This window comes from Streptococcus sanguinis SK49 (genome assembly GCF_000212815.1).
GTDB lineage: Bacteria > Bacillota > Bacilli > Lactobacillales > Streptococcaceae > Streptococcus > Streptococcus sanguinis_C.
On the sequence record NZ_GL890985.1, the window covers coordinates 128,296 to 243,116 of the forward strand.

111 protein-coding genes, 9 tRNA genes and 3 pseudogenes (1 of these 123 running past the window's edge) are annotated in these 114,821 nt (G+C 44.0%); 108 read left to right on the forward strand and 15 right to left on the reverse strand.

Annotated features, from left to right (window positions below):
* Window positions 1-15: 15 nt before the first annotated feature.
* From HMPREF9380_RS10305 to purH, 26 genes are all read left to right on the forward strand, one after another.
* Window positions 16-89, forward strand: a tRNA-Pro gene (locus tag HMPREF9380_RS10305).
* 5 nt (window positions 90-94) lie between these two features.
* Window positions 95-168, forward strand: a tRNA-Met gene (locus HMPREF9380_RS10300).
* 13 nt (window positions 169-181) lie between these two features.
* Window positions 182-255, forward strand: a tRNA-Ile gene (locus HMPREF9380_RS10295).
* A gap of 10 nt (window positions 256-265) precedes the next feature.
* Window positions 266-355: transfer RNA gene (locus HMPREF9380_RS10290), tRNA-Ser, on the forward strand.
* Between the two features lie 19 nt (window positions 356-374).
* A tRNA-Met gene (locus HMPREF9380_RS10285) sits at window positions 375-448 on the forward strand.
* A 5-nt stretch (window positions 449-453) separates the two neighbouring features.
* Window positions 454-526: transfer RNA gene (locus HMPREF9380_RS10280), tRNA-Phe, on the forward strand.
* Between the two features lie 20 nt (window positions 527-546).
* Window positions 547-617: transfer RNA gene (locus HMPREF9380_RS10275), tRNA-Gly, on the forward strand.
* Between the two features lie 33 nt (window positions 618-650).
* A tRNA-Ile gene (locus tag HMPREF9380_RS10270) sits at window positions 651-724 on the forward strand.
* 9 nt (window positions 725-733) lie between these two features.
* Window positions 734-821 (forward strand) — tRNA-Ser (locus tag HMPREF9380_RS10265).
* A gap of 72 nt (window positions 822-893) precedes the next feature.
* Window positions 894-1,709, forward strand: a complete 816-nt coding sequence (gene mreC / locus HMPREF9380_RS10260; protein WP_002931720.1) for a rod shape-determining protein MreC — start codon at window positions 894-896, stop codon at window positions 1,707-1,709.
* A 1-nt stretch (window position 1,710) separates the two neighbouring features.
* Complete coding sequence (mreD, locus tag HMPREF9380_RS10255) at window positions 1,711-2,211, forward strand: rod shape-determining protein MreD (RefSeq protein WP_002931722.1); 501 nt, start codon at window positions 1,711-1,713, stop codon at window positions 2,209-2,211.
* A gap of 96 nt (window positions 2,212-2,307) precedes the next feature.
* Window positions 2,308-3,501, forward strand: a complete 1,194-nt coding sequence (gene pcsB, locus HMPREF9380_RS10250; protein WP_032907118.1) for a peptidoglycan hydrolase PcsB — start codon at window positions 2,308-2,310, stop codon at window positions 3,499-3,501.
* Window positions 3,502-3,625: 124 nt separating this feature from the next.
* On the forward strand, window positions 3,626-4,591 hold the full coding sequence (locus HMPREF9380_RS10245) for a ribose-phosphate diphosphokinase (protein ID WP_002894321.1): 966 nt from the start codon (window positions 3,626-3,628) through the stop codon (window positions 4,589-4,591).
* Window positions 4,592-4,808: 217 nt separating this feature from the next.
* Window positions 4,809-5,354: a prolipoprotein diacylglyceryl transferase gene (locus tag HMPREF9380_RS10240; protein ID WP_032907121.1), complete on the forward strand. Its 546-nt coding sequence runs from the start codon at window positions 4,809-4,811 to the stop codon at window positions 5,352-5,354.
* A gap of 79 nt (window positions 5,355-5,433) precedes the next feature.
* Window positions 5,434-6,264: a class B sortase, LPKTxAVK-specific gene (srtB, locus tag HMPREF9380_RS10235; protein WP_002931728.1), complete on the forward strand. Its 831-nt coding sequence runs from the start codon at window positions 5,434-5,436 to the stop codon at window positions 6,262-6,264.
* A gap of 179 nt (window positions 6,265-6,443) precedes the next feature.
* A complete protein-coding gene (locus HMPREF9380_RS10230) occupies window positions 6,444-7,616 on the forward strand; it encodes a pyridoxal phosphate-dependent aminotransferase (RefSeq protein ID WP_002931729.1) in 1,173 nt (390 codons plus the stop codon).
* Window positions 7,609-8,382 carry a DNA repair protein RecO gene (gene recO, locus HMPREF9380_RS10225; protein ID WP_002931730.1) on the forward strand — a complete coding sequence of 258 codons (774 nt, stop codon included), beginning with the start codon at window positions 7,609-7,611 and terminating at the stop codon, window positions 8,380-8,382. Before HMPREF9380_RS10230 ends, recO begins: the two co-directional genes overlap by 8 nt.
* Before the next feature lie 5 nt (window positions 8,383-8,387).
* Window positions 8,388-9,386, forward strand: coding sequence for a phosphate acyltransferase PlsX (gene plsX / locus HMPREF9380_RS10220; RefSeq protein WP_002931731.1), 999 nt, complete (start codon window positions 8,388-8,390; stop codon window positions 9,384-9,386).
* 2 nt (window positions 9,387-9,388) lie between these two features.
* Window positions 9,389-9,637, forward strand: a complete 249-nt coding sequence (locus tag HMPREF9380_RS10215; RefSeq protein ID WP_002931732.1) for an acyl carrier protein — start codon at window positions 9,389-9,391, stop codon at window positions 9,635-9,637.
* 153 nt (window positions 9,638-9,790) lie between these two features.
* Complete coding sequence (gene purC / locus HMPREF9380_RS10210) at window positions 9,791-10,498, forward strand: phosphoribosylaminoimidazolesuccinocarboxamide synthase (protein WP_002905710.1); 708 nt, start codon at window positions 9,791-9,793, stop codon at window positions 10,496-10,498.
* A 19-nt stretch (window positions 10,499-10,517) separates the two neighbouring features.
* Complete coding sequence (locus HMPREF9380_RS10205; RefSeq protein ID WP_002931733.1) at window positions 10,518-14,252, forward strand: phosphoribosylformylglycinamidine synthase; 3,735 nt, start codon at window positions 10,518-10,520, stop codon at window positions 14,250-14,252.
* A 94-nt stretch (window positions 14,253-14,346) separates the two neighbouring features.
* Window positions 14,347-15,786 (forward strand): amidophosphoribosyltransferase, encoded by a 1,440-nt coding sequence (purF, locus tag HMPREF9380_RS10200; RefSeq protein WP_032907466.1) that lies wholly within the window; start codon window positions 14,347-14,349, stop codon window positions 15,784-15,786.
* Between the two features lie 59 nt (window positions 15,787-15,845).
* Entirely contained in the window at window positions 15,846-16,868 is a 1,023-nt protein-coding gene (gene purM / locus HMPREF9380_RS10195) for a phosphoribosylformylglycinamidine cyclo-ligase (protein ID WP_002931735.1), read from the forward strand.
* Entirely contained in the window at window positions 16,865-17,416 is a 552-nt protein-coding gene (gene purN / locus HMPREF9380_RS10190) for a phosphoribosylglycinamide formyltransferase (protein ID WP_002931743.1), read from the forward strand. The genes purM and purN overlap by 4 nt, the downstream gene beginning before the upstream one ends.
* Window positions 17,417-17,460: 44 nt before the next feature.
* Window positions 17,461-17,925: a GNAT family N-acetyltransferase gene (locus tag HMPREF9380_RS10185; RefSeq protein WP_002931747.1), complete on the forward strand. Its 465-nt coding sequence runs from the start codon at window positions 17,461-17,463 to the stop codon at window positions 17,923-17,925.
* Between the two features lies 1 nt (window position 17,926).
* Complete coding sequence (purH, locus tag HMPREF9380_RS10180) at window positions 17,927-19,474, forward strand: bifunctional phosphoribosylaminoimidazolecarboxamide formyltransferase/IMP cyclohydrolase (RefSeq protein WP_002931748.1); 1,548 nt, start codon at window positions 17,927-17,929, stop codon at window positions 19,472-19,474.
* 133 nt (window positions 19,475-19,607) lie between these two features.
* Here the strand turns inward: purH and HMPREF9380_RS10175 are convergent, their stop codons facing one another.
* Window positions 19,608-21,563 (reverse strand): GBS Bsp-like repeat-containing protein, encoded by a 1,956-nt coding sequence (locus tag HMPREF9380_RS10175; protein WP_002931749.1) that lies wholly within the window; start codon window positions 21,561-21,563, stop codon window positions 19,608-19,610.
* 321 nt (window positions 21,564-21,884) lie between these two features.
* Between HMPREF9380_RS10175 and purD the strand changes: the two genes are divergently transcribed.
* The 13 genes from purD to HMPREF9380_RS10110 all read left to right on the forward strand — a co-directional run bounded on the left by purD (window position 21,885) and on the right by HMPREF9380_RS10110 (window position 33,344).
* Entirely contained in the window at window positions 21,885-23,144 is a 1,260-nt protein-coding gene (gene purD, locus HMPREF9380_RS10170) for a phosphoribosylamine--glycine ligase (RefSeq protein WP_002931750.1), read from the forward strand.
* Between the two features lie 59 nt (window positions 23,145-23,203).
* Window positions 23,204-24,397: an ATP-grasp domain-containing protein gene (locus HMPREF9380_RS10165; RefSeq protein ID WP_002931751.1), complete on the forward strand. Its 1,194-nt coding sequence runs from the start codon at window positions 23,204-23,206 to the stop codon at window positions 24,395-24,397.
* A 19-nt stretch (window positions 24,398-24,416) separates the two neighbouring features.
* Complete coding sequence (gene purE / locus HMPREF9380_RS10160) at window positions 24,417-24,905, forward strand: 5-(carboxyamino)imidazole ribonucleotide mutase (protein WP_002931752.1); 489 nt, start codon at window positions 24,417-24,419, stop codon at window positions 24,903-24,905.
* On the forward strand, window positions 24,892-25,983 hold the full coding sequence (gene purK, locus HMPREF9380_RS10155; RefSeq protein ID WP_002931758.1) for a 5-(carboxyamino)imidazole ribonucleotide synthase: 1,092 nt from the start codon (window positions 24,892-24,894) through the stop codon (window positions 25,981-25,983). The genes purE and purK overlap by 14 nt, the downstream gene beginning before the upstream one ends.
* A 1-nt stretch (window position 25,984) precedes the next feature.
* On the forward strand, window positions 25,985-26,248 hold the full coding sequence (locus tag HMPREF9380_RS10150; RefSeq protein WP_002931759.1) for a hypothetical protein: 264 nt from the start codon (window positions 25,985-25,987) through the stop codon (window positions 26,246-26,248).
* A 20-nt stretch (window positions 26,249-26,268) separates the two neighbouring features.
* On the forward strand, window positions 26,269-26,496 hold the full coding sequence (locus HMPREF9380_RS10145) for a hypothetical protein (protein WP_002931760.1): 228 nt from the start codon (window positions 26,269-26,271) through the stop codon (window positions 26,494-26,496).
* Between the two features lie 3 nt (window positions 26,497-26,499).
* Entirely contained in the window at window positions 26,500-27,192 is a 693-nt protein-coding gene (locus HMPREF9380_RS10140) for an aspartate/glutamate racemase family protein (RefSeq protein ID WP_002931761.1), read from the forward strand.
* 207 nt (window positions 27,193-27,399) lie between these two features.
* Complete coding sequence (locus HMPREF9380_RS10135; protein WP_002931762.1) at window positions 27,400-27,666, forward strand: hypothetical protein; 267 nt, start codon at window positions 27,400-27,402, stop codon at window positions 27,664-27,666.
* A gap of 19 nt (window positions 27,667-27,685) precedes the next feature.
* Entirely contained in the window at window positions 27,686-27,934 is a 249-nt protein-coding gene (locus tag HMPREF9380_RS10130; RefSeq protein ID WP_002931763.1) for a hypothetical protein, read from the forward strand.
* Window positions 27,924-29,729, forward strand: a complete 1,806-nt coding sequence (locus HMPREF9380_RS10125) for an AAA family ATPase (RefSeq protein WP_002931765.1) — start codon at window positions 27,924-27,926, stop codon at window positions 29,727-29,729. The genes HMPREF9380_RS10130 and HMPREF9380_RS10125 overlap by 11 nt, the downstream gene beginning before the upstream one ends.
* A 23-nt stretch (window positions 29,730-29,752) precedes the next feature.
* Window positions 29,753-30,520 carry a restriction endonuclease gene (locus HMPREF9380_RS10120; RefSeq protein WP_002931766.1) on the forward strand — a complete coding sequence of 256 codons (768 nt, stop codon included), beginning with the start codon at window positions 29,753-29,755 and terminating at the stop codon, window positions 30,518-30,520.
* 23 nt (window positions 30,521-30,543) lie between these two features.
* The gene (gene purB / locus HMPREF9380_RS10115) at window positions 30,544-31,839 is read left to right on the forward strand and encodes an adenylosuccinate lyase (RefSeq protein WP_002931767.1); all 1,296 of its coding nucleotides are present in this window, start codon (window positions 30,544-30,546) and stop codon (window positions 31,837-31,839) included.
* Window positions 31,840-31,868: 29 nt separating this feature from the next.
* On the forward strand, window positions 31,869-33,344 hold the full coding sequence (locus HMPREF9380_RS10110; RefSeq protein ID WP_002931768.1) for a P-loop ATPase, Sll1717 family: 1,476 nt from the start codon (window positions 31,869-31,871) through the stop codon (window positions 33,342-33,344).
* A 179-nt stretch (window positions 33,345-33,523) separates the two neighbouring features.
* On the opposite strand, the gene HMPREF9380_RS10105 is transcribed toward HMPREF9380_RS10110, so the two are convergent.
* Together HMPREF9380_RS10105 and HMPREF9380_RS10100 are read right to left on the reverse strand one after the other, a co-directional pair.
* A complete protein-coding gene (locus HMPREF9380_RS10105) occupies window positions 33,524-34,090 on the reverse strand; it encodes an NAD(P)H-dependent oxidoreductase (protein WP_002931769.1) in 567 nt (188 codons plus the stop codon).
* The gene (locus tag HMPREF9380_RS10100) at window positions 34,087-34,683 is read right to left on the reverse strand and encodes a TetR/AcrR family transcriptional regulator (protein ID WP_002931770.1); all 597 of its coding nucleotides are present in this window, start codon (window positions 34,681-34,683) and stop codon (window positions 34,087-34,089) included. Before HMPREF9380_RS10100 ends, HMPREF9380_RS10105 begins: the two co-directional genes overlap by 4 nt.
* Window positions 34,684-34,899: 216 nt before the next feature.
* Between HMPREF9380_RS10100 and dhaK the strand changes: the two genes are divergently transcribed.
* Genes dhaK through dhaM form a run of 3 tightly spaced genes read left to right on the forward strand, consistent with a single transcriptional unit; the run spans window position 34,900 to window position 36,852 of the window.
* Window positions 34,900-35,889, forward strand: a complete 990-nt coding sequence (dhaK, locus tag HMPREF9380_RS10095; protein WP_002931772.1) for a dihydroxyacetone kinase subunit DhaK — start codon at window positions 34,900-34,902, stop codon at window positions 35,887-35,889.
* Window positions 35,890-35,899: 10 nt separating this feature from the next.
* Window positions 35,900-36,478 carry a dihydroxyacetone kinase subunit DhaL gene (gene dhaL, locus HMPREF9380_RS10090; RefSeq protein ID WP_002931773.1) on the forward strand — a complete coding sequence of 193 codons (579 nt, stop codon included), beginning with the start codon at window positions 35,900-35,902 and terminating at the stop codon, window positions 36,476-36,478.
* Complete coding sequence (gene dhaM / locus HMPREF9380_RS10085; RefSeq protein WP_002898815.1) at window positions 36,478-36,852, forward strand: dihydroxyacetone kinase phosphoryl donor subunit DhaM; 375 nt, start codon at window positions 36,478-36,480, stop codon at window positions 36,850-36,852. Before dhaL ends, dhaM begins: the two co-directional genes overlap by 1 nt.
* Before the next feature lie 309 nt (window positions 36,853-37,161).
* Here dhaM and HMPREF9380_RS10080 read toward each other — a convergent pair whose 3' ends face one another.
* Window positions 37,162-37,878: a GntR family transcriptional regulator gene (locus HMPREF9380_RS10080; RefSeq protein ID WP_002931774.1), complete on the reverse strand. Its 717-nt coding sequence runs from the start codon at window positions 37,876-37,878 to the stop codon at window positions 37,162-37,164.
* Window positions 37,879-38,059: 181 nt separating this feature from the next.
* On the opposite strand from HMPREF9380_RS10080, the pseudogene HMPREF9380_RS11270 reads away from it, so the two are divergent.
* From HMPREF9380_RS11270 to HMPREF9380_RS09990, 21 genes and pseudogenes are all read left to right on the forward strand, one after another.
* Window positions 38,060-38,326, forward strand: a pseudogene (locus tag HMPREF9380_RS11270) (beta-galactosidase); the annotation flags it as partial.
* Window positions 38,327-38,329: 3 nt separating this feature from the next.
* Window positions 38,330-38,788 (forward strand): annotated as a pseudogene (locus HMPREF9380_RS0110940) (aldose epimerase family protein); the annotation flags it as partial.
* 348 nt (window positions 38,789-39,136) lie between these two features.
* A complete protein-coding gene (gene ruvB, locus HMPREF9380_RS10075) occupies window positions 39,137-40,135 on the forward strand; it encodes a Holliday junction branch migration DNA helicase RuvB (protein WP_002898800.1) in 999 nt (332 codons plus the stop codon).
* Window positions 40,132-40,701 carry a nucleotidyltransferase family protein gene (locus tag HMPREF9380_RS10070; protein WP_002931777.1) on the forward strand — a complete coding sequence of 190 codons (570 nt, stop codon included), beginning with the start codon at window positions 40,132-40,134 and terminating at the stop codon, window positions 40,699-40,701. Before ruvB ends, HMPREF9380_RS10070 begins: the two co-directional genes overlap by 4 nt.
* Before the next feature lie 275 nt (window positions 40,702-40,976).
* A complete protein-coding gene (locus HMPREF9380_RS10065) occupies window positions 40,977-41,399 on the forward strand; it encodes a low molecular weight protein-tyrosine-phosphatase (protein ID WP_002916764.1) in 423 nt (140 codons plus the stop codon).
* The gene (locus tag HMPREF9380_RS10060; protein ID WP_002931779.1) at window positions 41,392-41,817 is read left to right on the forward strand and encodes an MORN repeat-containing protein; all 426 of its coding nucleotides are present in this window, start codon (window positions 41,392-41,394) and stop codon (window positions 41,815-41,817) included. Before HMPREF9380_RS10065 ends, HMPREF9380_RS10060 begins: the two co-directional genes overlap by 8 nt.
* Window positions 41,807-43,612, forward strand: coding sequence for an acyltransferase family protein (locus tag HMPREF9380_RS10055; protein ID WP_032907470.1), 1,806 nt, complete (start codon window positions 41,807-41,809; stop codon window positions 43,610-43,612). The genes HMPREF9380_RS10060 and HMPREF9380_RS10055 overlap by 11 nt, the downstream gene beginning before the upstream one ends.
* A 303-nt stretch (window positions 43,613-43,915) precedes the next feature.
* Entirely contained in the window at window positions 43,916-46,570 is a 2,655-nt protein-coding gene (gene adhE, locus HMPREF9380_RS10050; RefSeq protein ID WP_002894424.1) for a bifunctional acetaldehyde-CoA/alcohol dehydrogenase, read from the forward strand.
* Window positions 46,571-46,651: 81 nt separating this feature from the next.
* A pseudogene (locus HMPREF9380_RS11970) lies at window positions 46,652-46,756 on the forward strand (shikimate dehydrogenase); the annotation flags it as partial.
* An 81-nt stretch (window positions 46,757-46,837) separates the two neighbouring features.
* A complete protein-coding gene (locus tag HMPREF9380_RS10045; RefSeq protein ID WP_032907129.1) occupies window positions 46,838-47,518 on the forward strand; it encodes a DUF6796 family protein in 681 nt (226 codons plus the stop codon).
* Between the two features lie 115 nt (window positions 47,519-47,633).
* Window positions 47,634-48,635, forward strand: coding sequence for an alpha/beta fold hydrolase (locus tag HMPREF9380_RS10040; RefSeq protein WP_002931784.1), 1,002 nt, complete (start codon window positions 47,634-47,636; stop codon window positions 48,633-48,635).
* 377 nt (window positions 48,636-49,012) lie between these two features.
* Window positions 49,013-49,711 carry an N-acetylmannosamine-6-phosphate 2-epimerase gene (locus HMPREF9380_RS10035; protein ID WP_002931786.1) on the forward strand — a complete coding sequence of 233 codons (699 nt, stop codon included), beginning with the start codon at window positions 49,013-49,015 and terminating at the stop codon, window positions 49,709-49,711.
* Between the two features lie 13 nt (window positions 49,712-49,724).
* Window positions 49,725-50,861 (forward strand): ABC transporter ATP-binding protein, encoded by a 1,137-nt coding sequence (locus HMPREF9380_RS10030; protein ID WP_002931787.1) that lies wholly within the window; start codon window positions 49,725-49,727, stop codon window positions 50,859-50,861.
* Window positions 50,862-51,118: 257 nt separating this feature from the next.
* On the forward strand, window positions 51,119-52,438 hold the full coding sequence (locus HMPREF9380_RS10025; RefSeq protein WP_002922735.1) for an ABC transporter substrate-binding protein: 1,320 nt from the start codon (window positions 51,119-51,121) through the stop codon (window positions 52,436-52,438).
* Window positions 52,439-52,533: 95 nt separating this feature from the next.
* Window positions 52,534-53,421 carry a carbohydrate ABC transporter permease gene (locus tag HMPREF9380_RS10020; RefSeq protein WP_032906291.1) on the forward strand — a complete coding sequence of 296 codons (888 nt, stop codon included), beginning with the start codon at window positions 52,534-52,536 and terminating at the stop codon, window positions 53,419-53,421.
* 16 nt (window positions 53,422-53,437) lie between these two features.
* A complete protein-coding gene (locus HMPREF9380_RS10015; protein ID WP_002905745.1) occupies window positions 53,438-54,268 on the forward strand; it encodes a carbohydrate ABC transporter permease in 831 nt (276 codons plus the stop codon).
* A gap of 4 nt (window positions 54,269-54,272) precedes the next feature.
* Window positions 54,273-54,725, forward strand: a complete 453-nt coding sequence (locus tag HMPREF9380_RS10010) for a NanQ anomerase/TabA/YiaL family protein (RefSeq protein ID WP_002931788.1) — start codon at window positions 54,273-54,275, stop codon at window positions 54,723-54,725.
* A gap of 21 nt (window positions 54,726-54,746) precedes the next feature.
* A complete protein-coding gene (locus HMPREF9380_RS10005; protein ID WP_002931791.1) occupies window positions 54,747-55,397 on the forward strand; it encodes a DUF624 domain-containing protein in 651 nt (216 codons plus the stop codon).
* Window positions 55,398-55,431: 34 nt separating this feature from the next.
* The gene (locus HMPREF9380_RS10000; RefSeq protein ID WP_002931793.1) at window positions 55,432-56,349 is read left to right on the forward strand and encodes an N-acetylneuraminate lyase; all 918 of its coding nucleotides are present in this window, start codon (window positions 55,432-55,434) and stop codon (window positions 56,347-56,349) included.
* Window positions 56,350-56,382: 33 nt separating this feature from the next.
* A complete protein-coding gene (locus tag HMPREF9380_RS09995; RefSeq protein WP_002931797.1) occupies window positions 56,383-57,267 on the forward strand; it encodes an ROK family protein in 885 nt (294 codons plus the stop codon).
* 45 nt (window positions 57,268-57,312) lie between these two features.
* Complete coding sequence (locus tag HMPREF9380_RS09990; RefSeq protein ID WP_002931800.1) at window positions 57,313-57,642, forward strand: hypothetical protein; 330 nt, start codon at window positions 57,313-57,315, stop codon at window positions 57,640-57,642.
* 60 nt (window positions 57,643-57,702) lie between these two features.
* On the opposite strand, the gene HMPREF9380_RS09985 is transcribed toward HMPREF9380_RS09990, so the two are convergent.
* Window positions 57,703-58,554, reverse strand: coding sequence for a MurR/RpiR family transcriptional regulator (locus tag HMPREF9380_RS09985; RefSeq protein ID WP_002931802.1), 852 nt, complete (start codon window positions 58,552-58,554; stop codon window positions 57,703-57,705).
* Between the two features lie 413 nt (window positions 58,555-58,967).
* On the opposite strand from HMPREF9380_RS09985, the gene HMPREF9380_RS09980 reads away from it, so the two are divergent.
* The 12 genes from HMPREF9380_RS09980 to thrC all read left to right on the forward strand — a co-directional run bounded on the left by HMPREF9380_RS09980 (window position 58,968) and on the right by thrC (window position 71,571).
* Window positions 58,968-59,291 carry a hypothetical protein gene (locus HMPREF9380_RS09980; protein WP_002926428.1) on the forward strand — a complete coding sequence of 108 codons (324 nt, stop codon included), beginning with the start codon at window positions 58,968-58,970 and terminating at the stop codon, window positions 59,289-59,291.
* Entirely contained in the window at window positions 59,281-61,236 is a 1,956-nt protein-coding gene (locus HMPREF9380_RS09975; RefSeq protein ID WP_002931803.1) for a V-type ATP synthase subunit I, read from the forward strand. Before HMPREF9380_RS09980 ends, HMPREF9380_RS09975 begins: the two co-directional genes overlap by 11 nt.
* Window positions 61,237-61,368: 132 nt before the next feature.
* Window positions 61,369-61,848 (forward strand): V-type ATP synthase subunit K, encoded by a 480-nt coding sequence (locus HMPREF9380_RS09970; RefSeq protein WP_002898768.1) that lies wholly within the window; start codon window positions 61,369-61,371, stop codon window positions 61,846-61,848.
* 10 nt (window positions 61,849-61,858) lie between these two features.
* Entirely contained in the window at window positions 61,859-62,449 is a 591-nt protein-coding gene (locus HMPREF9380_RS09965) for a V-type ATP synthase subunit E family protein (protein WP_002926425.1), read from the forward strand.
* 10 nt (window positions 62,450-62,459) lie between these two features.
* A complete protein-coding gene (locus HMPREF9380_RS09960; protein WP_002931805.1) occupies window positions 62,460-63,473 on the forward strand; it encodes a V-type ATPase subunit in 1,014 nt (337 codons plus the stop codon).
* A complete protein-coding gene (locus tag HMPREF9380_RS09955; protein ID WP_002894448.1) occupies window positions 63,460-63,780 on the forward strand; it encodes a V-type ATP synthase subunit F in 321 nt (106 codons plus the stop codon). Before HMPREF9380_RS09960 ends, HMPREF9380_RS09955 begins: the two co-directional genes overlap by 14 nt.
* A 7-nt stretch (window positions 63,781-63,787) precedes the next feature.
* Window positions 63,788-64,483: a GNAT family N-acetyltransferase gene (locus tag HMPREF9380_RS09950; RefSeq protein WP_002931807.1), complete on the forward strand. Its 696-nt coding sequence runs from the start codon at window positions 63,788-63,790 to the stop codon at window positions 64,481-64,483.
* 164 nt (window positions 64,484-64,647) lie between these two features.
* Window positions 64,648-66,438 (forward strand): V-type ATP synthase subunit A, encoded by a 1,791-nt coding sequence (locus HMPREF9380_RS09945; protein ID WP_002931809.1) that lies wholly within the window; start codon window positions 64,648-64,650, stop codon window positions 66,436-66,438.
* Entirely contained in the window at window positions 66,425-67,819 is a 1,395-nt protein-coding gene (locus tag HMPREF9380_RS09940) for a V-type ATP synthase subunit B (protein ID WP_002894454.1), read from the forward strand. The genes HMPREF9380_RS09945 and HMPREF9380_RS09940 overlap by 14 nt, the downstream gene beginning before the upstream one ends.
* Window positions 67,816-68,439 carry a V-type ATP synthase subunit D gene (locus HMPREF9380_RS09935; RefSeq protein ID WP_002931815.1) on the forward strand — a complete coding sequence of 208 codons (624 nt, stop codon included), beginning with the start codon at window positions 67,816-67,818 and terminating at the stop codon, window positions 68,437-68,439. Before HMPREF9380_RS09940 ends, HMPREF9380_RS09935 begins: the two co-directional genes overlap by 4 nt.
* Window positions 68,440-68,876: 437 nt before the next feature.
* Window positions 68,877-69,974: a LysM peptidoglycan-binding domain-containing protein gene (locus HMPREF9380_RS09930; protein WP_002931816.1), complete on the forward strand. Its 1,098-nt coding sequence runs from the start codon at window positions 68,877-68,879 to the stop codon at window positions 69,972-69,974.
* 112 nt (window positions 69,975-70,086) lie between these two features.
* Window positions 70,087-71,571 (forward strand): threonine synthase, encoded by a 1,485-nt coding sequence (thrC, locus tag HMPREF9380_RS09925; RefSeq protein WP_002931817.1) that lies wholly within the window; start codon window positions 70,087-70,089, stop codon window positions 71,569-71,571.
* 43 nt (window positions 71,572-71,614) lie between these two features.
* Here the strand turns inward: thrC and pulA are convergent, their stop codons facing one another.
* Window positions 71,615-73,690, reverse strand: a complete 2,076-nt coding sequence (pulA, locus tag HMPREF9380_RS09920) for a type I pullulanase (protein WP_002931818.1) — start codon at window positions 73,688-73,690, stop codon at window positions 71,615-71,617.
* A 117-nt stretch (window positions 73,691-73,807) separates the two neighbouring features.
* Window positions 73,808-74,791, reverse strand: a complete 984-nt coding sequence (locus HMPREF9380_RS09915) for a LacI family DNA-binding transcriptional regulator (RefSeq protein ID WP_002931820.1) — start codon at window positions 74,789-74,791, stop codon at window positions 73,808-73,810.
* Between the two features lie 435 nt (window positions 74,792-75,226).
* On the opposite strand from HMPREF9380_RS09915, the gene malQ reads away from it, so the two are divergent.
* The 4 genes from malQ (at window position 75,227) to nrdI (ending at window position 80,284) form a co-directional block, all read left to right on the forward strand.
* Window positions 75,227-76,738, forward strand: coding sequence for a 4-alpha-glucanotransferase (malQ, locus tag HMPREF9380_RS09910; protein ID WP_002931828.1), 1,512 nt, complete (start codon window positions 75,227-75,229; stop codon window positions 76,736-76,738).
* 33 nt (window positions 76,739-76,771) lie between these two features.
* The gene (gene glgP, locus HMPREF9380_RS09905; RefSeq protein ID WP_002931831.1) at window positions 76,772-79,033 is read left to right on the forward strand and encodes a glycogen/starch/alpha-glucan family phosphorylase; all 2,262 of its coding nucleotides are present in this window, start codon (window positions 76,772-76,774) and stop codon (window positions 79,031-79,033) included.
* A 181-nt stretch (window positions 79,034-79,214) separates the two neighbouring features.
* Window positions 79,215-79,733: an ABC transporter permease gene (locus HMPREF9380_RS09900; protein WP_002931832.1), complete on the forward strand. Its 519-nt coding sequence runs from the start codon at window positions 79,215-79,217 to the stop codon at window positions 79,731-79,733.
* 62 nt (window positions 79,734-79,795) lie between these two features.
* Window positions 79,796-80,284, forward strand: a complete 489-nt coding sequence (gene nrdI / locus HMPREF9380_RS09895; protein WP_002931833.1) for a class Ib ribonucleoside-diphosphate reductase assembly flavoprotein NrdI — start codon at window positions 79,796-79,798, stop codon at window positions 80,282-80,284.
* 117 nt (window positions 80,285-80,401) lie between these two features.
* Here the strand turns inward: nrdI and HMPREF9380_RS09890 are convergent, their stop codons facing one another.
* From HMPREF9380_RS09890 to argS, 3 genes are all read right to left on the reverse strand, one after another.
* On the reverse strand, window positions 80,402-80,761 hold the full coding sequence (locus HMPREF9380_RS09890; protein WP_002931834.1) for a hypothetical protein: 360 nt from the start codon (window positions 80,759-80,761) through the stop codon (window positions 80,402-80,404).
* Window positions 80,762-80,772: 11 nt separating this feature from the next.
* A complete protein-coding gene (locus HMPREF9380_RS09885) occupies window positions 80,773-81,762 on the reverse strand; it encodes a hypothetical protein (protein ID WP_002931835.1) in 990 nt (329 codons plus the stop codon).
* Between the two features lie 122 nt (window positions 81,763-81,884).
* Window positions 81,885-83,573 (reverse strand): arginine--tRNA ligase, encoded by a 1,689-nt coding sequence (argS, locus tag HMPREF9380_RS09880; RefSeq protein ID WP_002931836.1) that lies wholly within the window; start codon window positions 83,571-83,573, stop codon window positions 81,885-81,887.
* A 300-nt stretch (window positions 83,574-83,873) separates the two neighbouring features.
* Here argS and argR point away from each other — a divergent pair, with 300 nt between their 5' ends.
* Both argR and mutS read left to right on the forward strand, forming a co-directional pair.
* Window positions 83,874-84,311: an arginine repressor gene (argR, locus tag HMPREF9380_RS09875; RefSeq protein WP_002931838.1), complete on the forward strand. Its 438-nt coding sequence runs from the start codon at window positions 83,874-83,876 to the stop codon at window positions 84,309-84,311.
* A gap of 78 nt (window positions 84,312-84,389) precedes the next feature.
* A complete protein-coding gene (gene mutS / locus HMPREF9380_RS09870) occupies window positions 84,390-86,939 on the forward strand; it encodes a DNA mismatch repair protein MutS (RefSeq protein WP_002931850.1) in 2,550 nt (849 codons plus the stop codon).
* A gap of 48 nt (window positions 86,940-86,987) precedes the next feature.
* On the opposite strand, the gene HMPREF9380_RS09865 is transcribed toward mutS, so the two are convergent.
* Together HMPREF9380_RS09865 and HMPREF9380_RS09860 are read right to left on the reverse strand one after the other, a co-directional pair.
* On the reverse strand, window positions 86,988-87,458 hold the full coding sequence (locus HMPREF9380_RS09865; RefSeq protein WP_002931851.1) for a DUF3021 family protein: 471 nt from the start codon (window positions 87,456-87,458) through the stop codon (window positions 86,988-86,990).
* The gene (locus HMPREF9380_RS09860) at window positions 87,455-87,895 is read right to left on the reverse strand and encodes a LytTR family DNA-binding domain-containing protein (protein WP_002931853.1); all 441 of its coding nucleotides are present in this window, start codon (window positions 87,893-87,895) and stop codon (window positions 87,455-87,457) included. The genes HMPREF9380_RS09865 and HMPREF9380_RS09860 overlap by 4 nt, the downstream gene beginning before the upstream one ends.
* 183 nt (window positions 87,896-88,078) lie before the next feature.
* Between HMPREF9380_RS09860 and mutL the strand changes: the two genes are divergently transcribed.
* Window positions 88,079-90,025: a DNA mismatch repair endonuclease MutL gene (gene mutL, locus HMPREF9380_RS09855; protein ID WP_032907135.1), complete on the forward strand. Its 1,947-nt coding sequence runs from the start codon at window positions 88,079-88,081 to the stop codon at window positions 90,023-90,025.
* Between the two features lie 35 nt (window positions 90,026-90,060).
* On the opposite strand, the gene HMPREF9380_RS09850 is transcribed toward mutL, so the two are convergent.
* Both HMPREF9380_RS09850 and HMPREF9380_RS09845 read right to left on the reverse strand, forming a co-directional pair.
* Window positions 90,061-90,582 carry an RDD family protein gene (locus tag HMPREF9380_RS09850; protein ID WP_002931857.1) on the reverse strand — a complete coding sequence of 174 codons (522 nt, stop codon included), beginning with the start codon at window positions 90,580-90,582 and terminating at the stop codon, window positions 90,061-90,063.
* Window positions 90,566-91,072, reverse strand: coding sequence for a helix-turn-helix domain-containing protein (locus HMPREF9380_RS09845; RefSeq protein WP_002931862.1), 507 nt, complete (start codon window positions 91,070-91,072; stop codon window positions 90,566-90,568). The genes HMPREF9380_RS09850 and HMPREF9380_RS09845 overlap by 17 nt, the downstream gene beginning before the upstream one ends.
* 169 nt (window positions 91,073-91,241) lie before the next feature.
* Between HMPREF9380_RS09845 and ruvA the strand changes: the two genes are divergently transcribed.
* Together ruvA and HMPREF9380_RS09835 are read left to right on the forward strand one after the other, a co-directional pair.
* Window positions 91,242-91,832, forward strand: a complete 591-nt coding sequence (ruvA, locus tag HMPREF9380_RS09840) for a Holliday junction branch migration protein RuvA (protein ID WP_032907138.1) — start codon at window positions 91,242-91,244, stop codon at window positions 91,830-91,832.
* 9 nt (window positions 91,833-91,841) lie between these two features.
* Window positions 91,842-92,396: a DNA-3-methyladenine glycosylase I gene (locus HMPREF9380_RS09835; RefSeq protein WP_002899291.1), complete on the forward strand. Its 555-nt coding sequence runs from the start codon at window positions 91,842-91,844 to the stop codon at window positions 92,394-92,396.
* 189 nt (window positions 92,397-92,585) lie between these two features.
* Here HMPREF9380_RS09835 and HMPREF9380_RS09830 read toward each other — a convergent pair whose 3' ends face one another.
* The gene (locus HMPREF9380_RS09830) at window positions 92,586-92,996 is read right to left on the reverse strand and encodes a helix-turn-helix domain-containing protein (protein ID WP_002931863.1); all 411 of its coding nucleotides are present in this window, start codon (window positions 92,994-92,996) and stop codon (window positions 92,586-92,588) included.
* Window positions 92,997-93,266: 270 nt separating this feature from the next.
* On the opposite strand from HMPREF9380_RS09830, the gene HMPREF9380_RS09825 reads away from it, so the two are divergent.
* The 24 genes from HMPREF9380_RS09825 to cps2T all read left to right on the forward strand — a co-directional run.
* On the forward strand, window positions 93,267-94,523 hold the full coding sequence (locus HMPREF9380_RS09825; RefSeq protein ID WP_032907140.1) for a competence/damage-inducible protein A: 1,257 nt from the start codon (window positions 93,267-93,269) through the stop codon (window positions 94,521-94,523).
* Between the two features lie 57 nt (window positions 94,524-94,580).
* Complete coding sequence (gene recA, locus HMPREF9380_RS09820) at window positions 94,581-95,729, forward strand: recombinase RecA (RefSeq protein WP_002931868.1); 1,149 nt, start codon at window positions 94,581-94,583, stop codon at window positions 95,727-95,729.
* 85 nt (window positions 95,730-95,814) lie between these two features.
* Window positions 95,815-96,213 carry a transcriptional regulator Spx gene (spx, locus tag HMPREF9380_RS09815; RefSeq protein ID WP_002931870.1) on the forward strand — a complete coding sequence of 133 codons (399 nt, stop codon included), beginning with the start codon at window positions 95,815-95,817 and terminating at the stop codon, window positions 96,211-96,213.
* A 134-nt stretch (window positions 96,214-96,347) separates the two neighbouring features.
* Complete coding sequence (locus HMPREF9380_RS09810) at window positions 96,348-96,920, forward strand: SP0191 family lipoprotein (protein WP_002931872.1); 573 nt, start codon at window positions 96,348-96,350, stop codon at window positions 96,918-96,920.
* Window positions 96,921-97,025: 105 nt separating this feature from the next.
* On the forward strand, window positions 97,026-97,592 hold the full coding sequence (locus tag HMPREF9380_RS09805; protein WP_002931873.1) for an SP0191 family lipoprotein: 567 nt from the start codon (window positions 97,026-97,028) through the stop codon (window positions 97,590-97,592).
* 143 nt (window positions 97,593-97,735) lie between these two features.
* Window positions 97,736-98,002 (forward strand): IreB family regulatory phosphoprotein, encoded by a 267-nt coding sequence (locus HMPREF9380_RS09800; protein WP_002894075.1) that lies wholly within the window; start codon window positions 97,736-97,738, stop codon window positions 98,000-98,002.
* Window positions 98,002-98,421 carry a Holliday junction resolvase RuvX gene (gene ruvX, locus HMPREF9380_RS09795; protein WP_002894074.1) on the forward strand — a complete coding sequence of 140 codons (420 nt, stop codon included), beginning with the start codon at window positions 98,002-98,004 and terminating at the stop codon, window positions 98,419-98,421. The genes HMPREF9380_RS09800 and ruvX overlap by 1 nt, the downstream gene beginning before the upstream one ends.
* A gap of 24 nt (window positions 98,422-98,445) precedes the next feature.
* Complete coding sequence (locus tag HMPREF9380_RS09790; RefSeq protein ID WP_002894073.1) at window positions 98,446-98,757, forward strand: DUF1292 domain-containing protein; 312 nt, start codon at window positions 98,446-98,448, stop codon at window positions 98,755-98,757.
* Between the two features lie 180 nt (window positions 98,758-98,937).
* Complete coding sequence (locus tag HMPREF9380_RS09785; protein ID WP_032907142.1) at window positions 98,938-100,170, forward strand: bifunctional folylpolyglutamate synthase/dihydrofolate synthase; 1,233 nt, start codon at window positions 98,938-98,940, stop codon at window positions 100,168-100,170.
* A gap of 57 nt (window positions 100,171-100,227) precedes the next feature.
* A complete protein-coding gene (locus tag HMPREF9380_RS09780) occupies window positions 100,228-100,707 on the forward strand; it encodes an SP_0198 family lipoprotein (RefSeq protein WP_002931875.1) in 480 nt (159 codons plus the stop codon).
* A 194-nt stretch (window positions 100,708-100,901) separates the two neighbouring features.
* Entirely contained in the window at window positions 100,902-102,437 is a 1,536-nt protein-coding gene (gene cls, locus HMPREF9380_RS09775) for a cardiolipin synthase (protein WP_002931877.1), read from the forward strand.
* Between the two features lie 176 nt (window positions 102,438-102,613).
* Window positions 102,614-102,757, forward strand: coding sequence for a hypothetical protein (locus HMPREF9380_RS11875; RefSeq protein WP_002931878.1), 144 nt, complete (start codon window positions 102,614-102,616; stop codon window positions 102,755-102,757).
* 38 nt (window positions 102,758-102,795) lie between these two features.
* Entirely contained in the window at window positions 102,796-104,343 is a 1,548-nt protein-coding gene (locus HMPREF9380_RS09770; RefSeq protein WP_002931879.1) for a hypothetical protein, read from the forward strand.
* A 222-nt stretch (window positions 104,344-104,565) separates the two neighbouring features.
* Window positions 104,566-106,761 carry an anaerobic ribonucleoside-triphosphate reductase gene (gene nrdD / locus HMPREF9380_RS09765; RefSeq protein ID WP_002931880.1) on the forward strand — a complete coding sequence of 732 codons (2,196 nt, stop codon included), beginning with the start codon at window positions 104,566-104,568 and terminating at the stop codon, window positions 106,759-106,761.
* 1 nt (window position 106,762) lies between these two features.
* On the forward strand, window positions 106,763-106,903 hold the full coding sequence (locus HMPREF9380_RS11880) for a hypothetical protein (protein ID WP_002902050.1): 141 nt from the start codon (window positions 106,763-106,765) through the stop codon (window positions 106,901-106,903).
* Window positions 106,904-106,955: 52 nt separating this feature from the next.
* On the forward strand, window positions 106,956-107,453 hold the full coding sequence (locus HMPREF9380_RS09760) for a GNAT family N-acetyltransferase (protein ID WP_002931882.1): 498 nt from the start codon (window positions 106,956-106,958) through the stop codon (window positions 107,451-107,453).
* Between the two features lie 9 nt (window positions 107,454-107,462).
* Window positions 107,463-107,987, forward strand: a complete 525-nt coding sequence (locus tag HMPREF9380_RS09755; protein ID WP_002931883.1) for a GNAT family N-acetyltransferase — start codon at window positions 107,463-107,465, stop codon at window positions 107,985-107,987.
* Entirely contained in the window at window positions 107,974-108,573 is a 600-nt protein-coding gene (gene nrdG, locus HMPREF9380_RS09750; protein ID WP_002931884.1) for an anaerobic ribonucleoside-triphosphate reductase activating protein, read from the forward strand. The genes HMPREF9380_RS09755 and nrdG overlap by 14 nt, the downstream gene beginning before the upstream one ends.
* A gap of 215 nt (window positions 108,574-108,788) precedes the next feature.
* Entirely contained in the window at window positions 108,789-110,261 is a 1,473-nt protein-coding gene (gene cpsA / locus HMPREF9380_RS09745) for an LCP family glycopolymer transferase CpsA (RefSeq protein WP_002931885.1), read from the forward strand.
* Window positions 110,258-110,989 carry a capsular polysaccharide biosynthesis protein Cps4B gene (cps4B, locus tag HMPREF9380_RS09740; RefSeq protein WP_002931886.1) on the forward strand — a complete coding sequence of 244 codons (732 nt, stop codon included), beginning with the start codon at window positions 110,258-110,260 and terminating at the stop codon, window positions 110,987-110,989. The genes cpsA and cps4B overlap by 4 nt, the downstream gene beginning before the upstream one ends.
* Before the next feature lie 8 nt (window positions 110,990-110,997).
* Complete coding sequence (locus HMPREF9380_RS09735) at window positions 110,998-111,693, forward strand: Wzz/FepE/Etk N-terminal domain-containing protein (protein ID WP_002931887.1); 696 nt, start codon at window positions 110,998-111,000, stop codon at window positions 111,691-111,693.
* A 10-nt stretch (window positions 111,694-111,703) separates the two neighbouring features.
* The gene (locus tag HMPREF9380_RS09730) at window positions 111,704-112,402 is read left to right on the forward strand and encodes a polysaccharide biosynthesis tyrosine autokinase (protein WP_002931888.1); all 699 of its coding nucleotides are present in this window, start codon (window positions 111,704-111,706) and stop codon (window positions 112,400-112,402) included.
* 36 nt (window positions 112,403-112,438) lie between these two features.
* Complete coding sequence (locus HMPREF9380_RS09725) at window positions 112,439-113,815, forward strand: sugar transferase (protein ID WP_002931889.1); 1,377 nt, start codon at window positions 112,439-112,441, stop codon at window positions 113,813-113,815.
* Between the two features lie 30 nt (window positions 113,816-113,845).
* A protein-coding gene (cps2T, locus tag HMPREF9380_RS09720) for a beta 1-4 rhamnosyltransferase Cps2T (RefSeq protein ID WP_002931892.1) crosses the window boundary here: on the forward strand, window positions 113,846-114,821 show its 5' portion. The gene runs 197 nt beyond the window's last position; only the first 976 of its 1,173 coding nucleotides appear in the window; the start codon lies at window positions 113,846-113,848; its stop codon lies off the right edge, out of view.

Sequence of the window (114,821 nt, forward strand, 5' to 3'; positions counted from 1 at the left end):
GTAATAACTTAAGTTCGGGAAGTAGCTCAGCTTGGTAGAGTACTTGGTTTGGGACCAAGGTGTCGCAGGTTCGAATCCTGTCTTCCCGATAGATGGCGGTGTAGCTCAGCTGGCTAGAGCGTCCGGTTCATACCCGGGAGGTCGGGGGTTCGATCCCCTTCGCCGCTATAATGATCTTGTCGGACCTTTAGCTCAGCTGGTTAGAGCTCTCGGCTCATAACCGAGTGGTCGTAGGTTCAAGTCCTACAAGGTCCATAGTTATCTTGGAGGATTACCCAAGTCCGGCTGAAGGGAACGGTCTTGAAAACCGTCAGGCGTGTAAAAGCGTGCGTGGGTTCGAATCCCACATCCTCCTTAGGGACGAATAGTATTGACGCGGGATGGAGCAGCTAGGTAGCTCGTCGGGCTCATAACCCGAAGGTCGTAGGTTCAAATCCTGCTCCCGCAATAGTTGGCTCGGTAGCTCAGTTGGTAGAGCAATGGATTGAAGCTCCATGTGTCGGCGGTTCGATTCCGTCTCGCGCCATACATTATCATAGTGGTGATGCGGGTGTAGTTTAGTGGTAAAACTACAGCCTTCCAAGCTGTTGTCGCGAGTTCGATTCTCGTCACCCGCTTTGAACGAAAGTTCATACCAAGTTTTCAAACTTGGGCGCGTAGCTCAGGTGGTTAGAGCGCACGCCTGATAAGCGTGAGGTCGGTGGTTCGAGTCCACTCGTGCCCATTAAATATTGGAGAATTACTCAAGAGGCTGAAGAGGACGGTTTGCTAAATCGTTAGGTCGGGTAACCGGCGCGGGGGTTCGAATCCCCCATTCTCCGTATAATGAGGAGTTTAGCGTTTGCTATCTCCTTTTCTTATACTTTCTCGTCCTGTTTAGTGAGGTTTTTCTGATGAATCGATTTAAAAAGTCTAAGTTTTTGATTTCTTTTTTTGTATTAGTTGTTGCAATGACGATACTTATCTTATCTACCTCTTCAAGTTGGTTTGTATCAACTACTTCAAATATTATTTCATTGGTAGATAGACTTGTTGGCTCTCCTTTTGCTTTTGTAGCTGATAAAAAAGAAGAAATGTCAGATTTGATGTCTACTTATAGAGAGAATCAGCAGCTCAAGAAAATTCTTTATAAGGTTGAGGAAAAGGCTGGGAAGGCAGATTCCTTAGAAGATGAGAACGAACAGTTGAGAAAACTTCTGGAATTTAAAGAGGCTGATAAAAATCAAATACAAATTGCCAGCGAAGTGATTGCCCGTACGCCAGCATCCTGGAAAAATGAGCTGACCATTGACAAAGGGACATCTGATAATGTGACAGATGCTATGCTAGTAGTCGCTAATGGTGGTCTAGTAGGAAGTGTTTCTGAAACCAGTAGTCAGTCTAGCTTAGTTTCTCTATTGACTAACGAGGAAAATTCAACTAAAATTTCTGTTAGGATTCAAACGAAGTCTGGTCCAATTTATGGGATTATTACTGGATATGATGAAAAAAACTCTGCTTATATCATCAGTCAGTTAAATAGTGCTGAAGATATAAAAGAGGGAGATGAGGTGGCAACCAGTGGCTTGGGTGCTTATAATGCAGAAAATATTCCTGTCGGTAAGGTACTTTCCGTGTCTGAGGCTAAGGATCAGTTAAACAAGATTGTTCTGGTTAAGCCGGCTGCGGATTTGTCGGATATCCGTGCTGTAATGTTGGTAGGGAACTGATATGAGAGATATTAAAGAACATCTTTTGACTCCTATTATTTTATTTTTTGTTTTACTGATTGATGGGCAGATTTCGACTTTTCTGGCTAATATTCTGCCTTTACAATGGCATTTAGTCAGTCATTTTATCTTTATTTTCATGCTTTTTGTTTCCATCAACCTTTCTAGAAACTACAATATTCTCTTGTTTTGCTGTCTGGGGCTGATTTACGATGTTTACTATTTTCATACCATCGGTATTGCTCTTATTCTTTTTCCTCTTTTAAGTCTCTTGGTTTGTCAGTCTAGTTCGACTATGCTTTTAAATAAATTTACTCGCTTTTTATCTGTTTTGATTCTTGTATTTTTATTTGAATTAATCAGTTTTACTTTTGCAGTATTTTTGAATCTTTCTAGTCTTAATTTTCAGGCATTTGTCCTTAGTAGCCTAGTACCGACTATCCTCCTCAATAGCTTGATATTCCTCATTTTTCAGCCTATTTTCGAAAAAATGTATTTATGATAAACAAGAAATAAAAATGTAATAAAGGCGTAACATATGATACAGCATTTTCTGGTATACTAGTTAATGTCTTATAAGAAGGAGTGTATTATTTTTATGAAGAAAAAACTACTCACATCAATTTTATTGAGTACAGTTATCCTTTCACAAGGAGCTGCACTTGTGAGCGTTAAAGCGGAGACAACTGATGAAAAGATTGCTGCACAAGACAGCAAGATTAATAGTTTAACAGAGCAAGAACAAACTGCGCAGACACAAGTTAACGAAATTCAAGGACAAGTATCTGCTATTCAAAAGCAACAAGAAGAGCTTAAAGCAGAAAATGAAAAATTGTCTGCTGAATCTGCAAAACTTTCTGCTGAGATTGACGAACTGTCTAAAAATATCGTAGCTCGTAATGAGTCGCTTGCAAATCAAGCACGGAGTGCGCAGACAAGTGGAAGTGCTACTAGCTATATCAATACAGTAATCAATTCTAGTTCTGTAACGGAAGCTATTTCACGTGTTACAGCTATGAGCGAAATTGTTGCAGCAAATAACAAGATGCTGGAACAACAAAAGAAAGATAAAGAAGCGATTTCTGAAAAACAAGTTGCAAATAATCAAGCAATTAATACTGTTATCGCTAATCAACAACAATTAGCAGATGACGAGCAGACTTTGGCTACTAAACAAGCAGAATTAAAAGCAGCTCAAGCGGCACTTGCTGCTGAAAAAGCAACTGCTGAAGGTGAAAAGAATAGTTTACTTGAACAGAAAGCAGCAGCTCAAAAAGCTGCTGAAGAAGCAGCAGCTCGTGAAGCTGCATATAAAGCAGAACAGACTGCCCAACAACAAGCAATTGTAGCTTCTGGAAATACTACGTTACAAGCGCAAGTTCAAGCAGTTAATAATTCAGGTGCCTCAGCACCAGCAGTTGTTCAGTCTGTTGCCCGTGCGAATAGACCAGTTTATAGCTCATCTGCATCTTCTTATCCAGTAGGTCAATGTACTTGGGGTGCTAAGACATTAGCTCCTTGGGCTGGCGATTACTGGGGTAATGGTGGACAATGGTCTGCAAGTGCAGCAGCAGCAGGCTTCCGTGTTGGTTCACAGCCAGAAGTTGGAGCGATTGCATGTTGGACTGACGGTGGATACGGACACGTTGCAGTAGTAACAGCTGTTCAATCTACTACAAGTATCCAAGTATCAGAAGCAAACTACCTTGGACAACAATCAATCGGTAACTACCGTGGATGGTTTAATCCAACAACTGCACAAGGTACAGTTTCATATATTTATCCGAACTAATCAGTAAAAAGCGCCTCTGGCGTTTTTTATTTTTAATTGAAAAATCAACTGAAAAAAGTTACAATGGTAGTTGGGAAAAGTTGTAATTGGACAATGAAAGACGATTTAGAATCTGGAGGGAATCATGTCTTTTTCTGATTTAAAACTCTTTGCTCTTTCTTCTAATCAAGAATTAGCGCAGCGTGTTGCTCAAGAGATTGGATTGCCACTTGGGAAATCAACTGTCCGTCAGTTCTCTGATGGGGAGATTCAAGTGAATATTGAAGAATCTATTCGAGGGAAACACGTCTTTATTTTGCAATCTACCAGCTCGCCAGTCAATGATAATTTGATGGAAATCTTGATTATGGTAGATGCTTTGAAACGGGCTAGTGCTGAATCCATCAACGTTGTCATGCCTTACTATGGCTATGCTCGGCAGGATCGCAAGGCTAGAGCTCGTGAGCCAATTACATCTAAATTAGTTGCTAATATGTTGGAAATCGCTGGTGTGGATCGGATGCTGACTATTGACTTGCACGCAGCGCAAATCCAGGGCTTCTTTGATATTCCAGTGGATCACTTGATGGGTGCACCTTTGATTGCTGATTACTTTGAGCGCCGTAATATGACAGGAGGAGACTATGTGGTAGTCAGTCCTGACCATGGTGGTGTGAGTCGGGCTCGTAAGTTAGCAGAGTTTCTGAAAACCCCGATTGCGATTATTGATAAGCGTCGCAGTGTGGACAAGATGAATAGCAGTGAAGTTATGAACATCATTGGTAAGGTGGAAGGAAAAACTTGTATCTTAATTGATGATATGATTGATACAGCAGGGACTATCTGCCATGCAGCTGACGCTCTCGCTGAAGCAGGGGCTGTAGAAGTCTATGCTAGCTGCACTCATCCAGTCTTGTCTGGTCCTGCTATGGATAATATTCAAAAATCGGCGATTAAAAAATTGGTTGTGCTGGATACGATTTATCTGCCCCAAGAGCGCTTAATTGATAAGATTGAGCAGATTTCAATTGCACATCTTTTAGGGGAAGCCATTGTCCGTATTCATGAAAAACGGCCGCTATCACCCTTGTTTGAAATAGGGAAGAAATAATAGATAGAACAAAAGTTCTATCTATTTTTAATTAATTATTTTCTAAAAACGTACGATCTATAGGGTTATATAGATTAAATAGTATATGATTTTTGTAATTATCACTAACTATTTAAAAAATTTGAAAAACTCTTGACTTTTGTTATTTATAACACTATACTAATAGTGAGTGACAAGGGAGTTACAACGGTTTTAAAAAGAAAAAGGGGATGAAACAGTGAAAAAGGTTTTGTTAACCAGTGTAGTATTTATGGTGCTATTTGGAACGATTCTTCCTATATCCGCAGAAGAATCGGGTAGTATACATGTTTCGGACATTGAGAATAATGAAGTGCCTCAGGGAACTACAGATGATGAAGCACGGAAAGTTATTGATGCGTTGTTAGAGCATAAATCTACTCAGTCTGCTTTAGATCAGCAGGTTACTGAGGCTAAAAAAGCTCCAATCGGACAGGATACAGTTATTGAAGATCAAGCTGGTAATAAGGTTCTTGTTATAGGTGAGGGAACTTCAGCTACATCTTCAGAAACTGAAACTAAGAATCCTGCAAGTACACCATCATCGAGTGATGAGGTAGTTAATGATAGTAGCGAGGCAACAGTAAAATCTGCCGGGACTATACCGTCCAAGGCGGCTAACTCTACTAAATCTGTTGATAGAAATAAGGCGAAGCAGTCATCAACTAAAAAGGAAGAGAAGAAATCTGAAGTTACACCTGACGAAGAAGAAGGTTCTCTTCCAAAAACAAGTGCAGTCAAATAAGATATATTTTTACTGACACAATTATATCACTGAGTCAAAGACTCAGTGATATTTTTTAAGAATAAACAAGGGATTTTATATGTTAAAAAAAAATAATGAAAGAAAGATTTTTGCTAGAAAAAGACTTATTAGAATTTTAATTGTTTTAATGTCTATCAGTTTAGTAGCTGCTTTAGTATTTCAAATACTTAATGTTCATAAAAATCAGCAAATTAAAGAATTCTCTGATAAATCCAATAAGAAATATGAACCTAGTACCGAAGAGATAAATTATCTAGCTAATCGTTTTAAAGAATTGAAAGCTGTTAATCCGGAAACGGTAGCCTATGTCTATGCACCAGGTACACAACTCGATGAGCCAGTGGTGCAAACCAGTGATAATGCCACTTATTTGGATAAGACGTTTGAAGGGCAACATGAGCCCTTTATGGGAACAGTCTTTATGGATATGGATAACCATAAAGATTTCAGCGATCGTTTGACTTGGCTTTTCGGGCATGCTCGGGGCAGCAAGGCTGGAGATCATCGTATGTTTAATGATGTAAACTACTATGATCGTCAAGATTATTTTGATAAACATAGATATGTTGTGATTGAGACTCCTGAGCGTAAGTATTATTATCAAGCTATGGGACTGGTCATCGTGCCGGAAGAGACAGCTTTTTATCGGACGGAGTTTAAGGATGACGAGGACTTTACAACTCAGCTTAGAAATATCTATGAGGCTGCTCGGACAAAGGATCCCAAGATAAAGATTAAGGCGAGTGACCGGTATGTGGTTCTTTCAACCTGCCGTGAAGAAGACGACACGATTCGTTCTAACCTTTATTTGCGGCAGATTCCTGATTCGGAATTGGAAGATTTTCTGACCAAGCATGGCAAGGAATTAACTTATACACCGACTCGTTGACTGGCCAGTCACGTGAGATGCAGCTATATCCACTATCTTTCAGAGAAGAATTTTAAGGCAAGGAAAAAGGGACTGAGTGCAATCTTAGTCCTTTTCTCTGTATGGAAAATCATGTAATAGCTTTTGCTATGCTTCTGCATTTATAGTATAATAGTTCTATTGAGCGGCTGGAGGTATGTATGGATTTAAGTAAGAAATTTAATAAAAATTTAGGAAAAATAGAAATTTCGTTGATTCGTCAATTTGACCAATCGATTTCTGCTATTCCGGGAGTTCTTCGGCTAACCTTAGGGGAGCCGGACTTTACAACACCGGATCATATCAAAGAAGCAGCCAAGGCGGCGATTGATGCTAATCAAAGTCACTACACTGGTATGAGCGGTCTCTTGGGGTTGCGTCAGGCGGCCAGCAGCTTTGTGAAAGAAAAGTACAGTCTGCACTATCGCCCAGAAGATGAGGTCTTGGTCACGATTGGGGCGACAGAGGCCTTGTCAGCTACGCTGACAGCCATTTTAGAAGAAGGAGACAAGGTCTTGCTGCCAGCTCCTGCTTATCCAGGCTATGAGCCCATTGTCAATCTAGTAGGGGCAGAGATTGTCGAGATTGATACAACGGCCAATAACTTTGTCCTCACTCCAGAGATGCTAGAAGCAGCTATTTTAGAACAGGGTGAGCAGCTAAAAGCAGTCATTCTCAATTATCCAGCCAATCCGACCGGCGTGACTTATTCGCGGGAGCAGATCAAAGCTCTGGCGGATGTCCTAGGAAAATACCAAGTCTTTGTGGTCTGCGATGAGGTCTATTCTGAGCTGACCTATACAGAGCAGGGGCATGTCTCCATCGCGGAGTATCTGCCAGACCAAACCATTGTCATCAACGGCCTGTCTAAGTCTCATGCCATGACTGGCTGGCGGCTAGGCTTTATCTTTGCTCCAGCAGTTTTCACTGCTCAGCTGATTAAGAGCCATCAGTATCTCGTAACAGCGGCCAATACTATGGCTCAGTTTGCCGGCATTGAAGCGCTGACAGTTGGGAAAGATGATGCGGAGCCAATGAAGGCTGAGTATATTCAGCGTCGCGATTATATCATAGAGAAAATGGCTGAGCTAGGCTTTAAGATTATCAAACCAGATGGGGCTTTTTATATTTTTGCTAAGATACCAGACGGTTATAATCAAGATTCGTTCGCCTTTCTGCAGGATTTTGCAGAGAAGAAGGCCGTGGCCTTTATCCCGGGAGCATCTTTTGGTCAATACGGGGAAGGTTATATTCGTCTGTCCTATGCGGCTAGTATGGAGACGATTAGAGAAGCCCTGAAACGCCTCAAGGACTATATGGAGGACTATGCTTAAATCTCTAACAAGTCAAGGTCTGGTTCTCTATAACCGCAATTTCCGTGAGGATGATAAGCTGGTCAAGATCTTTACGGAACAGGCTGGTAAGCGTATGTTTTTTGTCAAGCATGCTGGTAAATCCAAGCTAGCACCTGTCATTCAGCCTTTGACTGCGGCGAATTTGCTGATGAAAATCAATGATGATGGTCTTAGCTATATCGAGGACTATCAGGATGTGGTCACCTACCATCGCATCAATGAGGACTTATTCATCATGGCCTATGCCAGTTATGTGGCAGCCTTGGCAGATGCCAGCCTTCAGGACAATCAGCCGGATCCGGCGCTCTTTGCTTTTCTGCAGAAAACTCTGGAGCTGATGAATAATGGTCTGGACTATGAGGTGCTGACCAATATCTTTGAGATTCAGATTTTGTCACGTTTTGGGGTTTCGCTGAACTTCCATGACTGTGCTTTTTGTCATCGGACGAGTCTGCCTTTTGACTTTTCTTTCAAATATAGCGGAGTTCTTTGCCCTGATCATTACCATCAGGATGAACGGCGCTGTCATCTGAATCCCAATCTTCCTTTTTTGCTGGACCAATTTCAGGCGGTCCGCTTTAGCGAATTGGAGACCATTTCTTTGAAGCCAGATATTAAAAAGCAGCTGCGGGATTTTATCGACCTGCTCTATGATGAATATGTCGGCATCCATCTCAAATCCAAAAAATTTATAGATTCTCTGGGAGACTGGGGAAGCATTTTAAAAGATAAGAACGAGGAATAAATCGAATGAAAAAAATAGCTGTTGATGCTATGGGAGGGGACAATGCCCCTCAGGCTCTGGTCGAAGGAGTCAATCAAGCAGTACAGGAGTTTTCGGATATTGAAATTCTCCTTTATGGCGATGAGGCGAAAATCAAGCCTTATCTGACTGCTGGTGAGCGGGTCCGCATCATCCACACGGAGGAGAAGATTGACTCGGACGACGAGCCGACCAAGGCCATTCGTCAGAAGAAAGAGGCTAGTATGGTGCTGGCAGCTAAGGCTGTGAAGGCAGGGGAAGCAGATGCCATGCTGTCTGCTGGAAATACTGGAGCGCTTTTGGCGGCAGGTTTCTTTATCGTAGGGCGTATCAAGAACATTGACCGACCGGGTCTCCTATCTACTATGCCAACGGTTGGCGGTCAGGGATTTGATATGCTGGATCTGGGAGCCAATGCTGAAAACACAGCCCATCATTTACATCAGTATGCGACTTTGGGTTCTTTCTATGCTGAAAATGTCCGAGGAATCAAGAAGCCGCGGGTGGGTCTTTTGAATAACGGAACGGAAAGTAGCAAGGGTGACCCTCTGCGCAAGGAAGCCTATGAGCTTTTAGCTGGGGATTCGACACTTAACTTTATCGGTAATGTAGAAGCGCGTGATTTGATGGAGGATGTGGCAGATGTTGTCGTTGCAGATGGTTTTACTGGCAATGCCGTTCTGAAATCAATCGAAGGAACTGCTATCAGTATTATGGGTCAGCTGAAGAAGTCTATTTTAGGCGGTGGTTTCAAGGCTAAATTAGGAGCTTGGCTGCTCAAGGACAGCCTGCGAGGGCTCAAGAATAGTCTGGACTATTCTAGTGCAGGCGGTGCAGTTCTATTCGGTTTGAAAGCGCCTGTTGTCAAAACGCATGGATCTAGCGATGCTAAGGCTGTCTATAGCACGATTCGTCAGATTCGGACCATGCTGGAAACAGATGTTGTTGGTAAATCGGTCGTTGAATTTTCAGATGTAAAGGAGTAAACATGAGCGAAAAAGAAATTTATGCAAAAATTGTCGAAATCATTCAAGAACATGACAGCAGGAAGCTGCATATCACTCCAGAACTGAGCTTGAAAGAGGAGCTGGGAGTGGACTCTGTTGATTTGATGGAATTTATCATCAATCTGGAAGAAGCTTTTGATATTGAGATTCCTGATGAGGATATGGATAACTTCAAAACAATTTCCGATGTGGTGGCTTATATCCATGAGGAACTGAAGAAGCAACATTAAAAATCAAAGATCGGTATCTTCCGGTCTTTTTTCGTATCTTGGAAAGGAAACGATTTCTTTAGATGGGCATAGAAAGTTTATACGGAATTTCTTGTAAAATGTATTTAAAGATGATAGAATGAGGGTATAAAACCACGAAAGGCGAATATTAAAATGTCTAATAAGTTGTTATATTCGGGAAAAGCTAAGGATATTTTCTCTACAGATGATGAGCAAGTCATTCTGGCACGCTACAAGGACCAGGCAACGGCTTTTAATGGAGTCAAGAAGGAGCAGATTGCTGGTAAAGGAGTGCTCAACAACCAGATTTCATCTTTTATTTTTGAAAAACTCAATGCAGCTGGTGTGGCGACGCATTTCATTGAGAAGGTTTCGGATACCGACCAGCTAAATAAAAAAGTAGAGATTATTCCTTTGGAAGTGGTGCTGCGCAACTACACAGCAGGTTCTTTTTCCAAACGTTTTGGAGTAGAAGAGGGTATCGCGCTTGAAACTCCGATTGTGGAATTTTACTACAAAAATGATGATTTGGACGATCCTTTCATCAATGACGAACACGTGAAATTTTTGAAGATTGCCAGCGATCAAGAAATTGCCTTTTTGAAAGAAGAAACTCGTCGGATTAATGAACTCTTGTCAGACTGGTTCCGCCAAATCGGACTGAAATTGATTGATTTCAAGTTAGAGTTCGGCTTTGACAAAGATGGCAAGATTATTCTGGCAGACGAATTTTCACCAGATAATTGCCGTCTCTGGGATGCGGAAGGCCATCACATGGACAAGGATGTTTTCCGGCGTGGCCTTGGTGAACTGACAGATGTCTATCAGGTTGTTTGGGAAAAATTGCAGGCGATTAAGTAAGGGCAGGGTGTGAAAAATCATGGACAAGCGTATTTTTGTAGAGAAGAAGAGCAACTTCGGTGTGAAGTCACAGAGCTTGGTGAGAGAGCTGACGCATAATCTTCAGTTGAAAACATTGTCAGATCTTCGGATGATTCAAGTTTATGATGTCTTTCATCTGGCAGAAGATTTGGTCGCTCGGGCTGAAAAGCATATTTTCTCTGAGCAGGTGACAGATAGATTACTGACGGAGGAGGAAGTAGAGGCTGCACTTGCAGAGACAGCGTTTTTTGCTATCGAAGCGCTGCCTGGTCAGTTTGACCAGCGGGCAGCCAGCTCTCAGGAGTCCCTCTTTTTGCTTGGTGCTGGGACAGATGTCCTGGTGAGAACCGCTCAGCTTTATTTGGTCAATAAAGACATCTCAGACAGCGAGTTGGCAGCAATCAAGAAATACTTGCTGAATCCAGTTGATTCACGCTTTAAAGATATTGAGCAGCCGATCCAACTGGAGCAGTTCTCTGAGTCTGACAAGACCATTCCGGTTCTGGACTTCTTTAAGGACTATACGGAAGCGGACTTTAAAGCCTACAAGCAGGAGCATGGTCTGGCTATGGAAGTGGCAGATTTGCTCTTCATTCAAGACTATTTCAAGTCGATTGGCCGTTTTCCGACAGAGACTGAGCTTAAGGTTTTAGATACTTACTGGTCTGATCACTGCCGACATACGACCTTTGAGACAGAGTTGAAGAAGATTGATTTTTCAGCTTCTAAGTTTGAAAAGCAACTGCAGGCCACTTATGATAAATACTTGGCTATGCGCGATGAGCTGGGACGTGGGGACAAACCGCAGACTCTTATGGATATGGCGACTATTTTTGGTCGCTACGAGCGAGCCAATGGCCGTCTGGATGACATGGAAGTGTCTGATGAGATCAATGCCTGCTCAGTGGAGATTGAAGTGGATGTGGATGGTATCAAGGAGCCTTGGCTGCTGATGTTCAAAAATGAAACCCATAACCACCCAACAGAAATTGAACCTTTTGGAGGGGCTGCGACCTGTATCGGAGGAGCCATTCGTGATCCGCTTTCTGGTCGTTCTTATGTTTATCAGGCTATGCGGATTTCAGGTGCGGGCGATATTACTCAACCGATTGCTGAAACGCGGACTGGCAAGCTCCCTCAGCAGGTCATTTCTAAAACAGCTGCACATGGCTATTCTTCTTACGGGAATCAAATTGGTCTAGCAACGACCTATGTTCGTGAGTATTTCCATCCAGGCTTTGTAGCCAAGCGGATGGAGCTTGGGGCAGTTGTCGGTGCGGCTCCTAAGGAAAATGTTGTCCGTGAAAAACCAGCGGCAGGTGATGTGGTCATCTTGCTGGGAGGCAAGACGGGCCGTGATGGTGTTGGTGGAGCCACTGGCTCGTCCAAGGTACAGACAGCTGCATCTGTGGAGACGGCTGGCGCGGAAGTCCAAAAAGGAAATGCTATTGAGGAGCGCAAGATTCAGCGTCTCTTCCGCGATGGCAATGTGACTCGTCTCATCAAGAAATCCAATGACTTTGGAGCTGGTGGTGTTTGTGTGGCTATTGGCGAATTGGCAGATGGGCTGGAAATTGACCTTGACAAGGTACCGCTCAAATACCAAGGACTTAACGGTACAGAAATCGCGATTTCTGAATCGCAGGAGCGGATGGCTGTGGTGGTCCGCCCAGAAGATGTGGAACAATTTATCACTGCAGCAGCTAAGGAAAACCTGTTGGCAGTCGTGGTTGCAAAAGTGACAGAAAAGCCAAATCTGGTCATGCACTGGAACGGGGGAACTATCGTGGATATTGAGCGGAGTTTTCTAGATACCAATGGTGTGCGTGTGGTTGTGGATGCCAAGGTTGTGGATGCTCAAGCAGCACTGCCAGGGCAGACTGTGACTTCTGAAGCGACTTTGGAGCAGAACCTCAAGAGCTTGCTCAGCGACCTTAATCATACCAGTCAAAAGGGGTTGCAGACGATCTTTGACAGCTCTGTTGGCCGCTCTACTGTCAATCATCCTGTCGGCGGGCGCTACCAAATCACGCCGACTGAGGCTTCTGTGCAGAAACTGCCAGTTGAGCATGGCAAGACTGAGACGGTTTCTGTGATGGCGCAGGGCTACAATCCTTATGTGGCAGCTTGGTCGCCTTATCATGGAGCAGCTTATGCAGTGATTGAAGCGACAGCTCGCTTGGTTGCTGCTGGTTCGGACTGGTCCAAGGCTCGCTTCTCTTACCAGGAATACTTCGAGCGGATGGACAAGCAGGCTGATCGTTTTGGACAGCCGGTCTCTGCTCTGCTTGGTTCGATTGAAGCTCAGATTCAGCTGGGTTTGCCGTCTATTGGTGGCAAGGATTCCATGAGCGGAACTTTTGAAGAATTGACTGTACCGCCGACCTTAGTAGCTTTTGGCGTGACTACTTCAACTGCTGGGCGCATCCTGTCTCCAGAGTTTAAGGCGGCAGAAGAGGCTATTTACTATCTACCAGGGCAAATCCTGTCTCAGGATATTGACTTTGACTTAATCAAGAATAACTTTGAAAATTTTGCGGCCATTCAGGCCAAGTATGAGATTACAGCCGCTGCCGCTGTTAAATACGGTGGTCTGGCAGAGAGTCTGGCCTTGATGAGCTTTGGTAATCGTATTGGTGCTCAAGTGGATGTTGCTGACTTGCCTTCCGTTTTGCAGGCGCAGCTGGGCGGATTTGTCTTTACCAGTTCGGAGCAGGATATTCCAGGTGCGGTGAAGATTGGTCAGACCAAGCCAGACTTTACCCTGATTGTTAATGGTGTCCAGCTTGAGGGAGCAGAGCTTTTGGCAAGCTTTGAAGGCCGACTAGAGCCTATCTACCCGACAGAATTTAAACAGGAAACAGTTATTGAAGAAGTGCCAGCTCTTGTCTCTGATACAGTTATCAAAGCCAAAGAGACAGTAGCGGAGCCGCTGGTTTATATTCCAGTCTTCCCTGGAACCAACTCAGAATACGATTCAGCCAAAGCCTTTGAAGCAGCTGGAGCCAAGGTCAATCTAGTTCCATTCGTTACTTTGGATGAAGCAGCCATTGTCAAGTCCGTTGACAGCATGGTTGACAATATTGACAAAGCGAATATCGTCTTCTTTGCAGGCGGTTTCTCTGCTGCAGATGAGCCAGATGGGTCAGCTAAGTTTATCGTCAACATCTTGCTAAACGAGAAGGTCAAGAAAGCCATCGATGCTTTCATCGCTCGCGGCGGTCTCATCATTGGTATCTGTAATGGATTCCAGGCTTTAGTAAAATCCGGTCTTCTTCCTTACGGAAATTTCGAAGAAGTAGGGGCTAACAGCCCAACTCTCTTTTACAATGATGCCAACCAGCATGTGGCCAAGATGGTTGAAACCCGCATTGCCAATACCAACTCGCCTTGGCTAGCTGGTGTACAAGTGGGAGATATCCATGCCATTCCGGTTTCACATGGTGAAGGGAAATTTGTTGTGACGGCTGAGGAATTTGCTGAGCTGCGCGATAATGGTCAGATTTGGAGTCAGTACGTAGACTTTGACGGTCAGCCGAGCATGGACAGCAAGTATAATCCAAACGGCTCTCTCTACGCTATCGAAGGAATTATGAGCAAGAACGGCCAAATCATCGGGAAGATGGGGCACTCAGAACGTTATGAAGACGGCCTTTTCCAAAATATTCCAGGTCAGAAAGACCAGAAATTGTTTGAAAGCGCCGTTCGTTATTTCCAAGCGAGTCACGAATAAAGTTGGCTTGCAAGAGCAAGCAAAAAAGGAGTCTGCTTGGCCTGGAAGGCCAGGTTTTCTCCCTTTTACAAGACAAAAGAATTTAGGTACAACAATGACATACGAAGTAAAGTCACTGAATGAAGAGTGCGGTATTTTTGGAATTTGGGGTCATCCACAGGCGGCTCAGGTCACCTATTTCGGACTCCACAGTCTGCAGCACCGCGGTCAGGAAGGAGCTGGTATCCTGTCAAACGACCACGGAAAGCTCAAACGCCACCGCGATTTGGGATTGGTTGCAGAGGTCTTTAAAAACCCAGCAGACTTGGATAATCTGACAGGAGAAGCAGCTATTGGCCATGTCCGCTATGCAACGTCTGGCGGAGCCTCCATCAACAATGTCCAGCCTTTCTTCTTCAGTTTCTATGATATGCAGATGGGCTTGGCGCATAATGGCAATCTGACCAATGCCCATTCACTGAGACGGGAGTTGGAAAAGAAGGGTTCCATCTTTGCCAGCTCGTCTGATACGGAAATTCTCATGCACTTGATTCGCCATAGTAAGCAGGAAAATTTCTTAGACAAACTCAAGGAATCCTTGAGACGAGTTCAGGGCGGCTTTGCCTACCTCATCATGAGAGAGGACAAGCTCTACGCTGCGCTGGATCCTAACGGTTTTCGTCCTCTGTCCATCGGCCGTATGAAAAATGGGGCCTGGGTCGTTTCCAGTGAAACCTGTGCTTTTGAAGTGGTGGGTGCCGAATGGGTTCGTGACCTTGAGCCAGGGGAAATCGTGATTATCGATGATGAAGGCGTGACCTATGACAGCTATACGGCAAATACCCAGCTGGCTATTTGCTCAATGGAATATGTCTATTTTGCTCGGCCGGACAGCGTCATTCACGGGGTCAATGTCCATGCAGCCCGCAAGCGGATGGGCCGCAGGCTGGCTCAGGAATTCCAGCATGAGGCAGATATCGTTGTCGGTGTGCCTAATTCTTCCCTGTCAGCGGCCTCTGGCTTTTCCGAAGAGTCTGGCCTGCCAAATGAAATGGGCCTGATTAAAAATCAATACATTCAACGGACTTTTATCCAGCCAACGCAGGAGTTGCGAGAGCAAGGAGTTCGCATGAAATTATCTGCTGTTTCTAGCATTGTCAAGGGCAAGCGCGTGGTCATGGTGGATGATTCTATCGTGCGGGGAACGACCAGCCGACGTATCGTCCAGCTCCTACGAGATGCAGGTGCAGCTGAAGTCCATGTGGCTATCGGCAGTCCAGAACTTAAATATCCATGTTTTTACGGCATTGATATTCAGAATCGACGCGAGCTCATCTCGGCTAATCATACGGTTGATGAGGTCTGTGAGATTATAGGAGCTGACAGCTTGACTTACCTGTCTCTGGAAGGTCTCATTGAATCAGTCGGTATTGAGACGGATGCTCCGAATGGCGGACTCTGTGTGGCTTACTTTGACGGTCAGTACCCAACTCCGCTCTATGATTATGAAGAGCGCTATCTGGAAAGCCTGAAGGAAAAGACGAGTTTTTATTAAAACGAGGTCAGCGGTAGTTGTCGCAATCTTTTTCAAAAATAAGAGTAAGGAAGAAAATTATGACAAATAAAAATGCATACGCTCAATCCGGTGTGGATGTTGAAGCAGGTTATGAAGTTGTTGAGCGAATCAAAAAACATGTAGCACGTACAGAGCGGGCTGGCGTCATGGGGGCGCTGGGTGGCTTTGGCGGCATGTTTGACCTGTCTCAGACTGGGGTCAAGGAGCCAGTGCTGATTTCTGGTACGGATGGGGTCGGAACCAAGCTTATGTTGGCCATTCAGTATGACAAGCACGATACCATTGGGCAGGATTGTGTAGCCATGTGTGTCAACGACATCATTGCTGCAGGAGCTGAGCCCCTTTACTTCCTAGACTATATTGCCACTGGGAAAAATGAACCAGCTAAACTCGAACAAGTTGTTGCTGGTGTAGCTGAAGGCTGTGTTCAGTCTGGAGCTGCCTTGATTGGTGGGGAAACCGCTGAAATGCCTGGCATGTACGGTGAAGATGACTATGATTTAGCTGGCTTTGCTGTCGGAGTTGCTGAGAAGTCAGAAATTATTGACGGCTCTAAAGTGGCTGAGGGGGATGTCCTTCTGGGGCTGGCTTCCAGCGGTATCCATTCAAATGGTTATTCGCTTGTCCGCCGTGTCTTTGCGGACTATACGGGTGAGGAAGAACTGCCAGAATTGGAAGGTAAGAAACTTAAGGAAGTGCTGCTTGAGCCGACTCGTATCTATGTCAAGGCTTTGCTGCCGCTGATTAAGGAAAAGCTGGTTCATGGGATTGCCCATATTACCGGTGGCGGTTTTATCGAAAATGTGCCTCGCATGTTTTCCGATGACTTGGCTGCTGAGATTGAAGAAGACAAGATTCCAGTCTTGCCGATTTTTAAGGCCTTAGAAAAATATGGTCATATCAAGCACCAAGAAATGTTTGAAATCTTCAATATGGGATTAGGGATGATTTTGGCTGTAGCGCCTGAAAATGTGGATCGTGTCAAAGAACTTCTTGCCGAGCCTGTTTATGAAGTTGGCCGGATTGTCAAAAAAGAAAATGAAAGTGTCCTTATCAAATGAAAAAAATTGCCGTTTTTGCTTCGGGTAATGGATCAAATTTCCAAGTGATTGCTGAGCAGTTTCCTGTTGAATTTGTCTTTTCGGACCATCGCGATGCCTATGTGCTCGAGCGGGCGGATAAGCTAGGTGTCAAAAGCTATGCCTTTGAGCTCAGAGAATTTGACAGTAAGGTGGCTTACGAGCAAGCTATTGTAGACCTACTAGAAGCGCACCAGATTGACTTGGTTTGCCTGACAGGCTATATGAAAATTGTCGGGCCCACCTTGCTTAGTGCTTATGAAGGCCGTATCATCAATATCCACCCAGCCTATCTACCCGAGTTTCCAGGAGCTCATGGCATTGAGGATGCTTGGCAGGCTGGCGTCTCTGAGAGCGGTGTGACCGTTCACTGGGTGGACTCGGGTGTGGACACAGGCAAGATCATCCAGCAAGTGCGCGTGCCGCGACTAGCCGATGATACGATTGAAAGTTTTGAAGAACGCATCCATGCCGCCGAGTATCAGCTCTATCCTCATGTGCTTGAGAGTTTAGGGGTGGGGAGAAGGTAGGAAGTAAATCAAGTTTTGATTGTACAATATTGCTAGGAGAAAAAATGATTGAGCTGAAATTAGTAGATGAGAGCAGTTTTCAGGCAGTGCTGGATTTGAAAATATCTGATGCTGATGAACGAGCACGTTTCGTAGCTCCAAATGTGCGCTCTTTAGCTGACGCATGGCTCTACCGGAAAAATGAAGATGTGTTTCCGATGGCAATCTATTGGGATAAGCAAGTGGTTGGCTTTCTCCTGCTGGAAATAGACAAGGATGAAGCGGAATACTTTATCTGGCGGATAATGATTGGTCAGCAGTACCAAGGAAGAGGCTATGGTCGAAAAGCCTTGGAAGTTCTGATCAAAAAGGCTCAGATGGATAGAGCTTGCAGTCATATTATCGCAGATTATGTGGTTGGAAATGAAAAAATGAAGCACCTGCTGACTAGTCTGGGTTTTCAGGAAACAGGATTTATAGAAGAAAATAACGAAGTCGCTATGCGCTTGGACCTAAAGAAAGAGGAATAGAATGACGAAAAAAGCCCTAATCAGTGTATCAGACAAGACAGGCATTGTAGAATTTGCGAAAGAGCTGAAAGCTCTGGGTTGGGATATCATCTCAACTGGTGGTACCAAGGTGGCCCTAGACAATGAAGGAGTGGGCACCATTGCTATCGATGATGTGACTGGTTTTCCAGAGATGATGGATGGCCGTGTCAAGACCCTCCACCCAAACATTCACGGAGGTCTCTTGGCTCGTCGGGATTTAGATAGCCACTTGGAGGCGGCTAAGGAGAATCAGATTGAGCTCATTGACCTGGTCGTGGTCAACCTTTATCCTTTTAAAGAAACCATTCTCAAGCCAGGTGTAGAGTATGCGGACGCGGTGGAAAATATTGACATCGGTGGGCCCTCTATGCTGCGCTCTGCGGCTAAAAATCATGCCAGCGTGACAGTTGTTGTAGATCCGGATGATTATGCTCTTGTTCTGGAAGAGTTGGCAGCAAATGGCCAAACGACCTATGAAACGCGGCAACGTTTGGCAGCGAAGGTTTTCCGTCATACAGCAGCTTATGATGCTTTGATTGCAGATTATTTCACGGATCAGGTGGGCGAAAGCAAGCCTGAAAAGCTGACCTTGACCTATGAACTCAAGCAGCCCATGCGCTACGGGGAAAACCCCCAGCAGGATGCGGATTTCTATCAGACGGCCTTGCCACTGGACTATTCCATCGCTTCCGCCAAGCAGCTGAATGGAAAAGAGTTGTCTTTCAACAACATTCGCGATGCCGATGCGGCCATTCGGATTATTCGAGATTTCAAGTATCGGCCAACTGTTGTGGCGCTAAAACATATGAATCCATGTGGTATCGGTCAGGCAGATGATATCGAGACAGCTTGGGACTATGCCTATGAGTCTGATCCAGTTTCTATTTTTGGTGGGATTGTCGTCCTCAACCGTGAGGTGGATGCTGCGACAGCTGAGAAGATGCACGGTATTTTCCTGGAAATCATCATCGCACCGAGCTACACGGCAGAAGCGCTAGCTATTTTGACCAATAAAAAGAAAAATCTGCGGATTTTGGGGTTGGCTTTTGATGCTCAGGCAGCTTCTGGAGCCGAGAAGGAAGTGACCGGTGTTCTGGGTGGTCTCCTCGTGCAAAACCAAGATGTTATCGAGGAAAATCCAGCTGATTGGCAGGTCGTGACCAAGCGCCAGCCGACCGAGCAGGAGCGTGTGGCTTTGGAATTTGCTTGGAAGTCCGTCAAATATGTCAAATCCAACGGTATTATCATTACCAATGACCGTCAGGTGCTGGGAGTCGGTCCCGGTCAGACCAACCGCGTGGCTTCTGTCAAGATTGCTATTGAGCAAGCCAAAGAACGCCTTGACGGTGCCGCTCTGGCTTCTGACGCCTTCTTCCCTTTTGCGGACAATATCGAAGAAATCGCAGCCGCTGGCATCAAAGCTATCATCCAGCCTGGTGGATCTGTCCGTGATGAGGAATCTATTATCGCGGCTGACAAGCATGGCTTGACTATGATATTCACCAGCGTACGGCATTTTAGGCATTAAGAAATAGAAAAAATCCTCGGCTCGACCGAGGATTTTTGAGTAGACTTATACTCAATGAAAATCATGAACAAACTAAGCAGGAGCAGTCTGCTCAAAGCACTGGTTTGAAGTGGTTGAGGAGCGCGAAAGCGACTTATTTAGGGTAGATATAGGTCAGGCGGCCCCAGTAGGAAGCAGTTGGGTCAAACCAGCCACGGAAGTTGCTGATGTACTGCTTGCCGAGATAGTTAGACTCTTGGATCTGGATGCGGGTATTGGATTCGACATGCGTGACGACACCAACATGGCCGTAGCCGCCGTCATCCCAGCAGGCGATGGCGCCAACCTCAGGCGTACTGCCGGTACGGAATCCAGCTCTTCTGGCACTAGCTGCCCATTGACCGCCGTTGCCCCAGTAATTTCCTGCCCAAGGAGCTAGAGCCTTGGCTCCCCAAGTACATTGACCGACAGGATAAGTTGTCGCATTAGCAGCGGCATAGTTTGGCTGAATATTAGCTGATTGAACGCTTGATTTCTCAACCTGATAGCTAGTTCCAGTCAAACCAATCAGTTGTCCCGCTTTTCTACGATAGACATGGGTATGGAATAGACCGTTCCCCTTGTGTTTCTGAGTGTCCACGGTGAATTTGTAGGTTCCATTGCCAACCTTATTGGCGGTATACCATTGTAAATCATCTTGTCCATTGGCTTCTGACCAAGTTGGCAGAATAATATCGCCATCTCCGTAGGCGTCTGTCACGGTCACCTCATAGCGATTAGCCTCAGTTTTCCTGACTGTAACCTTGGCTTGAATTTGGTCGGTAGACATTGAGACGGCATCTGCTGCGTAGCTACGCTCACTGCCGTCCTTATAGGTGACATATACATGGTTTTTATAGGTTCCAGACAAAGCCTGATGATTACGGATATCAAAGGTTGCGCTGAAGGAGCCATCTCCGTTAGGAGTGGCTGCATACCATTTAAGATTGCTCTGATTGCTAGTGCTCCAAATTGGCACCCGAACAGATTGAATAGGTTTAGATAAGCTAGTTTCGGTAGTTTTCACGGTGTAGGTCCCCTGTTTGGGGTTGATATTTTCCACCGTAAAAAGAGGTTTCTGCTCCTCGTCCGAAGGTAATTTTCCACTGTCAACTTCAACTGTCGTTCCTGTTATACCAGTTGATTCCGGTTGAACATAGCTTTGGCCGTAAAGGTGGATATTGTAAGCCCCAGTGTCGTAGTTATGCTTTCTGAGTTCCACCCGAGCGCTGTAGCTACCATCCGGATTTTTGCTTGCTTCGTACCATTGTAGATCATCTTGCCCTTTCTTATCAGACCAAGTTGGAAGAACAATTCGATGCATGGTGTCAGGTACGTTTTTGACAGTAATTTCCATGATACCGGTCTGAGGGAAGCTGGTCTCAACAGTAGGATTAGGTTTTTCTAAATTGAAAGTGGTTCCGTTTAAGCCAATCATCTTACCATTTTTATTTTCATAAGTATGAATATGATAAGTTCCATAGCCTTTGTGATTTGAAAGTTCAAATTCAGTAATATCTTGTCCTGCATTGTACCATTTGATATCATCTTGTCCATTTTCATCAGACCAAACAGCATGTAAAATATTAGAATTTATTTGGTCTTTGTTGCGATTAAAGTGAATTTGAGCGGTTTTCCCTAGGATATTTGAAGTGACATTAACGGCTGGTTTATTGAGAGTAAAGGTCGTTCCATTCAGCCCAATTAATTTTCCATAGAGATCAATATAGGTATGAACATGAAAGGTTCCGTAACCTGGATGGTTACTCAGGTCAATGTCAGTGTTAGTAGTAGTTGTTGACGGTGCTTCATACCATTTGATATCATCCTGTCCGTTCTCATCAGACCAAACAGCGTGGAGAATACGATGAGGTTCTTGAGCTTGGGAACGGGTATAACTAATAGAGGCTGTACGATCGTTCACAGTAACATTGACATTGCTGGCACGATCAGTAGGGCCTAGAATTTTGACTTCAGATTCAGGCGTTTCGGTCGCATGAACTGTTGAGTGGCTCGCAAAGAGACCTAGGACAGCTCCGGATAATAAAAACAGTTTTTGATATTTCTTCATAAAACTCCTTGGTGAGAATGGTTTTGGATGGGCCCACCTGTATTATTCGGAAAACTTGTTTGAAAATGATAGTAAATTTGACAAGCCCTGAATATTTTCTGTCTAAAATGGGGACAATCCACTCAAAAAGGAGAAGGCTGAAGACAACAATAATTACGGCAATCATATAGAAGAGATATTCTTTTTCTCATTAGAATGGAATAAAACGAACGATTGTGTTATAATTTAGATGAATAATTCGTAAAAATTGCATTAATTTTTACACAAAACATTGGCTTGGTGCGTAAGCGCCTATGATATGAACATAGAGGTATCTTAGCTATGAAGCTTTTGGTTGTTGGTTCAGGCGGTCGTGAGCATGCGATTGCCAAGAAGTTATTGGAGTCTCAGGGTGTGGAGCAGGTGTTTGTCGCTCCTGGAAATGATGGCATGACCTTGGATGGGTTGGATTTAGTAAATATTGGAATTTCCGAACATTCCAAACTGATCGAATTTGCCAAGGAGAATGATATTGCTTGGTCCTTTATCGGTCCGGATGATGCTCTGGCAGCTGGAATTGTAGATGATTTTAACCAAGCTGGGCTCAAGGCTTTCGGCCCATCTCGTTTAGCAGCGGAGCTGGAGTGGTCCAAGGATTTTGCCAAGGAAATCATGGTTAAATACGGAGTTCCGACAGCAGCCTATGGCACATTTTCCGACTTTGAGGAAGCTAAAGCCTACATCGAAAAGCAGGGAGCGCCTATCGTGGTCAAGGCGGACGGACTAGCTCTGGGAAAGGGCGTGGTCGTAGCGGAGACCGTAGAGCAGGCAGTCGAAGCAGCTCACGATATGCTCTTGGACAATAAGTTCGGCGACAGCGGTGCGCGCGTGGTTATCGAAGAATTCCTAGACGGCGAGGAGTTCTCACTCTTTGCCTTTGTCAATGGCGACAAGTTTTACATCCTGCCGACGGCCCAGGACCATAAGCGTGCCTACGATGGGGACAAGGGGCCCAATACAGGCGGCATGGGAGCTTATGCGCCAGTGCCTCACCTGCCACAAAGCGTGGTTGACCAGTCAGTTGAGACGATTATCAAGCCCGTTCTCGAAGGCATGATAGCTGAAGGACGACCTTATCTGGGCGTGCTCTATGCAGGCTTGATTTTGACAGCAGAGAGTCCTAAGGTTATCGAGTTCAACTCGCGCTTTGGCGACCCAGAGACCCAGATTATATTGCCGCGCCTGATGTCTGACTTTGCGCAGAACATCACGGACATTTTGGACAAGAAGGAGCCGACTATCACCTGGCTGGATGAGGGCGTGACCCTTGGCGTGGTTGTCGCATCAAATGGCTACCCGCTGGACTATAAGAAAGGCCTGCCTCTGCCGGAGAAGACAGCCGGCGACATCATCACCTACTATGCTGGGGCTAAGTTTGCGGAAAATAGCAGAGCACTGCTGTCAAATGGTGGCAGAGTGTACATGCTGGTCACCACGGCAGATACCGTCTCAGCTGCGCAGGAAAAAATCTACGACCAACTAAAAAAACAAAACACAACAGGCCTCTTTTACCGAACGGATATCGGAAGCAAGGCTTTGTAAATCAAATCTATGAAACTTTTAGCCGTGAGGCTTAAAAATAGACTTCAGGTGTTTGAAAAATGAAAAATAGGTTGCTATTTTTAGAAGGTTCAAGCTTGACCTCACGAGAAACTTCGACAGTCTTGTTGAAAGAAGGCTATAAAATTGATGTGTTATCTCCTAGAAGATTTTCCATTGCATACTTCAGTCGTCTAACCCATAGAGTTCCGATAGTTGATGTGAATCGTTTTCCTGTAGATTATCTGAGACAGGTTAGTCAGTTGCTTCATAAAACCAATTACAAGGCCATTTTGCCAACACATGAAGAAGGCTGGTTATTGGCAAATGGGAAACAATTTTTGCCTCAATCGCTACCAATCGCCCTTGCTGATAAAGAGCAGTTTAAAAAGTTGGCTGGAAAGATTGCTTTTGCTGAAACTGCGGATTTATTAGGACTTCCCATACCTAAGTGGGAGTACGTGAAAGATGTAGACTCTATCCTGCTAGACTATCCTTATTGGTTGAAAGCAGATTATGGTACTGCCGGTCGCTCGGTTTATAAGATTTCAAGTAAGAAAGATTTGGCTGAAGTGACGAGCAAATTAACAGCGAGTGATGAGGAATGGATGGTTCAGCAAGACATAGTTGGAGACTATGGTCAGGTTCAAGCAGTGTTTGATCATGGAGAATTACTCGCAGTGCATTCTAGCGTAAAAGTAGGTTCTGGCGCGGGTGGTTCAGCTGCGGCAAGATTAAGCATAGAATCTAAAAGAACGAGAGAGCATGTTGAAAAATTAGGACAATATATACAATGGCATGGTTGCCTAACCCTAGATTTTATACGTAGGGGAGACCAATTTTACTATATAGAGTGTAACCCTAGAATGGTAGAGCCTGCTAACGCCTATAAAGCAGGAGTTAATTTTCCAAAAATCATGATAGAACTAGCCAGTCACAGCTACGCTAAATCTGAGGTCATTCTTGGTCAAGCAGGCGTTGAGACGCATAGTCTGATGGCTTTGATTATTGGAACAGCTGAGAAGACGAAAAGTAGAAGAAAAATATTGCAGACAATAAAGTACTGGCTTTTAAGACGTGATAGTGAAGAAGTGTTGACACCTGTCTGGAAGGATTTGCCGAGCATTATACCTCTTGTGACAATTATACTTCGTTTATTGATAAAACCTAAGAGCGTTGAAAATCTGGTTAATCAGACTGTTCAACATTATAGTGTTGAATCAGCTACTGTAAAAAATATTGAGCAAAAGAATTAGTTTATTCAGAGGAGAAAATATGAAACCAATTATTTCCATCATCATGGGTTCCAAATCCGACTGGGCTACCATGCAAAAAACTGCCCAAGTTTTAGATCGCTTCGGTGTAGCCTACGAAAAGAAAGTCGTCTCAGCCCACCGCACGCCAGACCTCATGTTTCAGCATGCCGAAGAAGCCCGCAGTCGCGGTATCAAAGTCATTATTGCAGGTGCTGGTGGTGCCGCCCATTTGCCAGGAATGGTAGCGGCTAAAACCACCCTGCCTGTCATCGGCGTACCCGTCAAGTCTCGCGCGCTCAGCGGTCTGGATTCGCTTTACTCTATCGTGCAGATGCCGGGTGGTGTGCCTGTAGCAACTATGGCCATTGGTGACGCAGGAGCGACAAACGCTGCCCTGACTGCCCTTCGGATCTTGGCCGTTGAAGATCAAGACCTAGCAGCAGCGCTAGCGGATTTTGCTGAAGAACAAGGAAAAATCGCTGAGGAGTCTAGCAATGAGCTCATCTAAAACAATCGGAATTATCGGTGGCGGCCAGCTGGGACAGATGATGGCCATTTCTGCTATCTACATGGGGCACAAGGTCATCGCGCTGGATCCAGCGGCGGACTGCCCAGCCTCTCGCGTGGCGGAAATCATCGTAGCTCCTTATAATGATGTGGGCGCTCTGCGTCAGTTGGCGGAACGTTGCGATGTCCTGACCTATGAGTTTGAAAATGTCGATGCTGACGGTTTGGATGCCGTTATCAAGGATGGTCAGCTCCCTCAAGGAACGGATTTGCTCCGCATTTCGCAAAATCGGATTTTTGAAAAGGATTTTCTCTCAAACAAGGCCCAAGTCACCGTGGCACCTTACAAGGTCGTTACTTCTAGCCAAGACTTGGCGGATATTGACCTGTCGAAAAACTATGTTCTCAAGACTGCAACAGGCGGCTATGATGGCCATGGGCAAAAGGTTATTCGCTCGGCAGAAGACTTGGAAGAAGCCTATGCACTAGCTGATTCAGCAGACTGCGTTTTAGAAGAATTCGTCAATTTTGATCTTGAAATTTCTGTCATTGTATCAGGAAATGGCAAGGATGTGACAGTTTTCCCAGTTCAGGAAAATATCCATCGCAATAACATCCTGTCTAAGACCATTGTCCCAGCTCGCATTTCAGAAAGTCTGGCTGACAAGGCCAAAGCCATGGCGGTGCGAATCGCAGAGCAGCTCAGCCTGTCTGGAACCCTTTGTGTGGAAATGTTTGCGACAGCTGATTACATCATCGTCAATGAGATTGCCCCGCGTCCACATAACTCTGGCCATTACTCTATCGAAGCTTGCGATTTCTCGCAGTTTGACACCCATATCTTGGGTGTTCTCGGAGCATCATTGCCAGCCATCCACCTGCATGCACCAGCCGTCATGCTCAATGTTCTTGGCCAGCATGTCGAGGCCGCTGAGAAATATGTCACAGAAAATCCAAGCGCCCACCTCCACCTGTATGGTAAAATAGAAGCGAAGCACAACCGCAAAATGGGGCATGTGACTTTGTTTAGTGATATGCCGGATAGCGTGGTTGAGTTTGGGAAAGGGATTGATTTTTGAAATGACAGAAGAATTTGATGAATTGCTAGATGATGAAATAACGACCGTAACACTGACTTATACGGACGATTTGATTGTTCCAGAGATTGCGGATAGAGAGGGGATTCATATTTTAGAGAGAGCTGGCAATCAGCTAGTCTTAGAATATTCTTGTTCCGTGAAGGAAGTTAAGGATTATCTGAGTAGTTACGGCCTGCCTAGACATCCTGAGAGAATTTCATTTGAATTTTCTATACATGAAGACTCAGAAAATGATAATCTTTAAAGCTAAATGGAGACCAGTTTATGATTCAAATCATCGTTAATGCTTTTTTGGAAGAAGGCAAAGAAACTGCCGTTGTAGAAGTGCTTTTTGCCAGCGCTGACCATGAAAAAGTAAAAGCCAAATATCAGGAATTAAAGATTCAATATCCAGACAATTATCTGGCTATCTATGATTTGCCATTGGATACAGATCTAAGTAGCTTGCCACACTATCCGTCGGTGGCGATAAGCAAGGAGGAGTTTGATTAGCCTATGAAAACTATCGGTCTGATTGGTGGTATGAGTTGGGAAAGCACCACATCTTACTACCAAATTATTAATGAAACCATCAAAAAAGAGCTGGGTGGCCTGCATTCTGCTAAGATTCTACTTTATAGTGTTGATTTTGCAGAGATTGAGCATTATCAGGCAGTCGGAGACTGGGAGAAAAGCGGTCAACTGTTGGCAGATGTTGCTAAGCGTCTGGAGCAAGCAGGTGCGGATTTCATTGTTATTTGCACCAACACTATGCACAAGGTTGCTCCACAGATACAGGAGCAGATTACGATTCCAATCTTGCATATTGCGCAAGCAACCGCGCAGGCCTTGTTGGCTGACGGTATTCAAAAAGTCGGCCTCCTAGGGACCAAATACACCATGACTCAAGATTTTTACAAGGAGAAATTAATAGAGTCTGGATTAGAAGTGCTGATTCCAGACCAAGCTGGTATTATAGAGGTCAATCGGATCATTTATGACGAACTCTGCCTAGGGAACATCAAAGAAAGCTCAAAGCAGACTTATCTTGCCGTTATAGATGATTTGAAAAAAGTAGGCGCTGAGGCTGTTATCTTGGGTTGTACCGAGATTGGTCTCCTCGTCAAGCAATCCGACACTGACCTGCCTCTTTACGACACAACAGTGATCCATGCAGAGAAAGCAGCGGAGTGGGCGGTGAATAAATGATTATAGAAGACAAGCACAACAGTAAGGTAGGGCATGTGACTGTGTTTAGTGATGTACCGGATAGTATGGTTGAGTTTGGGGAGTAAGACAGGACCCCAGTTATAAGGTCCGTCGTCTTACCCCTGCAAGGTTGACTAGGCTTGTCGTAGCTGATAAAGTCAGCAAGAGAAGTCAGTCAACTACTGCTAGAAAGGATTGATTTTTAAAATGATAGAAGAATTCGATGATGTATTTGAAGATGATATTACTACTCTGACATTTACTTATGCGGATGATGTAGTCATTCCAGAAATTCCGGATGCAGAAGGCATTCATATTGTAGAGATAACAAATAATCAGCTAGTTATAGAGCATACGCGCGATGATGATGAGGTCTATGAATATATAGAGAGTTGTGGATTAATAAGTCGCCCCATAAAACTTTCGATTGAATTTTGTGTTTACGAAGATCCTGAGGAAGAAGAAAATTTTTAGAATTTAATGGAGAAAATCTATGATTCAAATCATCGTTAGCGCTTTTGTTGAAAAGGATAAGACGGGAGCAGTTGTCGAAGTCTTGTTTGCTAGTAGCAATCACGAAAAAGTGAAAGCCAAGTATGAAGAACTAGTTGCTCAATACCCCGAAAACTATTTAGAAATTTATGATTTGCCGTTGGATACAGATTTGAATACACTAGATCACTATCCGTCTGTATGGATTGGGAAAGAGGAGTTTGAGGAGAAAACTGATTATGAGGCTTAAGCAAATAAAAATTAAAAATTTTCGCGGTTATAAAGATGAAACAATTGTTGATTTTGATAATTTGACAGCTTTTATAGGTAAGAACGATGCAGGGAAATCAACAATTTTGGAAGCATTAGAAATCTTTTTTAATAACAAATTAGTTGTTTGTGAGAGAGATGATTTATCTGTTGGAGCGGATTCAGATTCTATTTTTATAACATGTATTTTTGATGAATTACCAGACGAGATAGTAGTTGATGCTTCTTCTAAAACCAGCTTGGAAGATGAAAATCTTTTGAATTCGAATGGTGATTTGGAAATTAAAAAAACTTTCAAATGTTCATCTGCAAAACCAAAACCGGAGACGAAAATTATTTGTAATCATCCTACAGATGATAATTACAATGATCTGTTATTGTTAAAACAAGCTGATTTAAAAAAGCGTGCGGTTGATTTAGGTATAGATGAGGATAGCTACGATAAAAGAAGTAATGTCTCTATTCGACAGGCGATTTTATCTTCTAAAAGAGATTTAATAATTAAAGAGATTGAATTAGAAGTTACAAAAGAGGATGCAAAAAAAGTATATGGGGTAATTGAGACTTTTTTACCAATTTACGCTTTATTTCAATCAGATCGAAGTAGTTCAGATTCTGATAAAGAAATTGCAGATCCTATGTCCGTTGCGGTATCTCAAGCATTACAAGAGTTGCAAACTGAGATTAATAAAATAAAAAGTGAAGTTCAACAGAAAGCAATTGAAACAGCAGGACGTACATTAGCTAAGTTGCAAGAGATGGATGAGGATTTGGCTGCTTCTCTAGTTCCAGAGTTTAAATCAGAACCTAAGTTTGATTCGCTTTTTAAGTTATCAATAAAATCGGATAATGATATATCTATCAATAAAAGAGGAAGCGGTGTTCGTCGTTTAATTCTCCTAAATTTCTTTCGAGCGGAAGCTGAAAGAAAATTATCAGAAGCAGAGAGAAATAAGAGTATAATTTATGCTTTTGAAGAACCAGAGACTTCGCAACATCCATCGCATCAAAAATTACTCATAGAAGCTTTTCTAGAATTGGCATCCAAGGAAAATACACAAATAATTTTAACAACTCATACTCCAGCTCTAGGTGGATTATTACCTACTGCCAGTCTTCGATTAGTAGAAAAATCGGACAAGTCACAAGTTAGTAGTGGAGGTGATCAGGTTTTACAAAAAATTACAGAAACTTTGGGTATTTTACCGGATCCAATATCAAATGAAACAAAGGCATTAATTTTAATAGAAGGTAAAACGGATATAATTTTCTTTAATCATTTATGCAAAATGTTGAAAGAAAATGGAGAAATAGATAAGACCTTTCAAGAAGCAAAAATTGTATTGGTGCCCACTGGAGGCTGTGATAATTTAAAATCTTGGATAACAATGAAAACAATTGATCAGTTTGGTCTTCCTTTTGGAATATTTTTAGATTCTGATAGAATGTTTCTAACTGATCAAACGAAAAATACTGCTACCATTGATAAGAATACAGAACATGGTAGAATCGCCTTTTGCACTCGAAAACGTGAAGCAGAAAATTATTTGCATCCAGATATCTTCGGTGGTAGTGTATATATAACTGATTATAACGATGTGAAGGAAGAGGTTAAGAAATTTAATCAGACGAAAGAAAGTAAAGTCTTGAAAAATTACTGGCCTAAAATGACTATAGATCAAATCCATGATCAAGAAAAGTATATAGATAATAATGGAATAGAACATTTTGAATTAACAGAGATTGTTAAATCATTTTTGACTTTAGTTGGCTGAGATGGAGATGACTTTACAAATTTATGGTTAATACAGGAAAAAAATTAGAGGATTATGCTCAGTATGTATATTCTCGTTTATTAGAATTGAATGATTATGAAAATACATTAGTGTCAACAAAAGTCACCATTAAAGGTCAGAGTGGAGCAACTAATGAATTTGATGTTTACTACCAATTTACACATTTAAATATAGAGTGTAGAGTAGCTATAGAATGTAAAGATTGGAAAAATAGAGTATCAATAAAGGAGATACGTGATTTTTCTACTAAGTTACAAGATGTTGGATTGGGTAATATAATTGGAATAATGATTTCAAAGGTTGGTTTTCAAGAAGGAACAAAAGTTTTTGCAGAATCAAACGGTATTAAATTGATGACGGTTGATGAACTGCCAACAATAGTAGACATAGTAGCTGGAACAATTAAAAAAGTATTTTTACCTAATGAGAAAGTACAAGGGGAACCATTTTGGATGTTGATGGAACAACGTAATGGGGAAGTTACAGGATCGTTCTATCAATATCCAAATATACAAGATCCACATGTAACATTGCCGTTATTTTATTCAAAAAAAATGGCTCAATATTATTATGAAAATGTACCTGACAAAGAGAATTATTGTATACGTGGAGTTTCTAATTTCCAATTGAGAGGACTTATTAGATTAGCTGATCTACAATCTTTACAGTTTATATTATTTCCTTTCCCGTATTCTTTGGATGGTGTAGATTTAAATGAATTTCCTGGAATTATCGTATCTTCTGACGTTATAAAAAATGATTACTTATGATTGTGAATTAAGGAGAAACAACAATGATCAACCGTTACTCTCGCCCTGAGATGGCGAACATTTGGAGTGAAGAAAATAAATACCGTGCTTGGCTTGAGGTGGAAATCTTGGCTGACGAGGCATGGGCTGAGTTTGGGGAAATCCCTAAGGAAGATGTGGCTTTGATTCGCGAGAAGGCGGATTTTGACATCGACCGTATTTTGGAGATTGAGCAGGAGACGCGCCACGATGTGGTTGCTTTTACACGTGCAGTTTCTGAGACGCTTGGTGAAGAGCGCAAGTGGGTCCACTACGGTTTGACTTCTACCGATGTGGTGGATACTGCCTACGGTTACCTCTACAAGCAGGCTAACGACATCATCCATCGTGACCTTGAGAACTTCACCAACATCATTGCTGATAAGGCTAAGGAGCACAAGTTCACCATCATGATGGGTCGTACCCACGGTGTGCACGCTGAGCCTACAACCTTTGGTCTTAAATTGGCGACTTGGTACAGCGAAATGAAGCGCAATATCGAGCGTTTCGAGCATGCGGCTGCTGGTGTGGAAGCTGGTAAGATTTCTGGTGCGGTTGGTAACTTTGCCAACATTCCACCATTTGTAGAGCAATATGTCTGCGACAAACTTGGTATCCGTGCTCAAGAAATCTCTACACAGGTCCTTCCTCGTGATCTTCACGCTGAGTACTTTGCAGTTCTTGCTAGCATTGCGACTTCAATCGAACGTATGGCAACGGAAATCCGTGGTCTACAAAAGTCTGAGCAACGCGAAGTGGAAGAATTCTTTGCCAAAGGTCAAAAAGGATCTTCAGCTATGCCTCACAAACGCAACCCTATCGGCTCTGAAAATATGACTGGTCTGGCACGTGTCATTCGTGGGCACATGGTGACAGCCTTTGAGAATGTCTCTCTTTGGCATGAGCGCGACATTTCCCACTCATCAGCTGAGCGTATCATCACACCTGACACGACTATTTTGATTGACTACATGCTCAACCGTTTTGGAAATATCGTCAAGAACTTGACGGTCTTCCCAGAAAACATGATCCGCAACATGAACTCTACTTTTGGTTTGATTTTTAGCCAGCGTGCTATGTTGACCTTGATCGAGAAGGGAATGACCCGCGAGCAAGCCTATGATTTGGTGCAACCAAAAACAGCCTACTCTTGGGATAACCAAGTCGACTTCAAACCCCTTCTTGAAGCAGATCCAGAAGTCACTTCCCGTCTGACTCAGGAAGAGATTGATGAAATCTTCAACCCAGTTTACTATACCAAGCGCGTAGATGAAATCTTCAAGCGTGTGGGGCTGGATTAGTAGATTGTTAAACAAGGAGGTATAATTTTATGGTATTGAAGTTCGGTGATATAGCATTAGGTTACTTAGATGCTGAAAATGAAGTGCTTTATAATTCCGATAAATTTGAAACAATATTTTTTGATTTAAATGGAATCTTGGGACAATTAAACATGTTAAATTTGCCCACCTCTCTTTTGATTGGAAGGAAAGGAGTTGGCAAATCTGCTTATGCTGCCAGACTTGAAATTACTTCAGATGGACGTCAAACAGTTATGTTGAAATTATCAGAAATTCCTTATCAAAACTTCACAAAAATATCAGATAACAAAGGGAATTCACTAGGTACACAGCGTTACTTACAGGCTTGGTATTTGCTTTTAATGAGCTCTGTTGTGAAAAAGTTGAACAAACGTGATGTTTCGTCTCCAGAAGTTTTAAGTAATTTAATTGGTATTCTGGAATATTTAGGTATCAATAGCGAAACTAACATAGTGCGTGATATACTTACTGCCTCTAAAAAAGAGTTCAAAGTTAAGATAACTTCTGTTGAATTAGGAGTGAGAACAGAAAGTGAAACTATTAAGAAATTTTCTAGTCTTACTGATTTAACCAACTATTTCATAGAAGAGTTTATGAAATTAGAAATTAAAATTCCTGTTTACGTTGTAATTGATGGGATAGATGATATTTTACGAGTAAAGAAAGATACTCAAGAAATTTTATCAGGATTGGTAAGAGCTGTATCTTCTTTAAATCAAAAGAATTTTGGCTTTAATAAATTGAAATATATTTTAGTGATAAGGGATGATATTATTAAAACAATTAATGATCCTGATATGAATAAGATTGTTCAAGATACTGGCTTACAGCTAAATTGGTATTCTAGAAAGAATACTAAAGTGGATAATTTGATTCAGCTTTTTAATAATCGCCTTATTGCAACTAATAGAGAGTATATTGAGATTGTTAAAGATTATCCTTATTCTTTATGGGAAAGACTTTTTCCATTCAAGATTAAAAATATGTCTTCTTGGGATTATTTTTTAGAATATACAATGTATAGACCAAGGGATGTTGTTCAATTTGTAAATCAATTTATTAAAAAATATGCTGAAGATTCATCAGTAAATAGGGAAATTTTTACTGATGAACTAAGAATATTTTCTCAAGAATATTTTTATGAGGAGATGAGAAATGAATTGTTAGGTTTTCTACAAGATCATGTAATTGATGGTTTGTTTCATATTTTACAAAAATTAGGAAGTAAGAATAGAGACTCTTTTCAATGGGGGGATTTCCAGAATTTGTATTCAGAAAATTATCCAGAGTATACTACTGAAGAAGTTAAAAATATTCTCAATACGTTGTTTAATGCTGGTTATGTGGGAATGTTAAGAAAGGTCAATCAGGGAGGGCAATCTAAGACATATGTAAATTTTAAACACAAAGATCCAAGGTTGAGAATTGATTACAGCAGTAGGTTTCTTATTCATAAGGGTCTGTTTTCAGCTTTAAACATTTGATTATATAAAAAATAGGTGCTTTAGTTTAAGTACCTATTTATAATGTATGAAATTTTTAGTTCATCTAGATTTGTGAGGTGTGAGACAAAATTTGCTATGTAATTGCGCAGTGCTGCTTACATTCCAAGAGTTTTGAACGCTATATAATTGAAGTATACAACCTGCCTATTTTCTTTTTCTTAAATTTGACTGGCCAGCTGTCCGATTTTCTTGAGCATTTCTTGGCGTTGTTGGTCTGTTTTGCGTTCTACTCCGTTGAGCTCGGTCAGTTTGACGGGAGAAATACCACAAAGCTTCAGGATTTGATTTTTAAGTACCTTGCCATAGTCTTGGACGAAAGGCAGAGCAAAACCTGGTGTATTGTGGCTGACGATAATCCAGGCAGACTTGCCTTGCAGGTGACCTTGCATGCCGACTTTCTTATAAGAGTAGGCAAAGTCAGCCGCAAAGACACGATCGATAAAGCCTTTGAGAATGGCCGGCATACCGCTCCACCAGATAGGGAAAATGAAAATCAGGTGGTCTGCCCAAGTAATCAAATCCTGGTATTTGGCCATTTCAGGGTCTTTGTGCAGGTCACGGCGTCTATGTTCTTGGTCAAAGCGTAAGATAGGGTCAAAATTTTCAGCATACAAGTCCAAGGTTTTTACCTCATGCTTCTTAGAAAGATTGCTTTGAACTTCTTTGAGAATAGCAGCATTGAAGCCTGTTGGGCTGGGGTGGGTGTAAATAATCAAGGTTTTCATGATCGTTCTCCTTTGATATAAATGTCAAGCATGTGCTCGATCGTGCTTTGGATGGCTTGAGGATCAAGATCTTGTCCGATAGGACTGTTGGTCAGAACGGCCAGACCTGTGATAAAGCTCCAAAAGTGAAAAAGACTTTCCGCTTCGCTATTGCTAAAATTTTCCTCCTTGCGAAGCTTTAAAACAAGCTCCTTAAATTTATCAAATCCAGGCAAATCGGACTCCAAGAGAATGGTATCCTGCGTCACCTTCATATATTTAAAAGGAAATTTGATAAAGAGAGCTTCGAAAAAATGAGGGTAGGTCTTGGCAAAAATAATGAAATTAAGACCAAGCTGGGTCAGCTGATCACGCGCAGAGCCTGTCGCATCAATATTTTCATTGATTTCCTGATTGAGAAAGAGCGAAAGCTGGGTCAAAACCACCTTGAGGTAGCCTTCCTTGCTCTCAAAATGTCGGTAAGGGCTGCCGTGAGTCACACCGCAGACCTTGGCAACAGTCCTGAGCGAGAGCTGTTCAATTCCGTGTTTTCCGATTTCGTCAATCCCTGTTTGGATGAGTTGTTCTTTCAGCTGGGCAGTATTGCGTTTCATTCATTTTCTCCTAAAGTATACACTGTCTACTTATCTATCTTTAGTATACACTGTCTACTTTTTCTTGTCAACTAATTTGATGCTTTCTTCTAGTCTAAGATGTGGCAGAATTTGCTTTCGGTAAGATAAAATGTTAAAATAATATCAAAATGATAGCGCTTTCTTTTTAGGGTGAATTGCTCATTTTAGAGAAACGCTGAGAAACGGAGGACACCTATGAAGAAAATTATCAACGATCCAACAGCGGTTGTGGACGAGATGCTGGAAGGCTTAGCCTATATTCACAGCGATTTGGTTTATCGGGTGGAGGGCTTTGATATTATTGCCCGCAAGAGTGAGAAGACAGGTAAGGTTGGCCTGATTTCTGGCGGTGGCAGTGGTCATGAGCCTTCCCACGCGGGTTTTGTCGGTGAGGGCATGCTGTCGGCTGCTATTTGCGGAGCGGTTTTTACTTCACCAACACCTGACCAAGTCTTGCAAGCTATCAAGGAAGCAGATGAGGGAGCTGGGGTCTTCATGGTGATCAAGAATTACTCCGGTGACATCATGAACTTTGAAATGGCTCAGGAAATGGCTGAGATGGAAGGGATTGAGGTGGCTAGTGTCGTCGTAGATGACGATATCGCAGTGGAAGACAGCCTCTATACGCAAGGTCGCCGCGGAGTGGCTGGTACCATTCTTGTCCATAAGATTTTAGGAGATGCGGCGCGTGCAGGCAAATCTCTGACTGAAATCAAGGCTCTGGCTGATGAGCTGGTCAAACATATTCACACGGTTGGCTTGGCTCTGAGCGGGGCAACCGTACCGGAAGTCGGCAAGCCTGGTTTTGTTTTGGCTGACGATGAGATAGAGTTCGGCATTGGTATCCATGGTGAGCCCGGCTATCGCAAGGAAAAGATGCAGCCATCTAAGGACTTAGCCAATGAATTGGTCGAAAAGCTCAGTCAGTCTGTTGAGCTCAAATCTGGTAAGAAAATCGGCATTCTTATCAATGGTATGGGTGCAACACCGCTTATGGAGCAGTATGTCTTCGCGGCCGATGTAGCAAATCTCCTGGCAGATGCAGGAGTCGAAGTTGTCTATAAAAAGCTGGGCAATTACATGACTTCCATTGATATGGCTGGGATTTCTCTGACCTTTATCCAGCTGGACCAGCCAGACTGGCTGACAGCTCTCAACAGTTCTGTCACGACAGCCGCTTGGTAAGGAGGTGCTTATGGACGCAGCAAGAGCAAAAAAATGGATGCAGTTGTTCAACGAGAAGATCCAGGAGCAGAAAGACTATCTGTCTGACCTTGATACACCCATCGGTGATGGCGATCATGGTGCCAATATGGCCAGAGGAATGTCAGCAGCAGTAGAGAGTCTAGCTGCTAAGGACTTTGCCAGTGCGGCTGAGGTTTTTCAGGCTGTTTCCATGCAGCTGATTAGCAAGGTCGGCGGTGCTTCAGGCCCTCTCTACGGCTCGGCCTTCATGGGCATGGCCAAAGCTGAAAAAGACGGCAAAGACTTGCCAGAGGTCATCCAAGCTGGGCTGGACATGATTCAGAAGCGGGGCAAGGCTGTGCCTGGTGAGAAGACCATGGTGGATGTCTGGTCGGGGCTTCCTCTTTCTCTGCAGTCTGGAGGCTTGACGCATGAAAAGATTGGTTCCCTAGTGGAAGCGACTAAGGATTTGAAGGCGACCAAGGGGCGGGCTTCCTATGTTGGTGAGCGCTCAATCGGTCATATCGATCCCGGTTCGGCTTCATCTGGTCTCCTCTTTGAGGCTCTTCTAGAAACGGAGGCAGGCTGATGGCAGATACTGGCATTCTTATCGTTTCCCATTCCAAAAACCTGGCCCAAGGCTTGTTTGATCTCATTTCGCAGGTGGCGGCAGATGTGGCCATCAGCTATGTGGGCGGGTTGGACGACGGTAGCATCGGGACGAGCTTTGAAGGGATTCAGGCAGCTTTAGACGCCAATGACAAGGACACTATTTTGGCCTTTTTCGATCTGGGTTCGGCTCGGATGAATCTAGAAATGGTCGCAGACTTTTCTGACAAGGAAATCATTATCAATAATGTTCCTTTGGTAGAAGGTGCTTATACGGCTGCTGCCCTTCTTCAGGCTGGGGCAGATTTGCCTAATGTTTTGCTTCAGGTCCGTGAATTAGAAATAAAGAAATAGCAGGTTTTCTAGAGACTTAATAAACGACTTCATTTGCAAAATAAAGAACATTTTATATCAAAAAGCTGGGATTCAATCCCAGCTTTTTTGCTTTATCACTGTACCAATTTTCAGGGGAACAACCAGTATTTCTTATTTTTTTCTTTTTTAAATTGATTAAAAATAGGACAAAATGACGTCTTATGTTTACGTTTTATTGATTAAAAAGTCTCAAAGGGTTGAAAATTGGTATAGATAGACTTATAATAGATATAAGTACACAAGATGAAACAAAAAACGACAGCTGATTAGAAGCCATCGTTTTTAATCTTAGTGGTCCCGATTGCAGGAAATGAACTTTATCTTGAAGAAGTCACCGCGTTTGTAAGTTTCGCTGTACTCTATGATCTGCCCAGTGCTTTCCAGCTGGGTAATCTTCACCTGATGAACGGTCGGGAAGTTGGTATCAACTTCCAGTATTTTCGTAACATCTTTTGGTGTCGGGAAGACAATTTCATTGGTCTCTTCAAAATGCTCATCATTCATATGAATGTGGTAGTCCGTTTTGAAGCGGTTGTAGATAGAGCTATAGTAGTCCATATCTGGATAGTTAGGATTGATGTACTGCTCAGGGATATAGGTTTGGTGATAGATATAGACTTTATCGCCAGTCCGTCTGAGCCGGTCAATCTTATAGTAGAACTGGGTTGGTGCTAGTTCTAGCTTATCCAAGATTTTCAGGTCATTCCCACGCTTGATGGAGAGAACAGTCACCTTATCTTTTTGGATAGGGAAGGTCTCAATGTCAGAAAATTCTACCAGCTTGTGCTTTCTTGCGCGTGAAACGAAAGTTCCCTTGCCTTGCTGACGGATGATGTAACCATCATTGGCTAGTTCATTCAAAGCGCGGACAACAGTAATGGAACTGACATTAAACATCTGAATCAGCTCAGCCTCTGTGTAAAACTTATCGCCATTTTCAAATTTGCCAGAAATGATTTGCTGCTTGAGCTCATCTTTGATTTGTTGGTATTTTGGAATAGCCATTTTTTTCACCTCTCTTTAGTTATCCCTCTTAATTAAGATTTTAACATATTTTAAAAAAAATGTTGACATTTATGCAAAAAATAATATATTAATATATTAATGTGTTTTATGCTAGAGGGAACAACAGATGGCAAGATTCAAAATTGGTCAGTCCTTCTGTTTGGATAATCGGGAGTTTTAGATTTTATCGGGAGCCATTCACTATTTTCGGATATAGCCTGAGGATTGGTATCATTCCCTTTATAATCTCAAAGCTCTGGGCTTTAATACAGTGGAGACCTATCTTCCCTGGAATATGCACGAACCTCAAAAAGGTGTCTTTGACTTCCAAGGGATTTTAGATATTGAGGCATTTTTACAGATAGCTCAGGCTTTGGGACTTTATGCCATTATTCGCCCTTCGCCTTTTATCTGCGCGGAGTGGCAGTTCGGTGGTCTGCCTGCCTGGTAGCTCAATACTGATGGTGTCTATCCTATCGCAGCTGACGGCCTTCCTGAAAAAAAGGCTGATGCAGAGCGCGACTTTGTTAAGAAGCTGACCAAGGGCGCTTCCCTTAAAGAAATTTTCGATGCGCCTGACGAGCAAATCCAGCTGGTATCTGGCTTGGATCATCCCTTTGATCTAAACCCAAGCCGAAACCAGGCAGGTACGCTCTATCATCCAGCATCGGGCCGCCGCCTGACTATTGAGACTCAGGCGCCCTGCCTAGTGATTTATTCAGCGAATTGCGTAGATGATTCGGTTCAATTTGACGGCAAGTCTATGATTCAGCATAATGGCTTGGCTCTGGAAGCCCAGGCCCTGCCGGATGCCATTCACAGCAGCCAGCAGTCAGATGTCATTCTCAAGGCCGGTCAGATTTTTACCAGCAGGACGGTGTATTTTGCTGATGTAAAAGCAACTTTATAAAGAAACAATCGCGAAAGAGCACAGAAAACGGCAGCACCTCCTTCTGCCGTTTTTCTTTGTCCAGTTTTCAGAGACTATGTTTTCATAAGTGGCTAATCTTAAGCAAGGAAAAAGGCTTCACAATAAAAAGCAAAATCTTTTTTGCTAACTGAATTTTACTTTAAGTTTTTCTTAAGCTAAGGCTGCTATACTTATTCTTATCAAATGAAGCCCCCTAACTTTGTTTGATAATCCTAAACTTTTTCATAATAATCTCCCATAAAGGCCACCCAATCCGGTGGTCTTTTTTTGTGTTCAGACACGAATTAGATTTTCTTCCTCTGCCTTATTTTCTGCTATAATAGTTCTATGAGTAGAATTTTAGACAATGAATTAATGGGTGATGAGGAATTGGTGGAGCGCACCTTGCGTCCCCAGTATTTACAGGAGTATATCGGTCAGGACAAGGTCAAGGACCAGCTGAAGATTTTTATTGAAGCGGCTAAGCTGAGGGATGAGGCGCTGGATCACACCCTGCTTTTTGGCCCTCCGGGTCTGGGGAAGACGACCATGGCCTTTGTCATTGCCAATGAACTAGGCGTTAATCTCAAGCAGACTTCAGGTCCGGTGATTGAAAAGTCCGGTGATTTGGTTGCGATCTTAAATGACCTTGAACCGGGGGATGTTCTTTTTATAGATGAGATTCACCGCTTGCCCATGGCAGTAGAGGAAGTGCTGTACAGCGCTATGGAAGACTTTTACATCGACATTATGATTGGCTCAGGCGAGACCAGTCGCAGCGTCCATCTGGATTTGCCGCCTTTCACTCTGATTGGGGCGACCACTCGGGCAGGCATGCTGTCCAATCCTCTTCGGGCCCGCTTTGGGATTACCGGTCACATGGAGTATTATGAAGCTGGCGACCTGACTGAAATCGTTGAGCGGACGGCAGAGATTTTTGAGATGGATATTACCCACGAGGCTGCTAAGGAGCTGGCTCTGCGTAGCCGAGGCACGCCGCGGATTGCCAACCGTTTGCTCAAGCGGGTGCGGGATTATGCGCAGATTATGGGCAATGGCCTGATTGATGATAAGATAACCGACCAAGCTCTCTCCATGCTGGATGTGGATCAAGAGGGGTTGGACTATGTGGACCAGAAGATTTTGAAGACTATGATTGAGGTCTACGGTGGCGGTCCAGTGGGGCTGGGTACCCTCTCGGTTAATATTGCTGAGGAGCGCGAAACAGTGGAGGACATGTATGAGCCTTACCTGATTCAGAAGGGGTTTGTCATGCGGACACGGACTGGGCGCGTGGCTACCCGTAAAGCCTATGAGCATCTAGGATATGAGTATATGAAGGAATGATGACAGAAAAGGAGATTTTAGACCATCTAGGTCAAGATCCGAACATCCTAGCGATTTTGGAAATCATTCGCAGTCTGAAGCTCAAGGATTCTTGGCTAGCGGCTGGATGTGTGAGAAATTTTATCTGGAATATGCTATCAGAGCGACCAGGTTTTGATTCAGAGACGGATGTAGATGTCATTTTCTTTGATCCGAGTTATGCTGAGGCTGAGACGATAGAGCTGGAAGCCAAGCTCAAGGCAGACTGGCCACAATATCGATGGGAGCTGAGAAATCAAGCCTATATGCACCGCCATAGTCCTGGAACAGCGCCTTATAAAAATGCTCGCGAAGCCATGAGTAAGTATCCTGAGCGCTGCACGGCTATTGGCCTGCGCTTACTGGCAAATGATAAACTGGGACTTTTTGCTCCCTATGGTTTGGAGGATATCTTAAACTTTCAGGTTAGACCGACTCCTCATTTTCTTGAAAATAAGGAGCGCCAGCGTGTCTATTCTGAGCGCTTGGCTAAGAAGAATTGGCAGAAACGCTGGCCGCAGCTGGAATATCACTATCCTGATAAATAGGTATAAGCTAAGAGTAAAATGTTTAAGTTATTTTAAGGAAGTTTTAAGAAATGGATATTATACTATAACCAAGTTAAGAAATTAACTTAACTCCTAAAACTTTTTTCTTTTTAAAAAATAATCTCCCTACAAAAAGCCACCAAACGGTGGTTTTTTGCTATTTTCAGACATAATAGGAGTAGGGCTTGCCAGTTTTCAACGAGAATCAGGAAACTGTAAACGATTCAGGGCTAGTTTTTGCCATTATTTTGTTATAATAGATAGCGAGGTATTCTATGAAGAAAATTGTATTTGTATGTTTGGGCAACATCTGCCGCAGTCCGATGGCAGAGTTTGTCATGAAGAGTTTAACAGACCAGTTGAAAATCGAGAGCCGGGCAACCTCAGGCTGGGAGCACGGCAATCCCATTCATCGGGGAACACAGGCTATTTTTAAGAAATATGCCATTTCTTATGATAGGAACAAGACTTCTCAGCAGATTTCGGCAGCGGATTTTGCGGATTTTGACTATGTCATTGGAATGGATGAAAGTAATGTCCGAGATTTGAAGCGGATGGCGCCTGAGGATTTTCAGCATAAAATTTATCAGTTTGAAGAAGAAGGTGTGCCGGATCCTTGGTACACAGGAGATTTTGACCAAACCTATGATTTGGTCTTGGCTGGCTGCAAGAAGTGGCTAGAGCGTTTGGATGGATAGGAATATGGATAAAGTAAAAGAATTTTACGATAAATACAAGGTCTATCTGACCCGGCAGAATTTAGAATTTTTGGCTGTCACGGTCATTGTGCTGTCAGCTATTCTGGTCTTTACTTCGGGGATTCCTGGTAAGGGCGTTTTAACGCTGGATCAGGGGAAGATCAAGTATGACGGGACCTTGGTTCGCGGGAAGATGAACGGTCAGGGGACTATGACTTTTCAAAATGGGGACAGTTATAGCGGTCAATTTCGCAATGGCATCTTTGACGGAAAAGGGACCTTTACCTCGCAGGCTGGCTGGAAATATGAAGGGGACTTCAGCAAAGGTCAGGCCGATGGACAAGGAAAGCTAACGACAGAAGGCAATGTCGTTTATGAAGGAACGTTTAAACAAGGAATTTATCAAAATGCGCATTAAATGGTTTTCGCTCGTCAGAATCACGGGGCTGCTTCTAGTTCTGCTTTATCATTACTTCCAGGGCGTTTTCCCTGGCGGTTTTATTGGCGTGGATATCTTCTTTACCTTTTCTGGATTCTTGATTACATCTCTGCTTATTGACGAGTTTGCTAAGAAGAAAGAAATCGATATCCAAGGCTTTTTCAAACGACGTTTTTATCGGATTTTACCGCCTCTGGTCTTTATGATTTTGGTCGTTATGCCCTTTACTCTTTTGATACGTAAGGATTTTGTGGCTGGGATTGGGACACAGATTGCAGCTGCTTTGGGCTTTGTGACCAACTTTTATGAAATGCTCTCAGGTGGCAGTTATGAGAGTCAGTTTGTACCGCATATCCTGATCCATACTTGGAGTCTGGCTTTAGAAGTGCACTATTATGTTCTTTGGGGCTTGGCTGCTTGGGGCTTGGGCAAGGTTGCCAAGTCAACAGCCCGCTATCGCGGTATGATTGCGTTGGTTTCTGCAGGTCTCTTTTTAGTCAGCTTTGTATCAATGTTTGCTGGCGCTTTGACCACTAAGAATTTCTCTGATATCTATTTCTCAACTTTGACCCACGTCTTTCCTTTCTTTGCAGGAAGCATCCTAGCAACCTTATCTGGCGTCGGCCATGTCAGCAGTCGCTTTAAGATGCTGGAAGAAAAGCTGGCTCTCAAGCAAGTGCTAGGAATTATGGGGGGCAGTGCAGCTGTTTTGCTTTTGCTCAGCTTCCTACTCAAGTTTGATAACCTTTGGACCTACCTGGTAGGATTCTTGATTTCAACTATCTTGGCCTGTTTGATGATTTTGGCTGCCAGGATGCTGCATGACAAGCTCCCTGATGTGAAGGAGCCTAGCCTTATCAACTTTATCGCAGATACCAGCTATGGTGTTTATCTCTTCCACTGGCCATTCTATATTATCTTTACCCAGCTGATGAGTAACGGCTTGGCTGTTCTCTTGACCACGCTGCTGTCTCTTACCTTTGCAGCCTTGTCTTTCTATATCTTGGAGCCAACTCTGGCTGGTCGTCAGCCAGTTATCATGGGAACCAAGATGGACCTATCGTCTCTTACCAGACCAATCTTTTACAGCATGATTCCGCTTGCTTTGATTATGTTCTTTATCTCGGTGACAGCACCAAAGGTCGGAGCTTTTGAGGAAAGTTTGATTGTCAATGCTCTGAATCAAGCGGATACAAAGATGCAAACAACTCGCAGTCAGGTTGATCAGTCCAAGGCGACTGAGTACAATGTGGCGGACGGGATTACCATGATTGGTGACTCCGTTGCCCTACGCTCTAGCGATCAATTGCAACAGATTTTGCCAGGAATCGAGCTAGACACTGTTGTTAGCCGCAGTCTGAGCACAGGCTTGGAGGTCTATAAGACAGATATTGCTAATAGAGTGCTGAAGAAGCAGGTTGTCCTGGCTCTCGGAACCAATTCGTCCGGTTATTCGAATGAACTTTTGGATGAGTATGTTTCCAGCTTGCCTAAGGGGCATCAACTGATCCTCGTGACTCCTTATGACGGTCGCTCAGAGGGCGGTGTTTTAGCCCAGCAGCGGGAGTATGAACTGGAATTAGCCAAAAAGTACGACTATGTCTTTGTGGCTGACTGGCATCAAACTGCTATCGAAAATCCGCAGATTTGGGAAGGGACAGACTATGTACACTTTGGCTCGAACTCAGAGTCCATCATTGAGGGGGGGACTCTCTATGCCAATACCATTAAGCAAGCCATAGATGAAGCAAATTCTGGCAATGTGAAACCATAAATGATCAGCTCGGTTTGTCCGAGCTTTTTATATTCGAATGAAGAAAGCGCTTCCAAATATTATGTGAAAGTAAAAGTATGTGAAATCTCTAAAAAATAAAAAATTTTTTCACAATAACTAAAAGAATAGACTGTAAAATAAGCTAATTTGTTATGCATTTCACAAATTAATAGAGAAAAGTTTGTGAATGTTAATTGAAAGTGTTTACAAAAACCGTTAAATAAGTTATAATTGAATTGTGAAATATTTAACAAAGGTTAGAGTTCTTCGTCTAACCTAAGGCAAAACCATTGGAGGAATAGAATGGCTGAAAAGAAGAAAACGGTAGAACAAGAAGACAAGGCTTTGGCAGCGCAAAAGCATGTCGATGAATTGGTGCAAAAAGGTCTGGTTGCACTGGAGGAAATGAGAAAGCTGAATCAGGAACAGGTGGACTACATCGTAGCCAAGGCCTCTGTAGCAGCTTTGGATGCCCATGGTGAGTTGGCCCTGCATGCTTATGAAGAAACGGGCCGTGGAGTTTTTGAAGATAAAGCGACTAAAAACTTATTTGCCTGTGAGCACGTTGTGAATAATATGCGCCACACGAAAACTGTCGGCGTTATTCAGGAAGATGATGTGACTGGTTTAACCTTGATTGCGGAGCCAGTGGGTGTTGTCTGCGGAATTACTCCAACAACTAACCCAACTTCAACAGCTATTTTTAAGGCTTTGATTTCCTTAAAAACACGTAATCCGATTATCTTTGCTTTCCACCCATCTGCTCAAGAATCTTCTGCCCATGCAGCACAAATCGTGCGTGATGCAGCGATTGCAGCGGGTGCGCCTGAAAACTGTGTACAATGGATTACTCAACCATCAATGGAAGCAACTTCTGCCCTTATGAACCATGAAGGGATTGCAACAATCCTTGCGACAGGTGGTAACGCAATGGTGAAGGCAGCTTACTCATGTGGTAAGCCAGCTCTGGGGGTTGGTGCCGGAAACGTACCAGCTTATGTGGAAAAATCCGCTAATATCCGTCAAGCAGCGCACGATATCGTTATGTCTAAGTCCTTTGACAATGGTATGGTCTGTGCCTCTGAGCAAGCGGTTATCATTGATAAGGAAGTTTATGATGAATTTGTAGAAGAGTTCAAATCTTACCATACTTACTTTGTAAATAAGAAAGAAAAAGCTCTGTTGGAAGAATTCTGCTTCGGTGCTAAGGCAAACAGCAAGAACTGTGCTGGTGCTAAGCTCAATCCGGATATCGTTGGTAAGCCAGCTACTTGGATTGCAGAGCAGGCAGGCTTCAGCGTGCCAGAAGACACGAATATCTTGGCCGCAGAGTGTAAAGAAGTTGGTGAAAAAGAGCCATTGACACGTGAAAAACTGTCACCTGTCATCGCTGTGCTCAAGTCTGAATCCCGTGAAGACGGTGTTGAAAAGGCCCGTCAAATGGTAGAATTCCATGGTCTTGGTCACTCAGCTGCTATCCATACAGCGGACGAAGAGTTGACTAAGGAATTTGGTAAGGCTGTTCGTGCCATCCGTGTTATTTGCAACTCGCCTTCTACTTTCGGCGGTATCGGGGATGTTTATAATGCCTTCCTGCCATCACTGACTCTGGGATGTGGCTCTTATGGTCGCAACTCAGTTGGTGATAACGTTAGTGCTGTGAATCTCTTGAACATCAAAAAAGTAGGAAGACGTAGAAATAATATGCAATGGATGAAACTCCCTTCAAAAACTTACTTCGAGCGTGACTCTATCCAATACCTGCAAAAATGTCGTGATGTGGAACGTGTCATGATCGTTACAGACCATGCTATGGTAGAGCTTGGTTTCCTAGATCGTATCATCGAACAACTCGATCTTCGTCGTAATAAGGTTGTTTACCAAATCTTTGCAGACGTAGAACCAGATCCAGATATTACTACAGTTGAACGTGGTACAGAGATTATGCGTACCTTCAAACCTGATACAATCATCGCGCTTGGTGGTGGTTCACCAATGGACGCAGCTAAAGTAATGTGGCTCTTCTATGAGCAACCTGAAGTGGACTTCCGTGATCTTGTGCAAAAATTCATGGATATCCGTAAACGTGCCTTCAAATTCCCATTGCTTGGTAAGAAGACTAAGTTTATTGCAATCCCTACAACATCTGGTACAGGTTCAGAAGTAACACCGTTTGCCGTTATCTCTGACAAGGCTAATAACCGTAAGTACCCAATCGCTGACTACTCTCTGACTCCAACTGTAGCCATCGTAGATCCAGCTCTGGTACTGACTGTTCCAGGATTTGTCGCAGCAGACACTGGTATGGACGTTCTGACTCACGCCACAGAAGCTTATGTATCTCAGATGGCCAGCGACTTTACAGATGGTTTGGCTCTCCAAGCTATTAAACTAGTCTTTGAAAATCTGGAAAGCTCTGTTAAGAACGCTGACTTCCACTCTCGCGAAAAGATGCACAATGCCTCTACTATCGCTGGTATGGCCTTTGCCAATGCCTTCCTGGGAATTTCCCACTCTATGGCCCATAAGATTGGTGCTCAGTTCCACACCATCCACGGTCGTACAAATGCGATCTTGCTGCCATACGTAATCCGCTACAACGGTACACGTCCAGCTAAGACAGCGACATGGCCTAAGTACAACTACTATCGTGCGGATGAGAAATACCAAGACATCGCTCGCATGCTTGGCTTGCCAGCTTCTACTCCAGAAGAAGGTGTTGAATCATTTGCAAAAGCTGTTTATGAACTGGGAGAACGTGTCGGTATCGAAATGAACTTCAAGGCTCAAGGTATTGACGAAAAAGAATGGAAAGAACATTCACGCGAATTGGCCTTCCTTGCCTATGAAGACCAATGTTCTCCAGCCAACCCACGCCTTCCAATGGTTGACCATATGCAGGAAATCATCGAAGACGCTTACTATGGCTACAAGGAACGCCCAGGACGCCGCAAATAAGCGAGTAGCTTCCTCAATAAAAAATAAGACAGTCTGTCGGTCATCCCCTACCCTTTGGTAGGGGATTTTTCTATGTGTCTTAGCGAGGCAAGACCGTCGGTCGAAGCCGAGCTTAGAGACATTGATGCTGAGGAGCGTAGCGACGTGAGCGCTATGTGTCTTAACGAAAGGAGCTTGCTGGGTTAAAAAGATGTAAACCTTCTGACTACTTGTGATTGAGTGAGCTTTTGTGCTAAGATAAGGGGACAATGGAAAAAGGAGAGCGATGTGATTTTTTTATCTTTATGGGCTGGGCTGTTGAGTGGTCTTTGCTGGTTATTGGGGGATATTCTGCTGGTTGGCTTTGAGGTAGACAAGGAAAGTTATGCTTCCTTTACGGAGCAGAGTCGGATTGGCAATAAGAATCTGGCTATGCTGATGCTGTCTGGCTCTGTCAATCGGCTGCGTCTGGGTGCTCTGGTGGCTAACTTCTCAATCCCTCTTATGTTAGTCTCGCTTTATGCTCTCTTTGGTTTGACAAATAAGGGCTTGTGGGCTTATCTGTCAATAGCCTTGTTAGGAATTGGATTTGCCCTGTCGCCGGTGGCACATGTGGCCTTTTACTACGTTGGGATCATCAGCAAAAAGGCTTATAAACGAAGCGGCGGACAGGTTTGCTCAGACGAAGATAGCGGGCTTATCAATGAAGCAGTGCTCTTTCTAGATATAACCTGGCGGACAGCTATCGTTCTGACAGGTCTAGGCTGGCTCGTTTACTCACTGCTAATAGTTACCGGTCAGACAATATTGCCTGCTTATCTGGGGCTTATGACTCCTTTACCGCTCAGTCTGTTGACTATCTTACTGGTAGAAAAGCTTAGAATCGGACGCCCCTACCTTAACGGAGCAGGCCTAAACATAGGATTTAGTTTGTTCTATTTACTGCTCCTGCTTCATATAGGTTCTTAGGCGGCGAATCGGTAAAATTTCAGAAAAACAGAAAATCTATATATTAACCTATTGAAGATTTCCTCTTTCTATGGTATGATGAAAGAGGTCTCAAGAATCGTTGGGAGGATAAGACATGAAAAACCCTACTTTACTTAAAGAAATGTTACATTATCGCGGAAGAGATGAAATGCCCGACGATTTTGATACCTTTTGGAATAAACAAGTGGCAGAAGTGGAAGTGCCTCAGGACTACCAGTTGCTGGAAAAAGATTTTCAAATTGCATATGCGACGTGCTATGATCTAACCTTCAAGTCTGGAAACGGTGGACAAATCTACGCTAAGCTAGTTGTGCCTAAGTTATCAGAAAAAGTTCCGGTATTGTTTCATTTTCATGGTTATATGGGACAGGGCTGGGATTGGGCTGATATGTTAGCCTATACGGCAGCAGGCTGGGGTGTTGTGTCAATGGATGTCCGTGGTCAGTCTGGCTATTCACTGGATGGTAATAGAGAAGTCCGCGGCAATACTGTTAAAGGACATATTATCCGTGGGGCTCTGGATGGACCGGATCAGCTCTTTTTCAAGGATGTCTATCTGGATGTTTACACCTTGGTCGAGCTAGTGGCTGGTTTGGACTTTGTGGATGAAAACCGTTTGTCTAGTTTTGGCGGTTCACAGGGCGGAGCCTTGGCTTTGGTAGCAGCTGCTTTAAATTCTCGGATTAAGCAGACTGTAGCCATCTATCCCTTCCTTGCTGACTTTAGACGGGTTTTGGAGATTGGCAATACCAGTGAAGCCTATGATGAGCTCTTTCGTTATTTCAAATTCCATGATCCTTTTCATGAGACAGAAGAGCAGTTGTTGCAGACACTTGCTTATATTGACGTGAAAAATCTGGCCCATCGTATTAGCTGTCCAGTGCAGATGATTATTGGCTTGGAGGATGATGTTTGCTATCCTATCACACAATTTGCCATTTATAACCGCTTGGCTGGAGAAAAGGAGTATCATCTCCTGCCTGAGTATGGGCATGAGGCTATGAATGTCCGTGTCAGTGATACTGTCTTTAACTGGCTCTGCGGAACCAAAATAAAAAGACTTTCACTCTTTTCGGACTTTAAATCCGAGAGATAATATTCGTCCCCCCTTTGGGGCTAGGCCTTTGTCTAGCCCTTTTTACTTGCCTGAGGGAGCATAGAAATGAGAATCTTTTTAGAAGTTTGCTTGCTCTTTCATTGACTTTTCTACAAAACGGAATCCTGAAAGTACTTTCAGGAATTTCTATTTTTCTGGAAAATTCGGAAACTAAAATCTAAATCCCAAACAATATTGAAAGCGCTTTAAAAATTATTTATAATAACATTATGAAATACTCGAGTTAAAAAATGGAGTCTAGGATAAGGAAGTAAAAATATTTGTTTGCGGCCCTCTTCTCTGCTCCACCTGAGGTCCTAGGTAGTTGTTAGACTATCTGATCAGACCGATGTCTTACGAAAGGAGATTGTATATTCATGTCACAGATTTTAAAAGATGACTTGATAGCCAAGATTAAAGACGGCATCATTGTTTCTTGTCAAGCCTTGCCCCAGGAGCCACTTTATACTGAAGCTGGAGGAGTCATTCCTCTCTTGGTTAAGGCAGCTGAGCAGGGCGGTGCTGTCGGTATTCGAGCTAATAGCGTTCGCGATATTCGGGAGATTAAGGAAGTAACTTCTCTGCCCATCATCGGAATTATCAAACGTGACTATCCGCCACAAGAGCCTTTTATCACGGCTACCATGCGGGAAGTGGATGAGTTGGCTGCTCTGGATATTGAAGTCATTGCTCTGGACTGTACCAAGCGAGAGCGCCATGATGGCTTGACAGTTGCGGATTTCATCAAGCAGGTCAAGGCCAAGTATCCTCATCAGCTATTGATGGCAGATATCAGTACCTATGAGGAAGCTGCTGCTGCTGTAGAAGCTGGTGTAGACTTTGTCGGCACGACCTTATCGGGCTACACTTCTTACAGTCCCAAGGTTGACGGACCAGACATTGAGCTTATCCGTCGCTTGTGCCAGACAGGCTTTGATGTCATCGCTGAAGGAAAGATTCATTATCCAAGTCAAGCTAAGCAGATACATGATTTGAGGGTAAGAGGCATCGTTGTCGGCGGAGCCATTACTCGCCCTAAAGAAATTACAGAGCGCTTTGTTGCAGGATTAAAATAAGTGAGGTAGATGAATGACAACCTTAACACTAAATAAACTATATAAAAAATATCCTAATAGTGATTTTTACTCTGTTGAAAATTTTGATTTGGATATTAAGGATAAGGAGTTTATCGTTTTTGTAGGACCTTCCGGTTGCGGGAAATCAACAACCTTGCGGATGATTGCAGGACTTGAGGATATCACAGAAGGGGAGCTCTATATTGATCAAAATCTTGTCAATGACATTGCTCCTAAAGATCGGGATATCGCCATGGTTTTCCAAAATTACGCCCTTTATCCTCACATGACTGTTTATGACAATATGGCATTCGGGCTCAAGCTTCGCAAGTATGACAAGGCTGATATTGACAAAAGGGTTCAGGAAGCGGCGGAAATCCTTGGGCTGAAAGAACTGCTGGATCGTAAACCAGCCGACTTGTCAGGTGGTCAGCGTCAGCGGGTAGCGATGGGGCGGGCGATTGTCCGTGATGCCAAAGTCTTCCTTATGGATGAACCTTTGTCTAACTTGGATGCTAAACTGCGCGTGTCCATGCGGGCAGAAATCGCAAAAATTCACCGCCGTATCGGAGCGACGACAATCTATGTAACCCACGACCAGACCGAGGCCATGACCTTGGCTGACCGCATCGTTATCATGTCAGCTACTAAGAATGAAGCAGGAACAGGTACTATCGGCCGAATCGAGCAAATCGGTACGCCTCAGGAACTTTATAACGAACCAGCTAATAAATTTGTGGCAGGTTTTATCGGCAGTCCAGCCATGAATTTCTTTGAAGTGAACTTAGAGGGCAATCAGCTTACAGATGGACAAGGCTTTGCTGTTGGACTTCCAGACGGTCAGCGTAAAATCCTAGAAGAAAAAGGCTATCAAGGAAAGAAAGTGATACTGGGCATTCGACCAGAGGATATCTCGGCTGAGTTGATAGTAGAAGATACTTTTCCAGATAGCACTGTGGATGCTGAAGTCACCGTTTCTGAGTTGCTAGGCAGTGAGTCTGTTCTCTATTGTAAGGCTGGTGTACAAGAATTTTCAGCCAAAGTGGAAGCTTCTAACTATTTGGAGCCTGGCTCTAAGATTCGCTTTACCTTTAAGATGCCTAAGGCTCATATATTTGATTTTGATAGTCAGGAGAGAATCAAAATCTAAGAATTTTAAACGAAAATGAAAACGCTGTCTATAAAAAGAGAATTATTAAAAGGGAGTGAATTTATCGATTTAAGGTTCTAAAAATACTTATTTACTGTTCTGAAGAAACAGTAAAACAAGAAGGACTAACAGGTCCATGTCTGTCACCAGGTCCAATCCTTACTTGAAACTGGAAAAACAAAGGCAGATAAGTCTCTCAGTTTTTGTAAAGAAAAGGACTAGATTCAAGAGAAATTCATTTTTAAGGAGAAAAGAATATGAAATTCGGAAAATTATTCGCATCGTTATTGACAGGTGCTGCAATTGTTTCTTTAGCAGCTTGTGGAAACAATGGCGGATCAGATAAAACAGCTAGCTCTGGTAGTAATTCTGGCAAAACAGAGATTACTTGGTGGGCTTTCCCAGTCTTCACACAGGAAAATGCCAACGATGGTGTTGGAACCTATGAAAAATCAATTATCGAGGCTTTTGAAAAAGCGAACCCAGATATTCACGTCAATCTAGAAACTATTGACTTTAAATCTGGTCCTGAAAAGATTACGACCGCTATCGAAGCAGGCACAGCACCGGATGTTTTGTTTGATGCACCAGGTCGGATTATCCAGTATGGAAAAAATGGTAAATTAGCTGATTTGAATGATCTCTTTACTGATGACTTTGTCAAAGATGTCAATAATGATAACATTATCCAAGCCAGCAAGGCAGGAGACAAGGCTTACATGTATCCTATCAGCTCTGCTCCATTCTATATGGCTTTCAATAAGAAAATGTTGGAAGATGCTGGTGTAGCAAATCTTGTCAAGGAAGGCTGGACAACATCTGATTTTGAAAAAGTGCTGAAAGCTCTGAAAGATAAAGGCTACACTCCAGGTTCCCTCTTTAGTAATGGTCAAGGTGGTGACCAAGGAACTCGTGCCTTCATCGCTAATCTTTACGGCGGATCTATTACAGACGAAAAAGTTACCAAATACACAACTGATGATCCTAAGTTTGTCAAAGGACTGGAAAAAGCAGTTGGCTGGATTAACGACGGTTTGATGATGAACGGCTCTCAATATGATGGTGGAGCAGATATTCAAAACTTTGCTAACGGCCAAACATCCTACACTCTTCTTTGGGCTCCTTCTCAAAATGGTATTCAAGCACAACTTTTAGAAGCCAGCAAAGTCGATGTAGTGGAAGTACCGTTCCCATCAGAATCTGGTAAACCAGCTCTTGAATATCTTGTAAACGGATTTGCAGTCTTTAACAATAAAGATGAAAAGAAAGTAGCAGCTTCTAAAAAGTTCGTCCAATTTATCGCTGATGACAAAGAGTGGGGACCTAAGAATGTAGTTCGTACAGGTGCTTTCCCAGTTCGTACTTCATTTGGAAAACTCTATGATGATAAACGTATGGAAACTATCAGTGGCTGGACTCAGTACTATTCACCATATTACAACACTATTGATGGCTTTGCGGAAATGAGAACCCTTTGGTTCCCAATGCTCCAATCTGTATCCAATGGTGATGAAAAGGTTGAACCTGCTTTGAAGACATTTACAGAAAAAGCAAACGAAACAATTACTAAAAAATAAGCAAATGTGAAATCCTCCCCTTTTTCTGTTGACAGTTTCTAGAGGTAGAAAAAGGGGGATTTTGTTAGAAAATCTTGAAAGAGGGGTACCTCATTGTGAAAGTCAATAAAATCAGAATGAAAGAAACCCTAGTATCATACGCGTTTTTAGCTCCAATACTGATATTTTTCACGGTATTTGTCTTGGCACCTATGATTATGGGTTTTGTTACTAGTTTTTTTAACTATACGATGACCTCCTTTACTTTTGTCGGATTTGATAATTATATTCGGATGTTTAAAGATCCGGTCTTTATGAAATCGCTGATTAATACGGTCATTATCGTGGTCGGCTCTGTGCCGATTGTAGTTCTCTTCTCTTTGTTTGTGGCTTCGCAGACTTATGAGATGAATGCTGTCTCTCGTTCCTTTTACCGTTTTGTATTCTTCCTGCCAGTTGTTACAGGGAGCGTAGCTGTGACGGTCGTATGGAAATGGATCTACGATCCGCTGTCTGGTATTTTGAACTTTGTTTTGAAGTCAGGCCATGTCATCAATCAAAATATTTCTTGGCTTGGGGATAAACATTGGGCATTGCTAGCGATTATCATTATTCTCTTAACAACTTCTGTGGGTCAACCTATCATTCTCTATATCGCAGCTATGGGAAATATTGACAATTCTCTAGTTGAGGCTGCGCGAGTGGATGGTGCAACAGAAATGCAAGTATTCTGGAAGATCAAATGGCCTAGCCTGCTTCCAACAACCCTTTACATTGCTATCATTACTACGATTAACTCGTTCCAGTGTTTTGCCTTGATTCAGCTCTTGACATCAGGCGGACCTAATTACTCAACCAGTACCCTCATGTACTATCTGTATGAAAAAGCCTTCAAGTTATCTGAATACGGCTATGCTAATACCATGGGAGTCTTTTTAGCAGTCATGATTGCCATCATCAGCTTTGCCCAATTCAAGATTCTTGGAAACGATGTAGAATACTAGAGAAAGGAGAAAGAAGATGCAAACTAAAAAAATGAATGTTTTTAAGGTGGTATCAGGCTTTGTTCTGGCCATACTAACCATCCTCTTTGTCTTTCCTTTCTATTGGATTTTGACAGGAGCTTTCAAGTCTCAACCAGCAACGATTGTCATTCCGCCAGAATGGTGGCCAAAAATGCCAACGGTTGAAAACTTCCAGCAATTGATGGTGCAAAATCCAGCCATGCAATGGATGTGGAATAGTGTTTTCATTTCGCTTGCGACCATGTTTTTGGTCTGCGCCACGTCTTCTTTGGCAGGATATGTTTTGGCCAAGAAGCGGTTCTATGGTCAACGGATTCTTTTTGCCATCTTCATTGCGGCCATGGCTTTGCCTAAGCAAGTAGTACTGGTACCACTAGTGCGTATTGTTAATTTCATGGGAATTCACGATACCTTGGCTGCAGTAATCTTACCGTTGGTTGGCTGGCCTTTCGGAGTTTTTCTAATGAAGCAGTTCAGTGAAAACATCCCGACAGAGCTTCTTGAGTCTGCTAAAATCGACGGTTGTGGCGAAATTCGGACTTTCTGGAGCGTTGCTTTTCCGATTGTCAAACCGGGCTTTGCGGCTCTAGCTATTTTCACCTTTATCAATACTTGGAACGACTACTTTATGCAATTGGTTATGTTGACATCTCGGCAGAATCTGACAATTTCTCTCGGGGTTGCGACCATGCAGGCTGAAATGGCAACCAACTATGGCCTCATTATGGCTGGAGCAGCTTTGGCTGCAGTGCCAATTGTGGCGGTCTTCCTCATCTTCCAAAAATCCTTCACACAAGGAATCACGATGGGAGCTGTTAAGGGATAGAAATATGATTTTTGATCAATTAGAGAATCTCGTTCGCTATCGAGGGATTCACAAAAATATTGATATAGCTATTGATTATCTTCTGAGTCACAATGTATCAAATCTAAACTCAGGACGCTATGAAGTAGATGGTGATAGAGTCTTCTTCTTTTTGCAGGAAAATACTCTCAGTCAGCAGCAAGAGGAAAGCTTTGAATTTCACCAGAGATACTTGGACCTGCACTTTCTTTTGGAAGGGTATGAGCTGATCCAATACGGCTGTCAGATTAGAGAAGTTCAGGAATCCTATGATGAAGGTCGAGATATTGGTTTTGTTGTTTGCGAACAGGCTTATCCGCTCTTGTTAGACGGTTTCAATTTTGCCGCTTTTTTGCCAGAAGAAGCCCATCGGCCTAATCAATTTGCTGGCAGAGAAGAGACAGTTAAAAAGTGTGTATTTAAAGTTTTGTTGGATTAATATTTGAAAAGGAGGCTAGCAATGGATAAAAGAGGTACCCGATTGATAGAGACTATTTTTGATACGGATAATTTCTTTATGCAGATTTGTGAGAAAATCCTTGATTTAGCGACAGTAAACTTGCTTTTTCTGCTGACATCTCTGCCTCTTCTAACCATCGGTATTGCTAAGCTAAGCCTCTATCAAACTCTTTTTGAGATCAAAGGCGGTCGTCGTGTAAAAGTAACGGCTGTCTATATCAAGGCCTTCCGAGAAAATTGGCGACTGGGCTTCAAACTTGGCCTGCTGGAGCTGATGCTGTCTGCTATCAGTATTTTTGACCTCCTTCTTATCTGGGGTCAGGAGGCTCTGCCTTTTCAAATACTGAAAGTTGCCTGCTTTGCTCTTCTTATCTTTACAACAGCGCTCTTTCTGTGTGTATATCCACTGGCTGGCCGATTTGAGCAGTCTCTCATAGGTGGGTTACAGACTAGTCTAGTTTTGCTCAGTCTTAACTTTCCTTGGTTTTTCCTGATGATAGCCATTCTAGTAGCAATTTTGACAGTGCTTCTTAGTTCAGGACTTCTACTTTTACTAGGGTTATCGCTCTTTGCTTTAATCGGTTTTGCTGGATTGGCCTTCACGCAGATTACTGTTTTAGAGAAGATTTTTGCCAAATACGAAAGGCCTTAATTTATAGAAATTCTAGATTTGGAGATAAAAGAAAATGAAAAATATGACCAAATACCAAGGAGTCATTCCTGCTTTCTACGCTTGCTATGACGAGGAAGGTGAAATCAGCCCGGAGCGGACTCGCGCTTTAGTGGAATATTTCATCGCCAAGGGCGTGCAAGGTCTTTATGTCAACGGTTCTTCGGGCGAGTGTATCTATCTGAGTGTAGAAGACCGAAAACGGGTTCTAGAAGAAGTGATGAAAGTTGCTAAGGGGCGTCTGACTATCATTGCCCACGTGGCTTGCAACAATACTAAAGACAGCGTGGAGCTGGCTCGTCATGCGGAAATTTTGGGTGTGGATGCTATTGCAGCCATTCCGCCGATTTATTTCCGTTTGCCAGAGTATTCGGTTGCCCAGTATTGGAATGACATCAGTGCGGCGGCACCTAATACTGATTTCGTGATTTACAATATTCCTCAGCTGGCTGGTGTAGCCTTGACTCCTAGCCTTTACAAGGAAATGCTCAAGAATGAGCGCGTGATTGGTGTGAAGAACTCTTCAATGCCGGTGCAGGATATTCAGACCTTTGTAGCTCTTGGGGGAGAAGATCATGTAGTCTTTAATGGTCCAGATGAGCAATTCTTAGGTGGCCGTCTTATGGGTGCTGCAGCCGGTATCGGTGGTACATACGGAGCTATGCCAGAGCTCTTTCTCAAACTCAATCAACTGATTGCTGACAAGGAATTGGAACGTGCTAAAGAGTTGCAATATACGATAAATGCCATCATCGGAAAATTAACCAGCGCCCACGGCAATATGTACGCTGTTATTAAGGGTGTTTTGGAAATTAACGAAGGCTTGACCATCGGATCTGTCCGCTCTCCTCTGACACCAGTGCAGGAAAGTGATCGGCCGATTGTGGAAGAAGCAGCTCAGTTGATTAGACAAACCAAGGAGCAATTTTTATAAGCAACAGGATAAACACTAGAGAGAAGGTGTGCTATGAAACACTATGTTGCTATTGATATTGGCGGTACCAATATCAAGTATGGCTTAATCAACGAGGCGGAAACCTTGGTGGAAGCACATGAAATGCCGACGGAGGCCCACAAAGGTGGCCCGGGAATTATGCAAAAGGTTGAAGGGATTGTTGCAGGCTATTTAGAAAAAGGACCACTGGCTGGGATTTGTATTTCTTCAGCTGGCATGGTGGATCCAGATAAGGGTGAAATTTTCTATGCTGGGCCACAGATTCCTAATTACGCTGGCACCCAGTTCAAAAAAGTCCTGGAAGAAAAATTTTCCCTGCCTTGTGAGATTGAAAATGATGTCAACTGTGCTGGTTTGGCTGAGGCTATGTCAGGCAGTGGCAAGGGAGCCAAGATTGCCCTTTGTTTGACAATCGGTACAGGTATCGGAGGCTGTCTGGTCGTAGATGGCCAGGTCTTCCATGGCTTTAGTAACTCTGCCTGTGAGGTCGGTTACCTGCATCTACCAGACGGAGCCTTTCAGGATGTGGCATCTACAACTGCTTTAGTCAACTATGTGGCTGAGCTACACGGAGAAGACGCAGAACATTGGAATGGCCGGCGGATTTTCAAAGAAGCAACCGAGGGCAATAAACTCTGTATCGAGGGCATCGATCGCATGGTTGGCTATCTAGGTCAAGGAATTGCCAATATCTGCTATGTCGTTAATCCGGAAGTTGTTATCTTAGGAGGCGGCATTATGGGACAAGAAGCAATTCTTAGACCGCGTATTCAGGCGGCTTTGCAGGCTGCTTTGGTTCCAAGCATTGCTGACAAAACCAAACTGGCCTTTGCTCATCATCAAAATACTGCGGGTATGTTTGGGGCCTACTATCATTTCAAAAATAGACAAGCTTAACCTGAGATTTTTCTCAGGTTCCTTGTCTTTCAAGAGGAAAATCAAATGACAGAAAGAAGTTTCATTCAGGAAGCCGCTCAGCTTCTAGCTTCCTTGATGGAAGATTTTCAAAAGAAGACAATTCAATCAAGTGATGAAATTCGCTTTTACGAGTGTTTAGCAGAAGTTTTGAGGAGTTTGGAGAAAACCAAAGCTCTGGATAACCGTCTCCTCATTGCTCTTGAAAGATTTCATAAAAGTGCTAGTTTTTTAATTGGTCTTAGTAGCCTCAAACTGGATCAGCCTACTTATCAAAAGTGGCGTGCCTATGATGCTTTTCATATGGAAAAAATTCAGCCCCAATTAGAAATCTACGGGCCAATCCTTCTCTTGTGAAAGAAAGAGGAAAAAGTTAGACCGAAAAAGAAAAACGAGTCAGAAAATCCTGATTCGTTTTTATCTTTTGTGAATATTGCGACGGTAGTAGCCATTCAATTTCTGGTTTTCCCAATAGCTGTTAAAGATTCTTTCTTTCTTCTCGCGGTTAATCTCGAGGAAAAAAGCATAGATGAGGTCAATCATGAGAAGCATGGGAAATTGTGCGGAAATTCGCAGGATAAACTCAGGCTTGCTTTGAAGAGCAACAGGAACGACTTCAGTGAAGTCCTCTTGAATCTTTTCAGGCTGTCCTGTCACCAAGATGGTTTTTGCTCCCATATTTTTAGCGTCAATCAAGCTGTCAATGATGGACTGGGTCTGTCCGGATAGAGAAAATCCGATAACGAGGCAGTTCTTGTCCAGAATACTAGTTGTCCAAGCGAAGCCATCTTGGTCGGTTAGAGCTTCACAAACGACTCCCAGTCTCATGAAGCGCAGCTTCATATCACGTGCTACTAAGCCTGAGCTCCCTGTTCCAAAGAAATAAACTCGGTCCGCCTCTTCTATGATTTGAGCCACTCGCTCCAGCTTTTCCTCATCTATCAGTTCTTTTGTCTGCTGGTGGATTTGGTCATAGTTGTACAAGACATGACGTGATAAGCTGCTTTGCATATTATCCGACTCGGTTTGCGCCTTTTGTAGGTCCTGTAAATATTGAAAGTTAAATTCCCGATAACCTTTAAAGCCGCATTTTTTGGCGAAACGGGTCAAGGCTGCTTGAGAAATGTGCAAGGTTTGAGCGACTTGCAAAGAGGATAAATCCTTTTGAATACTATTTTGATCCAAAAAATAGTGACCAATCCTCTGTTCCAAGTCGGTCATCTTGTCAAGATGGCTCTCGATGATGGCCAAGATATTCTGCTGACTCATAAAATCACTTTCTTCATGGGATAATGTTTATTAAAAGTTTAAGGGCTGTTCTGGCTGGAAAGTACATTGAAGCCACTTTTACTTTTCTGCTATTCTATATTTGTCTTAGAATTTGTTTATATTATAACATAGTTATAGACAAATAAACCGTTTGCAAGACTGAAACTTATCAAGAGTGTACAGCTGAGACTGATTTGTAAGTATTGAAATGAATCAAATCTATATCGGCTTTTCTATCAGTTTGCGATAGTTGTTTAGCAATCTCTGACTGTTTTTCTGAAAATATGTTATAATTTATGCAAGTACGAAGCTGTATTCCAGAAGATGACTGTACCAGATGGTTGGACAGTCGGTCAGGAATGCAGATTTTAAAATCCGTTTTCGAAGGTTTTTGAAAACGAGGGGGTGAATAGATGGCCAATGAAACACTTGAAAAAATGCAGGAAATTGAAACTGCTGCAGAAGAAGTTTTGATGGGCTACAGGACGCAGGCTCAGGAGCTGCGGCAGCAGGTAGATGAAGATCTCAGGCAGCTGGCTCTGACTTATGATGATGAAACGCAGAAGTTGGCAGAGGAATTAACCGCGACTTCCCAGCAAAAGTTGGTGCTCCTGCAGCAAGACTTGGAGCAGACAACTCAGCAGAATGAGGATAAGGTTGAGGCTGCGCTGACAGACAAAAAAGCAGACTTGGCGCGAGCCATTGTAGAGAAGGTGGTAGAAGCCTATGGCCATTAGTCAAATGCGGCAGCTGTCTCTGCTTCTGCCCAAGGAACTGCTGGACCAGCTTCTCTTTTACCTACAGGGTTTAGAGTCGGTTCAGATTCATGACTTGCGGCAGGAAGAGGACTGGCAGGCAGCTTTTGAGCAGGCTTTAGTCGGCCGGCCGGATCAGCAGCTATCTCAGCAGGATTTGCTCGGTCGTCAGGAAAAGCTCGAGAGGCTGATTGCAGAGCTAGAGCCTTTTATGCCGAAAAAGAAACTGCTGGAATCCTTAAAAGAAGAGCCTTTAGAATTATCCTTTACTGCTTTAGAGCAGGCAGGGAAGGCTCGCGATGAGGTTGCGCTATTAGAAGGAATCAGCAAGCAGCTCAAGGTCTTGCAAGAGGCCAAGGGTCAGATAGAAGCTGATCGCTTAGAAGTGGCTGCGCTGGAGAAGTGGGAGCCACTGGAGCTAACACCGCAAGCAGCTGCGACTTTCAGCCATCTGGGAGCTTTGATTGGGACGATTCCCAATACCGACGACGATGCTCTGCGCTTGGCTCTGGGAGCACATCCTGACCTGAAGTTTCAGGAAGTCTTTACCGATGATACGGAGCATGGGGTTCTTATGTTTTACAAGACAGGCTCTCTGGAAGATGTTCGCAAAATCTTGAAAGAGTATGGCTTTAAGCCTTTTGAGTATGACCACGCGGAACTGCCTGCTGAGCGGATAGCCCTGCTCAAGGCCAACATTCGACAGCAGGAGGCTGTGGCGGAAGCTATGACCAAGAGCCTGGCAGCTTCCAAGAATGAACTGGATCAGCTCAAGGTTCAGCTGGACTATCTCTGCAATCTCTCCTCTCGTCAAGAAAGTAAAAATCAGTTAGCAAGTACGCAAAATCTGGCGGCCTTGGAAGGCTGGATTGAAAGCAATCAAGTTCAAGCTCTTGAGGCTTGCTTGACGGAGCAGTTCGGCCAGAGCATTCTCATACAGACCAGAGAGATTCGACAGGACGAGGAAGATAAGGTTCCGACCAAGCTTAAAAACAATGTCTTGGTGGAGCCTTTCGAGCTAGTGACGGAGATGTATTCTTTGCCTAAGTATGGTGATAAGGATCCAACCCCCGTCGTTTCCCTCTTCTATTTTGTATTCTTTGGCATGATGGTTGCCGACATCGGCTACGGCCTCTTGCTCTTTGTAGGCACCAGCCTGGCGCTGCACTTTTTGCATGTCAAGTCGGGGTTGGCTAAGAATCTGCGATTCTTCCGCCTGCTGGGTGTGGCAGTCATCATCTGGGGACTGGTTTATGGCTCTTTCTTTGGCTTTGAACTGCCCTTCGCTCTGATTAGCACCAGCTCTGATGCCATGACAATTCTGGTTATTTCGGTCGTCTTTGGCTTTGTTACAGTGCTGGCGGGCCTCTTCCTCAGCGGTCTGAAAAATATCCGCCTCAAGGATTATGCAGAAGCTTATAATGCAGGCTTTGCTTGGGTGCTGATTTTGCTGGGGCTGCTACTCTTGGCCCTGGGAAATTTCTTCCCATCCTTGGCCTTTGCAGCAACGATTGGTCAGTGGTTGGCCATCATCAATGCTCTGGGTATACTGGCAGTATCCATTGTCAGTGCTAAGAGCTTGGCAGGATTGGGGTCAGGTCTCTTTAATCTCTACAATGTCAGCGGCTATGTAGGAGACCTTGTCAGCTTTACGCGGCTGATGGCTCTGGGGCTTTCGGGAGCCAGCATTGGCTCGGCTTTTAACTTGATTGTTAGCCTCTTTCCACCTGTCGCTCGCTTTAGCATTGGCATTCTGCTCTTTATTGCCCTGCATTTAGTCAATATGTTTCTATCTTTTCTGTCTGGTTATGTGCACGGAGCGCGTTTGATTTTCGTGGAATTTTTCGGGAAATTCTACGACGGAGGCGGTAAGCCTTTCACTCCGCTCAAGCCTAGTGAGAAATACGTTCAGCAAAGTAAGAAATAAAGATTAGACACTATGGTAATAGATGAGAAGCTCATCTTTAGAAAAACACTTTCTAAAACATCAAAACAAGTATCATTCATTTAACTAGCTGTTGGTTTTACGACAATTACAGCATTTTCATAGGAGTAAATCATGGAACATTTAGCATCATATTTTGGAACTTACGGCGGCGCCTTTTTTGCAGGTCTGGGAGTAGCTTTGGCGGTCTTTCTCAGTGGAATGGGTTCAGCGCTGGGTGTTGGAAGCACTGGTCAGGCAGCAGCGGCCCTCTTGAAAGAACAGCCGGAAAAATTCGCTCAAGCTCTGATCTTACAGCTTTTGCCAGGTACCCAAGGTCTCTACGGCTTTGTTATCGGGATTACCGTCTTCTTTAATATCAAGCCAGAATTGGCTCTGCAATCAGGCGTAGCTTATTTCCTAGCAGCTCTGCCGGTTGCGATTGTTGGTTACTTTTCAGCCAAGCACCAAGGACGAGTGGCGACCGCTGGTATTCAGATTTTGGCCAAGCGTCCGGAAGAGGTCATGAAAGGGGTTATACTCGCGGCCATGGTTGAAACCTACGCCATCTTGGCTTTCGTTGTTTCCTTCATCATGGTTCTGAATGTGAAGTAAGGAGGCTTTTATGTCTGACATATCAGATCTCAAAGCTTCTGTCTTGGAGCAGGCTCACGAAAAGGGGCGTCTGCTTTTGGCCGAGGCTACTGAGAAAATAGAACAGGAAGCCAAGGAACGTGAGGCCCAGCTGGTTCGGCAAAAGCTTGGACAGCGAGAGCAGCAGCTGAAAGAAATCAGCCGGCGCAGCCAGCGTGAGATTCAGCAGCTGGAAAATCAAAAACGCCAGTCTACTTTGGTCATCAAGCAACGGGTTCTCGGAGAGCTTTTTGAGGAGGCCTATGCTCAGATGATGGCTTGGTCACCAGCTGAAGAAGAGCATTTTCTAAAGAGTGTCCTGGCTAAATATCCAGAGGAAGAGTTGACACTGGTTTTCGGTGCTCTATCCGCTGAGAAATTCAGCTCCAGTCAGTTAGAAGACTTGAAAAAAGCCTTTCCAAATGTGTCTTTTTCAGACCAGTCCATAGCCGGTCAGGCAGGTTTTGTGCTGAGCCAAGGACGAGTGGATGATAGTTATCTCTATCGTGACTTGCTGGACTCTGTCTGGCAGGAGGAAAGCTACCGACTGGCTCAGGATATTTTCAAAGACCAGGCAGAATAGGAGGCGGACCATGAGTGAAACAAGCTTCTCTCAAGTCAATACAGCCATTAGTGTGCAGGAGGCTTCCTTTTTGACGCCCCAGCAATATGATCAGTTGTTGCAGGCTGACGATGCTGCCAGCCGTTCGGCTCTTCTGCAGGGGACGGTCTATGCCATGGATGCTGAAGCTATCAAGGATCTCAATGCCATTGAGCAAGTACTGATGAAGCATTTGTATTCTGTTTATAATTGGGCGCTTGAGATCAGTCCTAGTAAGGAGTTGGTGGAGATTTTCACGCTCCGCTACACTTACCACAATCTCAAAGTTTTTCTCAAGGGTCGGGCGACAGGTCAGTCCTTGGAGCATTTGTTGATGCCAGTGGGGACCTATTCGCTGGAGGTTTTGGAGCACTTAGTCATGGCCTTTTCGGCTGAGTATTGTCCAGATTTCATGCTGGACGAGGTGCTTGCGACCTGGCAGGAATACCAGGATTATCAGGATGTGCGCGTGCTGGAGATTGGCATGGATATGGCTTATTTCAAGCATCTCAAGCGCCTGACACAGGAGTTGGAAGATGAGAGTCTGCTGCAGCTGGTGAATCTGACTATTGATTTTTACAATGCCATCACGGTCAAGCGGGCTGTTGGCTTGGGAAAACCGCGCAGCTTTATGAGGCAGCTTCTGTCTGATGAAGGAAGTCTTTCTGCTGCCAACTGGATTGCCATGGCAGAGCAGGGAGATTTCTTGACCTGGTTTAGTCAGGTCAATCCCTGTGGTTACGATCTGGATCTGCGCTCCTATGAGGAGAAAATGAGGAACCAGACCTTGACGACAGTAGAGCTAGAATATCTAGCGGACCTCTTGCAGGCTAAGTTGCTTGCGGCTGGTCAGTTTGAGACAGATGGACCGCTTCCTCTGGCCCGCTATCTGCTGGGCAAGGAGCTGGAAGTCAAGAATCTGCGGCTGATTTTGACAGGTATGGACAATCAGCTGCCAGTAGAGCTTATCAGAGAAAGGATGCGACCGATTTATGGACAAGACTAGCTACAAGATTGCTGTCGTGGGGAATCGTGATACCATTCTCCCTTTTAAGCTGATTGGTTTTCAGACCTTTCCGGTGAAGGAAGCTCAGGAGACGGTCAATACCCTGCGTCGGCTCGCTCGTGAAGATTTCGGCATTATCTATCTGACGGAGGATATGGCTGCGGATATTCCAGAAACCCTGGCCTACTATGACCAGCTGGAGATTCCTGCTCTTGTGCTCATTCCTACTCATAAGGGGAGCACGGGACTGGCTCTTTCGCGGATTCATGAAAATGTCGAAAAGGCTGTCGGACAAGATATATTGTGAGGTTTTTATGCGAATCAATCAACTAGGTCAACCCATTGGGGATGCTCTGCCGGATTTTCAGCTGGGGGAATTACCCAATCTGGAGCGAATTGAAGGCCAGTATGTTATTATCGAGCGTTTGTCCAAGGAGAAGCATGGGGCGGATTTGTATGAAGTGTATGGCCCAGATTCTCCTGCGGACATGTGGACCTATCTCTTTCAAACTCCTGCTCAAAGTCAGGCAGAATGGTCCCAGAAGCTAGATCAGATGCTGGCAGCACAGGACCGTTTTCACTATGCGATTGTGGACAAGGAGAGCGGAAAGGCTCTGGGGACTTTTGCCTTGATGAGGATTGACCGAATTAACCGCGTTATCGAAGTGGGAGCTGTGACCTATTCGCCCAACCTGAAGCGTACTAGACTGGCTACGGAAGCCCAGTACTTACTAGCACGCTATGTCTTTGAAGAGCTGGAGTATCGCCGCTATGAATGGAAATGCGATGCCCTCAATCAGCCGTCAAGGCGGGCAGCAGAGCGGCTTGGTTTCACCTATGAAGGTAGGTTTCGTCAGGCCCTTGTCTATAAGGGTCGTAACCGAGACACGGACTGGCTGTCTATGATTGACAAGGATTGGCCAGCTGTCAAGAGTCGTCTAGAAAAATGGCTAAGCCCAGACAATTTTGACGAAAAGGGCCAGCAAATAAAAGCCTTATCTGATTTTTAAAATAGAAAGTAACAATCCTTGCCCTAGAGCTAGCTAAGAAAGATTTTAAACTCGCGGCAAGAATCAAAAAATACTCTTTGGAAATGAAATTCAAACTGTTGCTTAGTTTGAGCTTAGATTTTCATTGAGAAACAAGAAAAATCTCCCAAGAATGGAGGAAGATTGTGAGTCAAGGAAAGATTATCAAAGTTTCTGGTCCTCTGGTGCTGGCATCAGGGATGCAGGAAGCGAATATTCAGGATATCTGCCGGGTTGGCGATTTGGGGCTGATCGGTGAAATTATCGAAATGCGGCGGGACCAAGCTTCTATTCAGGTTTATGAAGAAACTTCTGGCTTGGGTCCGGGAGAGCCAGTCATCACGACTGGAAGTCCTCTGTCCGTTGAACTGGGACCAGGCCTGATTTCCCAGATGTTTGACGGAATTCAGCGGCCTTTGGAGCGTTTCCAAACCATCACGGAGAGTGACTTTCTCGTCCGCGGTGTTCAATTGCCAAATCTAGACCGAGAGACTAAGTGGGATTTTGTTCCAAGTCTGTCTGTCGGAGATGCGGTTGAGGCAGGCGATATTCTGGGAACGGTGCAGGAGACCAATCTGGTGGAGCTCCGCATCATGGTGCCAGTTGGAGTCAGTGGACGTTTGACCAATATCTCAGCTGGCAGTTTCACTGTTGAAGAGACTGTTTACGAGATTGAGCAGGCGGACGGTTCTGTCTTTAAAGGGACTCTGATGCAAAAATGGCCGGTCCGTCGTGGGCGTCCTTTTGCTCAGAAGTTGATTCCAGTTGAGCCTTTGGTGACTGGCCAGCGGGTCATCGATACCTTTTTCCCAGTGACCAAGGGCGGAGCAGCAGCCGTACCAGGACCTTTCGGGGCTGGTAAGACTGTCGTTCAGCACCAGGTGGCCAAGTTTGCCAATGTTGACATAGTTATCTATGTCGGCTGCGGTGAGCGTGGCAATGAGATGACCGACGTACTCAATGAATTTCCAGAATTAATCGACCCAGCAACTGGCCAGTCCATCATGCAGCGGACGGTGCTGATTGCCAACACTTCTAATATGCCGGTGGCGGCTCGGGAAGCGTCAATTTACACAGGGATTACTATCGCAGAATATTTCCGCGACATGGGTTATTCTGTAGCCATCATGGCGGACTCCACCTCTCGCTGGGCAGAAGCCCTGCGGGAAATGTCCGGTCGTCTGGAAGAAATGCCAGGTGACGAAGGCTATCCAGCCTATCTTGGCAGCCGGATTGCTGAGTATTACGAGCGGGCTGGCCGGGTCAAGACGCTCGGTTCAACTGCGCGCGAAGGCTCTATAACCGCTATCGGGGCCGTATCACCTCCGGGCGGCGATATTTCTGAGCCGGTGACGCAAAATACCCTGCGGATTGTCAAGGTTTTCTGGGGCTTGGATGCCCAGCTGGCTCAACGCCGGCATTTCCCAGCTATCAACTGGCTGAGCTCTTACTCGCTCTATCTAGACGAAGTGGGAGCATATATCGACCAGCATGAGAAGATTGCTTGGGCAGAAAAGGTGACCAAGGCCATGAATATTCTGCAAAAGGAAAGCGAACTGCAGGAAATCGTGCGCTTGGTGGGCTTGGATTCCTTGTCTGAAAAGGACCGACTGACCATGAATGCAGCCAAGATGATTCGTGAGGACTACCTGCAGCAGAATGCCTTTGATGATGTGGACACCTATACTTCTTTCAAAAAGCAGGTGGCTTTATTGAGCAATATCCTGACCTTTGATGCGGAGGCCAATCGTGCCTTGGAGCTGGGAGCTTATTTCCGGGAAATCATGGAAGGAACGGTGGAGCTGCGTGACCGAATTGCCCGCAGCAAGTTTATTCATGAAGATCAGTTGGAAAAAATTCAGGGTCTCGGTCAGACTATTGAGGAAACCCTGCACCAGATTCTTGCCCAAGGAGGACTAGACAATGAGCGTCATTAAAGAATACCGCACCGTCAGTGAAGTTGTCGGCCCTCTGATGATTGTCGACCAAGTTGCTGGCGTGCATTTCAATGAATTGGTAGAAATCCAGCTACATGACGGAAGTAAGCGTCAGGGCCAGGTTCTGGAAGTCCAAGAAGACAAGGCTATGGTCCAGCTTTTTGAGGGATCAAGCGGCATCAATCTGGAAAAAGCCAAGGTCCGCTTTACCGGTCGTCCGCTAGAGTTGCCAGTGTCAGAAGACATGGTGGGCCGGATTTTCAATGGGATGGGCAAGCCAATTGATGGCGGCCCAGCTATCTTGCCAGAAAAATATCTGGATATTGATGGTCAAGCCATCAATCCAGTAGCTCGCGATTATCCAGACGAGTTTATCCAGACTGGTATCTCGGCCATTGACCACCTCAATACCCTGGTTCGGGGGCAAAAACTGCCAGTATTCTCTGGCTCTGGTCTGCCCCACAAGGAATTAGCCGCTCAAATCGCCCGTCAGGCGACCGTGCTTAACTCTGATGAAAACTTCGCCGTGGTCTTTGCGGCCATGGGGATTACCTTTGAAGAAGCCGAGTTCTTTATGAATGACCTCCGGGAGACAGGAGCCATTGATCGCTCGGTGCTCTTTATCAATCTGGCTAATGATCCAGCTATCGAGCGGATTGCGACGCCGAGGATTGCCCTGACAGCAGCCGAGTACCTAGCTTATGAAAAGGACATGCACGTTCTGGTTATCATGACTGACATGACCAACTACTGTGAAGCCCTGCGGGAAGTTTCCGCAGCTCGTCGTGAAGTGCCGGGCCGTCGTGGGTATCCGGGTTACCTCTATACTAACCTGTCCACCCTCTATGAGCGGGCTGGACGTCTGGTTGGCAAGAAAGGCTCGGTGACGCAGATTCCGATCCTGTCTATGCCAGAGGATGACATTACCCATCCGATTCCAGACTTGACGGGTTATATTACGGAGGGGCAGATTATCCTTTCACGTGACCTATACAACAGTGGCTATCGTCCACCCATCAATGTCCTGCCATCTCTGTCTCGTCTCAAGGACAAGGGTTCAGGTGAGGGCAAGACCAGAGGAGACCATGCTGCAACCATGAACCAGCTATTTGCTGCCTATGCCCAAGGCAAGCAGGCCAAGGAGTTGGCTGTCGTTCTGGGGGAATCTGCCCTGTCCGAAACGGACAAGCTCTATGTGCGCTTTACTGACCGCTTCGAGCAGGACTACATCAATCAAGGTTTCCAGACCAACCGAACCATCGAGGAAAGCTTGGATCTGGGCTGGGAACTCCTGTCCATCTTACCTAGAACGGAGCTCAAGCGGATTAAGGACGATATGATTGACCAATACCTGCCGCAGACCAAGGAGGAAGAAAGATGACGCGACTCAATGTCAAGCCGACTCGGATGGAGCTGAATAACTTAAAAGCCCGTCTCAAAACGGCTGTCCGTGGGCATAAATTGCTCAAGGATAAGCGGGATGAGCTGATGCGGCGCTTCATTGAGTCTGTCCGTGAGAACAATCAGCTTCGCCAAAAGGTCGAATCCGCTCTGGTCGGCCATCTGCAGGATTTTGTCATGGCCAAGGCGCTGGAGAGTGACCTCATGGTCGAGGAGATTTTTGCTGTGCCCACGCGGGAGGTCAATCTGCATGTGGAGACTGAGAATATCATGAGTGTGCGCGTGCCCAAGATGTACGCCCATATTGACAATCCGCATACTGATGACGAGGGAGAGGTGGTTTATAGCTATGTGGCGTCTAACAGCCAGATGGATGAAACCATTGAAAGTATGAGCGATCTGCTTCCTGACCTGTTGCGACTGGCAGAGATTGAGAAAAGCTGCCAGCTCATGGCGGATGAAATCGAGAAAACCCGCCGTCGGGTCAACGGACTAGAGTATGCTACCATCCCTGACCTCAAAGAAACCATCTACTACATCGAAATGAAGCTGGAGGAAGCCGAACGGGCCAGCCTCGTCCGAATGATGAAGGTGAAGTAAGATGTGGAGGCGTTAAAAAACGACTGAAAAATAGGAACTGGACGATGGATTCGATGAATCCGAGCCAGTTCTCTTTTTTCCGAGTTTTTAGCCGAAGCTCGATTTAGCTGAGCTAACCCAGAGTGAATAGATATATTCACAGCAAAAATAGACGAAGAAGCGAAAGCTTCTAGGAGATGTTCTCTTTTTTGCCAAGATCTTAGGTCGGGTTTAGTTTACCAGAGTAGAAAAAATTCAAATAAGCCCAAAAGAAAAAACAAGAACCTCTCTAAATGGGGTTCTTTTGCTTGTTGCCAATTTTAATATGTTACAAAAAAATCTCCATATTACAGGGGGCAGACAGTTTTGTTAAATAGGTCGAAAAAGGCTTTTTTCTTAGAAAAATTATGGTAAGATGGTTTTCGTATCATGAATGATTAGGAAGGTGCATTTTACATATGAAAATGAATAAGAAATTACTTTTGGCTTCAACTGTTGCTTTGTCAGCATTGCCTTTGTTGACAACGCGAGCTGAGGAGCAGCCACAAAACTGGACTGCCAGAACAGTTGAGCAAATTAAAGCGGATATTACGAGTAATGAAAACCAACAAACTTACACTGTTCAATATGGAGACACTTTGGGAAATATCGCTCAAGCGATGAACATTGACCTTGTTGATTTGGCTAAAGTCAATCAAATTGCCAATGCTGACTTGATTTTCCCAGGTACTGTTTTGACCATTATAACAAATGGCCACAACGAAATTGCCTCTGTAGAAATCCAAAGCTACCAAGCAGGGAATAATGCAGGATTGGTAACGGAAGATTATACAGCTAGCGAGATTTTTGGTACTGAACAAGCCGCTCCAGCGGCACCGGCTCAAGCAGCAGAAACTCCAGCTCCGGCTGTTGAGGAAGCTGTTGCAGCTCCAGCAGACCAAACACCAGTGCCTGCTGAAGAAGCTCCTGCCCCAGTAGCAGAAGTTGCAAGTGAAGCAGCCCCAGCTGCGGAAGCAAATACAGCCGCTCCTGTAGAGGCAGCACCACAGCCAGTAGTTGCTGCAAGTCCAGAAGCTCCAGCAGAGGCGGCTCCAGAAGCTACTGAATTAGGCCAAGACCAAGTCAGTCAAGCAACTGCCGCTGTTGAGCCAACAACTTACAATGCTCCAGCTGTAACAGATGCTGCTAGCATTACAACTAACAATCCTGCTAATGAAGGTCTTCAGCCACAAACTGCAGCTCTGAAAGAAGAGATAGCAGCTAAATATGGAATTACAGAATTTAGTCTCTACCGCCCAGGTGATAGTGGAGATCATGGTAAGGGCTTGGCGGCTGACTTTATCGTCGGTGACAATACTGAATTAGGAAACCAGGTCGCAGCTGATGTTACTTCTAACATGACTGAAAGAGGCATCTCTTACGTTATTTGGCAGCAACAGTTCTATGCACCATTTGAAAGCATTTATGGACCAGCTAATACTTGGAACCAAATGCCAGACCGTGGTAGCGTGACTGAAAATCATTACGACCACGTTCACGTATCTATGAATGAATAAGATGAAAACAAGCCCAGAAATGGGCTTTTTCTGATATTCTCTGTGAAAAAGCGAGAATTTTCTGATAAATTTTGGTATAATAAAGCGAACTATAGATAAAGGATGAGAGAGAATGACCTTAGTTTATCAATCAACACGCGACGAAAAGAATAGAGTAACAGCCAGCCAGGCGATTCTGCAAGGTTTGGCGACAGACGGCGGGCTCTTTACGCCCACTACCTATCCGCAGGTCGATTTGGACTTTGCCAAGCTCAAAGACGCTTCTTATCAGGAAGTAGCCAAGCTGGTTTTGTCTGCATTTTTGGATGATTTTTCTGAAGCGGAGCTGGACCACTGTATCAACCATGCCTACGACAGCAAGTTTGATGATGCGGCGATTGCTCCCTTGGTCAAGCTGGATGGTCAGCACAATCTAGAGCTTTTCCACGGAGCGACCATTGCCTTCAAGGATATGGCTTTGTCCATCCTGCCTCATCTGATGACAACTGCAGCTAAAAAGCACGGGTTGGAAAACAAAATTGTTATTCTGACAGCGACTTCTGGCGACACAGGCAAGGCAGCTATGGCAGGCTTTGCGGATGTTCCTGGGACTGAGATTATCGTCTTTTATCCCAAAGATGGTGTCAGCAAGGTCCAAGAGCTGCAAATGACGACACAGACAGGTGCTAATACGCATGTCGTTGCCATTGATGGCAACTTTGACGATGCCCAGACCAATGTCAAGCACATGTTCAACGACACAGACCTACGAGCTCGTCTCTTGGAGCACAAATTCCAGTTTTCATCAGCCAACTCCATGAATATCGGCCGTTTGGTGCCGCAGATTGTCTACTATGTCTATGCTTATGCTCAGCTAGTGAAGACGGGAGAAATCACAGCAGGAGACAAGGTCAACTTTACCGTTCCGACAGGGAACTTTGGTAATATCTTGGCGGCCTACTATGCCAAGCAAATCGGTCTGCCAGTTGGCAAGCTAATCTGCGCATCAAATGAAAACAATGTCCTGACAGACTTCTTCAAGACTCAGGTTTATGACAAGAAGCGGAGCTTTAAGGTGACGTCTAGTCCGTCCATGGATATTCTGGTTTCCTCTAACTTGGAGCGCTTGATTTTCCATCTGTCTGGTGACAGCGCTGAGAAAACAGCAGCCTTGATGGCGGCTCTGAATGAGCATGGACAGTATGAACTGACGGACTTTGACGCTGATATTTTAGAGCTCTTTGCGGCTGATTATGCGACAGAGCAAGAAACAGCTGCTGAAATCAAGCGGGTCTATCAAGCATCTAATTACATCGAAGACCCTCATACTGCCGTTGCGTCTGCTGTCTATCAAAAATATCTGGCAGAGACAGGTGATCAGCGCAAGACTGTTATCGCGTCTACCGCTAGTCCCTATAAATTCCCAGTCGTGGCTGTTGAGGCTGTGACTGGTCAAACAGGACTCAGTGACTTTGAGGCTTTGGACCAACTGCACGCACTTTCTGGCGTAGCCTTGCCACCAGCTGTGGATGGCTTAGAAACAGCCCCAGTGCGCCACAAAACGACGGTCGCTGCAGACCAAATGCAGGCAGCAGTCGAAGATTATTTGGGATTATAAAAAACAAAAACATCAGCTTATTCATTGGCTGATGTTTTATAATCTATTTTAACACAATCAACTGCTTGCCAGCTAGGCTGTAACTGTCAGCTAGTGGTACAATTGGTTTTTGGGCATCGATGGCTGGGTACTGGAGATGCAATCTTTGCTTGTTTTTATTTTCGTAGTCAGCCTCTTGGTTGCCAAAGTTGATGACGATTGTCATACTTTCTTTCCTGTCTTGAATTTTGTACTCCAATAAACTGTCTGTCAGCCAGTTGACCTGACAGGCTTGCTTGATAGCGGCGCTGGTTTTTAGATGCAGCAGCGGATGTGCTCTGCGAAAGGCAATCAGCTTTTTAAGAAAAGCAATATCCTCTGTGTAATGCAGGGAGCGCAGCCAGTCTAGTTTATTGATTTCGTCAGGCATATTGTAGGTGTTGTCAATCAGATTTTTAGTCCGGAAAAATTCCTGACCGCTGTGGATAAAAGGTACGCCCTGGGCCAGTAGAACGAGATGGAGAGCCAGCCGCGAATTGGCCAGCCGATCCCGCAAGGTGATAGCAGGGTTGACGATATCAAAGTAATCAAAAACCGTTGCATTGTCATGGCACTCCACATAATTAATAGCCTGCTGGGGCGCTATGAAGTGAGCCTCGCCTTTTAGTCCGACATTGGCTGTCAGGACGTTTTCAAGCTGACTGGCAGGAGTCTTGCTCTCGATTTGCCGGCCTTGAGCGATGGTCTGCTTGAGACTGTCACGGAAATGATCGCTGAAAAACCCATAATCTGGCAGCTGGGAAGCATTGTACTGATGGGCCAATTGCTCACTTGCCAGCCCAGTATCCATCTGCCAGCCTTCGCCGTAGAGGTAGATGTTAGGATAGAGCGTCTTGAGTTCGTCAGCTATCTGCTGCATGGTTTGGATATCTAAAATCCCCATCAGATCAAAGCGGAAACCGTCAAAGCCATAGATGCTGACCCATTGCTTGACCGACTGCTTGATATAGCGGCGAACCATGGCCTTCTCACTGGCTACATCATTGCCGCAGAAGGTTCCGTTGGTCCGGTAGCCCATGTCATTGAGCCGGAAAAAATAGCCGGGCACGATTTTTTCAAAAGCATAGCTGTTGGCATCATAGACATGATTGTAGACCACGTCCATGATAACGCTGATATCAGCATTGTGGTAGGCAGTAATGGCTGCCTGCAGCTCTAAGATGCGGGCATAAGGGTTTCGTGGATTGCTGGCAAAACTGCCATCTGGGACATTATACTGGACAGGGTCGTAGCCCCAGTTGTAGACGAGCTCAGGATGCTTTTCATCAACGCTGCCAAAGTCGTAGACAGGCATGAGCTGCACGTGGCTGATACCTAGCTCTTTCAGATAGTCCAGACCGAACTTCTGACCGTGGACGACTGGAGATTCGCTCAGCGAGGCAAACTTCCCAGGATAGGAGAAACCAGCTTCTTTCTGCGTAGAGAAATCACGGACGCTCATTTCATAAATGACGGCTTCTGTCGGATCCAACTGTGTTTTCGCTCGTTTGATAGGCTTTTTAATCTTGTCTAGATTGATGACATAGCTGTTGCCCGAATTAACATCTGAGGATAGGGCGTAGGGATCATGGACTTCTACCCACTTGCCATTGATCTTATGGAGATAAGAATAGGAGGCTCCCTCTAAATCTCCCTCAATGCGGGCATGCCAGACTCCCTTATCCAGACGCTTGAGATGGTGAACCTGGTCTTTGAGATGCAGGAGGACTTTTTCGGAAATCGGCGCCCAGAGTTTGAAATCGGTGGCTTGGGGACTGTATTGAGCTCCCAAATCGTCGCCTGCATAGTCAAAAATTTCATCGAAAATAGGCTTTTTCACGATATGGCGGTACTGCAGGTCAGTATGGTTGCGATCCTGGTCATAGACCTTGTAGGACTGCGTCAGGTCAATGGGCTCATTAGCCGACACGGTGTAGATAATCCGCTCTTCCTGATTGTTGATATTTTTGATGGTCAAAGGGCTGGAGCTGTGCTTGTCTTCCAGTGTAAAGTGGATGGAGTAGGCTTCAAAGCTCTTTTCCAGTTCGATGGTGATGATATTTTCGTCATCTAAATAGGCTTGAAAAATACGAAAAGCCATGTTTTTCCTCTTTCTTTGTCAGTTTCTATTCGTGTAATTGTTTTGAGTTTAGGCTCTTCCCTAGGTTAGGACAAGGCCGTTCTGTGAATCGTTGATGAATGAGCAAAAGCACTCGGATTAGCGAGTGCTGATGCTATGCGGGATCAACTGGCGATAGCAGATTTGCTTGTCCTCTTTATTGTCCTTGATAATTTGGAAGAGGGTCCGGAAAGACTCTTTCCCAAGCTCGAGGGCATTGATATCGATATAGGCATCCACATCAATGCGCGGTTTGAGAGAATCAAAGGTGATAATGGGAATCTGGTAGTCCTGATCTTTGAGATAGTGCAGGGCTCCTTCTGCTACCAAGGTATCAGAGGTCACGATGGCTTCAATCTCGTCCAGCGGCAGCTCCTCCATAATCTTGTAACTGTTGTCTTCCAGAAGGAAACCGAAGGCAAATTTGATAATGCGTTCATCCAAAGACCGTTCTGCTTCATTCAGAGCTTGCTTGTAGCCTGTGTAACGATCCTGAGAAACGACCAGCTCCTTATTCCCGGCTAGAAAGGCAATTTTCTGATAGCCCTTGTCAAGGAAATATCTGGTCGCGTCATAGCCAGCCTTGATATTGTCATTGTCCACCAGAGAGATGAAAGGTGAGACAGCTTTCCCTAAGATGAGGAAAGGGAAGTTGTTTCTAACTGCAAAGTCGACCAAAGGATCGTCCTGTTTAGAATAAAGGAAGATCAGTCCGTCAACTCGCTTGCCCAAAATCATCTGCTTCATATTTTCTAAGCGGTGCTCTTCATCTTGCCCAGTGCTGATCTGGATGGCATAGTCATAGTCAGAAGCGATTTGAGAAATCCCCCGCAATACAGTTGGGAAGAAAGGGTTTTGATAGAAGACATCTGAGTCGTCCGGTAGGACCAAGCCGATGACCTGGCTGGATTGGCTGACCAGACTTCTGGCATTGAGATTGGGATGATAGTCCAGTTCCTTCATAGCAGCACGGACCCGTTTTTTGGTTTCTTCACTGATGGTTGATTTGTTTTGTACAACGCGGGTCACAGTAGAGGGCGACACGCCTGCTAGTTTTGCGACTTCTTTGATAGTAACTCGCATAAAAACCTCCTAAAGGCCTGCATTTGCTGGAAATCCTTTCTATAACATCAACTATTTTAAATCTACTAGTAGAAGCACTTGCTTTCTATGAGTCATGCAAACCTATGCTCGAAATAGCTATCGTAACCAGTGATTTTGCTTAACTATGATGGTCGAAAAAACAAGTATGAAGCAGTTTCTCCGCAAACGCAAACGTTTTCTGTTTGTAAGAACATTTTAACACAAAAAGAGAACGCTTGCAAGAAGAGAAAAACGGCAAATAATTGGGGCTGTAGGAGAGTCCTAAAAGAGCATTATATCCATTAACCAATAAATTGAAAAAAATCTCAAAAACCCCTTGCACTAAAAAAAAAATAGGTTATAATCAAGTCGACGCAAACGTTTGCATTAAGTAAAAATGAAAAGGCGTAGAGGAAAAAATAACGAGGTGACAAAATGAAAAAACGTCAAAGCGGTGTGCTCATGCACATTTCATCCCTTCCGGGCAAGTACGGTATCGGATCTTTTGGCCAAAGTGCTTATGATTTTGTAGACTTCTTGGTTCGCACCAAGCAGCGCTATTGGCAGATTTTGCCACTGGGAACGACCAGTTATGGTGATTCTCCTTATCAGTCTTTCTCTGCTTTTGCGGGGAATACCTACTTTATCGATTTTGATATTCTGATAGAAGAGGGTTTGCTGGATGAGGCGGATGTTAAGGGAGCTGATTTCGGAGATGATCCTAAAAAAGTAGATTATGCAAAGATTTTTGATGCTCGCCGTCCAATCATGGAAAAAGCAGTAGCTCGTTTCTTGAAAGCAGATGATCTGTCTGACTATGAGAGCTTTGTAGAGCAAAATGCAGCTTGGCTGGAAGTTTTCGCTGAGTACATGGCTATCAAGGAGCATTTTGATAATCTAGCTTGGACAGAGTGGCCGGATGAAGCGATCCGTCGCCGTGACGCTGCTAGTCTCGCTTCTTATCGTGAGAAGCTGGCTGACAAGCTGACCTACCATCGTGTAACTCAGTATCTCTTCTTTAAGCAGTGGTTAAGATTAAAAGCCTATGCTAATGAACATCATATCGAGATTGTCGGTGATATGCCAATCTATGTGGCAGCTGACAGTGCTGATGTGTGGGCACAGCCGCACTTCTTTAAGACAGATGCTGTTGGCAAGCCGACCTGTGTGGCAGGATGTCCGCCAGATGAATTTTCAGAAACTGGCCAGCTTTGGGGCAATCCTATCTATGACTGGGAAGCTATGGATAAGGATGGTTATGCTTGGTGGATTGAACGCCTGCGTGAAAGCTTCAAGATTTACGACATTGTTCGTATCGACCACTTCCGCGGCTTTGAGTCTTACTGGGAAGTACCTGCTGGCTCAGAAACATCTGCTTCTGGTAAGTGGGTCAAAGGTCCAGACTACAAGCTCTTTGCAGCGGTTAAGGAAGCCTTGGGTGATTTGAATATCATCGCAGAAGACCTAGGCTTTATGACGGACGAAGTGATCGAGCTGCGCGAGCGTACTGGTTTCCCAGGAATGAAGATCTTGCAATTTGCCTTCAATCCTGATGATGAAAGCATCGACAGTCCGCATCAGGCGCCAAACAACTCAGTCATGTATACCGGAACCCATGATAACAATACTGTTTTGGGCTGGTACAAGGATGAGATTGATGACGCTACTCGCCAGTACATGGCACAGTACACCAACCGTAAGGAGTACGAAACAGTACCTCATGCAATGCTGCGCACAATCTTTGCTTCAGTCAGCTTTATGGCCATTGCGACCATGCAAGACCTGCTGGAATTAGATAGTGCAGCACGGATGAACTATCCATCCACAATTGGTGGCAACTGGACTTGGCGGATGACAGCTGAAGAGCTGAATCCAATCGTCGAAGGCGAGCTTTACAGCTTGACTAAGACTTACCGTCGTATGAATACCGATTTAATTAACGAATAAAGAACAGCCGAATCAGGCTTGAAGGGATTAATCATGTCAAACTTACAAACTTATATCAAAAATACTTATTCAAAAAATCTTGCTGATTGCAGCAACGAAGAACTTTACCTGGCTCTTTTGAACTACACTAAATTAGCCAGCGCTCAAAAGCCAGTCAACACTGGTAAGAAAAAACTCTACTACATCTCAGCTGAATTCCTGATTGGTAAACTCTTGTCTAACAACTTGATCAACCTTGGACTTTACGATGATGTGAAGCAAGAACTGGCAGATGCTGGTAAAGACTTGATCGAGGTAGAAGAAGTTGAGTTGGAGCCGTCTCTGGGTAACGGAGGCTTGGGCCGTCTGGCTGCCTGCTTCCTGGACTCTATTGCGACCTTGGGTCTTAATGGTGATGGTGTAGGACTGAACTACCACTTTGGTCTCTTCCAACAGGTTTTGAAAAACAACGAACAGACAACAATTCCTAACTTCTGGCTGACTGAGCAAAACTGGTTGGTTCGCTCTAGCCGCAGCTACCAAGTGCCATTTGCTCACTTCACTCTGACATCTACTCTTTATGATATTGATGTGCCAGGTTACAAGACAGAAACTAAGAACCGTCTTCGTCTCTTTGATTTGGACTCAGTGGATGCGGATATCATCACAGACGGTATTGACTTCGATAAGACAGATATCGCTCGCAACTTGACCCTCTTCCTCTATCCAGACGATAGTGACAAGCAAGGGGAATTGCTCCGTATCTTCCAGCAGTACTTCATGGTTTCAAATGGCGCTCAGCTGATTATTGACGAAGCCATTGAAAAAGGCAGCAACCTGCACGATTTGGCAGACTATGCTGTCATCCAAATCAATGATACCCACCCATCTCTGGTTATCCCAGAAATGATTCGTCTCTTGACTGAGCGTGGTTTGGATATGGATGAAGCAATTGCCATCGTACAGAAGATGACTGCTTATACGAACCACACAATTCTAGCTGAAGCTCTTGAAAAATGGCCTCTGGAATTCTTGAAAGAAGTAGTACCGCACCTGGTACCAATCATCAAAGAGCTTGACAAGCGTGTGAAAGCTAAATACACAGATCCAGCAGTGCAAATCATTGATGAAGACGATCGTGTGCACATGGCTCACATGGATATCCACTACGGATACAGTGTCAATGGGGTTGCTGCTCTGCATACAGAAATCCTGAAAAACTCTGAGCTCAAGGCTTTCTACGATATCTACCCTGAAAAATTCAATAACAAGACCAACGGTATTACTTTCCGCCGCTGGCTCATGCATGCTAACCCACGCCTGTCTCACTACCTAGATGAGTTGTTGGGCCGCGACTGGCACCATGACGCAACTAAGCTTGAAGGCTTGTTGGAATTCACTGGCGCTGCAAATGTTAAAGAAAAATTGGAAGGCATCAAGGCTCACAACAAGCGTAAATTGGCTCGTCACTTGAAGGAAGCACAAGGTGTGGAAATCAATCCAGACTCTATCTTTGATATCCAAATCAAGCGTCTGCATGAGTACAAGCGCCAACAAATGAACGCTCTGTACGTTATCCACAAGTATCTGGACATCAAGGCTGGCAACATTCCTGCTCGTCCAATCACTGTCTTCTTCGGTGGTAAGGCTGCTCCTGCTTACACAATTGCACAGGACATCATCCACCTCATTCTTTGCTTGTCAGAAGTGATTGCTAATGACCCTCAAGTGGCTCCGCATCTGCAAGTAGTTATGGTAGAAAACTACAATGTTACAGCGTCTAGCTTCTTGATTGCAGCTGGTGACATTTCTGAGCAGATTTCCCTGGCTTCCAAGGAAGCATCTGGTACTGGTAACATGAAGTTCATGCTTAACGGTGCCTTGACTCTTGGTACTATGGACGGAGCAAACGTTGAGATTGCAGAGCTAGTCGGCGAAGACAACATCTACATCTTCGGTGAAGATTCTGAGACTGTTATTGACCTCTACGCAAAATCTGCTTACAAGTCTAGTGAGTACTATGCACGCGAAGCTATCAAGCCATTGGTTGACTTTATCGTCAGCGATGAAGTCTTGGCAGTCGGTAAAGCTGAACGCTTGGAACGTCTTTACAATGAACTGATCAGCAAGGACTGGTTCATGACCTTGCTGGATCTAGAAGACTATATCCAAGTGAAGGAGCGTATGCTGGCGGACTACGAAGACCGTGATGCTTGGATGGACAAAGTCATCGTCAATATCGCCAAAGCTGGATTCTTCTCATCTGACCGTACTATCGCTCAATACGAAGAAGAAGTATGGCACTTGAACAGCTAATATAATTTGAATCAAAACAAAAGCCGAGACAGCAGTGTTTCGGCTTTGATTTTTTAGTCGAAGAAATGAATAAGGATTTAGCTATTGTGTGGGCTTCTGAAAAGATGAAAACCTCTTGGCCTTGTCAGCTTTTTCTTTTCGGTGTATAATAAGTGAAAATATTTCTTTACAGGAGGCGTTCATGAAAAAGAAACCAATTTATCTTTATGTTTTGCTGGGCTTGTCAGCAATCGGAACTTTACTGGGAGTATGGAGCCGTTTTTTCTCCAAGTTTTCTGAGGTAGATTATACACAAATCGGTTTCTCAAAAGAGTTGAGTGATCAGACAAATCAGTTTAATAGACTTTATTTTGAATTTCTTCGTAATGGAATGAATATGATTATTTTTTTCGTTATGACGGCTCTGTTAATAGCATCTATCGTCTTTTTGGTTAGAAAAAATCTGCAGATGGCTAATATTAGCTATATCGTTTATATACTAGTCAGTTTGTTATCTCAAGTTTACGTCTATATTTCATCGAAAGGGATTGTTGGCAAGGTATTTACAAGCCCTGAGAACATTGCGACGCATTCAAACAGCCTTCTTTTAGGAACAGTGCTGGGCTTTATTATCAGTTTAATTTATCTTTCCATCGTCGTCTTTAAGCTAATCCAGCAGCAAAAAGAGGCTGAAAAAGCGGAACTAGCTGCAAACGAATAAAATTTGACAAATAACAGATAAGTGCTTACAATTTTAAGAAGCAATATCTGTTATTTTTTAGAATGGAGAGTAAAATGACAAAGGTTTCCTTGGTTTACATCAGCCTGAGCGGCAATACAGAGAGTTTCGTCCGTCGGCTGACAGACTATTTGCTGGAGCAGCATCCAAGCCTAGAAGTAGAGAAGATTCATATCAAAGACCTGGTAAAGGAAGGGCGGCCCTTTTTTGAAATGGACAATCCTTTCATCGCTTTTCTGCCGACTTATCTGGAGGGCGGTAATGGTGTGGACAATGGCGATGTAGAAATTCTGACAACCGATGTGGGGGACTTTATCGCCTATGGTCAGAATGCCAGCAAGTGTCTGGGCGTCATTGGCAGTGGCAATCGTAACTTTAACAACCAATACTGTCTGACAGCCAAGCAATATTCAGAGCGCTTTGGTTTTCCAGTTTTGGCTGATTTTGAAATGCGCGGCATGTTGGGAGACATTAAGAAGGTTGCGGGCATTATTGAGGAGCTCTATCACATTGAAAAAAACGAAAACCAGTGAGGTTTTCGTTTTTTTGGCTCTATAATTGTGGGAAAAAGTCCCGTAAGACTTATAATGCAAAGCAACAAAACCATCATTAGAAAGAATCTTATGGAACAGTTAAATTTTATCACAAACTTACTGGGAATAAAGGACCGAAACATTACTATTTTGGATTATGTGGACATTGGACCGTATAAAGAAATCATCACTTGGATTAACGTTCCCATCATTAATACGAGATGAATTATCTCTTATCTCTGTACTGATATTATAATCTGTATTTTTAAACTTTTCTGCCAAACCATTCAAAAAAGTATTATATTTGCTGACTGTTTCACCTAAAATGGTACCTGTATAACGAATAAGAGCCGTACAATCATTTAATTTAGTACCAGTATCATCAATAATAGCTTCATTCGCATGAATATCACTAACTTCGTTTGATATACTTGTTACAGTTCCATTCAGCTGATCCGGTTTTATATTAATTGTCATTTTTCCCTCCTTTATTCATCTGGATGCGCTTGTTTCCAAGTCTGATATTCCGCATAGTTGTGAATGGCATAATCTGTCCTATGCCCCTTCTCACTTGCATAAACTGTTAAATCTTCTCCGCCGGCAGGTGCAAACCAGTGAAGAGAGGTGTTAAACCACTCTTCCACGCTGACCGACTCTGGCCGAGGATAAATAGCATAGTCATCTATATAAATTTTATTCCATAGAGTTGGCTCTTCCACAAAAAGATTCAAATTCCTAGCCGCATTATTATCTCTATCCCCACCATTAAATGCGATACTCGAACTACCATATAAATTATAACTTTGTAGTATATTAAATAAGCTAGTATCCAGAATAGGATCTTTATAATAATAATAATAATACTCCCATCCTGAACTGGCAGGTCTAGAATTTGATGTTTCATAAAAGTTTTTCAAAGGAAGAGGAAGGCCTTCTATACGCCCTGTAGCCAAGTTCAAACCTACATACTCATCCACTTCCTTCTTTTCATCATCAGAGGTCAAAATCAGAACAGCCCAGTCCCTACCTTCATAAGTTACGGCATCAATTAGCATCCTTTCTAATTTTGAACCTTTTTTATACTTATCTATTGCCTCGTAAAGATCATATTCTCGGCGTTTAAAGTTTTGATTAAGGTCCAAAGATACTAACTTTGCTTCATATCCTCGTTTTTTTCTTGGCGGAATATCCTCTCTTTTATATGTGGTGATTTTTGTATCCACCATATAATTCTGATTTACTTTAACTCCTATAGGCGCAACTACAAATTGCCCTTTATCACCAATCAAAATCGGAGAACTATCTTTCAGACGATCCCAACGTGTTGAGAACTGCCTGTAGTATGCCTCTTCTTTAGCTTTAGCTTCCTTTTTCTGATAGTTTTGATAAGCCTGATAGCCCCAAAAAGAGAGTAGAACACTAATCAATAGGATTAAAATCCAGATGTATCTTTTGACAAACCTATTCTTGTTGTTCATCTGCTTGCCTCCTTATTGCTTTGAATATTAAAAAGGGGAGGACTAAGAAGTCCTCTCCAGGATATGACTTTTTGGCAACCCACTACAGTTGACAAAGAGACCTTTTTTGTTCTAAATTAAGCTTACATCTTTTCTGGCGCTTCTACTCCCAGCAGACGCAAAGCTTCTTTGAGGACAACAGCTGTTGAGTAGCTGAGAGCCAGACGGCTGTCGCGCTCAGGGCTTTCATCCAGAATCCGTGTGTGCGCATAGTATTTGTTAAAGGCTTGAGCCAGACTGATAGCGTATTTGGCAATCAGAGATGGTTCATAGTTATCAGCAGCACGCTTGACAACGCGACCGAAGTCTTGGAGCAGCTTGATAATTTCCCAGCTTTCTGGATCGTTTAGGCTGTATGTAGCCTCTGCATCAGGCTGGAAGTTCGCCTTGCGCAGGATAGACTGGATACGAGCATAGGCATACTGGATGTAAGGGCCTGTTTCTCCCTCGAAGGAAACCATAGCTTCCAGATCAAAGTCGTAACCATTGCGGCGGTCGGTTTTGAGGTCGTAGAACTTAACTGCTCCGACTCCAACTGCTCGAGCAACAGCTTCCTTGTTTTCCAATTCTGGGTTTTTAGCTTCAATCTGGCTCTTAGCCCGGCTGATAGCTTCCAGCAGAGTTGGTTCGAGAAGGATGATATTTCCTTTACGTGTAGACAGTTTTTGACGGTTCTTAGTCACCAGTCCGAAGTCAACGTGAATCATGTCATCGCTCCAGTCAAAGCCCATCTTTTTCAGAACGGCCTTGAGTTGTCTGAAGTGGTTGGCCTGCTCTTGACCTACAACATAGACATTTTTGACAAAGTTGTAAGTGCGAGCCCGGTAGATGGCTGTAGCGATATCCCGTGTGATGTAGAGGGTAGCACCGTCTGATTTTTTAATCATAGCAGGCGGAAGGTTAAAGTCTTCCAAGTCTACAATGCTAGCTCCTTTTGATTCCTGTAAAAGTCCTTTTTCTTCGAGGATTTGAATCCCTTCGTCCATCTTATCGTTGTAGAAGGCTTCACCATTTAGACTGTCAAATTCGACACCTAGGAGTTCGTAGATACGGTTGAATTCTGTCAGACTTTCGTCTCGGAACCATTGCCAGAGCTCAGTTGCTTCTGGGTCACCGTCTTCCAGCTTCTTGAACCAAAGGCGGCCTTCTTCATCCAGAGATGGGTCGTTTTCAATCTCGGCATTGATACGCACGTAGAGTTTGAGGAGCTCGTCAATAGGGTTAACTTCAACAGCTTCCTGGCTTCCCCACTTCTTATAAGCTACCATCAAGAGGCCAAACTGTTTGCCCCAGTCTCCCAAGTGGTTGATTTTGATGGTGTTGTAGCCAATCTTGCGGAAGATGTTGGAAAGAGCGTCACCGATAACAGTAGAGCGCAAGTGGCCGACTGAGAAAGGCTTGGCAATGTTTGGGCTGGATAGATCAATGGTGATATTCTGATTATTTCCTTCGTTTTGCTGGCCATAGTCAGCTCCGTCTTTGATGACTTCTTTGATAACTTGGCCAGAAATTTCAGCCTTGCTGAGGAAAAAGTTGACATAAGGACCAGTCGCAACGACTTTATCAAAATGCGCTGTATCAATCTTTTCAGCGATGTCAGTAGCGATGATTTGAGGAGCTTTGCGCTCAGTCTTTGCCAGAGAAAAGGCTGGGAAGGCGATATCGCCAAGTTCAGAGCTCTTTGGCTGCTCCAATAAATTTAAAATAGCGTCTTGATCAAGGCTGTCAATAATCTTGGCCAATTCGCCGGCAATCAACTGTTTGTTATCCATATTTGCTCCTTTGTGTCTTTTGTTATTATTTTATCACATTTTTCAAGGAATCTTCAATTTTTTTGGGAATAATTTTTGGGCTAATAGGAATTTTTCTGATATAATAAGAGGGATAAGAACTTGTATTTATAGATGGGCTTTTCATCTAAATGCTTCCTTCTCTGTTACTCTTCGTTAAAGTTTTTTGTTTATTCTCAGTATTCCTGCAAATCTTTGCCTAGATTGATGGAGAAGCAGTTTTTCATCGGATGGAGTATTCTTTATGAATGCAGCTTCTAAATATTCAACAATGAGGTAAAAATGAGAAAGAATGACCGTCATCAGTTAGTCAAAACGATGATTAAGGAAGAAAAGCTAGGAACGCAAAAGGAGATTCAAGATCGTCTGGAACCACAAGGGATATATGTGACGCAGACTACCCTGTCGCGTGACCTCCGTGAAATTGGTCTGACCAAGGTTAAGAAGAAGGGCCTGACTTATTATGTTTTGGCGCATGAGACTGAAGAGATTGATTTTATAGAATTTTTAGCCAAGCATGTGGAGAGTGTGGCCAGGGCAGAGTTTAGTCTGGTTCTTCGTACTGGCCTAGGAGAGGCCACAGTGCTGGCCAATGTCGTGGATAACTCGTTCGATAGCCGTATTCTGGGAACCGTTGCGGGTGCCAATACTCTTTTAGTGGTTTGCCGGGATCAGGCAGCTGCTCAGGAGATTGAGGAGCAAATACAGGAAGTGATGTAAGAGTCACAGTTTTTTCAGGAAAAATGGAGAGGTTTGAGACGGAAGTCCTGACCTCGTTTGTTTTTAGAAAGGATAGAGATGGCAGTAGAAAAGTTATCGCCAGGCATGCAGCAGTATTTGGATATCAAAAAGGACTATCCAGATGCTTTCTTGCTCTTTCGGATGGGGGATTTCTATGAGTTGTTTTATGATGATGCGATCAATGCCGCCCAGATTTTAGAGATTTCTCTCACCAGCCGCAATAAAAATGCAGAAAATCCCATTCCCATGGCTGGAGTTCCCTATCATTCGGCTCAGCAGTATATTGATGTTTTGGTCGAGTCAGGCTATAAGGTAGCGATTGCGGAGCAGATGGAAGATCCCAAGGAAGCCAAGGGAGTTGTTAAGCGGGAGGTCGTTCAGGTTATCACACCGGGGACGGTGGTGGACTCCAGTAAGCCGGACTCTGCGAATAACTTTCTGGTGGCTTTGGATTACTCGGATAGCCTCTATGGTCTGGCTTATATGGACTTGGTGACCGGTGAGTTTCAGGTGACTAGTTTAGAGGACTTTAGCCTGGTCTGCGGGGAAATCCGCAATTTGAAAGCTAGGGAAGTGGTGCTGGGCTATACCTTGCCAGAAGCTGAGGAGCAGGTCTTGGCTGGGCAGATGAATCTTTTACTGTCCTATGTACAGACGGCCTTGGACGATGTCCAGCTGCTGGGCGAGGAGCTGTCTCCGATGGAACGTCAGGCAGCAGGGAAATTGCTGGAGTATGTGCACCGGACTCAGATGAGGGAGCTCAGTCATTTGAAGAAGGCCCAGCATTATGAAATCAAGGACTTTCTGCAAATGGATTATGCCACTAAGGCGAGTCTGGATTTGACAGAAAATGCTCGTTCGGGCAAGAAGCACGGCAGTCTTTATTGGCTGATGGACGAGACTAAGACGGCCATGGGGGGGCGCATGCTGCGCTCTTGGATCCAGCGGCCGCTGATTGATGAAGCGCGAATTAGCCAGCGGCAGAATGTCGTCGAGGTTTTTCTGGATCATTTCTTTGAGCGGAGTGATTTGACGGAGAGCCTCAAGGGAGTCTATGATATCGAGCGGCTGGCTAGTCGGGTGTCTTTTGGCAAGACCAATCCCAAGGATCTGCTGCAGTTGGCAGCAACATTGGTCAATGTGCCTCAGATTAAGGCTATCCTGCAAGGAATCGGCAGCTCGCATCTAGCTCGTTTGATTGAGGGATTGGATCCTATTCCAGAGTTGGCAGGTTTGATTAGCTCAGCCATTTCGCCGGATGCACCCCATATCATTACTGAGGGAAATATTATTCGGACCGGTTTTGATGAGACCTTGGATCAGTATCGGCTTGTGCTGAGGGAGGGGACTGGATGGATTGCAGAGCTGGAAGTCAAAGAACGTGCTAACAGCGGCATCAGCAATCTGAAGATTGATTACAACAAAAAAGATGGTTATTATTTCCATGTGACCAATTCCCAGTTGGCTCATGTGCCTAGTCATTTCTTCCGCAAGGCGACCCTGAAAAATTCTGAGCGTTTCGGAACGGAGGAGCTGGCTCGGATTGAGGGAGAGATGTTGGAGGCGCGTGAAAAATCTGCTAATTTGGAATACGAGATTTTCATGCGGATTCGCGAGGAAGCTGGCAAATACATCCAGCGCTTGCAGGCCTTGGCACAAACGCTGGCAGCTGTAGATGTACTGCAGAGCTTTGCTGCGGTAGCGGAGCAACTACATTTGGTGCGCCCCGTCTTTACTGCAGAGCGCTGTCTGCAGATTGAAAAAGGTCGGCATGCTGTTGTGGAAAAGGTCATGGGTGCCCAAAGCTACATTCCAAATAGTATTCTGCTGGACCAGGAAACGGACATCCAGCTGATTACCGGGCATAATATGAGCGGGAAATCAACTTATATGCGCCAGCTGGCTATCATCGTTATTATGGCACAGATGGGCTCTTATGTGCCTGCTCAGTCTGCCAGTCTGCCGCTATTCGATGCGATTTTCACTCGCATCGGTGCAGCAGATGATCTGGTGTCCGGCCAGTCCACCTTTATGGTGGAGATGATGGAGGCCAATCGGGCCATTCGACAGGCCAGCGAGCGTTCGCTCATTCTCTTTGATGAGCTGGGCCGTGGAACGGCGACTTACGATGGGATGGCGCTGGCTCAGGCTATTATTGAGCATATTCATCATTATACTGGAGCCAAGACCCTCTTTGCCACTCACTATCATGAGTTGACAGCCTTGGAGGATAGCTTGGAGCATTTGGAAAATGTCCATGTGGCAACCTTGGAAAAGGACGGGCAGGTGACTTTCCTGCATAAGATTGAGCCGGGTCCGGCTGACAAGTCCTACGGGATTCACGTGGCGAAAATTGCCGGTCTTCCTGAGAAATTACTGGAGCGGGCGGATAACATTTTGAGTCATTTGGAGAGTCAGGATACAGGACTAGGCTCAGAGCTTCCTACCGAATCCAGACAAAAACGGTCACAAGTGGCGGAGCAGATGTCTCTTTTCGCAGAAGGAACGGAAAATCCAATCCTGACTGAACTCCGAGACTTGGACATCTACAATATGACTCCCCTGGAAGTCATGGCAGCAGTGGCCGAGCTCAAGAAGAAGTTGTAAAAATAAAGAACAGACTTGTTAATGCCTCAAGTCTGCTCTTTTTATTTCTCACGATTTGCCAGACAAACCGCTATTGATTTTTTGAATGTTGCGGTAAGTGCGGTAGTAGATGGCACCTAAAATGATTAGATAGATGAGGGTGAATTCCCCGACGGCAGTCAGTGTCAGGTTAAGTATTTTTTCTCTTGGGAAAAATCCAGCTAGGTTAGCTAAAAGTGCAAAGGTCAGAATCATCACACCATAGTGGCTGACAACGGAGCGCAGGATGCTCCAGTCTCTTTGAAAGAAGCTTCCGCTCCATCTGAAAATAGCTCCCATGATAAACCAGATAAGCATGCAGTAGAGCATGATGAGGGAAACATGGACATGCTGGATCAAAAAGAAGTGGCCGGTAGGAGAGCGAGGATGAAGCGGTAGATAAGCTGGATTGTAAAAATAAGAAACAATCATGGAGAAGAAGAGACCGATGAAAATCCCTCCAATCCCTCCGAAAAAGAGTTCTTTAATACGAGTTTTCATAATTTCAACCTTTCTTTAATGGATTTGAGATAACGGCGGGACGAGTAAGTCTGATCGCCGTTTTTCAGAAATATTTGAATCAGACCATTTGGAGTCAGCTTGAGGTGGCTGATTTGTCGGCTATTGATAATCTCCGACTGAGAAATCTGCAGAAAATAGTCCGGCAGGACCTGCAGTAACTGATAAAGAGCTTGTTGAGCTCGATAGCTGTCTTTTGCTGTTCGAACCCGAACCTGACGGTTTTCTGTATAGATTTGGTGGATTTCCTCAGCGTCTAGTAAGTAGATTTCGTCTTCTTTCTTGACATGGATCTTGTCCTCTTTATCCAGATGTTGCGCAAAGTGGACCAATTCCTGAATGCTTTCAGTCATGAGACGAGCCTCAATGCTGACGGAGTCTTCGGTAACTTGAGAATTAATTCTTAGCTTAACTTTCATAACTTCCTCCTTTCACCTTTATTAAACCGCAACATGGCAGAGAAAACAAGCCCTTTTGCCTATGTGGCAGCTATTTGTGTCTATCTGGTTTGGCTTGTGAGCAGAATGGTCGAGAAAGGCTGCCTTCTGATAGAAAGAGCCCAATGTGTTATAATAGATAGCAGAACAAATACGGAGAAAAAGATGTCAAAAATTATCGAACTTCCAGAAATTCTAGCCAATCAGATTGCGGCCGGTGAAGTCATTGAGCGGCCTAGCAGTGTGGTCAAGGAGCTGGTGGAAAATTCAATTGATGCGGGTGCAAGCCAGATTACCATCGAAATTGAGGAGGCCGGACTCAAGAGCATTCAGGTAACGGATAATGGCGAAGGCATAGCCCACGAAGATGTTCCTCTGGCCCTTCGACGCCATGCTACCAGTAAAATCAAGAAGCAGGCGGATCTCTTTCGGATTCGGACATTGGGTTTCCGTGGTGAGGCCATTCCTTCCATTGCTTCTGTTTCGCGTTTTACCATTGAGACAGCGACTGAAGCCGGCCAGCACGGGACTCTGCTGGTTGCGCAGGGTGGCGAGATTGAAGAGCATGAGCCTACCAGCAGTCCGGTGGGAACGAAAATCAAGATAGAAGATCTCTTCTTTAATACTCCAGCCCGGCTCAAGTATATGAAGAGCCAGCAGGCTGAGCTGTCCCATATCGTTGATGTGATTAATCGGCTTAGTCTGGCCCATCCGGAAGTGGCTTTCACCCTTATCAGTGACGGCCGCGAAATGACACGGACTGCCGGCAGTGGCAATCTGCGTCAGGCTATTGCAGGCATCTATGGTCTGGCAACAGCCAAGAAAATGGTGGAAATCTCTGCTTCAGATCTGGACTTTGAAGTGAGCGGCTATGTCAGCCTACCTGAGCTGACTCGTGCGAATCGGAATTATATTACGATTCTCATCAACGGTCGCTACATTAAGAATTTCCTGCTTAATCGTGCTATTTTGGACGGCTACGGCAGCAAGCTGATGGTAGGCCGCTTTCCACTAGCGGTCATCAATATTCAGATTGACCCCTATCTGGCTGATGTCAATGTCCATCCGACAAAGCAAGAGGTGCGGATTTCTAAAGAACGCGAACTCATGGCCTTGATTTCGCAAGCCATTGCGACCAGTCTCAAGGAGCAGGATCTTATCCCAGATGCTTTGGAAAATCTGGCCAAATCAACTGTTAAGCGTGCAAATAAGTCTGAACAGACCAGCCTCCCGCTGAAAGAAAATCGCCTCTACTACGATAAGGAGCAGAATGACTTTTTCCTCAAGCCACAGGTGGCCGAGCAACAACTATCCTTTGAAGAATCAGCGGAGCCTGTTCATGAAGCGACAGACGAAAAAGCAGAACCGCCACAATCAACTTCGGTCAAATTTGCAGAGAGAAAGCCAGTTAGCTATGACCAACTAGACCATCCAGAGCTTGATCAGGTCAGTCTGGAGCGGGCTGTGGATAAGTTGGAACAGGAAGAGAAGTCAAGCTTCCCAGAGTTAGAATATTTCGGCCAGATGCATGGTACCTATCTCTTTGCTCAGGGCAAGGGCGGTCTTTACATTATTGACCAGCATGCTGCCCAAGAGCGGGTCAAGTATGAGTATTATCGGGAGAAGATTGGGGATGTGGACAATAGCCAGCAACAGCTCTTAGTGCCCTATATCTTTGAATTTCCAGCGGACGATATGCTGCGAATCAAGCAGCGGATGGGGCTGTTAGAAGATGCTGGCATCTTTTTAGAAGAGTACGGAGCCAATCAGTTTATCCTCCGTGAGCATCCCATTTGGTTCAAGGAAGAGGAGATTGAAGCAGGTATCTATGAGATGTGTGATATGCTTCTCCTGACCAAGGAAGTTTCTATCAAGAAATATCGAGCAGAGCTGGCCATTATGATGAGCTGCAAACGCTCCATCAAGGCCAATCACAGTCTGGATGACTACTCTGCGCGTGACTTGCTCTTTCAGCTGTCCCAGTGTGACAATCCTTACAACTGCCCACACGGCCGACCGGTCTTGGTCAACTTTACCAAGTCGGATATGGAAAAAATGTTCCGCCGCATTCAGGAAAATCACACTAGCCTGCGGGAGTTGGGGAAATACTAAACTTTATAGAAGATCAAACAGCCCTAGTCATAGAACTAGAGCTGTTTTGAGTTTTTGAGCTGAACTTGCGTTCCAGCAAGCAAATCAGCTGGATGGCGTTTGTCCTTGCGAAGCAGTCCCATCAGCAGAAAGATCAAGAAGAGAATACCTGCTGAAGTTGACAAGAAAATTGACAGGGCATCTGCTTGATAAGCACTACGGATAGCTCCCATATGTCCCAGCTGCCAAGGGAAAAACTTGATAGCAGAGCGCAAAAAGCTGTGGGAAAGGCTCCTATGTTTGTAAACCAACTGTAAACCTGCCCAGCGCTTGCCAAAACTTCCTTTTCGATAGTCTAGCCAAGCAAAGATAACAGTTAGAGGCAGGACAGAGGTAGAAAAAGCCAGAAGCTGGCTCTGGGATTCAGTGAATGTAGGAATATCTCCTAGAACTAGATTGTAAAAGCCCATAGCTAGTAAAAAAAGAGCAATGAGGTAGCCCGAAATGAAGAGCCAGTCTCCAAGCAGCTCTTTCAGACGAGTTTTGACAGGTATGGGATTGTCAGTTTTTAGTTTCATCTTGAGCACCTTCTTTCTTAGAATCCTCATCAAGGTCTATAACCTTGTCCAGATACTTTTTCTTAATCTTTAGCGCCTTGTTAATAGCCATTGCGGATGCGATTAAGAGGAAAAAGGTCAACCAGACCAGGGCAGTGAATTTTGCTGGAAAGCTAGAACCTGCGAAAAAGAGAAAGATAGCCAGGGCTGATACAAAAATATACAAAACCTGCCAGAAGCCATAAGATTTCACTTCTTTGTAGTAGCGATCTTTTTCGTCTTCTGAGAGGACGGGTTTTAGTTCCGCCTTGTCGCTGTCTTCTAAAAGCAGATAATCTGTCGTCACTTGGAAAATCTTGCTCAGTTCTACAATTTTTTCGAGTTCTGGCAGCGCTTGGCCAGACTCCCACTTAGAAATGCTCTGGCGAGAGACATTGATTTGTTCAGCCAGTTTTTCTTGTGACCAGCCTTTTTCTTTTCTTAGTTCAAATAATTTATCAGCGAGTTTCATCGTGACAGCCTCCTTTTCTTTGCTAATTCTATCCTAACAACTTTTAGTTATCTTGAGAATACAGCTTCCTGTACATTTTGTCAACCACCGGTTGCACTTCTATTTGCAGTTTCCAGACAGAAAATATGATATACTAGATAGGCAAAATGATACAACAAGAAGGAAGATTATGTACGAATATTTTAAAGGAATCATCAGTAAAATCACAGCCAAGTACATTGTATTGGAAGTCAACTCTATCGGCTATATTCTTCATGTGGCCAACCCCTATGCTTACTCAGGTCATCTCCATCAGGAAGCCAAGGTCTATGTCCACCAGGTGGTGAGAGAAGACGCGGAGCTCCTGTACGGTTTTGCGACCGAGGAGGAGAAGCAGCTCTTTCTCAGCTTGATTTCAGTCTCAGGTATTGGCCCAGTGTCTGCCCTAGCTATTATTGCGGCGGATGATAATGTTGGCTTAGTGCAAGCCATTGAGCAGAAAAACATCACCTATCTGACCAAGTTTCCTAAGATTGGCAAGAAGACGGCCCAGCAGATGGTGCTGGACTTAGAAGGCAAGGTAGTGGCGGCAGATGGTCAAGCAGAAAGCAAGGCGCCCGTCCAGACTGCGGATAATCAAGAGCTTGAAGAAGCCATGGAAGCTATGCTGGCTCTGGGATACAAGGCTGCTGAGCTCAAGAAAATCAAGAAATTCTTTGAAGGCACAACTGATACAGCTGAAAACTATATCAAGTCAGCTCTCAAGATGTTGGTGAAATAGGAGAAAGCTATGACCAAACGCTGCGGCTGGGTAAAAATGAACAACCCCTTATATGTGGCCTATCATGATGAGGAGTGGGGCAAGCCTCTCCATGATGATCAGAAATTATTTGAATTGCTCTGCATGGAGACTTATCAGGCTGGACTTTCTTGGGAGACCATTCTGAATAAACGTCAGGCTTTTCGGGAAGCTTTTCATTTCTATGATGCCCAGAAAATTGCTCAGATGACGGATGCGGATCTGGATGATTTGTTGGGCAATCCCGACATCATCCGTAACAAGATGAAAATTTATGCAACTAGGGCTAATGCCCAAGCTTTTTTGGCTGTTCAAAAGCAGTTTGGCTCTTTTAATGACTATATCTGGTCCTTTGTAGATTTCAAAACGATTGACAATGAAATTTTGGACTACGAGGAAGCGCCAGCCAAGACAGAGCTGTCAGAAACTATGTCCAAGGCGCTGAAAAAGCAAGGCTTCAAATTTGTCGGTCCCGTTTGTGTCTATTCATTCCTAGAAGCCGCTGGCCTTATCAATGACCACGAAAATGATTGTGACTGGAAGTAGAACGATGAAAACAAGAAAATTCCAGCTTATTTTTATTTCTCTATATACCATTTTATTTCTAGGTAGAGGTTTGCAGTTTATTGGACAACAATGGCTGAATTATCTGCTTCATTACCTTATTGTTGATAAACAAATGAAAACCTAGAGGCTCAAAGCTCTCTAGGTTTTTTTGTTATTCTCTTTATATCCTCATTCTCCTTTCTGCATCCAAATCTTTTCCTTGATAAAGATGCGTAATTCATAGAAAAGCATAAAGAGGGTGGAGATGAGGAAGCCAGCCATAAAGATATGGTGCAAGTAAGCGAAGGCACCAATATAAACCAAGATGGAAAAAAGGTAGAGGATGACTAAATAATGCCATTTCTTAGCCTTACTGTCTTCGATGACCTTTTTCTCCAAGCGCCCATCCTCCTTGATGAGTGTGCCCAGGCTGATATCAAACTCCCGACTGATAGCGATGAGGTTTCCAATATCAGGGATACCTTTTTCACTTTCCCAGCGAGCAATGGCAGAGCGGGAAACCTTGAGCCTTTCCGCCAAGGCCTCCTGAGTGAGTTGATTTTGTTGACGAATGTCTTTGAGCACTTGTGAAATTTTCATGATGATCTCCTTTCTTCAAATAAAATTATTTAGATGATTTCCTTTTTTCATCTTTATTATAAAAATAATGAAACTATTTGCCAATAGCATTTCCCTAACAATCCAGTTATTCTGCATAACACCAATCCTTTTTAAAAGTTATCCACAGCATGTTGACAAGTTTGTCAAGGAGCTTGACAGCTCTTTTTATTTCTTGAAATGAAAATCAACTTTTTTAAGATTTTTTGTGATAAAATAAAGCCAATTCCGAATTGTAAGGTAGGAGGTTCTATGAAAGCAGAAATTATTGCTGTGGGCACTGAGATTCTGACAGGTCAGATTGTCAATACCAATGCCCAATTTTTATCTGAAAAACTGGCGAGTCTGGGGATTGATGTCTATTTTCAGACAGCAGTGGGGGACAATGAAAATCGCCTCCTCTCTGTTCTAGAAATTGCTAAAGGGCGCAGTAATCTGATTATCCTGACTGGAGGCTTGGGGCCAACAGAGGATGATTTGACCAAGCAGACCTTGGCTAAGTTCTTAAGACGTGAGCTCAATTTTGACTCACAGGCTGTGGAAAAGCTGGATCGCTTTTTTGCTAGTCGACCGGATTATGCCCGAACGCCCAACAATGAGCGTCAGGCCCAGCTGGTCAAAGGCTCGACGCCGTTACCAAATGCGACCGGCTTAGCTGTCGGAGGCTTGTTAGAAGCAGACGGAGTGACCTATGTAGTCCTGCCTGGCCCGCCTAGTGAGCTTAAGCCTATGGTTAATAATGAGCTGGTTCCCCTCTTATCCACAGGCCAGAAATTATATTCACGGGTGCTGCGTTTCTTTGGTATCGGCGAGAGTCAGCTAGTGACTATTTTGTCAGAGATGATTGAGCAGCAGAGTGACCCCACCATTGCTCCTTATGCAAAGACAGGGGAAGTTACCCTACGACTGTCCACCAAGGCTCTGAGTCAGGTAGAAGCTGACACCAAGTTTGAGACTGTGGAAAAGGAAATTTTGGAACATAAGACTTTTGAGGGACAGCCCTTGTCAGAGATTTTCTATGGTTACGGGGATGACAATTCCTTGGCACAGGTGGCTTTTGAGTTGCTGAAGAGTCAAGGGAAGACGATTTCGGCGGCGGAGAGTCTGACAGCAGGCCTCTTTCAAGCGACCTTAGCTGATTTTGCTGGAGCCTCTTCCATTTTTTCAGGTGGCTTTGTCACCTACAGCATGGAGGAAAAGAGCCGGATGCTGGATATTCCGTTGGGAGACTTGGAGGAGCATGGAGTTGTTTCAGCTTTTACGGCAGGGAAAATGGCAGAGCAGGCTAGAAAGCTGACCGAAAGCGACTTAGCTGTCAGTTTGACAGGTGTGGCAGGCCCAGATTCACTGGAAGATCATCCTGCAGGGACCGTTTTTATCGGTTTAGCTAGTGCTTCAGGAACGGAAACTATTAAGGTCAATATTGCTGGACGCAGTCGTCGTGATGTGCGGAAAATTGCTGTTCTGCACGCCTTCAACCTAGTACGAAAAACTTTATTAAATAGCTGAATTTTGGTATAATTAACAGATGGCCAAAAGACATTTTAGAAAAAACAGGAGAAATAAATGGCAAAGAAACAAAAAAAATTAGACGAAATCTCAAAGAAATTCGGTGATGAGCGCCAAAAAGCCTTGGATAATGCCCTGAAAAACATTGAAAAGGACTTCGGTAAGGGAGCCATTATGCGTCTTGGCGAGCGGGCAGAGCAAAAGGTTCAAGTCATGAGTTCAGGCTCTCTGGCTTTAGATATTGCTCTTGGTGCTGGGGGTTATCCTAAGGGACGGATTATTGAAATCTATGGTCCGGAGTCTTCTGGTAAGACAACCGTTGCTCTTCACGCAGTTGCTCAAGCGCAAAAAGAAGGTGGTATCGCAGCCTTTATCGATGCTGAGCATGCTTTGGATCCGTCATACGCGGCTGCTCTGGGTGTTAATATTGATGAGTTGCTGCTGTCTCAACCGGATTCTGGAGAGCAAGGACTGGAAATTGCCGGTAAGTTGATTGATTCAGGTGCGGTGGACTTGGTGGTTGTGGACTCCGTTGCAGCCCTTGTACCGCGTGCAGAAATCGATGGCGATATCGGCGACAGCCATGTCGGCTTGCAGGCTCGGATGATGAGCCAGGCTATGCGCAAACTGTCTGCTTCTATCAACAAAACGAAGACGATTGCGATTTTCATTAACCAGCTGCGTGAAAAAGTTGGCGTTATGTTTGGTAATCCTGAAACAACACCAGGTGGCCGTGCACTGAAGTTCTATGCTTCTGTCCGTCTGGATGTCCGTGGTAATACTCAAATCAAGGGAACTGGTGATGAGAAGGATACTAATGTTGGTAAAGAAACCAAGATCAAGGTTGTTAAAAATAAGGTAGCTCCGCCATTTAAAGAAGCCTTCGTGGAAATCATGTACGGAGAAGGTATTTCTAAGACAGGTGAGCTGATTAAGATTGCGACTGATTTGGATATCATCAAAAAAGCTGGTGCTTGGTACTCCTACAATGATGAAAAGATCGGTCAAGGATCTGAAAATGCTAAAAAATACTTGGCTGATCATCCAGAAGTCTTTGACGAAATTGACCGCCAAGTTCGTGTACGTTATGGTCTGATTGAAGGCGATGACTTGGCAGAAGCGGTTGGCAGCAAGGCTGACAGCCCTGTAGAAACGATGGAAGAAGTGACTCTTGATTTGGACGATGCCATCGAAATTGAAGAGTAATTTTGCAAAATAGGTCGCAAGACCGATGGTTTTTGTGATATAATAGACTACGATATTAGTATCGTGTAGCGAAAGGAGTACTTACATGATCACAATCTATACTGTCTCAAGTTGTACTAGTTGTAAAAAAGCAAAAACCTGGCTAAACGCTCATCAATTAACTTATAAAGAACAAAATTTAGGCAAAGAAGGCATCACCAAAGAGGAACTTCTGGATATTTTAACCAAAACAGAAAATGGTATCGCGAGCATTGTTTCATCAAAAAACCGCTATGCTAAAGGTTTGGGTGTTGACATTGAAGAATTGAGTGTCAATGAAGTTCTTGATATTATCATGGAGACCCCGCGTATTTTGAAAAGTCCTATCTTAGTGGATGATAAACGTCTCCAAATTGGTTACAAAGAAGATGATATCCGTGCTTTTCTGCCACGTTCTGTTCGCAATGTTGAAAATGCAGAAGCTCGTCTGCGTGCAGCTCTCTAATCTTTGAATATAACTGAAAGAGTCGGGAAGAGAATCTCGGCTCTTCTTTTTGTTCAGGTTGACAGAGGCTTTGGCGACTGGATGGATTGACAAGGAGCAGAACTGTGATACAATATCTCTGAGGAGGATGAAAGATGAAGAAAATTTTATTAGGACTGGGATTGAGTGTGGCGTTGTTAGCAGGCTGTGGACATAAAAAGACAGAGACGAATTCGAATGCGGCTGACAAGAAAGAAATCAGCAATAATCTGCCTATCATTGATAATGCCAAGCAGCAGGAAGTGATTACTCGGACACTTGTTTTTCCAAAGGATGAAAGAGGAAACCAGCAGAGTCAGACAGTGACTTATCAGGGAGAGCATTTTAAACGCTTGGTTATTGAAAGGTTGACTGCTACTGATGCTGAGATGAAAGAAGCTATCAAGCAGATGGGGCTGGAGGAAGCACAGAAGTCGCTCAATGAGTCACTGGAGCAGGATGCAGACTATGTGCAGGCTCGTGGACTTCAAGGTTTTAGCGGCTCAGTCACTATTTTGAATGAGAATGAGCTAAAAATGACTTCCACCTATGATTTTGAGAGTCTAGATATCGAAAAAGCGGCAGCTATGCCTTATTTTCAAAATCTCAAGCTCAAAGAAATGATTAAGCTGACGCCAGAAGAATACATCAACAATCTCCTGATGAATGGAGCAGAAGAGCAGAAATAAGCTGCTCTTTTTTATTACATTTTAATGACAGAGTGACAATCAGTTTGACAGCGCTTTTTTAATCATGATATGATGTAGTTAACTTATTGTTTAAGGAGTTAAGAGATGAAAAAAGTATTCATTTACTTATTTGCTACTCTATTATGCTTAACCGCTTGTGGTCAAAAGACTGAGCCAACTGTCAATCATTCAGACCAGCAAAAGACCGATAAAAGCGTTGTCGAGAAATCAGAGAGTATTACCAAATCTTATCAAACGGATCAGGTATTTGAGGGAGGGAAAGAAACCAGAGTTCTAACCCTTACATACAAAGGTTCTGAGTATGAAAAAGTTATTCTAAGAATCAATAGGACTATTCCTGCTAATATCAAAGAAACGATGGGAGAGGATGGTATTTCATCAGCAAAAAATGAATTGTTAGAGACAGCAGAAAGTTTACTTGGATTGGATAAAATTGAAACAATCAATGGCATTGATATGCGTGCAGATGCTACATCAGATGAATTTTTATTTGTGATTAGCGTAAATCCTAAAGAGCTCGATTTTGAAGCTGTTAAACAAATTCCAACTTATGGGGAACTTTTTGGTCAAATTCAGACTTTGAGCCCAGAGGAGTTTTTAAATAATTTTAAGGGAGAGAGTGGTGTAGAGGTACCAAATCTTTCTGAATAACATTGCCTCTATCCATTCTGCAAAGAGCAGCTTTTAGAGGCTGAAAGTTGGAGCATACAGATATCATTGAAGAATGAATTAAATTTGTGAAAAGCCTTTAATTATGCTATAATAGGGATATTCTAAAGAAAGAGGGTGTAATTGTGGGATTTACAGATGAAACAGTACGTTTTAATCTCGATGATTCAAATAAAAAAGAAATTAGCGAGACTTTGACCGATGTCTACAAGTCGCTCAATGAAAAAGGATACAATCCAATCAATCAAATCGTGGGATACGTACTTAGTGGTGATCCTGCGTACGTACCTCGCTATAACAATGCCCGCAATCAAATCCGCAAATACGAGCGCGATGAGATTGTTGAGGAGTTGGTTCGTTATTATTTGAAAGGACAAGGCGTCGATCTCTAATGAGAATTATGGGATTAGATGTGGGCTCGAAAACGGTTGGGGTTGCCATTAGTGATCCTCTTGGTTTTACGGCTCAAGGACTGGAGATTATTCCGATCCATGAAGAAAAGGGCGAATTCGGCCTAGAGCGCTTGGGTGAGCTGGTTAAAGAGTACAAGGTTGATAAGTTTGTTATTGGTCTGCCTAAGAATATGAACAATACCAGCGGTCCTCGAGTGGAGGCCAGCCAGGCTTATGGCCAGCGGGTTTCTGAGCTGTTTGGTCTGCCGGTTGATTATCAGGATGAGCGTTTGACGACGGTGGCTGCTGAACGCATGCTGGTGGAGCAGGCGGACATTAGCCGCAGCAAGCGTAAGAAAGTTATTGATAAGCTGGCGGCGCAGCTGATTTTGCAGAATTATCTGGATCGGAATTTTTAGAAAAGAAATGAAGGAGACACTAGTATGACACATGATCATAACCATGACCACGAGCATGAAGAGCGTGAATTAATCACCTTGGTTGACGAGCAAGGGAACGAAACTTTATTTGAAATTCTTTTGACCATTGACGGCAAGGAAGAGTTTGGCAAGAATTATGTTCTTTTGATTCCGGCCAATGCGGAAGAAGATGAGAATGGTGAAGTAGAGATTCAAGCTTATTCCTTTACCGAAAATGAAGATGGTACAGAAGGCGACCTGCAGCCAATCCCAGAGGACTCAGATGCTGAATGGGATATGATTGAAGAAGTCTTCAACAGCTTTATGGAAGAGTAAGACTGGCCTAGTCTCGTTTCCAAAAATGGACAAGTGCAGGCAAGTGCTAGCTGAATTTGACAGATAAAGGAAGTAGCCAAGGCTTGGCTATTTTCCATCTCGTATCATAAAGATTAGAAAGAGGAGCGAGTTGCAATTCAGATTTGAATTCTGCTTCGCTGCTCTTTTTTGGGTAAGAAAATGAATGAAATTGAAGAATGGCTGAATAGCCGAATTGGTCTAAACTTTCGTTCGGGTCTAGGGCGGATGCAGCGGGCTGTAGCTCTTTTGGGAAATCCTGAGCAGAGTTTTCCAACGATTCATGTAACGGGTACAAATGGCAAAGGCTCTACTATTGCTTTCATGCGTCAGCTGTTTGCGGGGCATGGTCGCAAGACAGGGAGTTTTACCTCGCCTCATATGATTAGTATTCACGATCGGATTTGTATTAACGGTCAACCGATTGCTCCAGCTGATTTTATCCGTCTGGGTCAAGAGGTGCAAAAGATGGAGCAAGAACTGCTCAAAAGTCATGACCAGCTGTCCTATTTTGAAATTCTGACCTTGATTGCCTTTCTCTATTTCAAGGAGCAGGAAGTGGACATAGCCCTGATTGAGGTGGGGATCGGCGGACTCTTAGACACGACTAATGTCATTACGGGAGATATTGCGGCCATCAGCTCCGTAGGCTTGGATCACCAAGAGACTCTGGGAAAGAGCTTGACAGCGATAGCAGAGCAAAAGGCAGGGATTTTCAAGCCAGGGCGGCCAGCGGTCATCGGGCCGCTGCCAGAAGAGTCACGATTGGTTTGTGAGCAGCGAGCTCAGGAGCTGGGAGTAGAACTCTATCAATATGGTCGCGATTTTTCTCTGGCAAATCAGACTTTTTCCAATTCGACTATGACCCTATCCAATCTTGAACTGGGCCTCAAGGGAGGCTATCAGGAGGAAAATGCAGCGCTGGCTTTGCAGGCATTCCTGCTCTTCATGCAGCAGCAGGGCTGGGAAGTAGATTCTGCTAAGATTCGGACGGCCTTGCAGGAGACTCGGTGGGCAGGGCGTTTGGAAGAAGTCAGTCCAGGTATTTATCTTGATGGGGCCCATAATCTTCCTGCACTGGAAAGGTTAGTGGAGTTTATCCAGAGCCAGAAAGATAAAGAGTGCTTGCTTCTTTTTGGTGCTCTCAAGCGTAAGGACTATAGCACTATGCTAGCTTATCTGCGAGAGGTTCTGCCAGATGTTCAGTTGACGGTTACTTCCTTTTCTGATGGAGATTCCCTTGGTCAAGCTGAAGCGGAAGGCTTCTTATACATAGAGGATTATCAGCACCTCATTCAGAATTTTCAGGAGAGGCAAAACGATAATCAGCTACTTTTCATTACGGGATCCCTCTATTTTATTGCAGAAGTTAGAGCTTATTTGACAAGTTTATAAATTGACCGCCAGAGTCTCGCTTTGGTACAATAAAGACAGAAGAAAAAGGAGAATACTATGGCAATTTCTAAAAAGTTAACGATTTCAGGTCTAACTGCTGCGGCTGTTTTGGCCTTGGCAGCCTGCGGTTCTAATCAGAACCAGACGGCACCTTCCTCTCAGTCTCAGTCAGTCGCTTCCGGTAAGCCAGCAGAGTCTTCGTCAGTAGCTAGCACGTCTAGTGCGGTCAATAACAGCTCATCTGCTTCAGCATCCTCTTCCGAGCCAGCAGCCAATGGCGAGCTGGATGGCAGCTACCAGACAAGTCATGAAGGCGATCAGCTGACCTTGCAGATTTCAGGCACCACTGGCCAGCTGACCAAGGTTGAGGCGGATGGTGAGCAGGAAATTGAACAAGTTCAGATTGATGCTACCAACCAGACCATGATCATTGGGGATGACGTCAAACGCTATCGCATTGAGGGCAATCAGTTGACAATCGAGGACCTTTCCCAAGAGCCTTATGATGACGACACACTGGTCTTTACAAAACAATGATGAAAGAGCCCTGTCTTAAATAGGGCTTTTCCTTTTATCAGTTGTAATCTTGTATTGAGATTTTGAGGATATCGGTGTTCAAATGCTGTTCTTGATTTTTCATCAGCTAGAAATACGATTTGCATTGATATAAACGTTGTTTTAAGGCAGTTTTACTGATATACTAGAATATATGCAATGAGATAGGAGAGTGTATGACTTTCAGGAAATTCCGCTTATTAATGTCAAAATACGGTTTCAGCATCATTATTATGCTGCTGGAGCTAGCCTTTGTCTTTGTTGCGTTCTTCTATTTTAATGAGATTGCACCCAACTGGCTGTCAGTGGCGATGATTGTTTTCCTGTATATTGGGACTATTTTAGCGATTGTCAACCGCAATATGCCGCCTGAGAGTAAGGTGACTTGGCTCCTGATTGCTGTGGTGCCAGTCTTTGGCTTCCTGCTCTATCTGATGTTTGGCGAGCGGCGGCTGTCTAAAAAAGAAATGATCCAGCTGGAAAATATGGACTCTATGAAATTTCGAGAGGACAATAGCTATGAACTCCGTGTCCAGCTGAAAAAAGAAAACAAGTCAGCCTACGGTATTATCAAATCACTGCTGAGTATGGACAATAATGCGGATGTCTATGACGGTACAGCTTCTCGCTATTTTCCTATCGGAGAGGAGATGTTTGAGTCCATGCTGGCTGATCTGCGGGCTGCTGAGAAATTCATTTTTCTGGAATTTTATATCATTGATGAAGGTCTGATGTGGGACAGTGTTCTGGAAATCTTGGTCGAAAAAGCTGCGCAGGGAGTTGAAGTCAAACTGCTCTATGATGATATTGGCTGCATGGCTACTTTGCCGGGTGATTATACGCGTAAGTTGCGTAAGATGGGCATCGAGGCTTATAAGTTTAACAAGGTGATTCCGCGAATGACGGTATCCTATAACAACCGTGACCACCGCAAGATTTTGGTCATTGATGGTCAGGTTGGCTATACTGGCGGCATCAATCTGGCTGACGAGTATATCAATCATATCGTTCGTTTTGGTCACTGGAAAGATGGCGGTGTGCGCTTGGAAGGTCGGGCGGTCAAGGCTCTGACGCGGCTCTTTCTCATGAACTGGTACATCAACCTCGGGGAAATCACAGATTTTGACAAGTACCATCTGGAAAATAAAGCTGTCGAAGGTCAAGGGCTATACATTCCCTATGGCAGCGGGCCTAAGCCTATTTATAAGGGTCAGGTTGGCAAAACAGTCTATCAAAATATCATCAGTCAGGCTACGGACTATGTCTACATTACCACGCCTTATCTGATTATTGACTATGACCTGACGGAGGATATCAAGAATGCTGCTATGCGGGGAGTGGATGTCCGCATCGTGACTCCTTTCATTCCGGACAAGAAGCTGATTCAGATTGTTACCCGCGGAGCCTATCCGGATCTGATGGAAGCAGGGGTTAAGATCTTTGAGTACACACCAGGGTTTATCCACAGTAAGAACGTGGTGGCTGATGATGAATTTGCTGTGGTAGGGACGATTAATTTTGACTACCGCAGTCTGGTGCACCATTATGAAAATGCAGTTCTGATGTACCATACGGAGAGTATCCCAGCTATCAAGGAAGATTTTGAAGCCATTTTTGAAGCTTCTGAGGAAATTCTTCCTGAAAATCTTGATAGCAGCTGGTATCGTCGCCTTATCAAAGAAATCATGCAGCTCTTTGCACCTATGCTCTAATGCCGGAGGAGGGTAAGTTCTGCAGAAATATACAGAAAATCTGAGGCGGAAGTCTCAGATTTTTGTTTGTGCTTTTGCTAATCGTGCTGAGATGTGTTCTTGTTATTTTTGCTTTTATATGGGGACGGATTTTTGCTCTGTTTTTACGAATGTAAAAAATAAAGGAATTTTTTAAGATGATAATGGAGAAAATTTCCAGTCAGCCGCTTGCTTATGAAACGAGAGAATATCGCTGTTTTCGGGAATTGGAGGAGCTGGCTAGAAGCTATAATACTCAGAAGAAGGGGCAAGAGAAAGCTGACAGGAGGACAGGAATTTGATATACTAGATGGGACTGATATCAAGGAGAATATTTTATATGCATGATACAACGGAAGAAAAAGTTTTAGAGGTTTCAGAGGAGCAGCTGACTAGGGCTGAAAGGTCTGAGCAAAAAATTACCAAGCCAGAGCCTACGCCCTATTTTTTGACGCTCTTGTGCAGTTTGGCTATCAGCCTGCTGAGTGTGGTCAATCCTTTTTTGACCAATCTAGCAACGAATTTACAAAGTCAGAACCTCTATGCCGGCTGGGCCATGACTCGGGGGCAGGTGCCTTATTCGCAAATATATGGGACTAGTGGTCTGCTTTACTATCTGATGGCTTGGACTAGCAGTCTGGCTTTTGGACAGCTTTTGTGGATGGTCTTTCAGACGCTGGCTCTGTGGCTGGCCGGACTTTTCCTGTACAAGACCTTGGTGCTCTTACAGCCTAAACAGGATTTATCGCGCAGCCTCCTGCTGCTCTTTTACCTGCTAGTCTTTGCCCTTGGATTTGGCGGTCTTTATTCTAGTATTTTTGTTCTGCCCTTTATTTTTTGGAATCTATCTTTTTTGGTGCGCTATCTGCAGGATTCAATCAAGGATGAAAAGTTCATTCTTTATGGGGCTTTCGGAGCCCTTGCTTTTATGATTGATCCGGTTTCCAGCCTAGTCTTCTATTCTTTGACTGCTCTGGTACTTTTGGTCTACAATATCGCAGCCAAGCGTGCGGCTCGAGGCTTCTATCAGCTTTTAGCTGGTCTCTTTGGCTTCTCAGTGATTTTTTATCCTATTGGCTACTTTACTGTTGCCAATCAAACCTTTGGCCAAGCCATTAGTCAGGTGACCTATGCTTGGGATTCTATTAGCTTGATTGGCAGTCATAGTCTTTCTAATTTGATTTATTATGGCTTGCTGACGGTCGGTCTAGGTTTCATTTCTGCTTTGGGTATCAATCTCTTTTCAAGAGAAAAGGGACAAGCAACTAGCTTGCGCGTCTTGCGCTTTATCGGTCTGCTAGGGCTCTTCATTACTGTCTTTGCGGCTTTTATCCTGCCAGATCAGGGCAGTTATCAACTGCTTCCGGCCCTACCTTTTGCCATGATTCTTTTTGCTTTGTGGTTCAATAAAGGCAAGCAGCAGGCACCAGGGCGTCATCGCCGGGATCGCCGTCGTCCTACGATGTGGACTTCCTATCTCTCAGGCCAGTTCTTTCTGCCGCTCGTAGCCATTTTCTATCTGATTGGCTATCCTTTGGTGAATGAGTATATCCTTTCCAGCGGTGTCTCTGCTGAAAGAAGTGAGGCAGCTCAGTACATTAAGGAAAAGACCAAGGACGGGGATACTATCTATGCTTGGGATACCTCGGCTAGTCTGTATCAAAAGAGCGGCCGTCTATCTTCTGTCTCTCTCTTGTCTCCAACTTTGTATGTGGGAACGGCTGAAAATCGTTTGGGTCTTCAGAATGGACTGGAAAACAGTCAGCCCAAGTATATTTTGGTTAACAATGATGTCAAACTGCTGTCGGATGTGAAACAGCTAATTTCCAAAAATTATAAAGAATCTGACCTCAAACTCGACCATTTCAAGCTTTATCAACTTAAGTAGTAAAAAATCAATATGTTGTGTATAAAAAGAAAAAATAACTTTTTTGCCACAACATATTGATTTTTAATTTTAACGTGCTATAATGAGTCTTGTATCGACTTATTTATAAAATACTGTTCTTTGGATGAACTGCTGTCGGAGATTTCTTGGAAATTTCTTCGCAAGCGATAGGTTTAAAGAGACTTGATTTGTCCTAAGGGCAGAGAAAAGGATGTGTTCGTGATGATTTTAAGGGAAGAGAAGTTTGAAACTGCTCCAGCGATTTATGTGGAGAAGCGGGATGGCCGCAGAGTGGCTTTTGATGTATCAAAGATTTATAAGGCTATGGTGCGGGCAGCTCAGGAAGTCGGTCCGTTGAATCCGATGCTGGAAGCCAAGCTGGAAGCTATCACAGACCGCATTGTGGCAGAAATCAGCAGTCGCTTCGCTAAGTATGTCAAAATCTATGAGATTCAGAACATCGTTGAGCATGAGCTTTTGAATGCCAAGGAATATGCCATTGCAGAGAACTACATCACTTACCGCACCCAACGGGATTTTGAGCGTTCAAAAGCGACTGATATCAACTTTACCATTGACAAGCTCCTCAACAAAGATCGCACGGTGGTCAATGAGAATGCCAATAAGGACAGCGATGTTTTCAATACCCAGCGGGATTTGACAGCTGGGATTGTTGGCAAATCCATCGGCCTTAAGATGCTGCCGCCTCATGTGGCCAATGCCCACCAGAAGGGGGACATCCACTACCATGATTTGGACTACAGCCCTTATACACCTATGACAAACTGCTGTCTGATTGACTTTGACGGCATGTTGAAAAACGGCTTCAAGATTGGCAATGCAGAAGTAGAGAGTCCCAAGTCTATTCAGACTGCGACAGCGCAAATCTCGCAGATTATTGCCAATGTGGCTTCCAGCCAGTACGGCGGCTGTTCGGCCGATCGGATTGATGAAGTCTTGGCGCCGTATGCTGAGCTTAATTACCAAAAGCACCTCAAGGATGCAGAGCAATGGGTTTTGCCGGATAAGCAGGAAGAGTACGCCTGGGCGAAGACCAAGAAGGACATCTACGATGCCATGCAGTCGCTAGAGTATGAGATCAATACCCTCTTTACCTCTAATGGTCAGACTCCTTTTACTTCGCTGGGCTTTGGTCTGGGCACCAATCGTTTTGAGCGGGAAATTCAGAAGGCCATTCTCAATATCCGTATCAAGGGATTGGGAAGCGAGCACCGCACAGCAATTTTTCCTAAGCTAATTTTCACCCTTAAGCGTGGGCTCAATCTCGAGCCGGGAACGCCTAACTATGACATCAAAGAACTGGCTCTGGAGTGTGCCACTAAGCGCATGTATCCAGATGTCCTCTCCTATGACAAGATTATCGACTTGACTGGTTCTTTCAAGGTGCCGATGGGCTGCCGTTCTTTCCTGCAAGGCTGGAAGGATGAAAATGGTCAGGAAGTCAATTCCGGCCGTATGAATCTTGGTGTCGTTACTGTCAATCTGCCACGGATTGCGCTTGAATCCGAGGGGAATTTGGATAAATTCTGGGAACTCTTTAACGAGCGGATGAATATCGCTGAAGATGCTTTGGTCTACCGAGTGGAGCGGACCAAGGAAGCCAGTCCAGCCAATGCACCGATTCTTTATCAGTATGGGGCTTTTGGCCAACGCTTGGGCAAGTATGATCAGGTAGACCAGCTCTTTATTCACCGTCGTGCAACGGTTTCCCTAGGCTATATCGGCCTGTATGAAGTGGCAGCAGTCTTTTACGGCGGTAATTGGGAGACTAATCCAGAAGCCAAGGACTTTACGGTTGCTATTGTCAAAGATATGAAGCGTCGGGTGGAAGAGTGGTCAGATCAGTATGACTATCATTTCTCTGTTTACTCAACGCCATCTGAAAGTCTGACCGATCGCTTCTGCCGTTTGGATACAGAGAAGTTTGGCATCGTTCCAGACATTACTGACAAGGAGTACTATACTAACTCCTTCCACTACGATGTGCGCAAGAATCCAACACCTTTTGAAAAGCTGGACTTTGAGAAGATTTATCCTGAAGTGGGAGCCTCAGGTGGCTTTATCCATTACTGTGAATATCCTGTGTTGCAGCAAAATCCCAAGGCACTGGAAGCTGTTTGGGACTATGCCTATGACCGGGTTGGCTATCTGGGAACCAATACACCGATTGACCGTTGTTACAAGTGTAACTTTGAGGGAGATTTTACGCCGACCGAGCGGGGCTTCACCTGTCCAAACTGTGGCAACAGCGATCCCAAGACGGTTGATGTGGTCAAGCGGACCTGCGGTTACTTAGGAAATCCGCAAGCCCGTCCAATGGTCAATGGCCGACACAAGGAAATATCAGCTCGGGTCAAGCACATGAATGGCTCGACTATTAAGTACGAAGGAAATTAAGATGGGAAAGTATCAATTGGATGACAAAGGAAAGGCTCAGGTGCAGCGTTTCCATGAAAAACATTCGCAGGGCGGCAGCAGCAAAAAAGAACGATTAGCCAAACTGCGTCAGCAATTTTTAGAAAAGAACAAGAAACAATAGAAGTCAGAGTGGGGCGCAAGGTGGCCTCACTCTCTTCGTATCAGGAGGTACTATGGAGCTGAGACGACCGGAACTAGGAGACAAGGAAAAGATTTTAGAGATGCTGGCTGACTTTGAAGCAGCTGGTAGCCGACAGGACGGCTTCTTTGGCGGAGCAGATTTTGTCTATGAGGACTGGCTGGAGACGATTCAGCTAGCTGAGGCAGGTCTAAGCTTGCCAGAAGGTTTTGTGCCTTACATCCAACTAATCTCTTTTGCTGCGGATGGTCAGGCTGTGGGCTTTCTCAATCTGCGCTTGCGGCTCAATGACTTTTTGCTCCAAGAAGGCGGGCATATCGGCTATAGTATCCGTCCTTCTGCGCGTGGGAAAGGATTGGCAAAGGAGCAGCTGCGACAAGGTTTGCAAGTAGCCAAAAGTAAAAATATAAAACGAGTCCTAGTAACTTGCGATAGTGACAATGCTGCCAGTCGAGCAGTGATTCTGGCTAATGGCGGAGCTTTAGAGGATATTCGAGGCGGGAAAGAGCGCTACTGGATCGATGTCAATTAAGGAGGGAATATGGAGCTAAGACGACCAACTTTGGAAGATAAAGATGCGATTTTAGAGATGATTGCGGAGTTCGATGAAGCAAAATCCTATATGCATGGTGGCATGGGCTCCACTTGGAAGCGAGCAAAGGATTATGAGGATTGGTTGAAAATTATAGAACAGAAGGAAGATGTGGCAAACTTGCCAGCAGGTTGGGTTGCTGCCATCCAATTTTTGTCCTTTGATGAGACCGGCTTGCCTCTGGGCTTTTTAGCCCTGCGCTTGTCCTTGAATGACAAATTATTTGTAGAGGGTGGGCATATTGGTTATTCTATTCGGCCCAGTCAACGCAGAAAGGGCTTGGCCAAGTTGCAGTTAGAGCTAGGACTGGCAGAGGCTCGAAAGCAAGGACTAGGACGAGTGCTGATTACCTGCGATGAAGATAACGAAGCCAGCCGCCGCACCATTCTCTCCGCTGGTGGAGTTTACGAAAACACAATCGACAGAAGTCAGCGCTACTGGATTGATTTGGAGGATGAAGATGAACAATCCTAAACCTCAAGAATGGAAAAGTGAGGAGCTGAGCAAGGGGCGAATCATTGACTATAAGGCCTTTAACTTTGTGGATGGCGAAGGTGTCCGCAACTCCCTCTATGTCAGTGGCTGTATGTTTCACTGTGAGGGCTGCTATAATGCAGCAACCTGGTCTTTCAACGCTGGCATTCCCTATACCCAAGAGCTGGAGGAGCAGATTATGAAAGACTTGGCGGAGCCTTATGTGCAGGGGCTGACCCTCCTAGGCGGCGAGCCTTTTCTCAATACAGGCATTCTCCTGCCTTTGGTCAAGCGGATTCGGAGAGAGCTTCCGGACAAGGATATCTGGTCCTGGACGGGCTACACTTGGGAAGAGATGATGCTGGAAACAGAGGATAAGCTGGAGCTGCTGAGTCTGATTGATATTCTGGTGGACGGCCGTTTTGACCTTACCAAGAAGAATCTCATGCTACAGTTCCGTGGTTCTTCTAATCAGCGCATCATTGATGTGCAGAAATCCCTTCAGTCAGGCCAGGTAGTCATCTGGGACAAGCTGAATGATGGCCTCCAGGCCTATGAGCAAGTTGACAGGGATAAAATGATTTAAAAAAGAGGTTCTGCCTCTTTTTCTATTTTCAAAAAGGTATAAAATATAAAGTTAGCGAGAACACAGAAGGAATTTACCGAAAATTAATACAGACTGTCCTTTTTTGTCAACAAATTTTGAAAAAAACTTAAATATTTTAAAATATTTGGGTTAATAAAAGTATATTTGTGGTATAATAAAATGTATTTATATTCAGGGAGTAAAAAGGGAGAATTATGAATCACCATAGGAAAATTATGCCTACTTCAAAAAAAGGACGGAAGCTCAGGCTCTTTAATGCCGCCTTGCTTGTATTAGCGGCCATCATTGCAGGCTTATTAATTTTTTCAATATTTAAAAATAATGTTCTAGCATTTCATCACCTAAACCTTATTATAACAGTTGTTCTAGGGGTCGTAGTTCTTCTATCCTCCTTTTTTGTATGGAAAAATATATTTCAAGTTTTCACTCTGATATTACTTTTTTTAATTTTGATTGTAACTTCAGGTGGAATGTATGGTTTAAAAACTCTCATCGACTTGTCGGACGGGGTCAATTCATCATCCAATTACTCTGAAATTGAAATGGGAGTCTATGTCAAATCTGATAGTGAGATTACGGATATCAGCCAGATTCGAAATGTAATGGCTCCAACTGGGAATGGAGATGGAGAAAATATTAATTCTTTAATAGAGCATCTTAAAAAGACCAAGAGTCTAGAAATCTCAGTAACAAGTACCTCATCCTATATTGCTGCTTACAAAGGGCTAGTTAATCATGAGTCAGAAGCAATTGTTTTAAATAATTCTTTTGAAGACATGCTGGCTTCCCATGATGCTGACTATGCTTCAAAGATAAAGAAAATCTATACTTATAAAATCACCCGTCAAGTAGAGACCGGCAAGCGCAGCGATGCTGCTGATGCGGATGTCTTCAATATCTATGTCAGTGGTATTGACACTTATGGGTCTATCTCATCTGTCTCTCGTTCCGATGTCAATATCATCATGACGGTCAATCGCAAGACCAAGAAAGTCCTCTTGACTACAACTCCTCGTGATTCTTATGTGGCGATTGCAGACGGAGGAGCTGGGCAGATGGACAAGCTGACCCATGCAGGGATTTACGGAGTAGATGCTTCTGTCCACACGCTGGAAAATCTTTACGGCATTCGCATTGACTACTACGTTCGTCTGAACTTTACTTCCTTCCTCAAGCTGGTAGACCTGCTGGGAGGGATTGATGTTGAAAATGACCAAGAATTTACCAGCCGACATGGCAATCATCATTTTCCAGTAGGGAAAGTCCATATGAACTCAGACCAGGCATTAGGTTTTGTTCGCGAGCGTTACTCTCTTCAGGGTGGCGACAATGACCGCGGGAAAAATCAAGAAAAAGTTATCGAAGCAGTCATTAAAAAGCTGACTTCAACTAGTGCTTTGAAGAACTACAACGAGATTATTTCCGGTTTGCAGGACTCTATCCAGACCAATATGGAGCTGCCTGTTCTTATGAATCTGGTCAATACCCAGCTGGAGTCAGGTGGAAGCTATCAAGTTCAGTCACAAGCCATCAGCGGAAATGGCCGCATGGATCTACCATCCTATGCTATGCCAGATTCCAATCTCTACATGATGGAAATCCAACCGGAAAGCCTTGATAATGCTAAGGCAGTGATTCAGCAGGTAATGGAAGGGAAAACGCCATGATTGACATCCATTCTCATATTATCTTTGATGTGGACGATGGTCCTAAGACTCTTGAGGAAAGTAAAGAGCTACTTGAGGAAAGTTATCGTCAGGGAGTTCGGACGATTTTTTCGACTTCCCACCGTCGAAAGGGTATGTTTGAGACATCTGAGGAAAAGATTCAAGAGCATTTCCAAAAGGTTAAAGAACTAGCACCACTTATTGCGCCAGATCTTAATATTCTTTATGGTGCAGAAATTTATTACACTAGTGATGTTTTAGAAAAATTAGAGCAGGGGTTACTTCCTACATTAGGAGAAACCCAATATGTGTTAATCGAGTTTAGTATGGCGACTCCGTATAAGGAGATTCATACAGGTTTGGGAAATATTCTTCGCTTAGGCTTGACACCAGTTGTTGCCCACATTGAACGCTATCATTGTCTGGAACGTGATGAAAGGAAAGTTCAAGAGTTGATTGATATGGGTTGTTATACTCAGATTAACAGCTCTAGTGTTTTAAAACCAAAACTATTTGGCGATTCCTACAAATTTATGAAGAAGCGTGCTCACTTCTTTTTGGAGAGAGATTTAGTCCACTTTGTTGCGAGCGATATGCATAATATAAGTAAACGACCAACTTATATGAAAGAAGCCTTTGACTTAGTTGAAAAAAAATATGGTTCACAACGGGCGACAGCCTTGTTTGGAGCTAATCAGCAGAAACTATTGAACAATGAATTAATTTAGGAGGATTCATGGAAAAGAAAGAAAATCAAATGATGGAAATAGACGTTCTCTCAATGCTTAGAACCTTATGGTTAAAGAAGTTCACCATTGTATTAGGAGCGGTGGTGTTCGCTTTGTTGGCTTTAGGCTATAGCGCTTTTATTGCGCCTAAAGTTTATCAAACTACGACCCGAATCTATGTGGTTAGCCGACAAAACACGACTGAATCGGCTTTGACTAATCAAGATTTGCAGGCTGGTTCTTATTTAGTAAAAGACTTCAAGGAAATTATTTTATCGCAAGCTGTGCTATCTCAGGCAATTAGTGATTTACAATTGAAGATTTCCCCAGCAGAGCTTGCTAAGAATATATCTGTCTCAGTGCCTGTGGATACTCGTATAGTCTCTATTACAGTTAAAAATAAAAGTCCAGAGGAAGCTGCGCGTATTGCAAATTCCTTGCGTAATGTTGCAGCAGAAAAAATTATTGAAGTAACAAAGGTTCCAGATGTAACAACACTAGAGGAAGCTGAAATTCCTAAAGAGCCTTCTTCTCCTAATATTCGCCGAAACATTCTTTTGGGATTTTTAGTTGGAGGACTAGTTTTTGCTCTTGTTATTATCACTGTAGAGTTAGTAGACGATCGAGTGAAGAAACCAGAAGATATTGAGGATATTTTAGGTCTAACTCTTCTAGGGGTTGTACCTGATATGAAGAAAATGTGAGGGAGAGAAAATGGCAGTTTTAGAATTAGTAAGAAAGAGAAGAGACTTAGTAAAGTTAACAGAAGAATACTATAATGCGCTCAGTACTAATGTTCAATTGAGTGGTGCGAACATTAAGGTAGTTGAAGTAACTTCTGTCATGCCGAATGAAGGGAAGTCGACGACATCTACCAATCTAGCGATTGCATTTGCTCGGTCTGGGTATAAGACTTTGTTAATTGATTCGGATATCCGTAACTCTGTGATGTCAGGCGTTTTTAAGAGTCATGGTAAGGTTTTAGGATTGACAGATTTTTTATCAGGGCAGTCAGATGTTAAGGCTATCTTGAATACTACAGATATTGCCAATTTGCATATTATTTTAGCTGGACAGCCTTCCCCTAATCCGACTGGATTGCTGCAAAGTAAGAATTTTGAAATTTTATTAGAAGCTCTCCGTACTCGCTATGATTACATTATCATCGATACATCACCAATTGGGTTAGTTATTGATGCTGCTATTATTGCTCAGAAATGTGATGCAAGTTTGTTAGTGACAGAAGCTGGGGCTGTCAAGCGTAAAGCAGTAGCTAAGGCGAAAGAACAGTTGGCACAGACAGGAACACCGTTTCTAGGTGTTGTACTAAATAAATTTAATGTTCAACTAGAGCGTTATGGCTCCTATGGTTCTTATGGAGGTTATGGGGACTACGGAAATTATGGGAAATAGAAATTCATAAATGTTTAGGATGGTTAGGAGCTTCTTATGTTTAAAGATAGGAAAGAATTTCAAAAAGCAGAACTTGGCTTTATTCAGCTTTTTGTCGTACTCTTTACTGGCTTTTTAGTAAGTCCTTTAAAAGAAACGGAGATTAATCAGTCTAGTATTTTAGTGTTGTCATTACTGCATATCATTGCTTTTTATGCGAGTGATTTCTACTATGAAATATTAAAACGAGGCTATTTAGAAGAATTTATTTTCACTATAAGATACAGCATCTTTTATAGCTTAGCAATTAGTTTTGTTTCTTTTATGATGGAAGATCGATTTTCGATATCTAGAAGAGGACTTGTCTACTTTGTTATTATAAATGCCACGTTAGTTTATTTTGTTAACTTGGCTTTTAAACGTTATCATAAGTCAGTCTATCCCAATTTAAAAAATAGTAAAAGAATTTTTCTAATTACTGCAGGAAATGCTTTGGAAAAAGTTTTTGATCGTTTACAGAGTTCGTCAGATATAGGGGGAAAAATTGTAGCAGTGTCTTTACTAGATGACGCTCCTTTTAGTAGCCCTAATACAAAAAATGTTCCCAAAGAGCAAATTATCTCTTTTGCGACACGTGAAGTAGTAGATGAAGTATTTATTAATCTTCCGAATGAAAGCTACAATATTGGTGAATTCGTTTCACAATTTGAAGCGATGGGAATTGATGTTTCTGTAAATATCAATGGATTAAGTTTTATTTCTATGGGAGAGAAACGGGTTCGAGAAGTTGCGGGTTTGAGTGTAGTCACTTTTTCAACAAACTTTTATAAGTATGGCCATGTGTTAGCGAAACGTATGTTGGATATTATTGGTTCTCTGGTCGGTCTCTTCTTCTGTGGCTTAGTTGCGCTTGTTTTAGTTCCACTTATCAAGAAAGATGGAGGGCCTGCTATCTTTGTGCAGGAGAGAATTGGAAAGAATGGACGACGCTTCAAGTTCTATAAGTTCCGGTCAATGTATACTGATGCGGAGGAACGGAAAAAAGATTTAATGTCGCAAAATACCATGGTCGGCGGAATGTTTAAAGTCAATGATGATCCACGGGTGACCCCTATAGGACGCTTTATTCGTAGAACCAGTTTGGACGAACTACCGCAGTTTTACAACGTTTTGATTGGTGATATGAGTCTGGTTGGGACACGACCGCCAACTGTGGATGAGTACGAGCAATATACACCAGAGCAAAAACGGCGTCTTAGTTTTAAGCCAGGAATCACAGGTCTTTGGCAGGTTAGCGGCCGTAGTCAAATTACAGACTTTAATGAAGTGGTACGCTTGGATGTTGCTTATATAGATGAATGGACGATTTGGTCAGACATCAAAATTTTGCTAAAGACATTTAGAGTCGTATTGGCTAGAGATGGAGCAAAGTAGGAGGAATTGTTTTTCGTAGTTAGGAGGAGTATGAAAAAGTCAGTTTATATCGTGGGATCTAAAGGTATCCCAGCTAAATATGGTGGATTTGAGACCTTTGTTGAGAAGTTAACTTCCTGCCAGGGAAATTCTAATATCCAGTACTATGTGGCTTGTATGAAGGAGAATTCAGCCAAGTCTGGGATTTCAGAAGATATTTTCGAGCACAACGGGGCTATTTGCTATAATATTGACGTGCCTAAGATTGGCCCAGCTCGAGCAATTGCCTACGATATTGCTGCACTAAATAAGGCTATTGAACTAGCTAAGCAGAATCAAGATTCTGAGCCGATTTTCTACATTTTAGCTTGTAGAATTGGACCTTTTATCGGGAGTATCAAAAAGAAAATCAAAGCACTAGGGGGCAAGATACTTGTCAATCCCGATGGCCATGAATGGCTGCGAGCTAAATGGAGCATGCCAGTGCGCAAGTATTGGAAAATTTCCGAGGCGCTGATGGTTAAGCATGCAGATCTCTTGGTTTGTGATAGTGAGAATATCGAATCTTACATAAAAGCAGATTATGCGAGATATGCTCCAAAGACGACGTACATTGCCTATGGGACGGATATAAGCAAGTCTGGGCTGTCTGCTAACGATGACAAAGTTCAGTCATGGTACCGGAAAAACGGAATTACTGAGAATGAGTATTACTTAGTTGTTGGGCGCTTTGTGCCAGAAAATAACTACCAAGCCATGATAAAGGGGGTTATGGCATCTCATTCTAAAAAAGACTTTGTTCTGATTACCAATGTTGAAGAAAACAAGTTTTACAATCAGTTGCTCAAAGACACGGGGTTTGATAAAGATCCTAGAGTTAAGTTTGTTGGGACAGTTTATGACCAGGAATTGCTCAAGTACATTCGGGAGAATGCATTTGCCTATCTTCATGGCCACGAAGTTGGTGGGACAAATCCGTCTCTATTGGAGGCCTTGGCATCTACTAAATTAAATCTCTTATTGGATG

Bases quoted from the DNA above. Each gene is read 5' to 3' on its own strand.
- HMPREF9380_RS09845 (WP_002931862.1), bottom strand. From the start codon at position 91,072: ATGAAACTCGCTGATAAATTATTTGAACTAAGAAAAGAAAAAGGCTGG.
- HMPREF9380_RS09760 (WP_002931882.1), top strand. From the start codon at position 106,956: ATGGAGCTGAGACGACCGGAACTAGGAGACAAGGAAAAGATTTTAGAG.
- cps4B (WP_002931886.1), top strand. From the start codon at position 110,258: ATGATTGACATCCATTCTCATATTATCTTTGATGTGGACGATGGTCCT.
- HMPREF9380_RS10100 (WP_002931770.1), bottom strand. From the start codon at position 34,683: ATGAAACGCAATACTGCCCAGCTGAAAGAACAACTCATCCAAACAGGG.
- HMPREF9380_RS10140 (WP_002931761.1), top strand. From the start codon at position 26,500: ATGAAAACTATCGGTCTGATTGGTGGTATGAGTTGGGAAAGCACCACA.
- HMPREF9380_RS09810 (WP_002931872.1), top strand. From the start codon at position 96,348: ATGAAGAAAATTTTATTAGGACTGGGATTGAGTGTGGCGTTGTTAGCA.
- HMPREF9380_RS10070 (WP_002931777.1), top strand. From the start codon at position 40,132: ATGATGACAGAAAAGGAGATTTTAGACCATCTAGGTCAAGATCCGAAC.
- plsX (WP_002931731.1), top strand. From the start codon at position 8,388: ATGAAAAAAATAGCTGTTGATGCTATGGGAGGGGACAATGCCCCTCAG.
- argS (WP_002931836.1), bottom strand. From the start codon at position 83,573: ATGGATAACAAACAGTTGATTGCCGGCGAATTGGCCAAGATTATTGAC.
- HMPREF9380_RS09825 (WP_032907140.1), top strand. From the start codon at position 93,267: ATGAAAGCAGAAATTATTGCTGTGGGCACTGAGATTCTGACAGGTCAG.
- purN (WP_002931743.1), top strand. From the start codon at position 16,865: ATGAAAAAAATTGCCGTTTTTGCTTCGGGTAATGGATCAAATTTCCAA.
- HMPREF9380_RS09975 (WP_002931803.1), top strand. From the start codon at position 59,281: ATGGCCATTAGTCAAATGCGGCAGCTGTCTCTGCTTCTGCCCAAGGAA.
- HMPREF9380_RS09885 (WP_002931835.1), bottom strand. From the start codon at position 81,762: ATGAACAACAAGAATAGGTTTGTCAAAAGATACATCTGGATTTTAATC.
- thrC (WP_002931817.1), top strand. From the start codon at position 70,087: ATGACCTTAGTTTATCAATCAACACGCGACGAAAAGAATAGAGTAACA.
- HMPREF9380_RS09900 (WP_002931832.1), top strand. From the start codon at position 79,215: ATGAAAAAGAAACCAATTTATCTTTATGTTTTGCTGGGCTTGTCAGCA.
- HMPREF9380_RS10130 (WP_002931763.1), top strand. From the start codon at position 27,686: ATGATTCAAATCATCGTTAGCGCTTTTGTTGAAAAGGATAAGACGGGA.
- HMPREF9380_RS10145 (WP_002931760.1), top strand. From the start codon at position 26,269: ATGATTCAAATCATCGTTAATGCTTTTTTGGAAGAAGGCAAAGAAACT.
- purH (WP_002931748.1), top strand. From the start codon at position 17,927: ATGACGAAAAAAGCCCTAATCAGTGTATCAGACAAGACAGGCATTGTA.
- HMPREF9380_RS09995 (WP_002931797.1), top strand. From the start codon at position 56,383: ATGAAACACTATGTTGCTATTGATATTGGCGGTACCAATATCAAGTAT.
- glgP (WP_002931831.1), top strand. From the start codon at position 76,772: ATGTCAAACTTACAAACTTATATCAAAAATACTTATTCAAAAAATCTT.
- mutS (WP_002931850.1), top strand. From the start codon at position 84,390: ATGGCAGTAGAAAAGTTATCGCCAGGCATGCAGCAGTATTTGGATATC.
- HMPREF9380_RS10135 (WP_002931762.1), top strand. From the start codon at position 27,400: ATGATAGAAGAATTCGATGATGTATTTGAAGATGATATTACTACTCTG.
- mutL (WP_032907135.1), top strand. From the start codon at position 88,079: ATGTCAAAAATTATCGAACTTCCAGAAATTCTAGCCAATCAGATTGCG.
- HMPREF9380_RS10230 (WP_002931729.1), top strand. From the start codon at position 6,444: ATGGATTTAAGTAAGAAATTTAATAAAAATTTAGGAAAAATAGAAATT.
- HMPREF9380_RS09850 (WP_002931857.1), bottom strand. From the start codon at position 90,582: ATGAAACTAAAAACTGACAATCCCATACCTGTCAAAACTCGTCTGAAA.
- purE (WP_002931752.1), top strand. From the start codon at position 24,417: ATGAAACCAATTATTTCCATCATCATGGGTTCCAAATCCGACTGGGCT.
- HMPREF9380_RS09955 (WP_002894448.1), top strand. From the start codon at position 63,460: ATGGACAAGACTAGCTACAAGATTGCTGTCGTGGGGAATCGTGATACC.
- HMPREF9380_RS10065 (WP_002916764.1), top strand. From the start codon at position 40,977: ATGAAGAAAATTGTATTTGTATGTTTGGGCAACATCTGCCGCAGTCCG.
- mreC (WP_002931720.1), top strand. From the start codon at position 894: ATGAATCGATTTAAAAAGTCTAAGTTTTTGATTTCTTTTTTTGTATTA.
- HMPREF9380_RS09805 (WP_002931873.1), top strand. From the start codon at position 97,026: ATGAAAAAAGTATTCATTTACTTATTTGCTACTCTATTATGCTTAACC.
- ruvB (WP_002898800.1), top strand. From the start codon at position 39,137: ATGAGTAGAATTTTAGACAATGAATTAATGGGTGATGAGGAATTGGTG.
- HMPREF9380_RS09770 (WP_002931879.1), top strand. From the start codon at position 102,796: ATGCATGATACAACGGAAGAAAAAGTTTTAGAGGTTTCAGAGGAGCAG.
- HMPREF9380_RS10025 (WP_002922735.1), top strand. From the start codon at position 51,119: ATGAAATTCGGAAAATTATTCGCATCGTTATTGACAGGTGCTGCAATT.
- dhaK (WP_002931772.1), top strand. From the start codon at position 34,900: ATGAAGAAAATTATCAACGATCCAACAGCGGTTGTGGACGAGATGCTG.
- HMPREF9380_RS09940 (WP_002894454.1), top strand. From the start codon at position 66,425: ATGAGCGTCATTAAAGAATACCGCACCGTCAGTGAAGTTGTCGGCCCT.
- HMPREF9380_RS09830 (WP_002931863.1), bottom strand. From the start codon at position 92,996: ATGAAAATTTCACAAGTGCTCAAAGACATTCGTCAACAAAATCAACTC.
- HMPREF9380_RS10105 (WP_002931769.1), bottom strand. From the start codon at position 34,090: ATGAAAACCTTGATTATTTACACCCACCCCAGCCCAACAGGCTTCAAT.
- HMPREF9380_RS10035 (WP_002931786.1), top strand. From the start codon at position 49,013: ATGTCACAGATTTTAAAAGATGACTTGATAGCCAAGATTAAAGACGGC.
- purM (WP_002931735.1), top strand. From the start codon at position 15,846: ATGACAAATAAAAATGCATACGCTCAATCCGGTGTGGATGTTGAAGCA.
- nrdG (WP_002931884.1), top strand. From the start codon at position 107,974: ATGAACAATCCTAAACCTCAAGAATGGAAAAGTGAGGAGCTGAGCAAG.
- HMPREF9380_RS10185 (WP_002931747.1), top strand. From the start codon at position 17,461: ATGATTGAGCTGAAATTAGTAGATGAGAGCAGTTTTCAGGCAGTGCTG.
- HMPREF9380_RS09790 (WP_002894073.1), top strand. From the start codon at position 98,446: ATGACACATGATCATAACCATGACCACGAGCATGAAGAGCGTGAATTA.
- HMPREF9380_RS09755 (WP_002931883.1), top strand. From the start codon at position 107,463: ATGGAGCTAAGACGACCAACTTTGGAAGATAAAGATGCGATTTTAGAG.
- HMPREF9380_RS09950 (WP_002931807.1), top strand. From the start codon at position 63,788: ATGCGAATCAATCAACTAGGTCAACCCATTGGGGATGCTCTGCCGGAT.
- HMPREF9380_RS10165 (WP_002931751.1), top strand. From the start codon at position 23,204: ATGAAAAATAGGTTGCTATTTTTAGAAGGTTCAAGCTTGACCTCACGA.
- HMPREF9380_RS09965 (WP_002926425.1), top strand. From the start codon at position 61,859: ATGTCTGACATATCAGATCTCAAAGCTTCTGTCTTGGAGCAGGCTCAC.
- HMPREF9380_RS09725 (WP_002931889.1), top strand. From the start codon at position 112,439: ATGTTTAAAGATAGGAAAGAATTTCAAAAAGCAGAACTTGGCTTTATT.
- dhaL (WP_002931773.1), top strand. From the start codon at position 35,900: ATGGACGCAGCAAGAGCAAAAAAATGGATGCAGTTGTTCAACGAGAAG.
- purF (WP_032907466.1), top strand. From the start codon at position 14,347: ATGACATACGAAGTAAAGTCACTGAATGAAGAGTGCGGTATTTTTGGA.
- HMPREF9380_RS11875 (WP_002931878.1), top strand. From the start codon at position 102,614: ATGATAATGGAGAAAATTTCCAGTCAGCCGCTTGCTTATGAAACGAGA.
- argR (WP_002931838.1), top strand. From the start codon at position 83,874: ATGAGAAAGAATGACCGTCATCAGTTAGTCAAAACGATGATTAAGGAA.
- recO (WP_002931730.1), top strand. From the start codon at position 7,609: ATGCTTAAATCTCTAACAAGTCAAGGTCTGGTTCTCTATAACCGCAAT.
- malQ (WP_002931828.1), top strand. From the start codon at position 75,227: ATGAAAAAACGTCAAAGCGGTGTGCTCATGCACATTTCATCCCTTCCG.
- purK (WP_002931758.1), top strand. From the start codon at position 24,892: ATGAGCTCATCTAAAACAATCGGAATTATCGGTGGCGGCCAGCTGGGA.
- purC (WP_002905710.1), top strand. From the start codon at position 9,791: ATGTCTAATAAGTTGTTATATTCGGGAAAAGCTAAGGATATTTTCTCT.
- HMPREF9380_RS11880 (WP_002902050.1), top strand. From the start codon at position 106,763: ATGGGAAAGTATCAATTGGATGACAAAGGAAAGGCTCAGGTGCAGCGT.
- HMPREF9380_RS09785 (WP_032907142.1), top strand. From the start codon at position 98,938: ATGAATGAAATTGAAGAATGGCTGAATAGCCGAATTGGTCTAAACTTT.
- HMPREF9380_RS09730 (WP_002931888.1), top strand. From the start codon at position 111,704: ATGGCAGTTTTAGAATTAGTAAGAAAGAGAAGAGACTTAGTAAAGTTA.
- HMPREF9380_RS10175 (WP_002931749.1), bottom strand. From the start codon at position 21,563: ATGAAGAAATATCAAAAACTGTTTTTATTATCCGGAGCTGTCCTAGGT.
- HMPREF9380_RS10005 (WP_002931791.1), top strand. From the start codon at position 54,747: ATGGATAAAAGAGGTACCCGATTGATAGAGACTATTTTTGATACGGAT.
- HMPREF9380_RS10120 (WP_002931766.1), top strand. From the start codon at position 29,753: ATGGTTAATACAGGAAAAAAATTAGAGGATTATGCTCAGTATGTATAT.
- HMPREF9380_RS10215 (WP_002931732.1), top strand. From the start codon at position 9,389: ATGAGCGAAAAAGAAATTTATGCAAAAATTGTCGAAATCATTCAAGAA.
- HMPREF9380_RS09990 (WP_002931800.1), top strand. From the start codon at position 57,313: ATGACAGAAAGAAGTTTCATTCAGGAAGCCGCTCAGCTTCTAGCTTCC.
- purB (WP_002931767.1), top strand. From the start codon at position 30,544: ATGATCAACCGTTACTCTCGCCCTGAGATGGCGAACATTTGGAGTGAA.
- HMPREF9380_RS09985 (WP_002931802.1), bottom strand. From the start codon at position 58,554: ATGAGTCAGCAGAATATCTTGGCCATCATCGAGAGCCATCTTGACAAG.
- ruvX (WP_002894074.1), top strand. From the start codon at position 98,002: ATGAGAATTATGGGATTAGATGTGGGCTCGAAAACGGTTGGGGTTGCC.
- ruvA (WP_032907138.1), top strand. From the start codon at position 91,242: ATGTACGAATATTTTAAAGGAATCATCAGTAAAATCACAGCCAAGTAC.
- HMPREF9380_RS09865 (WP_002931851.1), bottom strand. From the start codon at position 87,458: ATGAAAACTCGTATTAAAGAACTCTTTTTCGGAGGGATTGGAGGGATT.
- pcsB (WP_032907118.1), top strand. From the start codon at position 2,308: ATGAAGAAAAAACTACTCACATCAATTTTATTGAGTACAGTTATCCTT.
- HMPREF9380_RS09970 (WP_002898768.1), top strand. From the start codon at position 61,369: ATGGAACATTTAGCATCATATTTTGGAACTTACGGCGGCGCCTTTTTT.
- HMPREF9380_RS10150 (WP_002931759.1), top strand. From the start codon at position 25,985: ATGACAGAAGAATTTGATGAATTGCTAGATGATGAAATAACGACCGTA.
- HMPREF9380_RS09935 (WP_002931815.1), top strand. From the start codon at position 67,816: ATGACGCGACTCAATGTCAAGCCGACTCGGATGGAGCTGAATAACTTA.
- srtB (WP_002931728.1), top strand. From the start codon at position 5,434: ATGTTAAAAAAAAATAATGAAAGAAAGATTTTTGCTAGAAAAAGACTT.
- HMPREF9380_RS09835 (WP_002899291.1), top strand. From the start codon at position 91,842: ATGACCAAACGCTGCGGCTGGGTAAAAATGAACAACCCCTTATATGTG.
- HMPREF9380_RS10110 (WP_002931768.1), top strand. From the start codon at position 31,869: ATGGTATTGAAGTTCGGTGATATAGCATTAGGTTACTTAGATGCTGAA.
- HMPREF9380_RS10125 (WP_002931765.1), top strand. From the start codon at position 27,924: ATGAGGCTTAAGCAAATAAAAATTAAAAATTTTCGCGGTTATAAAGAT.
- HMPREF9380_RS10055 (WP_032907470.1), top strand. From the start codon at position 41,807: ATGCGCATTAAATGGTTTTCGCTCGTCAGAATCACGGGGCTGCTTCTA.
- nrdI (WP_002931833.1), top strand. From the start codon at position 79,796: ATGGAGAGTAAAATGACAAAGGTTTCCTTGGTTTACATCAGCCTGAGC.
- adhE (WP_002894424.1), top strand. From the start codon at position 43,916: ATGGCTGAAAAGAAGAAAACGGTAGAACAAGAAGACAAGGCTTTGGCA.
- dhaM (WP_002898815.1), top strand. From the start codon at position 36,478: ATGGCAGATACTGGCATTCTTATCGTTTCCCATTCCAAAAACCTGGCC.
- HMPREF9380_RS10010 (WP_002931788.1), top strand. From the start codon at position 54,273: ATGATTTTTGATCAATTAGAGAATCTCGTTCGCTATCGAGGGATTCAC.
- mreD (WP_002931722.1), top strand. From the start codon at position 1,711: ATGAGAGATATTAAAGAACATCTTTTGACTCCTATTATTTTATTTTTT.
- nrdD (WP_002931880.1), top strand. From the start codon at position 104,566: ATGATTTTAAGGGAAGAGAAGTTTGAAACTGCTCCAGCGATTTATGTG.
- HMPREF9380_RS09860 (WP_002931853.1), bottom strand. From the start codon at position 87,895: ATGAAAGTTAAGCTAAGAATTAATTCTCAAGTTACCGAAGACTCCGTC.
- purD (WP_002931750.1), top strand. From the start codon at position 21,885: ATGAAGCTTTTGGTTGTTGGTTCAGGCGGTCGTGAGCATGCGATTGCC.
- pulA (WP_002931818.1), bottom strand. From the start codon at position 73,690: ATGGCTTTTCGTATTTTTCAAGCCTATTTAGATGACGAAAATATCATC.
- cpsA (WP_002931885.1), top strand. From the start codon at position 108,789: ATGAATCACCATAGGAAAATTATGCCTACTTCAAAAAAAGGACGGAAG.
- HMPREF9380_RS10030 (WP_002931787.1), top strand. From the start codon at position 49,725: ATGACAACCTTAACACTAAATAAACTATATAAAAAATATCCTAATAGT.
- HMPREF9380_RS10080 (WP_002931774.1), bottom strand. From the start codon at position 37,878: ATGGCTATTCCAAAATACCAACAAATCAAAGATGAGCTCAAGCAGCAA.
- spx (WP_002931870.1), top strand. From the start codon at position 95,815: ATGATCACAATCTATACTGTCTCAAGTTGTACTAGTTGTAAAAAAGCA.
- HMPREF9380_RS09735 (WP_002931887.1), top strand. From the start codon at position 110,998: ATGGAAAAGAAAGAAAATCAAATGATGGAAATAGACGTTCTCTCAATG.
- HMPREF9380_RS10205 (WP_002931733.1), top strand. From the start codon at position 10,518: ATGGACAAGCGTATTTTTGTAGAGAAGAAGAGCAACTTCGGTGTGAAG.
- HMPREF9380_RS10015 (WP_002905745.1), top strand. From the start codon at position 53,438: ATGCAAACTAAAAAAATGAATGTTTTTAAGGTGGTATCAGGCTTTGTT.
- HMPREF9380_RS10040 (WP_002931784.1), top strand. From the start codon at position 47,634: ATGAAAAACCCTACTTTACTTAAAGAAATGTTACATTATCGCGGAAGA.
- HMPREF9380_RS09915 (WP_002931820.1), bottom strand. From the start codon at position 74,791: ATGCGAGTTACTATCAAAGAAGTCGCAAAACTAGCAGGCGTGTCGCCC.
- HMPREF9380_RS10060 (WP_002931779.1), top strand. From the start codon at position 41,392: ATGGATAGGAATATGGATAAAGTAAAAGAATTTTACGATAAATACAAG.
- HMPREF9380_RS09980 (WP_002926428.1), top strand. From the start codon at position 58,968: ATGGCCAATGAAACACTTGAAAAAATGCAGGAAATTGAAACTGCTGCA.
- HMPREF9380_RS10000 (WP_002931793.1), top strand. From the start codon at position 55,432: ATGAAAAATATGACCAAATACCAAGGAGTCATTCCTGCTTTCTACGCT.
- HMPREF9380_RS09780 (WP_002931875.1), top strand. From the start codon at position 100,228: ATGGCAATTTCTAAAAAGTTAACGATTTCAGGTCTAACTGCTGCGGCT.
- HMPREF9380_RS09890 (WP_002931834.1), bottom strand. From the start codon at position 80,761: ATGACAATTAATATAAAACCGGATCAGCTGAATGGAACTGTAACAAGT.
- cls (WP_002931877.1), top strand. From the start codon at position 100,902: ATGACTTTCAGGAAATTCCGCTTATTAATGTCAAAATACGGTTTCAGC.
- HMPREF9380_RS09930 (WP_002931816.1), top strand. From the start codon at position 68,877: ATGAAAATGAATAAGAAATTACTTTTGGCTTCAACTGTTGCTTTGTCA.
- recA (WP_002931868.1), top strand. From the start codon at position 94,581: ATGGCAAAGAAACAAAAAAAATTAGACGAAATCTCAAAGAAATTCGGT.
- HMPREF9380_RS10245 (WP_002894321.1), top strand. From the start codon at position 3,626: ATGTCTTTTTCTGATTTAAAACTCTTTGCTCTTTCTTCTAATCAAGAA.
- HMPREF9380_RS09960 (WP_002931805.1), top strand. From the start codon at position 62,460: ATGAGTGAAACAAGCTTCTCTCAAGTCAATACAGCCATTAGTGTGCAG.